Source organism: Pseudomonas mandelii, assembly GCF_024138395.1.
Classification (GTDB): Bacteria; Pseudomonadota; Gammaproteobacteria; order Pseudomonadales; family Pseudomonadaceae; genus Aquipseudomonas; species Aquipseudomonas mandelii_E.
Map to the genome: position 1 here is coordinate 1 of NZ_JAMYDU010000008.1, position 115,343 is coordinate 115,343.

A 115,343-nucleotide genomic window follows, 5' to 3' on the forward strand; every position below is an offset into this window, starting at 1 on the left:
ACCTGTCGCCGATAGCTATGGAGCAAAAAGCGGCATAAACACCGTAACCGGTGTCCGGGATTACTTGACCAGATCAGGCTCGCTCCTACAGGGTGATGGCGATCGACACATACCCTGTAGGAGCGAGGCTTGCCCGCGAAGACTGACTTCAGATCGACAACGATCTAAACCCTGGCACTCACCTCACTGCGATTAACCAATGCTTCCAGCGCACAACTCAAACTCGGCGCTTTCTCACCAATGAGCAGGTGCCAAACGCCACCGTCCAACTGACTGACACCCAGGCAACCAAGCGCTTTCAACTGACCCTCCGACAACGCCTTGCCATCCGCCAGTTGCAGCCGAATCCGGGTCATGGCCACGCAATCCATTTGCAGCACATTGTTCCCGCCGCCCAATGCCTTGAGCCATTGCTGGGCTTCTGTATTCGCCACAACGGCAGTTTCAGGTACGTCGACAACGGCAGCGGGTGAGGCAATAACCGCGCGTCCCAAAGCCGGCATCGCCAACCGGATCTCATCGGCAATGCTGTCGGCCATCGGCCCAACTACGACCTGCAAACTGCCGCCCTTGCCCGGACGAACAACAGCCATCGCCCCCAACGCTTTCAAGTCCGCATCGGATGCCTTGTTGCGATCAACCATGTCCAGCCGCAACCGTGTCGTGCATGCACCCACTGTGATCAAATTCTGCGCACCGCCCAGTGCTTTAATGTAAGCCCCGGCGCGCTCATGTTCGGCGATCACAACCTTGTCGCCAGTCGGAATATCTTCACGCCCCGGCGTCTTCAAGTTGAACCGACGAATACAGAAATCAAACACAACGTAGTAGATCAGCGCATACGCCAGCCCCACCGGAACCACCCGCCAGCCATTGGTGGATTCACCCCAGCCCAAGACCATGTCGATAAAGCCGCCGGAGAACGTAAAGCCGAGGTGAATGTTCAGCAAATTGGTGACGGCCATCGACAACCCGGTCAGCAGCGCATGAAGCAAAAACAGCATCGGCGCGAGGAACATGAAGGCGAATTCGATTGGTTCGGTCACGCCGGTCAAAAATGAGGTCAGCGCCATGGACAAGAAGATCCCGCCCATGATTTTGCGCCGTTCCGGCAGGGCGTTGCGGTACATCGCCAGGCAGGCGGCGGGCAGGCCGAAGATCATCATCGGGAACATGCCGGTCATGAACTGGCCACCTTTCGGGTCGCCGGCAAAGTAGCGCGACAGGTCGCCGGTCACGAGTGCGCCGGTGGTCGGGTCGGTGAAGTTGCCGAACACGAACCACGCCATGTTGTTGAGGATGTGGTGCAGGCCGGTGACGATCAGCAGGCGGTTGAACACGCCGAAGACGAAAGCGCCGAAGCTGCCGCTGTCCATCATTAACGCGCCGAAGCCATTGATGCCGTGCTGGATCGGCGGCCAGATCAGGCCGAACACGACGCCCAGGCCGACGGCGGCGAAGCCGGTGACAATCGGCACGAAACGCCGACCACCGAAGAATGCCAGGTACTCCGGCAACTTGATGTCCTTGAAGCGGTTGTACAGCGCGCCGGCCATCAGGCCGCTGACGATCCCGGCGAGCATGCCCATGTTGATGCTTGCATCGAGCACTTTGAGGGTGGAGATCATCACCAGATAGCCAATGACTCCGGCGAGGCCCGCAGTGCCGTTATTGTCCTTGGCGAAGCCGACTGCGATGCCGATGGCGAAGATCATTGCCAGGTTGGCGAAGATCACTTGGCCGGCGTCATGGATGATCGCGATGTTCAGCAGATCGGTGTCGCCCAGGCGCAGCAACAGGCCGGCAATCGGCAGGATCGCAATTGGCAGCATCAGCGCGCGACCGAGGCGTTGCAGGCCTTCAATGAAGTATTGGTACATGGCGGATCTCCCTGGGTTCTTGTTGTTTTTGCACTGTCGTCGCTCAGCTCAGAGGCCATTGCTGGTGACAAGCGTGACGCACCGCACTGGCACTGCTCAGCTTGAGCAGATCCTGACTAATGCGTCGGCATTCGCTGGCGTTGAGGTGGCGCACGCGGTCCTTGATTTCACCGATCTGCACCGGGCTCACCGACAACTCGCTTACCCCAAGACCAATCAACACTGGCGTGGCCAACGGATCGGAGGCGAGGGCGCCGCAGACGCCGACCCAACAGTTATGCACCGCCGCGCCGGCGCAGGTCTGGGCAATCAGCCGCAGCAATGCCGGGTGCAGCGCATCGACCCGCGAGGCGAGGCCGGCATGGTCGCGATCCATGGCCAGGGTGTATTGGGACAAATCGTTGGTGCCGATCGACAGGAAGTCCGCGTGTTCGGCCAGTTGCTCGGCCAGCAGCGCGGCGGCCGGGACTTCGATCATCACCCCCAGCTCCGGGCGTTGGCTCAGGCCGCGTTCACCAGACAGCGCATCGAGACGCTGGCGGATGTGCAGCAGTTCATCGACTTCGGTGACCATCGGCAGCAGGATCCGGCAGCGTGACAGCGGGCTGACCTGCAGCAATGCGCGCAGTTGCTGATCCAGCAGTTCCGGGCGGACTTGAGCCAAGCGAATGCCGCGCAAACCGAGTACCGGATTCGCTTCGACGGGGAGCGGTAAATAGTCGAGCTGCTTGTCGCCGCCGACGTCGATGGTGCGAATGATCACCGACTTTTCACCCATCGCATCGAGCACGCCTTGATAGGCGACGCATTGTTCCTGTTCGTCCGGCGCGGTAGTGCGGTCCACAAACAGAAATTCGGTGCGCAGCAGGCCGACGCCATCGGCGCCGTTGGCCAGTGCATCGGCCGTTTCAGCGCTGGAAGCGACATTGGCGGCGACTTCGATGTGCAAACCATCCAGTGTCAGTGCCGGGGTGTGAGCCAGAGCCTGTTGAAGCGCGCGACGTTGCTGATGATCGAGTTGCGCCTGATGCACCTCGGCCAGGCGCGCGGCGTTGGGCGTCAGTTCGAGACGTCCGCCGTCGGCATCCAGCACCACCGCTAGACCTTGCTCCTGATCCAGCAGCGTCGACCCCAGCGCAACCATGCACGGCAAGCCTTTCCCGCGAGCGAGAATCGCCACATGGGACGTCGCGCCGCCCTCGGCCATGCACAACCCGGCCACACCTTGCTGGCTCAGTTGCAGCAAGTCGGATGGCGTCAGTTCATGGGCCGCGACGATGGCACCGGCCGGCACGTCGTACTGCCAGGTTTCACCGAGCAGCGCGCGTAGCACGCGCTGTTTGAGATCGCGCAGGTCGTTGGCGCGTTCGGCCAGCAGCGGGCTGCCAAGTTGTTGAAGGACCTCGCACTGCACGTCGATAGATTGGCGCCAGGCGTGAGTCGCAGCGATGCCTTGATCGATAGACAGATGAGCCGCATCGAGCAGCGCCGGGTCTTCGAGCAGCGCCAGGTGCGCGGCGAAGATCGCTTCTTCGTCAGTATTCTTGTGCTTCTTCGCTTGGGCCAGCGTGGCGTTGATGTCGCTGCGCACCTCAGTCAGTGCTGTGTCCAGACGTTGCCGTTGTTGCTCGGGATCATGATTGCCGGCATCCATCGGCAGGCTGATCGAGTTCAGACGAAACAACGGCCCTGCCACCAGACCGGGAGCGGCACACACGCCATTCAGCACGCCCGCTTCGGCAGGGCGATTGCGTTGAACCATCGGTGCTGGCGCAGCAGCGTGGCTGTCTTCGGCCAGGGCTGTGGATAACGCCGCCAACAGGGCTTGCAGCGCGGCCTCGGCGTCCGGCCCCTGGCAACTGACCCGGATTTCATCGCGCTCGCCGACGGCCAGCCCCATCAGGCCGATCAAACTGTCGCAGGCCGCCGATTTGCCGGCGAAGTGCAGCCAGGATTTGCTCTTGAACTGTTGGGCGGTCTGGCGAATCAGCGCGGCGGGCCGGGCATGCAGGCCGCCGCGATGGGCGACATGAATATGCCCCTGAACCTCGATCCCGACGACCTCAATGTCGATCTGCACGCCGTTGGCCACTTTCGGCACGATGTGCAGTAGCGGATCGCCGACCTTCACTGATTTCAGCGTAATCGGTCGCGCCTGAAAGTCTTCGCTGTTAGTCAGGATCATCAGACTGACCAGGCTTTTGCACTGCTGCGCGACCTGGTCCAGGTTATAACGCAGCAGCGGTTGACCATTGCTGACGCGCGCACCTTCCTTGACCAGCATTGAGAAACCGACGCCCTGTAACTCGACCGTATCGAGGCCCAGGTGCAGCAGCAACTCGGCACCGTTATCGGCGCGCAAGGTGATGGCGTGACCGGTGCGGGCGACGTGGATCACCACCGCTTCACAGGGTGAGTACAGGGTGTCGTTCAGCGGATCGATGGCGATCCCGTCGCCCATCGCGCCACTGGCGAACACCGGGTCCGGGACTTTGGCGAGTGTGAGCACCGGGCCGCTGAGCGGGGCGCTGAGGGTCAGCTCTTTATTGTTGTTGTGCATGGCTCGGTCTCATCAATAAAAACTACGGTTCGGATCAACTCGCCCTGTACGGATTAACGTGTCCCCTGTAGGAACTGACGAGTGAAACGAGGCTGCGATCTTTTGATCTTGCTCTTTAAAAACAACGTCAAAAGATCGCAGCCTCGTTTCACTCGACAGCTCCTACAGGGTTACTCACCCGCCATTCGAATTAGTGCGTGCGCGTCACTTTGCTCAAATGACGCGGCTGGTCCGGGTCCATGCCTCGGGCGACGGCCAAGCCTGCGGCCATGACGTAGAAACTCTGGATCGCCAGAATCGGGTCGAGGGCCGGGTGTTCGGCGCGGCTCAGGGTGAGGTCGCGTTCGGTGACGTCATCTGGCGCGGCCAGTAGCACGCGGGCACCGCGTTGGCGCATGTCCGCCGCAAGGCTCAGCAACCCGGCCTGCTCGGCGCCGCGTGGCGCGAAGATCAGCAGGGGATAGTTTTCATCGATCAACGCCATCGGGCCGTGCCGGACTTCGGCGCTGCTGAAGGCTTCGGCCTGGATCGCCGAGGTTTCCTTGAATTTGAGGGCCGCTTCCTGAGCAATGGCGAAACCGGCGCCACGGCCGATCACCATCAAGCGCTGACAATCACGCAACGCATCGATGGCCAGGCTCCAGTCCTGTTTTGCCGCTTCGCGCAGACCTTCCGGCAGGGCAAGGCCTGCTTCCAGCAACTCAACGTCTTGTTTCCAGTGGGCGATCAGACGTGCGCTGGCGGTGAGGGTGGCGATAAAACTCTTGGTCGCGGCGACGCTGCTTTCGGTGCCGGCGCACAGCGGCAGGCTGAATTCGCAAGCCGCTTCCAAAGGCGAGTTCTCAGCGTTGACCATGGAAATACTCAGGGCACCGCGCTTGCGCAGCAGACGCAGGCTGTTCACCAGGTCCGGGCTTTGCCCCGACTGCGAGAAGGCGAACGCGACCTGGCCGCTGACCTTCAATGGCGCTTGCTGCATGGTCACCACCGACATCGGCAACGACGCCACCGGAATGCCCAGTTGCTGCATGGTCAGGTAGGCAAAGTAGCTGGCGGCATGGTCGGAGCTGCCGCGAGCGACAGTCATCGCCACTTGCGGCGGCTGACGACGCAGGCGTCCGGCGATCTCGATCATCTGCGGGTCGAGTTGCTGCAGTTGGGCTTGCACGGCCTCGAATGAGGACAGCGCCTCTTCAAGCATTTTTGAAGTCAATGTCTTCTCCTTCGACCATGACGGCGGTCAGTGTGAGTGAGCGGTCCAGCCGCACGCAGTCGGCCCAGGCGCCGGGTTGCAGGCGTCCGCGTTCTTGAAGGCCGAGGTAGTCGGCGGGGAATTGCGAAAGTCGTTGCGAGGCCTCGGCGATCGGCAAACCGATCTTCACCAGGTTGCGCAGGGCCTGATCCATCGTCAGGGTGCTGCCGGCCAGCGTGCCGTCGGGCAGGCGCACACCACCCAGGCATTTGGTCACGGTGTGGCTGCCGAGTTTGTATTCGCCATCGGGCATGCCGGCGGCAGCGGTGGAATCGGTGACGCAATACAGGCACGGGATCGAGCGCAAGGCCACGCGGATCGCGCCGGGGTGCACGTGCAGCAAGTCCGGAATCAGCTCGGCGTACTTGGCGTGGGCCAACGCCGCGCCGACGATGCCCGGCTCGCGGTGATGCAGCGGGCTCATGGCGTTGTAGAGGTGAGTGAAACTGCTGGCCCCGGCCGCAAGCGCGGCGACGCCTTCCTCATAACTGCCCAGCGTGTGGCCGATTTGCATGCGCACGCCGCGAGCGCTGAGGGCGCGGATCAAACCGTCATGGCCGGCGATTTCCGGGGCGATGGTGATCACCCGGATCGGCGCCAGCGCCAGGTACTCTTCGACTTCGGCCATCAATGCGGTGTGGGCAAAGTTCGGCTGGGCGCCGAGTTTGCCAGGGTTGATGTATGGGCCTTCGAGGTGCACGCCGAGGACCCGGGCGCTGCCTTTTGGCCGCTGCTCGCAGAACTCGCCGACGTCCTTGAGTACTCGCGAGATCTCTTCGTTCGGCGCAGTCATGGTGGTCGCCAGCAGCGACGTGGTGCCGAAACGCACGTGGGTTCTGGTGATGGTTTCGAAGGCCGGTGCGCCTTCCATGATGTCTTTGCCACCGCCGCCGTGAACGTGCAGGTCGATGAAACCCGGCAGCAGGTAAGGCAGGTCGTTGTCCGCCGGATCGCACGGCTGGCCTTCGATGGACACGACCTTGCCGTGTTCGTGGATCAGCCGGCCGCGAACCCAGCCGTGGGCGGTGAGGATGTTGTTTTCGGACATGATCGGTTCTCGGTAGCTTGTTTAGCGACGAAGCTCTTTAACGACGAAACTCTTTATCTGCGAAGCTCTGCGACAAAGTCGTAGTAGTCGTTGCGGCAATAGGTGTCGGTGACTTCGATTGGCGTGTTGTCTTCCGTGTAGCCGACCCGGGTCATCAGCAGCATGGCGGTGCCGGGAGCGATGCCCACCAGCGCGGCGAATTCGTCCGAGGCGTTGATCGCCTGAATGTGTTGCAGGGCGCGGACCACCGGTTTGCCGATGCCGTCGAGGTATTCGTAGAGGGAATCGCCCACCGCTTGCGGCTTGGGAATGATCGAGGCGGGCAGGGTGCTCATCTCGATCGCCATCACCGTGTCGTCGGCTTTGCGCAAGCGTTTGAGCCGCGCAACCTTGTCGTTGGGCGACAGGCCGAGGCGGATCAGTTCTTCGTGGGTCGGCGGGGTGATTTCCCGTTCCAGCCATTGCGAGCCGGGGACGAAGCCCTTGAGTCGGAGCATTTCACTGAATCCCGAAAGACGCGACAGCGGTTGTTCCAGACGAGGCGTGATAAATGTGCCGGAGCCTTGATTGCGGCGGATCAGGCCTTGCTCGAACAGCACTTCCAGCGCTTTGCGCGCGGTGACGCGAGAGATGCCCAGCAGTTCGCTGAGATTGCGCTCCGACGGCATCGCCTGTTCGGCTTTCCACTGGCCGGCATGGATCGCTGCTTCCAGATTGCGCGCCAGTTGCAGGTACAACGGCGTGGGCTGGGTGTCGTCAGGGCGTAGGGCCTGGAGGTCATTCATGTAGGTTTGGTCCGATGCGGATATAGGATTGTTGTCGCCCGGTTGTGGGGTGAAACCTAATACCACTTAAATACCATGTCAATGCCAGTAGTTTGCTGTGGGCACGGCAAGGCTGGCCCAGCAGGATGGGCTTTGGGGGCTTGGTTCTAAGTGGTATTAGGGGCGGGGATTTTCAAAGCAAAGATCGCAGCCTGCGGCAGCTCCTACAGAGGGGAGTGGTATCTACCCTGTAGGAGCTGCCGCAGGCTGCGATCTTTTGATTTTATTTTTTCGAGGCCGACCGAAGGTAGTCCCTCGATCGTTCCCACGCTCCGCGTGGGAATGCAGCCCGGGACGCTCCGCGTCCCACTTGAAGCCGAACGCGGAGCGCCCGTTGAGGCATTCCCACGCGGAGCGTGGGAACGATCATTCAGTCCGGGAGATTTTAAGATTAAGGACGAATCTCAATCATCGTGCCATCCGGCACCAAACCCCAAACCTCGCGCATGTCCATGTTGCGCATGGCGATGCAGCCGTCGGTCCAGTCCAGTGTATGGAACAGGTCTTCCGGGTTGTCTTCGGTGTCCGGGGTGCCGTGGATCATGATCATGCCGCCAGGCTCGACGCCTTCGCGCCGGGCGCGGGCGGCGTCGCTGATGTTGGGGTAGGAGATGTGCATCGACAGGTTGAAACGGTCACTGATCTTGCGCCAGTCCACCCAATAAAAGCCTTCGGGGGTACGTTTGTCGCCCTCCATCAACTTCGGCCCCTTGGGGCGTTTGCCCAGGGAAATGCGATAGGTCTTGATCGGCTTGCCGTCATTGATCAATTGCAACTGGTGGGCAGATTTGAGAACCAGAACTTTTTCGATGACTTTGCCGTCCAGCGTTTCCGTGGAGGAAGCCTGGCTGACAGCGACGAACGACAAGCAAAAAACAGCAAGCAACCAGCGCATTGAAACGGTATCCCTAAGAGGTGTTGCGATTATTTATTTTATAGGTGCTTTTATGTGTAGGCGCTTTAAATGATGGCGGGCTGGACCAACGGCGGGATCGATTCGGACCGCACGGGGTAGACCTCGGTCCGCCGGTCAGCGAAGAAGCATTCTAAGGTACGGCCCACCGTGCGGAAAGCCAGTTCGCCCCAAGGGATGTCGGCTTCCTCGAACAATTGCACTTCCAGGCTCTCGGGGCCCGCGGCAAAATCCAGGTCCACCAGTTCGGCGCGAAAGAACACATGCACCTGGCTGATGTGTGGCACGTCGATCAGCGTATAGATACTCAGGTTGCGCACCCGGGCGCAGGCTTCTTCGGCGGTCTCGCGAATGGCGGCCTGTTCGATGGTCTCACCGTTTTCCATGAAACCGGCGGGCAGCGTCCAGTAACCGAGCCGTGGCTCGATGGCGCGACGGCACAGTAACACCTTCGAACCCCACGTCGGCACGCAACCGGCGACGATATTGGGGTTCTGGTAATGGATGGTATGACAGCTGTCGCAGACAAAACGCAGGCGCGAATCGCCTTCGGGAATGCGCTGGGTTACCGGGTTGCCGCACTGGCTGCAAAATTTCATGCTTGGGTTCCTGAATGCTGCGCCTATCTTGGCGTGCAGCGGTGTCGGTCGGCAAGTTGTCCTTTCGCGACATGGGGCTGTTCGGGGCTTGGGCGGCCGATGCGATTGGTGCATGATGCAGGGTAAGGCACAGATCGAGAAGACTCATGCTGGACGAGCTACTGCACCGGGTAAGCAATCACACGCCGCGTACGCTGGAAACCGACCGACGTTTCCCCGAAGCCGCGGTATTGGTGCCCATCACGCGCAGTGACGAACCGGAATTGGTGCTAACCCTTCGCGCCAGCGGGCTCTCGACCCATGGCGGCGAAGTCGCCTTCCCCGGCGGTCGACGCGACCCCGAAGACCCGGACCTGATTTTTACCGCCCTGCGCGAAGCCGAAGAAGAAATCGGCCTGCCGCCGGGGCTGGTCGAAGTGATCGGCCCGCTGAGCCCACTGATCTCCCTGCACGGCATCAAGGTCACGCCTTATGTCGGCGTGATTCCGGATTTCGTCGAATACCAGGCCAACGACGCCGAGATCGCCGCGGTGTTCAGCGTGCCGCTGGAGTTCTTTCGCGAGGACCCGCGAGAGCACACCCACCGCATCGACTATCAGGGCCACAGTTGGTACGTGCCGAGCTACCGTTATGGCGAGTACAAGATCTGGGGGCTGACGGCAATCATGATCGTTGAGTTGATCAACCTGCTCTATGACGCGAAAATCAGCCTGCATCAACCACCCAAGAGTTTTATCAAAACCTGACGCCATCGCGCGTATGGCGTGAATCCTGCTTTTAGCTAGTGAGCCAGCCTGAGCCCTGAGGACAATAAGATGAAATACCGCCTGGGCGACGCCCGCGTCGACACCCATCCGCAAAGCTGGGTCGCACCCAATGCCGTGCTGGTAGGCAAGGTCAAACTGGAAGAGGGCGCCAATGTCTGGTTCAACGCCGTATTGCGTGGCGACAACGAACTGATCCTGATCGGCAAGAACAGTAATGTGCAGGACGGCACCGTGATGCACACCGACATGGGCTATCCGCTGACCATCGGCACCGGCGTGACCATCGGCCACAACGCCATGCTTCACGGTTGCACGGTGGGCGATTACAGCCTGATCGGCATCAACGCGGTGATTCTCAACGGCGCGAAAATCGGCAAGAACTGCATCATCGGCGCCAACTCGCTGATCGGTGAAGGCAAGGAAATTCCGGACGGATCGCTGGTCATGGGCTCGCCGGGCAAGGTGGTTCGCGAGTTGACCGAGCCGCAAAAGAAGATGCTCGAAGCCAGCGCCGCGCACTATGTGCACAACTCGCAGCGTTACGCGCGCGATCTGGTCGAGCAGGAAGAATGAGCACCACTGAACGACCGGTTCCATCGCCGTGCGTGAACATTTGTGCGCTGGATGAGGATGACATTTGCACCGGGTGTCAGCGCACGGTGGAAGAAATCACCCGCTGGAGCCGAATGGACAACGCAGAGCGGCGCAAGGTGTTGGGGTTGTGTCATGAGCGCGCGAAGTCGAGTGGGTTGATCTGGATGATTGGGGCAAAATCGGATAATTGACGTGCGGCCTTCGCGGGCAAGCCTCGCTCCTACAAGTCCGGGTAATTCACGATGATGTGATCGACATCGACCTGTAGGAGCGAGGCTTGCCCGCGAAGGCGTCCTCACTGCCGGCATCACTCCCTTGGCCCAACCTCTCCCCTGAAGTACCCTGTGCACAAAATTGACAGGTATCCCCGCCCCATGCTCTTCCTGATCGCCTACATCAGCAGCGTCGTGCTGATCAATTACGCCTTTTCCAGCGCCCCGCACCTGGACATCATCTGGTCGGCCTGGGGCGGTTTGGTATTCGTGCTGCGAGACATGGTGCAAACCCGTTTCGGCCACGGCGCGATCGCGGCGATGCTGGTGGCATTGGTGCTGTCCTACGTCACTTCCGACCCGTCCATCGCGCTGGCCAGCGCCATCGCATTCGCCGTGTCCGAGGGCATCGACTGGCTGGTATTCAGCATCACCAAGCGTCCATTGCACGATCGCCTGTGGATAAGTTCGGCGCTGAGCATCCCGGTGGACACTTTCATCTTCTTCGGCATGATCGATGCCTTCACTCCGGCCGTGATCCTCACCGCCATGGGCTCGAAGTTCGCAGGTGTGACGGTCGTATGGCTGATCATGGCTTGGCGCTTGCGTAATCAGGCCGTTGTCAGCTGAAGCCAAACCCTCAGGTTCATGTAAAATGCCGCGCTTTCTCCCCATGGGAAGCGTGCTTCCCTCGATGATCCGCTTCTTGAGGACCTGAGATGACCCGTATCGGAACTCCATTGTCGCCAACCGCGACCCGCGTATTAATGTGTGGCTGTGGTGAGTTGGGCAAGGAAGTGGTGATCGAGCTGCAACGCCTGGGCGTTGAAGTGATTGCCGTCGATCGCTACGCCAATGCGCCGGCCATGCAAGTCGCCCATCGCAGCCATGTGATCAACATGCTCGACGGCGCCGCCCTGCGCGCAGTGATCGAAGCCGAGAAGCCGCACTTCATCGTGCCGGAAATCGAAGCCATCGCCACCGCGACTCTGGTGGAGCTGGAGTCCGAAGGCTTCACCGTGATCCCGACCGCTCGCGCCGCACAACTGACCATGAACCGCGAAGGCATCCGTCGCCTGGCCGCCGAAGAGCTGGGCCTGCCGACATCGCCGTACTACTTCGCCGACACCTTCGAGGATTACAGCAAGGCTGTCGAAGACCTGGGTTTCCCATGTGTGGTCAAACCGGTCATGAGTTCCTCGGGTAAGGGGCAGAGCCTGCTTCGCAGCGTCGATGACGTGCGCAAGGCTTGGGATTACGCTCAAGAAGGTGGCCGCGCTGGTAAAGGTCGCGTGATTATCGAAGGCTTCATCGACTTCGACTACGAAATCACCCTGCTGACCGTGCGTCATGTTGGCGGCACTACGTTCTGCGCGCCGGTTGGCCACCGTCAGGAGAAGGGCGACTATCAGGAATCCTGGCAGCCACAAGTCATGAGTCCGGTTGCTCTGGCTGAATCCGAGCGCGTTGCCAAAGCCGTGACCGAGGCACTGGGTGGCCGTGGTCTGTTTGGCGTCGAGTTGTTCATCAAGGGTGATCAGGTGTGGTTCAGCGAAGTTTCGCCGCGCCCGCATGACACCGGTCTGGTGACTCTGATTTCCCAGGACCTGTCGCAGTTCGCGCTGCACGCACGGGCAATCCTGGGCCTGCCGATTCCATTGATCCGTCAGTTCGGCCCTTCGGCTTCGGCGGTGATTCTGGTGGAAGGGCAGTCGACTCAGACCGCATTCGCCAATTTGGGCGCTGCGCTGAGCGAGCCGGATACGGCGTTGCGTCTGTTCGGCAAGCCTGAAGTCAATGGCCAGCGTCGGATGGGTGTGGCGTTGGCGCGTGATGAGTCGATCGAGGCCGCACGGGCCAAAGCGACCCGTGCTTCTCAGGCTGTTGTTGTAGAGCTCTAAACCGAGGCGCGGCATTCGCGGGCAAGCCTCGCTCCTACAGGTCATTTGTTGAACGCACTACTGTCGTTTGACGTGATCCCTGTAGGAGCGAGGCTTGCCCGCGAAGCTTTTGGCTTCAGACCACCCGATTTAAATCGTTATGCCGCGTCTCCTTCAGGCACAGCACCGCGATCAAACTCAGCACGGCTGCCCCCGACACATACCCGCCGACATAACTCAAACCGCCCATCGCCACCAGTTTTTGAGCAAAGAACGGTGCCGCCGAGGCTCCGACAATGCCGCCCAGGTTGTAGGCTGCCGATGCGCCGGTATAGCGCACGTGGGTCGGAAACAGCTCTGGCAGCAGCGCGCCCATCGGCGCAAACGTCACGCCCATCAGAAACAGTTCGATGCACAGGAACAGCGCCACGCCCCAGGTCGAGCCTTGGGTCAGCAGCGGTTCCATCAGGAAGCCGGACAGAACCGCCAGCACGCCACCGATGATCAGCACCGGTTTGCGCCCGTAACGATCACTCGCCCAAGCCGACAGCGGTGTCGCGGCCGCCATGAACAGCACCGCGAAACACAGCAGGCCGAGGAAGGTTTCTCGGGTGTAGCCGAGTGTCGACACGCCATAACTCAGCGAAAACACCGTCGAGATATAGAACAGCGCGTAACACACGACCATCGCCCCGGCACCCAGCAGCATCGGCGCCCAGTATTGGCTGAACAGCTCGACCAGCGGAATCTTCACCCGCTCCTGGCGAGCCATGGCGTTGGCGAACACCGGGGTCTCGTGGAGCTTGAGGCGTACGTACAAACCCACCATCACCAGCGCGGCACTGAGCAGGAACGGAATCCGCCAGCCCCATGAACGGAACTGCTCGTCGTTCAGGCTCATGGCCAGGGTCAGGAACAGGCCGTTGGCCGCCAGAAACCCGATCGATGGACCGAGTTGCGGGAACATGCCGTACCAGGCGCGCTTGCCTTTGGGCGCGTTCTCCGTCGCCAGCAATGCGGCGCCGCCCCATTCGCCGCCCAGCCCCAGGCCTTGACCGAAGCGCAGCACGCAAAGCAGGATCGGCGCCCAGGCGCCAATGCTGTCGTAACCCGGCAGCACGCCGATCAGTGTGGTACACACGCCCATCAGCAGCAGGGAAGCGACCAGTGTCGATTTGCGCCCGATGCGGTCACCGAAGTGGCCGAACAGCGCCGAACCCAGTGGCCGCGCAAGGAAGGCGATGCCGAAGGTGAGGAACGCCGACAGCATCTGGGCGGTGCCGGAGGTCTGCGGAAAAAACACCGGCCCGATCACCAGCGCTGCCGCAGTGGCATAGACGTAGAAGTCGTAGAACTCGATAGCCGTGCCGATGAAGCTCGCGGTGGCCACCCGGGTGGCGGAGTTAGTCGGTTGTGCAGGCGTGGTTTCGGTATAAGTCGTGCTGGTCGTCATGCGGTAATCCCTGACAGTCATGTGCCCCAGTGGAGCGAATTATTATGGTCGAATACCCAGGGATGTGGGTTGAGATACGGTCGCTGTTCAAGGTAGGAACAGTCGTCGCAGTGGTGCGGATAGTGTCGATGATCTGACCGGACCTGTTGCGTGCGGGGTAAGCACCTGGTTCGGCGGGGGCTTGGGTAAGCGGCTTGATTATAGGAAGGTCGCTAACGATCGAACAGGGGGCATGAGAAAGATCGCAGCCTCGCTTCGCTCGACAGCTCCTACAAGGGAGCGCATTCCAAACTGTAGGAGCTGTCGAGCGAAGCGAGGCTGCGATCTTTTGGCGAACTAACGGACGAGTGCAGGCGCTGAGCTGGTATGCCAGATCAACACTCGCGTGACGCGATTGTCTTCCGTTTCCAGAATCTCCAGCCGATAACGCCCGATCTTCAGGCAAACCGCACTGTCTGGAATCGTTTCCAGCGCCTCGGTCACCAGTCCATTAAGCGTTTTCGGGCCATCACTGGGCAGATGCCAGCCAAGGCTTTTGTTCAATTCGCGAATCGACGCCGCACCCTCGATGATCAAACGCCCATCGGCCTGCGGATGGATGTGCGGGTTATCCAGGCTGTGCTGGCTTTCGAATTCTCCGACGATTTCTTCGAGAATGTCTTCCAGGGTCACGATGCCCAGCACTTCGCCGTACTCGTCGACCACCATGCCCAAACGCCGCTGCTGCTTGTGGAAGTTCAGCAATTGCAGCTGCAACGGGGTACTTTCCGGTACGAAGTACGGTTCGTGACTGGCTGTCAGCAGTGCTTTCCGGGTCAGGCTTGAATCCGCCAGCAAATGTCGGATCTGCCGGGTGTTGAGCACCGCTTCGACCTGGTTGATGTCGCTGTGGAATACCGGCAGGCGAGTGCGCCTGTTATGGCGCAGTTGCTCGATGATTTCTTCGAGGGGGTCGTCCAGATTGATGCCGTCGACGTCACTGCGCGGCACTAGAATATCGTTGACCGTGATGTTATCCAACGCGTGGATACCTGACAGCGAATGCGGGCGACTGGCTGCGTGTTCGTGATCGTCGTGTCGATCCGCCGGTGCCTCGTCTTCACTTTGCTGCACCACATTGATTTTGCGGGCGAATGGCCGCGTCAGCAGCTGGCTGATGCCATTGAGGAGCCAGGCAGCCGGGTAGACGATCTTCAAGGGTATGCCGAGCAGTGTGTTGCCCAGGGACAGGACGGCATCCGGATAGCGCATGGCAAGGGAGCGCGGCAGGAAGTCGGCGAACACCAGCAGCACCGCGCTGGCGCCGAGGCCCGCAATCCATACGCCATTTTGCGCCCAGGTGAAAATCGCCAGCAAGGTGCTGATGACCACTACCAGCGCGCGGCACAGGGTGTTGCAGAGGATCAGGCTGTTGAGTGGGAAACTCAGCTTGGCCACGGGTTTGTCGCTCGAGCGCGAGGCCGTTCGCTGGGCCAGCAAGTGCTGTTGTGCAATTTCGATGGCGGTAAACAGCCCCGACCATAAAATCAGCAGGGCCAGCACCGCGAGCATCGGCCCTATGGGCAAGTCGTCCATTAATGCCGCCCGTCAGATATGCAGAATGTATTCGCGGACCAGCTTGCTGCCGAAATACGCCAGCATCAGCAGGCAAAAACCGGCAAGGGTCCAGCGGATGGCTTTGTGTCCGCGCCAGCCGAGGCGGTTGCGCCCCCATAGCAGCACGCTGAACACGATCCAGGCCAGGCACGCCAGTAGGGTTTTATGTACCAGATGCTGGGCGAACAGGTTCTCGACGAATAGCCAGCCAGAGATCAGCGACAGCGACAGCAGGCTCCAGCCGGCCCAGAGGAAACCAAACAGCAGGCTTTCCATGGTTTGCAGCGGCGGGAAGTTCTTGATCAGCCCGGACGGGTGCTTGTGTTTGAGCTGATGGTCCTGAACCAGCAGCAGCAATGCCTGGAACACCGCGATGGTGAACATGCCGTAAGCGAGGATCGACAACAGGATGTGGGCGAGAATGCCTGGCGCTTCGTCAATGATCTGCACCGTACCGGCGGGAGCGAACTGTGCCAGCACCACAGTGGCGGCGCCCAGCGGGAACAGCAAAAGCAGCAGGTTTTCCACCGGAATTCGCGAGCAGGCCAGCAGGGTCAGGGCGATGACCGCCGCGGCAATCAGGCTGGCGGCGCTGAAAAAGTCCAGGGCCAGGCCGACCGGTGTCAGCAGATAGGTGATCAGGCTGACGCTGTGAGCCAGCACGGCCAGCACACCGAGCGTGACCAGCAGGCGCTTGTGCGCCTTGGCGCCGGTGGCCAGACGAGTGCCCTGATAGAGAGTCGCAGCGGCATATAAACAGGCGGCGGCGAGGGTGGTAAGCAAACTGGGTGACAAGGGGAGCATAAATCCTGTTAGGCAAGCCCGAAAGGCGCTGAGTTTGGCATAGAACCCCCACAGCACGAAAGACCATGCAACCTGACGGCGAGGTGTCCGCCAGACGCAGTCTTCGCTATAATCCGCGACCTGCCCACGCCGCAGGCTCGCCGAGCACATGTTTACTCCGGTCTGGGCCGCCATTATCCCGGTCTACACAGGGCCTGAAAGGATCGCGCAATGTTTGAAAACTTAACCGACCGTCTCTCGCAGACGCTGCGCCATGTCACCGGCAAGGCCAAGCTGACCGAAGACAACATCAAAGACACCCTGCGCGAAGTGCGCATGGCGTTGCTCGAAGCCGACGTCGCCTTGCCGGTGGTCAAAGACTTCGTCAATTCGGTCAAGGAGCGCGCTGTCGGCACCGAGGTGTCGCGCAGCCTGACGCCGGGCCAGGCCTTCGTGAAAATCGTCCAGGCGGAACTCGAAAGCCTGATGGGCGCGGCCAACGAAGACTTGAACCTGAGCGCCGTTCCTCCTGCTGTCGTGTTGATGGCCGGTTTGCAGGGCGCGGGTAAAACCACCACCGCCGGCAAACTCGCGCGCTTCCTTAAAGAGCGCAAGAAGAAGTCGGTCATGGTCGTGTCCGCGGACGTTTACCGTCCGGCGGCGATCAAGCAGCTGGAAATGCTCGCGGGTGAAGTTGGCGTTACCTTCTTCCCGTCTGACCTGAGCCAGAAGCCGGTCGACATCGCGCAAGCCGCTATTAAAGAAGCAAAACTGAAATTCATCGACGTGGTCATCGTCGATACCGCCGGTCGTCTGCACATCGACGAAGAGATGATGGGCGAGATCAAGGCGCTGCATGCCGCGATCAACCCGGTTGAAACCCTGTTCGTGGTCGATGCCATGACCGGCCAGGACGCCGCCAACACGGCCAAGGCCTTCGGCGATGCACTGCCGCTGACCGGTGTGATCCTGACCAAGGTCGACGGCGATGCCCGTGGCGGTGCCGCGTTGTCGGTACGGGCCATCACCGGCAAGCCGATCAAGTTCATCGGTATGGGCGAGAAGAGCGAAGCGCTCGAACCGTTCCACCCTGAGCGTATCGCTTCGCGCATCCTCGGCATGGGCGACGTACTCAGCCTGATCGAGCAGGCCGAACAGACCCTCGACAAAGACAAGGCCGATAAACTGGCCAAGAAGCTGAAGAAGGGCAAGGGCTTCGACCTCGAAGACTTCCGCGATCAGCTGCAACAGATGAAGAACATGGGCGGCCTCGGCGGCCTCATGGACAAACTGCCGAACATCGGCGGTGTGAACCTGGCGCAGATGGGCAATGCCCAGGGCGCGGCAGAGAAACAGTTCAAGCAGATGGAAGCCATCATCAACTCCATGACCCCGGCCGAGCGCCGCGACCCTGAGCTGATCAGTGGTTCGCGCAAGCGCCGGATCGCCATGGGTTCCGGCACTCAGGTGCAGGACATCGGTCGCTTGATCAAGCAGCACAAGCAGATGCAGAAGATGATGAAGAAATTCTCCGCGAAAGGCGGAATGGCCAAAATGATGCGCGGCATGGGCGGTATGTTGCCCGGCGGCGGCATGCCGAAAATGTAAAAGATTCGCGCCGGCAGTCATGTCGGCGCTGCCCACATGGAAGTGGGATCTCCAGCAAACCCGCACTTGGCGGGAGCTGACTGGCCATCTTCAACGATGGCTCTATAGCAAATCTGGATGGCGACCGATAGGCCGCCGGAAAAAGACATTTGCAAAAGTCCGGATATTCCTTAGAATATGCGGCCTTTCGGGCACCTATGCCCGCTGTGCCTTTAGATTTGCAGCACCGACTACAGGAACGATGTTCACATGCTAACAATCCGTCTTGCCCTTGGCGGCTCCAAAAAGCGCCCGTTTTACCACTTGACCGTAACCGACAGCCGCAACCCGCGCGACGGTTCGCACAAGGAACAGGTTGGTTTCTTCAACCCTGTTGCTCGTGGTCAAGAAGTTCGTCTGTCCGTGAACCAAGAGCGCGTAGCCTACTGGCTGAGCGTTGGTGCACAACCTTCTGAGCGCGTTGCTCAGTTGTTGAAGGAATCTGCTAAGGCTGCGGCCTGAGCTATATGAACGCGACGCCAGTTGTTGCCGATGATTTGATCGTTATTGGCAAAATTTATTCTGTTCATGGCGTTCGCGGCGAAGTGAAGGTGTATTCCTTTACTGATCCGACTGAAAACCTGTTGCAGTACAAAACCTGGACGCTCAAGCGCGAAGGCAATGTGAAACAGGTCGAGCTGGTCAGCGGACGTGGGAACGACAAGTTCCTGGTCGCAAAGCTCAAGGGTCTCGATGATCGTGAAGAAGCACGTCTTCTGGCTGGTTATGAGATCTGTGTGCCGCGCAACCTGTTCCCTGAGTTGACCGACGGCGAGTACTACTGGTACCAGCTGGAAGGTCTGAAGGTTATTGATCAACTCGGGCAACTGCTCGGGAAAATCGATCATCTTCTGGAAACCGGCGCCAATGATGTAATGGTGGTCAAGCCTTGCGCTGGCAGCCTGGATGATCGCGAACGCCTGTTGCCCTATACGGAGCAATGCGTGTTGGCTGTCGACCTTGCCGCAGGCGAAATGAAGGTGGAATGGGATGCGGACTTCTAAACGTGGCTAACCTGCGCGTAGAAGTGATCAGTTTGTTTCCCGAGATGTTCTCCGCCATCAGCGAGTACGGCATCACCAGTCGTGCGGTGAAACAGGGGCTGTTGCAGCTCGCCTGTTGGAATCCGCGAGACTACACGACGGATCGACATCACACTGTGGATGATCGCCCATTTGGCGGTGGTCCGGGCATGGTGATGAAGATCAAGCCCCTGGAAGATGCTCTGGTTCAGGCCAAGGCAGCAGCCGGGGAGGCGGCGAAGGTGATTTACCTGTCCCCCCAAGGCCGTCAACTGACTCAGTCGGCGGTACGCGAGTTGGCGAATCTGGATGCATTGATCCTGATTGCCGGCCGCTATGAAGGCATTGACGAGCGTTTTATTGATGCTCATGTCGATGAAGAGTGGTCGATTGGCGACTATGTACTGTCTGGCGGCGAGCTGCCGGCGATGGTCCTGATCGATGCGGTTACACGACTGCTGCCTGGAGCTTTAGGGCATGCGGACTCCGCCGAGGAAGATTCCTTTACGGATGGTTTGCTGGATTGCCCGCACTACACCCGACCGGAGGTGTATGCGGATCAGCGTGTTCCCGACGTATTGCTAAGTGGCAATCACGCGCACATCCGGCGTTGGCGTTTACAGCAGTCCCTTGGTAGGACCTTTGAACGACGCGCCGATCTTCTGGAAAGCCGCTCGCTTTCTGGAGAAGAGAAGAAGCTGCTCGAGGAATACATCCGCGAGCGGGACGATAGTTAACAACGTATCGATGGTAAATCCGACGATTTACCTTAGGAGCACAGCATGACTAACAAAATCATCCTTGCACTCGAAGCAGAGCAGATGACCAAAGAGATCCCTACCTTTGCCCCGGGCGACACCATTGTCGTTCAGGTGAAAGTGAAGGAAGGCGATCGTTCGCGTCTGCAAGCGTTCGAAGGCGTCGTTATCGCCAAGCGTAACCGCGGCGTAAACAGTGCTTTCACCGTTCGTAAAATCTCCAACGGTGTTGGCGTAGAGCGTACTTTCCAGACCTACAGCCCGCAAATCGACAGCATGGCCGTTAAACGTCGCGGTGACGTGCGTAAAGCCAAGCTGTACTACCTGCGTGACCTGTCCGGTAAAGCAGCTCGCATCAAGGAAAAACTGGCTTAAGTCCAGCTTCCGAAGCCGAAACGCCAGCCTGTTCAGGCTGGCGATTCAAGAAAATGCCTCGTATCGAAAGATGCGGGGCATTTTTCGTTGTGGGTGCATCTAAAATCATTTTGGCTGTGGCGGGCTTTCTGTAGCAGCTGCCGAAGGCTGCGTTCGGCTGCGAAGCAGGCGTGAGTCCGGCTAATGCGGTCTGCCTGATGTACCGCAACCTCTGATTTTACGACTGCTGCGCAGCCGAACGCAGGCTTCGCCAGCTGCTACGGATCGCATTACGGCTTAGCTTGGCGGTATTAGTCTGCAGAAGCGCAAACGCCCCGAACAAGTCGGGGCGTTTTTTTGAGGTGCTTTTGCGTTTAGCGCTTCAGCGAAGCTGGCAGGTGCGGCTGGATCGCCGTCAGTACTGCCTTGAAGCACTTGGTGTTGCCGGCGACGATGTGGCCTTTCTCAAGGAAGTCGTGACCGCCGGTGAAGTCGCTCACCAGGCCGCCAGCTTCCTGGATCAGCAGGGCGCCTGCAGCCATGTCCCATTCGGACAGACCCGACTCCCAGAACGCATCGAAACGGCCGGCAGCCACGTAGGCCAGGTCCAGGCTCGCTGCGCCAGCGCGGCGGATGCCGGCGGTCTGGCCTACCAGGGCGCGGAACATGCCCAGGTAGTTGTCGAGGTTGTCCATTTGCTCGTCGCGGAACGGGAAGCCGGTACCCAGCAGGGCGCCGTCCAGGCTGGTGCGGCCGCTGACGCGCAGGCGACGACCGTTCAGTTGGGCGCCGCGACCACGGCTGGCGGTGAATTCTTCCTGGCGAACCGGGTCCAGAACAACAGCGTGCTCCAGGCGACCGCGGTATTTGCAGGCGATGCTGACAGCGAAGTGAGGAATGCCGCGCAGGAAGTTGGTGGTGCCGTCCAGCGGATCGATGATCCACAGGTACTCTTCGCCTTCGATGCCGTTACCGGCGTGCATGCCGGTTTCTTCGCCCATGATCGAGTGATTGGGGTAAGCCTTGCGCAGTGCATCGATGATTTTCTGTTCGGCGGCGCGATCCACCTCGGATACGTAATCCTTGGCGTCTTTTTCGTCGACCTTGATGGTATCCAGGCGCTCGATGGAGCGGAAAATCAATTCACTGGCGCTGCGGGCGGCGCGCAGCGCGATATTCAGCATGGGCTGCATGGATGTGTCACCTAAGGTTGTTAAAGAAAGCCGGGCATTCTATCAGAAAGTTTCTACAGGTGAAGGTCGGTGTTCGCTTTCATAGCTTAACGGTAGGTTGAGCTGTAAGATTCTGCTCCCATTAAAGTGTTCGAGAGCGCCTCCCTTGCTGCAAAACATTCGTGTCGTCCTGGTCAATACCAGTCACCCCGGCAATATCGGCGGGGCTGCGCGTGCCATGAAGAACATGGGCCTGTCGCGGCTGGTGCTGGTCGAACCGCGGTTGTTCCCGCATCACGAGGCCGATGCGCGTGCGTCCGGCGCCGGTGACATCCTTGAAAATGCTCAGGTCGTCGCCACCCTGGAAGATGCCTTGGTCGGCTGCAATCTGGTGCTCGGTACCAGTGCTCGCGATCGTCGCATTCCCTGGCCGTTGCTCGATCCCCGCGAATGCGGTGTGAAGGTGGTCGAGGAAGCGGGGCAGGGGGCCGAGATCGCATTGGTGTTTGGTCGTGAAGACTCCGGCCTGACCAATGAAGAGCTGCAGCGATGTCATTATCACGTGCACATCCCATCAGACCCCGAGTTCAGTTCGCTGAACCTTGGGGCAGCGGTGCAGGTGTTGAGCTATGAAGTGCGCATGTCCTGGTTGGCGGCTGCAGGTCAGCCGAGCAAGGTCGAGAAGGATGAAGTGGCGTCCACCAAAAGTGGTGAGCTGGCGACCATGGATGAGCTGGAGCGATTCTATGAACACCTGGAGCAGACGCTGGTGGCCATCGAATTCCTCGATCCGGAAAAACCACGGCACTTGATGGCGCGTCTGCGCCGGTTGTACGGACGCAGCTCGGTCAGCCGGGCGGAAATGAATATATTGCGTGGCATCCTCACGGAAACCCAGAAAGCGGCCCGTGGCGAGCTTCTAAAGCGGAAGGATTAATGATGTTCGAGCGTTTGCGTGAAGATATCCAAAGTGTTTTCCATCGTGACCCGGCGGCGCGTAATGCTTTTGAGGTTTTGACGTGCTACCCGGGCATGCACGCCATCTGGATCCATCGCCTGTCGTCAGCGTTGTGGGGCATGGGCTGGAAATGGCTGGCGCGGCTGGTGTCGAACTTCGGTCGTTGGTTGACCGGGATCGAAATTCATCCGGGTGCCAAGGTCGGTCGTCGCTTCTTTATCGATCATGGCATGGGCATTGTTATCGGTGAGACCGCCGAGATCGGCAACGACGTCACTCTGTATCAGGGCGTGACTCTTGGCGGCACCAGCTGGAACAAGGGCAAGCGTCACCCGACTCTGGAAGACGGCGTAGTGGTAGGGGCGGGCGCCAAGGTGCTCGGCCCGTTTACTGTAGGTGCCGGAGCCAAGGTGGGTTCCAATGCGGTGGTCACCAAGGCGGTTCCGCCTGGGGCGACAGTGGTCGGGATTCCGGGGCGGATCATCGTCAAGTCCGATGAAGAGCAGGACGCCAAGCGCAAGGCCATGGCCGAGAAGATCGGTTTCGATGCCTATGGTGTCGGCGAAGACATGCCGGACCCGGTGGCTCGAGCCATTAACCAGTTGCTCGATCATCTGCAGGCTGTAGATGGTCGGCTTGAAGGGATGTGTGGGGCGCTGAAGGACCTGGGCAGCAATTACTGTGCGAAAGAGCTGCCTGAACTGCGCGAAGAAGACTTTGCCTGTGTGAAGGACAAGGATCAGAGCCGGGCGTAGGAGCTGCCGCAGGCTGCGATCTTTTGATTTTGCCTTGTAAAGCCAAGATCAAAAGATCGCAGCCTGCGGCAGCTCCTACAGGTCGTATTCAGACAATGACAGCGCGCTCACTGGTGTGCCATTGCGCCGCAGACCCTGCTATGATGCGCGCGCTCTTTTGCGGGTAAACCTGACTAAAGTACTAGGTCTTATAGTTGACTTAAATACTCGGGAATTGCATACTCGCCCCATTCCGAACTCCGTGGTAATTGTCCATGCGACTGACTACAAAAGGCCGATACGCCGTGACCGCCATGCTTGACCTGGCGTTGCACGCGCAGCACGGGCCGGTGTCCCTGGCCGATATCTCCGAGCGCCAAGGCATCTCCCTGTCCTACCTCGAGCAGCTTTTTGCCAAATTGCGCCGCAGCAATCTGGTGTCCAGCGTTCGCGGTCCAGGCGGTGGTTACCAGTTGTCCCGCGACATGCAGGGCATCCAGGTCGCCCAGGTGATCGATGCGGTCAACGAATCGGTCGATGCAACCAAATGCCAGGGCCAGGGTGATTGCCATCAAGGCGACACCTGCTTGACCCACCACTTGTGGTGCGATCTGAGCCTGCAGATTCACGAATTTCTGAGCGGTATCAGCTTGGCTGACCTTGTAACTCGCCGTGAGGTGCAAGAAGTAGCCCAGCGTCAGGACCAGCGTCGTTGCAACAGCAAGGCGCCACGCCTGGACAAGATTGAAGCGTCCGCCGTCGAATGACAGCCAAAGAGCTAGCGGCACGCCAGCCAGCCTGATTTAGGAGATAGTCCATGAAATTGCCGATTTACCTTGATTACTCTGCGACGACCCCGGTTGATCCACGTGTCGCGCAAAAGATGAGTGAATGCCTGCTGGTCGACGGAAACTTCGGTAACCCGGCGTCCCGTTCCCACGTGTTCGGCTGGAAAGCTGAAGAGTCCGTCGAGAACGCTCGCCGTCAGGTCGCTGACCTGGTTAACGCCGACCCGCGTGAAATCGTCTGGACCTCCGGTGCCACCGAGTCCGACAACCTGGCAATCAAGGGTGCGGCGCATTTCTACTCCACCAAAGGCAAGCACCTGATCACCACCAAGATTGAGCACAAGGCTGTCCTCGACACCATGCGCCAACTGGAGCGTGAAGGTTTCGAAGTGACTTACCTCGATCCTCGCGAAGATGGTCTGGTCACTCCAGAGATGGTCGAAGCTGCCCTGCGCGACGACACCATCCTGGTGTCGATCATGCACGTGAACAACGAAATCGGCACCGTCAACGACATCGCAGCCATCGGCGAACTGACCCGTTCCAAGGGGATCCTGTTCCACGTCGACGCCGCTCAGTCCACCGGCAAGGTCGAGATCGACCTGTCGAAACTGAAAGTCGACATGATGTCGTTCTCTGCCCACAAAACCTACGGCCCTAAAGGCATCGGCGCGCTGTACGTCAGCCGCAAGCCGCGTGTGCGCATCGAAGCGACCATGCATGGCGGCGGTCACGAGCGTGGCATGCGTTCCGGCACCCTGGCGACCCACCAGATCGTTGGCATGGGCGAAGCTTTCCGTGTAGCCAAGGAAGACATGGCTGCCGAGAACGTACGCATCAAAGCCCTGAGCGACCGTTTCTTCAAGCAGGTCGAAGGCCTGGAAGAGCTGTACGTCAATGGCAGCATGAGCTCCCGCGTACCGCATAACCTGAACCTGAGCTTCAACTACGTTGAAGGCGAGTCGCTGATCATGGCGCTCAAGGATCTGGCGGTTTCGTCCGGTTCGGCCTGCACCTCGGCATCGCTTGAGCCTTCGTACGTATTGCGCGCCCTGGGCCGCAACGACGAACTGGCACACAGCTCGATTCGTTTCACCTTCGGCCGTTTCACCACCGAAGAAGAAATCGACTACGCCGCGCAGAAAGTCTGCGAGGCCGTTACCAAGCTGCGCACTCTCTCGCCGCTGTGGGACATGTACAAAGATGGCGTCGACATTTCGAAAATCGAGTGGGCGGCGCACTGATATTCAAGTCGCCGCAACCGGGCCCTGCGAATCCACGATTGGCAGGGTTTCAAGAGCGACTCCTGATGAGTGAGGATTAAGAATCATGGCTTACAGCGAAAAGGTCATCGACCACTACGAGAACCCGCGCAACGTCGGCAAGATGGACGCGGAAGATCCTGATGTCGGCACCGGCATGGTCGGCGCTCCGGCGTGCGGCGACGTGATGCGCCTGCAGATCAAGGTCAACGAACAAGGCATCATCGAAGACGCCAAGTTCAAGACTTACGGTTGCGGTTCGGCGATCGCCTCCAGCTCCCTGGCGACCGAGTGGATGAAAGGCAAGACTCTGGATGAAGCAGAGACCATCAAGAACACTCAGCTGGCCGAAGAACTGGCCCTGCCGCCAGTGAAAATTCACTGCTCCGTACTTGCTGAAGACGCTATAAAAGCGGCCGTTCGCGACTACAAGCAGAAGAAAGGCTTGATCTGACTTTCAAGATTTGGCGACGAGTAAGGAGTCACCGATGGCTATCAGCATGACAGAAGCGGCTGCTCAACACGTGCGACGCTCCCTCAACGGGCGCGGCAAAGGTGAAGGGATTCGTCTGGGTGTTCGCACTACGGGCTGTTCCGGCCTTGCCTACGTGCTGGAGTTTGTCGACGAGGTGGTGGCAGAGGATCAGGTGTTCGAAAGTCACGGCGAGAAAGTGATCATCGACCCGAAGAGCCTGGCTTACCTGGACGGCACCGAACTCGATTTCGTCAAGGAAGGGTTGAACGAAGGCTTCAAGTTCAACAACCCCAACGTACGCGGTGAGTGTGGCTGCGGCGAAAGCTTCAACATCTGAGGCTGCGCGTGGGTACTCCTTGTCATTTCGCTTTATTTGAGCTGAAACCGAGCTTCCGTCTGGATCTCGATCAGTTGGCCACGCGCTACCGTGAGTTGGCGCGCGGTGTTCATCCGGACCGCTTTGCCGACGCTTCCGAGCGTGAGCAGCGGCTGGCGCTCGAGCAATCCGCGAGCCTCAACGAGGCCTACCAGACGCTCAAAAGCCCCCCCAAACGCGCGCGATATTTGCTCGCCATGGGCGGTCGCGAGCTGCCGCTGGAGGTCACGGTGCATGATCCGGAGTTTCTTCTGCAGCAGATGGAGTTGCGTGAAGAGCTCGAAGACCTGCAAGACAGCGCCGACCTGGCGGGTGTTGCAGTGTTCAAGCGTCGCCTGAAGACCGCGCAGGATGAACTGAACGAAAGCTTCGCAGCCTGTTGGGATGATGCAGCGCAACGTGAACAGGCCGAACGCCTGATGCGGCGCATGCAGTTCCTCGACAAGCTCACCTACGAAGTGCGCCAGTTAGAAGAGCGCCTCGACGATTAACCCAGTGCCGCTCCGGTCGCACGCCTGATATACAGATAAGTCCTGATCACGATGGCCCTACTGCAGATCGCCGAACCCGGCCAAAGTCCTCAACCGCACCAGCGTCGTCTGGCTGTGGGGATCGACTTGGGCACTACCAATTCGCTGGTCGCTGCGTTGCGCAGTGGTCTTTCCGAGCCTCTGGCCGACGCGCAAGGGCAGGTCATTCTGCCGTCTGCCGTGCGCTATCACGCCGATCACGTCGAAGTCGGCGAATCGGCCAAGCTGGCCGCCGCGTCCGATCCTTTGAACACTGTGCTGTCGGTCAAGCGCTTGATGGGTCGTGGTCTGTCCGACGTCAAGCAATTGGGCGATCAGCTGCCGTACCGTTTTGTCGACGGCGAGTCGCACATGCCGTTCATCGACACGGTGCAAGGCCCGAAAAGCCCGGTCGAAGTTTCCGCCGATATCCTCAAGGTGCTGCGTCAGCGCGCTGAAGCGACCTTGGGTGGCGAATTGGTTGGCGCGGTAATTACCGTTCCGGCCTATTTCGATGATGCTCAGCGTCAAGCCACCAAGGATGCTGCCAAGCTGGCCGGTCTGAACGTGCTGCGTTTGCTCAATGAGCCAACCGCCGCCGCGGTCGCTTACGGTCTGGATCAGCACGCCGAGGGCCTGGTCGCCATTTACGACTTGGGCGGCGGTACATTCGATATTTCGATTTTGCGCCTGACTGGCGGTGTGTTCGAAGTGCTGGCTACCGGCGGCGACAGCGCCTTGGGTGGCGATGACTTCGATCACGCTATTGCTGGCTGGATCATCGAGGGCGCCGGTCTGTCGGCCGACCTCGATCCGGGTACGCAACGTAATCTGCTGCAAACCGCCTGTGCAGCCAAAGAAGCCCTGACCAGTCGCTCGTCCGTCGAAGTTGCTTATGGCGACTGGAAGGCCGAGCTGACCCGTGAAGCCTTCAATGCGCTGATCGAGCCGATGGTTGCTCGCAGCCTGAAAGCCTGCCGCCGCGCGGTGCGTGATTCCGGCATCGAGCTGGAAGACGTACACGCTGTAGTCATGGTCGGCGGCTCGACTCGCGTGCCTCGCGTCCGCGAAGCCGTTGCGCACGCTTTCGGTCGTGAACCGCTGACCGAAATCGATCCGGATCAAGTCGTCGCCATCGGTGCCGCGATCCAGGCCGATACCCTGGCCGGCAACAAGCGTGACGGCGGCGAACTGCTGTTGCTCGACGTGATTCCGTTGTCCCTGGGGCTGGAAACCATGGGTGGCCTGATGGAGAAGGTGATTCCGCGCAACACCACCATCCCCGTCGCCCGGGCCCAGGACTTCACTACTTATAAAGATGGCCAGTCGGCCATGGCGATCCACGTATTGCAGGGCGAGCGTGAGTTGATCAGCGACTGCCGTTCCCTGGCGCGCTTCGAATTGCGCGGTATTCCGGCGATGGTGGCTGGCGCGGCGAAGATTCGTGTGACCTTCCAGGTCGACGCCGACGGTCTGCTCAGCGTCTCGGCCCGCGAATTGGGTTCGGGTGTCGAAGCCAGCATCCAGGTCAAGCCGTCCTACGGCCTGACCGACGGCGAAATCGCCAAAATGCTCAAGGATTCGTTCCAGCACGCCAACGACGACAAAGTCGCCCGCGTACTGCGTGAGCAGCAAGTCGATGCCCAGCGCCTGATCGAGGCGGTGCAAGGCGCTCTGGAGGTTGATGGCGAACGCTTGCTCGACGCCGAAGAGCGCATGGTCATCGAATTGCAGATGCAGGAACTGACCGAATTGATGAAAGGCACCGATGGTTACGCCATCGAGCAGCAGACCAAGCGTCTGTCGCAGGTGACCGATGCCTTTGCTGCCCGCCGCCTGGACTCGACGGTGAAAGCCGCTCTGGCGGGGCGCAACCTGAATGAAATCGAGGATAACTGATGCCGCAGGTCATTTTTCTGCCACACGAGAAGTTCTGCCCGGAAGGCATGGTTGTAGAGGCTGAGCCCGGTATTTCCATTCTCGAACTGGCCCACGAACACCATATCGAGATGGAAAGCGCCTGTGGCGGCGTCTGCGCTTGCACCACCTGTCACTGCATCGTTCGCGAAGGTTTCGATTCGTTGGAAGAGGCCGATGAGCTGGAGGAAGACTATCTTGATAAGGCTTGGGGGCTGGAAGCCCAGTCGCGTCTGGCCTGTCAGGCAAAAGTCGGGACTGAAGACCTGACCGTCGAAATTCCGAAATACTCGCTCAACCATGCGGCCGAAGCACCGCACTGATTCAAGGAACCGACATGAGTCTGAAATGGGTTGATGTGCTTGAAATCGCGATCCAGCTGGCTGAGTCAAAGCCAGAAGTGGACCCGCGTTACGTGAACTTCGTCGATCTGCACCAATGGGTGCTGGCATTGCCGGAATTCAGTGATGATCCGACCCGCGGTGGCGAGAAGGTGCTTGAAGCCATTCAGGCCGCCTGGATCGAAGAAGCAGACTGAATCTGCACCGTACGCAGTTAGGCAATACCAAAGAACCCGCGTATAATTCGCGGGTTTAATTTTTCGCAAATTACCGTTTCTGGAGTTACACCATGGCTGTTCAACGTACTTTCTCCATCATCAAGCCTGACGCTGTTGCAAAAAACGTTATCGGCGAGATCGTTACCCGTTTCGAAAAAGCTGGCCTGCGCGTTGTAGCTTCGAAAATGAAGCAACTGTCCAAAGCTGAAGCTGAAGGCTTCTACGCTGAGCACAGCGCTCGTGGTTTCTTCGGTGACCTGGTTGCTTTCATGATCTCCGGTCCGGTTGTCGTTCAGGTTCTGGAAGGCGAAAACGCTATCGCTCTGAACCGTGAGCTGATGGGCGCTACCAACCCTAAAGAAGCTGCTGCCGGCACCATCCGCGCTGACTTCGCTGATTCCATCGACGCCAACGCTGTACACGGTTCGGACTCCGAAGCCGCTGCTGCTCGTGAAATCTCGTACTTCTTCGCAGCTACTGAAGTAACCACTCGCTAAGCACTGGCTTAAGAGTGAAGGTGAATCCATGACTACATCGACTGTAAAAACCAACCTGTTGGGTCTGACTCAACAGGAAATGGAAAAATTCTTCGACTCAATCGGGGAGAAGCGTTTCCGTGCCGGTCAGGTAATGAAATGGATTCACCACCTTGGCGTTGATGATTTCGACGCCATGACGAACGTCAGCAAGGCCTTGCGCGACAAGCTCAAGGCCATTGCTGAAGTCCGCGGCCCCGAAGTGGTCAGCGAGGACATCTCCACCGATGGCACCCGTAAGTGGGTGGTGCGCGTGGCGTCCGGTAGCTGCGTCGAGACCGTGTACATTCCCCAGGGCAAACGCGGCACTCTGTGCGTTTCGTCCCAGGCAGGCTGTGCCCTGGATTGCAGTTTCTGCTCCACCGGCAAGCAAGGTTTCAACAGCAACCTCACCGCCGCCGAAGTGATCGGTCAGGTGTGGATTGCCAATAAATCGTTCGGCAGCATCCCGGCGACCGCCGACCGTGCCATCACCAACGTGGTGATGATGGGCATGGGTGAGCCGCTGCTGAACTTCGACAACGTCGTGGCCGCCATGCATCTGATGATGGATGACCTGGGCTACGGGATCTCCAAGCGCCGCGTAACCCTGTCTACGTCGGGCGTGGTGCCGATGATCGATGAGCTGTCCAAGCACATCGACGTGTCCCTGGCGTTGTCGCTGCACGCACCAAACGACGCATTGCGTAACCAATTGGTGCCGATCAACAAGAAGTATCCGCTTAAGATGCTGCTCGAGTCGTGCCAGCGCTACATGTCGTCCCTGGGCGAAAAGCGCGTGCTGACCATCGAGTACACCTTGCTCAAGGACATCAACGACAAGGTTGAACATGCCGTTGAGATGATCGAGTTGCTCAAGAACATTCCGTGCAAGATCAACCTGATTCCGTTCAACCCGTTCCCGCATTCCGGTTACGAGCGTCCGAGCAACAACGCGATTCGCCGGTTTCAGGATCAGCTTCACCATGCAGGTTTCAACGTCACCGTACGCACCACCCGCGGTGAAGACATCGATGCCGCGTGTGGCCAATTGGTAGGGCAGGTGCTGGATCGCACCCGTCGCAGCGAACGTTATATCGCCGTGCGCGAGTTGAGCGCCGAAAACGATATTGCAGCAAACGCCGCGAACAATAATTAAGAGAGGATCTCTATGTCCCTGCGCTTCGCGCTGCTTGTGCTGTTGGCCAGCCTCTGTGCTGGTTGTGTCCTGTCGGGCGATTTCAACCCGATGAAGACCAGCAAGGGCCGTGATGAAGCGCGTGCCGCCTATGTGCAGTTGGGGCTGGGGTATCTGCAGCAGGGCATGACCGAGCGTGCCAAAGTCCCGTTGAAGAAGGCTTTGGATCTGGATAGCTCGGATCCTGATGCCAACGCGGCACTGGGGCTGGTGTTCCAGGCAGAGATGGAGCCGGAACTGGCCGATCAGCATTTTCGCAAGGCGCTGTCTTCCCGTCCCGCCGATGCGCGAATCCTGAATAACTACGGCAGTTTTCTTTTCGAAGAGAAACGTTACAAAGAGGCGTACGAGCGCTTCGAACAGGCCGCCGCCGATACCTTGTATCCTGAGCGTTCGCGGGTTTTCGAAAACCTGGGCATGACCGCTTCCAGGCTTGGTCAGCGTGATCTGGCTCGCCAGCAACTGGAAAAAGCCCTGCGTTTGAATCGCCAACAGCCACGTGCATTGCTGGAAATGGCTGAGTTGTCTTACGAAGACAGGCATTATGTGCCCGCGCGTGACTATTACGACCGTTTTAGCCTGCTCACCGAGCAAAATGCACGTAGTCTATTGCTCGGCGTTCGGCTGGCAAAAGTGTTCGAAGATCGCGACAAGGCCGCCAGTTTTGGCCTGCAATTAAAACGACTCTATCCCGGTACGCCGGAATATCAGCAATACCTGTCGGAGCAATGATGAAAGCGGCGCATCCCGAAGTTGTAGCAGCGAATCGCGTTAACCCCGGTGAGACTTTGCGCCAGGCCCGCGAAAGCAATGGCTGGTCGCTGGCCGAAGTGGCCCTCAAGCTCAACCTCACCGTTAATTCCCTGAGTAATCTGGAAGCCGGCGCTTTCGACAAGCTGCCTGGGCACACCTTTGCTCGTGGCTATATTCGCGCGTATGCCAAATTGCTCGGCATGGACCAAACCGTTCTGGTCCAGCAGTTCGACCAATCCACCGGCACCGACTCCCAAGGCAGCAACGTCCACAGCCTGGGGCGTATCGAAGAGCCGGTTCGGGTTTCCCACACCATTTTGCGAATTGTCAGCCTGCTATTGCTGCTCGCGGTAATTGGCGGTGGTTTTATCTGGTGGCAGGATCAAACCTCATTGCGCACCAAGGACCTGATCGGTCTGGCTCCGGAACACGTTGAAGTTGAAGGCGCCGACGGCACCACCCAAATTCACCCATTGGACGAGCCGGAAGACCAGGCCGTTGCACAAGGTCAGGCTGAAGGTGAAACGCCTCTTGCGCTGCCTCAGGCCGAGACTTCGGCCGAGGAGCCAGTCAGTGCCGAAACGAGCGCAGTGGTTCCAGCGCCAGCGGCTCCAGCAGTAACGCCTGCGTCTGCTGCCCACAGCACTGCTCCGGTTGTCGCGACACCGACGACACCGGCGACGCCTGCCCCGGCTGTTCCAGCTGTTCCGGCACCGGTTATCACGGCTCCGATTGCCCCGACCGTCCCGGCTCCAGTTCCGGCAACTCCGGTGGCTGGCCAAGGCCAGGTTCAACTGCAATTCACCGCCGATTGCTGGACGCAAGTGACCGATGGCACGGGTAAGGTGCTGTTGAGTGGTCTCAAGCGTAAAGGCGAAAATGTTACCGTCAGCGGCAAACCACCTTTTTCCGTGCGTCTGGGCTTCGCCCGTGGCGCGCAGGTCAGCTACAACGGGCAGGTAGTTGATGTCGCTCCGTTCACCAGTGGCGAGACTGCTCGCCTGAAGTTGGGTCAATAAGTCATGCACGGCGAATCTCCAATCAAACGTCGCGAATCCCGCAAGATCTGGGTCGGTAACGTGCCCGTGGGCGGCGATGCGCCTATCGCTGTGCAGAGCATGACCAACAGCGACACCAATGACGTGGCCGCCACCGTGGCCCAGATCAATCGTCTGGAAGCCGCTGGCGTCGATATCGTGCGGGTTTCCGTGCCGGACATGGACGCCGCCGAAGCTTTCGGCAAGATCAAGCAGTTGGTCAAAGTGCCGTTGGTGGCCGACATCCACTTCGACTACAAGATCGCTTTGCGCGTCGCCGAACTGGGCGTCGATTGCCTGCGGATCAACCCGGGCAACATCGGTCGTGAAGACCGCGTGCGTGCGGTGGTCGATGCCGCCCGTGATCGCGGGATTCCGATCCGCATCGGCGTCAACGCCGGTTCCCTGGAAAAAGACCTGCAAAAGAAATATGGCGAGCCGACTCCCGCTGCACTGGTCGAGTCCGCCTTGCGTCACGTCGAACACCTCGAACGCCTGAATTTCCAGGACTTCAAGGTCAGCGTGAAAGCCTCCGACGTGTTCATGGCCGTCGCCGCCTACCGCTTGCTGGCCAAGGAAATCGTCCAGCCGCTGCACTTGGGCATCACTGAAGCCGGTGGTTTGCGCTCAGGCACAGTGAAATCCGCCGTGGGCCTCGGTATGCTGCTCGCCGAAGGGATTGGCGATACTATTCGCATCTCGTTGGCGGCCGACCCGGTCGAGGAAGTGAAAGTCGGCTACGACATTCTCAAATCCCTGCACCTGCGTTCCCGTGGCATCAACTTCATCGCCTGCCCGAGTTGCTCGCGGCAGAACTTCGATGTGGTCAAAACCATGAACGAGCTGGAAGGGCGTCTCGAAGACCTGCTGGTGCCGCTGGATGTCGCGGTGATTGGTTGCGTGGTCAACGGGCCGGGCGAAGCCAAGGAAGCCCATATCGGCTTGACCGGCGGCACGCCAAACCTGATTTACATCGACGGCAAGCCGGCGCAGAAACTGACGAATGACAATCTGGTGGATGAGCTTGAACGCTTGATCCGCCAGAAAGCGGCCGAAAAGGTCGAAGCCGACGCAGCTGTAATCGCTCGCGGCTGACCCTGACTAAAGAGCCGAACGAATTTAAGGATTTATAGTGAGCAAGTCTCTGCAAGCCATTCGTGGCATGAACGACATCCTGCCCGAACAGACTCCCCTGTGGCGTCATTTTGAGGGCACCGTCTCGCGTCTGCTGGATAACTATGGTTACAAGCAGATTCGCATGCCGATCGTCGAGTTCACCGAGTTGTTCAAACGCTCCATCGGTGAAGTGACCGACATCGTCGAAAAAGAGATGTACACCTTCGACGACCGCAACGGCGATTCCCTGACCCTGCGCCCTGAAGGCACGGCGGCCTGCGTGCGTGCGGTGCTCGAGCACGGCATCACTGGCGGCGGCCAGGTGCAGAAACTCTGGTACATCGGCCCGATGTTCCGTCACGAACGTCCACAGAAAGGCCGTTATCGCCAGTTCCACCAGATCGGTTGCGAAGTCTTCAACCTCGACGGTCCGGACATCGACGCCGAGCTGATCGTGCTGACCTGGCGTCTGTGGGGCGAGCTGGGTATCCGCGATGCGGTCAAGCTCGAACTCAACAGCCTGGGTACCAGCGAGTCCCGTGGTCGTTATCGTGAAGCACTGGTCGAGTACCTGTCCGCCCGCCTGGATCAACTGGACGAAGACAGCCAGCGCCGTCTGAAGACCAACCCGCTGCGGGTTCTGGATACCAAGAACCCCGACACTCAAGCGGCATTGGCCGACGCGCCAAAAATGGCCGACTACCTGGACGAAGAATCCCGCGTGCACTTCGAGGGCCTCAAGGCTCGTCTGGACGCTGCCGGCATTCCTTATGTGATCAACCCGAAGCTGGTTCGCGGGCTGGATTACTACAGCAAGACCGTTTTCGAATGGGTCACCGACAAGTTGGGCGCCCAGGGCACTGTATGTGCCGGTGGTCGTTACGACGGTCTGGTGGAGCAGATGGGCGGCAAGCCGACCACCGGCGTTGGCTTCGCCATGGGCATCGAGCGTCTGGTGCTACTGCTTGAAACCCTGGAACAGATTCCCGAAGAAATCTCCCGTCAGGTCGATGTCTACCTCTGCGCCTTCGGTGAAGCCGCCGAGCTGGCTGGTCTGACCCTGAGCGAGCGTGTTCGTGATCAATTGCCCAACCTGCGCCTGCAAGTCAATGCCGGTGCCGGTAGCTTCAAAAGCCAGTTCAAGAAAGCCGACAAGAGCGGTGCGCTGTACGCATTGATCCTCGGTGACGACGAAATGGCCCAGCAAGTGGTAGGTTTCAAACCCCTGCGTGGCCAGGGCGAACAACAAAGCATTGCCTGGGATGCGCTTGCTGCACACCTGGCCACCTGCGTCGTGCAGGGTTGAAGCTGTCAAACAGCCGATTTAGCGATTAAGGAGTATTGGGGTGTCGAGTACCGAAGACGAACATCTGGCGGAGTTGAAGGACTGGTGGACACGCAACGGCAAGCCTCTGGTCACTGGCGGCCTGTTGGCGCTGGTCATCGTGTTCGGCTGGCAGGCCTTCCAGAAGTATCAGAGCAATCAGTCGCAAGGCGCCTCGATTCTCTATCAGCAATTGCTCGAAACCACGCTGACGCCTGATGGCAAGCCTGATGCTGCCCGTGTTTCGGACTTGGCTGGCAAGCTCAACAGCGAGTTCGGCGGCACCGCTTACGCGCAATACGGCAGCCTGTTCGTGGCGAAAGTCGCGGTCGACAGCGCCAAACTGGACGACGCAGCCAGCGAGCTGAAGGCCATTGTCGACAAACCGGCCAACCCGGCACTCGGCGAAATTGCCCGTCAGCGCCTGGCGCAGGTGCTGGCCGCGCAGAACAAGGTCGATGAAGCCCTGAAACTGCTTGAAGGCGATGCCGACAAAGCCTTCCTGGCCACTCGCGAAGAACTCAAAGGCGACCTGCTGGTGCAGTTGGGTCGTACCGACGAAGCGAACACGGCGTATCAAAAAGCCAAGGCGGCACTGTCGGATGAAGCGGCGGTCGGTGGCCTACAAATCAAGCTGGACGACCTGGCCAAAGGGGATGCGTGACGTGATCCGTTGGAAACATGCAGCATTGCTGGCTCTGGCCATATTGGCCGCGGGTTGCAGCAGCAACAGCAAAAAAGAATTGCCACCGGCCGAGTTGACCGACTTCAAAGAAGAAGTGGTTCTGCAAAAGCAGTGGAGTCGTTCGATCGGTGACGGTCAGGGCGAAACCTACAACATGCTGGTTCCGGCGATCGATGGCGATACTATCTATGCCGGCGACGTCACCGGTGTGGTGATGGGGATGGATCGCAGCAATGGCGATGTCAAATGGAAGAAAGATCTCGAACTGCCTGTCTCCGGCGCCGTTGGCGTGGGTTACGGTCTGGTCATGATCGGCACGCTCAAGGGCGAAATCGTTGCCCTGGACGCCAGCAGCGGTGAAGAGAAATGGCGCGCTCGCGTGACCAGTGAAGTCCTCGCGCCGCCAGCCACCAACGGTGACGTGGTTGTGGTTCAGACCCAGGATGACCGTCTGATCGGTCTGGATGCCGCTACCGGCAACCAGCGCTGGTTGTATGACAGCACGCCAGCGGTTCTGACCCTGCGCGGCACCAGCGCACCGATCGTCACCAACCGCCTCGCGGTGGCGGGCCTGTCGACTGGTAAAGTGGTCGCTCTGGATGTTTCCAACGGCGTGCCGGTGTGGGAACAGCGCGTAGCGATTCCACAAGGTCGTTCGGAGCTTGAGCGTGTGGTCGATATTGACGGTGGCTTGCTGCTGTCCGGCGGTACACTGTATGTCGCCAGCTACCAGGGTCGTGTCGCGGCACTAGACCTGGAAAGCGGTCGTCAGCTCTGGCAGCGTGATGCTTCCAGCTATGCCGGCGTTGCTCAGGGTTTTGGCAGTGTCTACGTGAGCCTGTCCGCAGGCACCGTTGAAGGCGTCGACGAACGTTCTACCACTGCGTTGTGGAGCAACGATTCGCTGGCCCGCCGTCAACTGTCGGCTCCGGAAGTGTTCTCCAGCTATGTTGCAGTCGGTGATATGGAAGGTTACCTGCACCTGCTGAGTCAGGTGGACGGTCGTTTCGTCGGCCGCGAGCGCATCGACAGCGACGGCCTGCGTGCCCGTCCGCTGGTGGTGGGGGACACGATTTATCTGTATGGCAACAGTGGCAAACTGGAAGCCCTGACCATTAAGTAAAGACTATGCTTGGGGTTTAACCCCCAAGCGGCCCCGTTCTGCGGGGCTCGCAGTGCTTACAGGCGCTGCCCCGAGCACCAGCCGCTGCCTCGCAGCGGCTTTTGTATTTTCTGAAATAACGAAGTGGAGAGCCGCATGGTTCCCGTAATCGCCCTGGTGGGCCGACCGAACGTCGGCAAGTCCACCTTGTTCAACCGCCTGACCAGGACTCGCGACGCCATCGTCGGCGACTTGTCCGGTCTGACCCGTGATCGCCAGTACGGTGAGGCCAAGTGGCAAGGGCGTTCCTACATTCTGGTCGACACCGGTGGTATCTCCGGTGACGAGCACGGTATGGACGAAAAAATGGCCGAGCAGTCGCTGCTGGCCATTGAAGAAGCGGATGTCGTTCTATTCCTGGTAGATGCCAAGGCCGGTTTCACCGCGGCCGACCAGATGATCGCCGAGCACTTGCGCAAGCGTAACAAGCGTTCTTACGTGGTTGCCAACAAGGTCGACAACATCGACCCTGAAATGGCCCGCGCCGAATTCGCCCCGTTGGGCATGGGCCACGCGATCCCGATCGCCGGTGCTCATGGTCGTGGCATCACCCAGATGCTGGAAATTGCCCTGAGCGACTTCCCGAAAGACGATGACGAGCCGGAAGAAGGCGAAGAAGAGATCGTTGCCGAAGGCGAGGAAGCCAAGCGCATTCCTGGCCCAAGCGAAAAAGACGGGATCAAGATCGCCATCATCGGCCGTCCGAACGTTGGCAAGTCGACCCTGGTCAACCGCATGCTCGGTGAAGACCGGGTTATCGTTTATGACCAGCCCGGCACCACCCGCGACAGCATCTACATCCCGTTCGAACGTAACGACGAGAAGTACACGCTGATCGACACCGCTGGTGTGCGCAAGCGCGGCAAGATCCACGAAGAAGTCGAAAAGTTCTCCGTGGTCAAAACCCTGCAAGCGATCAAAGACGCCAACGTGGTGATCTTCGTGATGGACGCCCGCGAAGGCGTGGTCGATCACGACCTCAACCTGCTGGGCTTCGCCATTGAGTCGGGTCGTGCGCTGGTCATCGCGATCAACAAGTGGGACGGCATGACGCCAAGCGAGCGCGACTTCGTGAAGGTCGAGCTGCAACGTCGACTGTTCTTCGTTGACTACGCCGACATTCACTTCATCTCGGCCCTGCACGGCACGGGCGTGGGCAACCTCTACGCCTCCGTACAGAACTCGTTCAAGTCTGCGGTCACCCGCTGGCCAACCAACCGCCTGACAACGATTCTGGAAGATGCGGTTGGTGAGCACGCGCCACCGATGGTCAACAACCGTCGGATCAAGCTGCGTTATGCCCACTTGGGTGGTGCTAACCCGCCGATCATCGTGATTCACGGTAACCAGATCGAGAAAGTGCCGAAGTCTTACGTGCGCTATCTGGAAAACACTTATCGTCGTGTCTTGAAGCTGGTCGGTACTCCGATCCGCATCGAGTTCAAGGGCGGCGAGAACCCGTACGAAGGCAACAAGAACTCGCTGACCGATCGCCAAGTCAACAAGAAGCGCCGCATGATGTCGCACCACAAAAAGGCCGACAAAAAGCGCCGCGACAAGCGCTGATTTGAGGTTATCTGGCTTCTGTAGGAGCGAGGCTTGCCCGCGAAGAACGATAATGCGTTCTACCTGGCACACCGCAGTGTGGCTTTCGCGGGCAAGCCTCGCTCCTACGGGACCGGGTACCAAAAGGGGCGCTTTATGCGCCTTTTTTTATGGGCGCCGTTTGGGCTATTCTCGAACTCTCCCGCGCCGTCGTAGAGCCGGGTGTAGAGCCAGGGAATCATCGATGATCACCAGTAAGCTGCCGAATGTCGGCATCACTATCTTCACGCAGATGTCTCAGCTCGCGGCGCAAACCGGGGCGATCAATCTGTCTCAGGGATTTCCCGATTTCGACGGCCCGCAGGCCTTGCGCGATGCAGTTGGTCGGCATATCGCCAGTGGCCACAACCAATATTCGCCGATGACCGGCCTGCCAGTGTTGCGGCAGCAGATTGCGGCGAAAATCGCTCGTAGCTACGGCGCCCATGTCGATGCCGACAGCGAAGTGACGGTCACCCCCGGCGCAACTCAGGCGATCTTCTGCGCCATTCAGGCGGTGATCCACAGCGGTGACGAAGTCATCGTGTTCGATCCGGCCTACGACAGTTATGAACCTTCGGTGGAGCTGGCCGGTGGTCGTTGCGTGCATGTGCAACTGGGCCTCAGCGATTTCAGTATCGACTTCCAAAAGCTTGCTGAAGCCATTACGCCGCGTACGCGGATGATTATCCTCAATGCCCCGCACAACCCCAGCGGCGCGTTGATCAGTCGTGCCGAGCTGGATCAACTGGCGGCGTTGATTCGCGACCGCGATATCTATGTGATCAGCGACGAGGTTTACGAACACCTGGTATTCGATGGTGTACCTCACGTCAGCGTATTGGCCCACGAAGAGCTCTATCAACGCGCATTTGTGGTCAGTTCGTTCGGCAAGACTTACCACGTCACCGGCTGGAAAACCGGTTATGTAGTGGCGCCGCCAGCCCTTACCGCGGAGCTGCGCAAGGTTCACCAGTACGTCAGTTTCTGCGGCGTGACGCCGTTGCAATACGCGTTGGCCGATTACATGGCCGAGCACCCGGAACACGTCGAAGAGTTGCCGGACTTCTATCAGGCCAAGCGTGATCTGTTCTGCGATCTGCTGACCCCGTCGCGCTTCAGTTTCACCCGCGTGGCTGGTACTTACTTCCAGCTGGTCGATTACTCGCAGATTCGCCCGGACCTCAATGACGTCGAGATGGCGCTGTGGATGACTCGCGAACATGGCGTCGCGAGCATCCCGATCTCGGTTTTCTACCAGACGCCACCCGAAGGCCAGCGCCTGGTGCGTCTGTGCTTTGCCAAACGCGAGGAGACCCTGTGTGAAGCAGCGGCAAAACTATGCGTGATCTGAGTGCTCTGCCTAATCTGAATGTTGCGCTGATCCAGACCACCCTGGCCTGGCATGATCGTCAGGCCAATCTGGAGCATTTCGAACCCTTGCTGGAACAGGCTCGCGGCGCTGACCTGATCATTCTTCCCGAGATGTTCACCACCGGTTTCTCCATGGAATCGGAAATCCTCGCCGAGCCGGAAAATGGCCCCACCAGTAAATGGTTGCGGGTTCAGGCGGCGAAACTGGACGCGGTGATCACCGGCAGCATCATCGTCCAGGTGGCTGACGGCAGCCATCGCAATCGTCTGTTGTGGGCGCGGCCGGACGGGGAGGTGTGGCACTACGACAAGCGTCATCTGTTCCGCATGGCGGGCGAGCACAACCATTTCACCCCGGGCGAGCGTCAGGTGCAGTTCGAATTGAAGGGCTGGCGAGTGCGGCCGCTGATTTGTTACGACCTGCGTTTCCCGGTCTGGAGCCGCGATCCCCAAGACACCGATCTGTTGCTGTATACCGCCAATTGGCCGGGCGCTCGGCGCCAGCACTGGAACCGCTTGCTGCCGGCACGGGCGATTGAAAACCTCTGCTACGTAGCGGCGGTGAATCGCATTGGTACTGACGGCAAAGGTTTCGCGTATACCGGCGACAGTCAGGTGTTGGATTTTCAGGGCGAGACGTTGCTCAGTGCGGGCGAAGCCGATGGCGTGTTTCAGGTCGTTCTGAACGCTGCGGATCTTCAGGCTTATCGAACACGCTTTCCAGCGAACCTGGATGCCGATACGTTCGAGTTCACGTAACCGATCGTTCCCACGCTCTGCGTGGTCATGCAGCCCGTGACGCTCCGCGTCACTGGACGCGGAGCGTCCCTTGAGGCATTCCCACGCAGAGCGTGGGAACGAGGGGCAAACAAAAAGGCCCCGAGGTTCACACCCCGGGGCCTTTTGCATTGCAGTGGAGGTTTACGCCGCTTTCGCTTCCGGCTGGCTCAGGGAGCGGTTCAGCGCGCTGAACAGGGCCTTGAAGCTGGCGGTGGTGATGTTTTCATCGATGCCGACGCCGTGCACCGCACGCTCACCATTCACCCGCAGTTCAATGTAGGCCGCAGCCTTGGCGTTGGTGCCCGCGCCGATGGCGTGTTCGTTGTAGTCCATGATTTCCACCGGGATCGGCAGACCGGCCACCAGCGCTTCCAGAGCGCCGTTGCCTTTGCCACGCCAGTGCAGGTTGGTTTCGCCCTGACCTTTGCTGGAGACTTCCACTTCCACGGCGCTGTGACCGTTTTCTTCCTGCAAGCGATGGCTGACCAGCGCGTACGGGGTGTTGGCCTGCAAGTACTCGCTGTGCAGCAGCGCGTGGATCTGCTGGGCTGTCATCTCCAGGCCCAGGCGATCGGTTTCACGCTGCACGACCTGGCTGAACTCGATCTGCATGCGGCGCGGCAAGTTGATGCCATATTCCTGTTCCAGCAGGTAAGCGATACCGCCCTTGCCCGACTGGCTGTTGACGCGAATCACCGCCTCGTAGCTGCGGCCGATGTCGGCCGGGTCGATCGGCAAGTACGGCACTTCCCACAGGGCGTCCGGCTTCTGCTGGGAGAAGCCCTTGCGGATCGCATCCTGGTGGGAACCGGAGAACGCGGTGTGAACCAGGTCGCCGACATACGGGTGACGTGGGTGCACCTGGATCTGGTTGCATTCTTCGACGACTTTGCGCACGCCGTCGATATCAGAAAAGTCCAGTTCAGGGTGGATGCCCTGGGTGTAGAGGTTCAGTGCCACGGTCACCAGATCGACGTTACCGGTGCGCTCGCCGTTGCCGAACAGGCAGCCTTCGACACGGTCGGCGCCGGCCATCAGGCCCAGTTCGGTGGCGGCCACGCCAGTGCCACGGTCGTTGTGGGTGTGCAGGCTGATGATCACGCTGTCACGACGGTTGATGTGACGACCGAACCATTCGATCTGGTCGGCATAGATGTTCGGGGTGGCGCATTCGACGGTGGCAGGCAGGTTGAGGATCACCTTGTGCTCAGGCGTCGGGTTCCACACTTCGATCACCGCGTCGCAGACTTCCTTGGCGAACTCCAGCTCGGTGGCGCTGAAGGTTTCTGGTGAGTACTCGAAGGTCCACTCGGTTTCCGGCTGCTGGGCGGCGTATTTGACGAACAGCTTGGCGGCGTTCACGGCGATGGCCTTGATCCCGTCCTTGTCCTGATTGAAGACAATGCGGCGGAAGGAAGGGGAGGTCGCGTTGTACAGGTGAACGATGGCTTTCTTGGCCCCGCGCAGGGATTCGAAGGTGCGTGCGATCAAGTCTTCACGGCCCTGGGTCAGCACCTGAATGGTGGTGTCGTCCGGGATGTGGCCTTCTTCGATCAGGGTACGTACGAAGTCGAAGTCGGTTTGCGAAGCGGCCGGGAACGAGGCTTCGATTTCTTTCACGCCGACTTGCACCAAGGTTTTCCAGAAACGCAGCTTCTTGACCGCGTCCATCGGCTCGATCAGCGACTGGTTGCCGTCACGAAGGTCCGAGCTGCACCAGATCGGCGCTGCGGTAATGGTCTTCGATGGCCAGGTGCGATCCGGGATGTCGATGGTCGGGAACGCGCGGTACTTCGAAGACGGGTCTTTGAGCATGCTCATCGGAAAATCCTTATTGTGTGGGCCGAAAAAAGGCGGCCTGCCGGTGGATCAAATGTTCTGGGGATAAAGCATCAGACGAGGCACCGCGATTCAGCCTGGCAGTCGTGCACTGACGAGGCACAGGCTGCAGTGCTGGCGGAGCTGAATGAGGGTGTGAGAGGTTTTCATGCCTTCAACCCTAACCGCAGGGGTGAAGGATGGCAAGCAGTCGAAAAAAATTGAGAGGAATACTCGAAAAGTCGAGTTTATTGAGATTTTATTGCGGTTTGGCTCGAAAATTATATTGATATTTGCGCGAGGTTTGAGTGATGCGCAATTGAAGGGTGCCTGTGATATCGCCTTCGCGGGCAAGCCTCGCTCCTACGGATTTGCGTCGTGTCACATGCTGCGATCACCAAAAATCCGTAGGAGCGTGGCTTGCCCGCGAAGAGGCCGGTAGCCTCAACAACTATTTATGGCTGAAACGCCCCAATAAAAATCGCCGGATCCACCCGTGCATCATTCAGGCTGATATTCCAGTGCATATGCGGCCCGGTCGCGCGCCCGGTGGAGCCGACTTTGCCGACCACACCACCACGCGCCAATTGCTGCCCAACTTTCACGTCGATCTTCGACATGTGGCAGAACATGCTAATGAAGCCCTGGCCGTGGTCGACGAACACCGTATTGCCGTTGAAGAAGTAGTTACCGATCAGGATCACCTTGCCGGCAGCCGGGGTTTTGATTGGCGTGCCGGCAGGCACCGCGAAGTCGAGGCCCGCGTGAGGATTGCGTTCTTCACCGTTGAAAAAACGGCGTACGCCGAACTTGCTCGACAGCGGCCCGTTGACTGGTTTATCCAGCAGCAGGTTACTCGGGGTGTTCGGGCTGAAGCTGCGGTAGGCCTGGATCTGCTCCGCCAGCTCACCCTCGATACGCTTGAGATTCTCCGGGTTCGGATTGACCTGCTGGGTGTTTTTCAGGGTGATGTGCTGTTCCGGGTATTTCTTGCCGCCGACGGTGAAGTTCAGGTTACGACCGCCGCTGCTAAGCGACTGGCTGCCCGGTTTGACAGTCAGCGGCACGCCGACGATGGCCAGCCAGTTGTTCTGTTCCTTGACCACCAATACCGGTTTGCCTTGATAGCTGGCTTTGGGGGCCTGGGCGGAGCTGCCCAGGTCCACCACCGCCACGCCACCCGGCACCGGTTTGTTCAACAGGCGGGTGATGTAACTGTCGGCGTGGGCGTTGAAGGTCAGGCACAGCAACAGCAGGGGAGCTAAAAAACGCGGCATGGATCAATCCAGTAAAGAAAGGGTGACAGGCGTCAGGTGATTGTCTTCGACGCGCACTTGCAGTTCGCCTTCACCCAGTTTGGCTTTCAGGCGCTGGCCGGTATGGGTCTGCGCGGCGCTGCGAATCGCGTTGCCGCGCTCGTCCAGCAGAATGCTGTAGCCACGCGCGAGAGTCGCCAACGGGCTGACCACGTGCAGCGTTTGCATCTGACTTTGCAGTTGCAGCCGGCGGGATTTAAGCCCTTCACGCATGGCTCGGGGCAGGCGCTCGGCGAGGCTGTCGAGGCGTTGGCGAAGCATCGCCAATTGACGCCCCGGATGTTGGCCGGCGAGGCGGGTTTCCAGGCGGATCAAACGTTCGCGACGGGTATTGAGGCTGCGTTCGAACGCGCGGCGCATGCGCATGTCCAGATCATCCAGACGTTGTGCTTGCTGACGCAGACGTTCCCCAGGATGGCGCAGGCGCCGGGCCATGCCTTCCAGACGCAGCCGATCGCGCATCAAACGGTCGCGGATGCGCATCACCAGGCGCCGATGCAGGCTTTCGAGGCGACGCACCAGATCACTGGAATCCGGCGCGAGCAGTTCGGCCGCGGCGGACGGTGTCGGGGCGCGGACGTCGGCGACGAAGTCACTGATCGACACATCGGTTTCATGGCCGACAGCGCTGACAATCGGTGTCACGCAGGCATCCACGGCGCGCGCCACGGCTTCTTCGTTGAAACACCAGAGGTCTTCCAGCGAACCGCCGCCACGGGCCAGGATCAACGCGTCGAAACCGCGGGCATCCGCCAGTTTCAGCGCGCGGACAATTTGCGCGGTGGCTTCGCGGCCTTGCACGGCGGTGGGAATCAGCGTCAGTCGAATCTGCGGCGCGCGGCGGCGGAACACACTGATGATGTCGCGTATCACCGCGCCGGTGGGCGAACTGATGATGCCAATGCGTTGCGGGTGCGCCGGCAGGGGCACTTTGCGCTCGGCGCTGAACAGGCCTTCGGCGCTGAGCTTTTCCTTCAACGCGTCAAACGCCAGACGCAGGGCGCCGTCACCGGCCGGTTCCACGGTGTCGAGAATCAGTTGGTAGTCGCCACGACCTTCAAACAGCGAAACCTTGCCACGCACCTTGACCGCCAAGCCGTCCTTCAACGCCTGGCGAACCCTCGCGGCGTTCTGCCGGAACAGCGCGCAACGCACCTGGGCACCGCTGTCCTTGAGGGTGAAATACACATGGCCGGACGCCGGGCGGGCGAGGTTGGAGATTTCGCCTTCGACCCAGATGTTGCTGAACACGTCTTCGAGCAACACCCGCGCGCGGCCATTGAGCTGGCTGACAGTCAGGACTTCCCGGTCCAGGCCGAGTCTTGCAAAGGGATCTTTAATCATGGGGCGCATGATAAAGGCAATCTCCTGCGCAATGCACGACCAGGGACTATCTGACACCCTATTGACCTGTAGGAGCTGCCGAAGGCTGCGATCTTTTGATCTTACAATTTCAGCCGCGCCGAAAATCAAGATCAAAAGATCGCAGCCTGCGGCAGCTCCTACATGAGTTGCGGTGGTTGTGGGATCCTGCGGGAGTATTCAAGGAAGGTGTGTAAATGAATGTACTTGAGCTGTTAAACCAATGGCCGTTCGGTGCGATGGATTGGCTGGTGATCGGGTTGGGCGTTGCCCTGGCCTACATCGTATTCGGCATCGCCGGTTTTGGCACCGCGCTGGTGGCGGGGCCGATTCTGATCCTGTTCATGCCGCTGTCGAAAATCGTGCCGCTGCTGGTGCTGCTGGATTTCGTCGCGGCATTCGGCAATCTGCTGCCCTCGCGACGGGATGTGGCGAGGCCCGAATTGCTGCGATTGCTGCCGTGCATGGCAGCGGGCTGCACGTTGGGGGTGATTTTTCTGCTGAACCTGAAATCCGATGTTTTGCTGCTGTTGATGGGGCTGTTTATCAGCGCCTATGCGGTTCACAGCCTGTGGATTAAAACCCGTCCGGCGCAATTGTCCGGCGGGTGGGCGGTGCCGATGGGCACGGTGGGCGGGATGTTCGGGGCGCTGTTTGGCAGTGGCGGCTTCTTATATGCAATCTATTTGAACAGTCGGCTGCCCAAGGACGCGGCCCGGGCGACCCAGAGTGCGCTGATCAGTTGCAGCACCGTGGTGCGTTTGAGCCTGTTTGCCATCGCCGGTGTGTATGCCGAGCTACCCTTATTGGTATTGGCGCTGTGTTTGTTGCCAGCGATGGCGCTGGGGTTGTGGATCGGCCGGCGGTTGACCCTGAAATTGTCCCGCGAGGCATTCGTGCGGCTGGTGACCTGGCTGGTGCTGGCCAGCGGGATTGCCTTGATCGGGCGTTATTTGAGTACTTGACCGGATTTCGTCAGGGATTAAGCTGCCGGCCGCCCTGGCGCCTTCGCGGGCAAGCCTCGCTCCTACAGGATTGATGCCGTTCGCAAATTTATTGAACGACACTAATCCTGTAGGAGCGAGGCTTGCCCGCGAAAGCGTCCTCCGGCACGCCGCAGAAATATCCATCTGACGCAGTAGGCTTGCACCATGAATTCCCAAAGCATCATCGTCCCGAAAATCTCCACCCTGCCGGTACACGAACCCCGGGCCCGGGCGGTCGTGCGTTGGCTGGTGCGCAAGAACATCATCAAAGAAGAACTGACCACCTGTGGCCGCACCGGCAATCGCATGGCCCACGCCCTCGCCGACGGTGCCCGCGCGGTGGTCCTGCACCCTGACGCGCTGCCGTTCGGCGAGCCGATCAATGGCCTGGAAATCATCACCAAGCGCTGCATCTATACACCGGCCAAGGGATTCCTCGAAGAAGCCGGCTGCGCCGAGTGCCGCAAGGAAATCGGCGAAGCGCTGTTCGAAAGCCTGGAAGAGTGGATGCCGGGGCGCACCGACAACTTCACGTGCCCTGAATGCGGACATGAAGACGACATCAACGGGTTTCTGTTCTTGCAGGAATGCGGCTTTTCCAACCTGGGGTTCATTTTCAACAACTGGCTCGAGGCCGGGTTCAAGCAGAGCTTCATCGACGAATTTGCCGACTGGCTGGATCAACCGGTGAGTTGGGTCAAAGTCGAACTGTAACTGTAGGAGCGAGGCTTGCCCGCGAAGCTTTTGGCGCCAGTGATGGCCCCTTCGCGGGCAAGCCTCGCTCCTACGGGATTTGTGTGCCAAAACCTCCGTCGATCACTGCGTCGATAATAGACAGAGTTTTACATTGAACCCGAGGGGGTGTCTGACTATAATGGCGCGCTTCCATTTTCCCGCTCGGGAGCCCCCGCGATGCTGCGTATCAGCCAAGAAGCTCTGACCTTCGACGACATTCTTTTAGTGCCCGGTTATTCCGAGGTTCTTCCTAACGAAGTCAGTCTCAAGACCCGCCTTACCCGTGGCATCGAGCTGAATATTCCACTGGTTTCTGCTGCCATGGACACCGTTACTGAAGCCCGTTTGGCAATTGCCATGGCTCAGGAAGGTGGCATCGGTATCATCCACAAGAACATGACCATCGAGCAGCAAGCTGCCGAAGTGCGTAAGGTCAAGCGGTACGAGGCCGGCGTGGTCAAGGACCCGATCACCATCGAGGCTGACGCCACGGTTCGTGAACTGTTCGAACTCACCCGCCAGCACAACATCTCCGGCGTTCCGGTACTGCACGATGGCGACCTGGTCGGCATCGTCACTTCCCGTGACGTGCGTTTCGAAAACCGCATGGACGCCAGCGTCCGTGAAGTGATGACGCCTAAAGAGCGTCTGGTCACGGTCAAGGAAGGCGCCGACAAGAACGACGTCCGTGAGTTGTTGCACAAGCACCGTATCGAACGCGTGCTGATCGTCGACGACAAATTCGCCCTCAAAGGCATGATGACCGTCAACGACATCGAAAAAGCCAAGGCTTACCCGCTGGCCAGCAAGGACGATCAAGGTCGTCTGCGCGTTGGCGCTGCAGTCGGTACCGGTAAAGACACCGGCGACCGCGTAGCTGCCCTGGTCCACGCCGGTGTTGACGTGGTGGTGGTCGACACTGCTCACGGTCACTCCAAAGGCGTGATCGACCGCGTTCGCTGGGTCAAACAGAACTTCCCTGAAGTGCAGGTCATCGGCGGCAACATCGCCACCGGCGCTGCCGCCAAGGCTCTGGCCGAAGCCGGCGCTGACGCAGTCAAGGTCGGTATCGGCCCGGGCTCGATCTGCACCACCCGTATCGTCGCCGGTGTGGGCGTTCCGCAAATCAGTGCCATCGCCAACGTCGCCGCTGCCCTTGAAGGCACAGGCGTTCCGTTGATCGCCGACGGCGGCATCCGTTTCTCCGGTGACCTCTCCAAGGCCATCGTTGCCGGTGCTTCCTGCGTGATGATGGGCTCGATGTTTGCCGGTACCGAAGAAGCGCCAGGCGAGATCGAACTGTTCCAGGGCCGTTCGTACAAGGCTTACCGCGGCATGGGTTCGCTGGGCGCCATGTCTCAGGCTCAAGGTTCCTCCGACCGTTACTTCCAGGACTCCTCGGCAGGCGCCGAGAAACTGGTTCCGGAAGGCATCGAAGGGCGTGTTCCGTACAAGGGCACCCTGAGCGCCATCATCCATCAACTGATGGGCGGCCTGCGTTCTTCCATGGGCTACACCGGTAGCGCCGATATCGAAGAAATGCGCACCAAGCCTGAGTTCGTGCGGATCACCGGCGCTGGCATGGCCGAGTCTCACGTTCACGACGTACAAATCACCAAAGAAGCGCCAAACTACCGCGTAGGTTGAGGCTTCCAGCAAATCGTTAAGCAACCGGGGCTGTTCTATTCAGCCCCGAGTTGTTTCTGAATCACGACTGTTTCTGAATTACTTAGACGAGACTGAATCATGGCCCTCGACATTCACGCTCACCGCATCCTGATCCTCGACTTCGGTTCCCAGTACACCCAGCTGATTGCCCGCCGCGTGCGTGAAATCGGCGTGTATTGCGAACTGCATCCGTTCGACATGGACGACGACGCGATTCGCGAATTCGCTCCAAAAGGCGTCATTCTCGCCGGCGGCCCCGAGTCCGTGCACGTAGCCGACAGCCCGCGCTGCCCGCAAGCGGTGTTTGACCTGGGCGTACCGGTCTTCGGTATCTGCTACGGCATGCAGACCATGGCGGAACAGCTGGGTGGCAAGGTCGAAGGTTCCGAGCTGCGTGAGTTCGGTTATGCCCGCGTTGACGTGGTCGGCAAGAGCCGCCTGTTGGACGGCATCGAAGACCACATCGACGCCGATGGCCTGTTCGGCCTCGACGTGTGGATGAGCCACGGTGACAAGGTCACCAAGCTGCCGGAAGACTTCCACATCCTGGCCAGCACCCCGAGCTGCCCGATTGCCGGCATGTTCAACGATGCTCGCGGCTACTACGGCGTGCAGTTCCACCCGGAAGTAACCCACACCAAGCAAGGCGGTCGCATCCTCTCGCGCTTCATCCTCGACATCTGCGGCTGCGAAGCGCTATGGACACCGTCGAAGATTGCTGAAGACGCCATCGCCCAGGTCCGCGCCCAGGTGGGTACCGACAACGTATTGCTCGGCTTGTCCGGCGGCGTTGACTCCTCGGTGGTTGCCGCGCTGCTGCACAAGGCTATCGGCGACCAGTTGACCTGCGTCTTCGTCGACAACGGCCTGCTGCGCCTGCACGAAGGCGAGCAAGTGATGGCCATGTTCGCCGAGAATATGGGCGTCAAAGTGATTCGCGCCAACGCCGAGGACCAGTTCCTCGACAATCTGGCAGGCGAAAGCGACCCAGAGAAGAAGCGCAAAATCATTGGCCGTACCTTCATCGACGTTTTCGATGCCCAATCCAATAAACTGGATAACATCAAATACCTCGCCCAAGGCACCATTTACCCGGACGTGATCGAGTCGGCTGGCGCGAAAAGCGGCAAGGCTCACGTGATCAAGTCGCACCACAACGTGGGCGGCCTGCCGGAAGAAATGAACCTCAAGCTGGTTGAACCCCTGCGCGAGCTGTTCAAGGACGAAGTCCGTCGTCTGGGCCTGGAACTCGGCCTGCCGTACGACATGGTCTACCGTCACCCGTTCCCGGGCCCGGGCCTGGGTGTGCGGATCCTCGGTGAAGTGAAGAAGGAATACGCCGACCTGCTGCGTCGCGCCGACCACATCTTCATCGAAGAACTGCGCAAAGCCGACTGGTACCACAAAGTCAGCCAGGCGTTCGTAGTGTTTCAGCCGGTGAAATCGGTTGGCGTTGTCGGCGATGGCCGTCGTTACGCCTGGGTCGTGGCCCTGCGTGCCGTGGAAACCATCGACTTCATGACCGCGCGTTGGGCTCACCTGCCTTACGAACTGCTGGAAACTGTCAGCGGCCGGATCATCAATGAAATCGAAGGCATCTCCCGCGTCACTTACGACGTGTCGAGCAAGCCGCCGGCGACGATTGAGTGGGAATAAGCTGAACAACAAGGGCGCCGAGAGGCGCCCTTGTTGCATCTGGAGCAAAATGTTTACGGATTGCAGGACCGACCTGTCTGTTCGGCGCGCCAACTGGAAGCTGGTACTTGGACAAAGGATGATGTCAAAATAGTGTCAAATTCGCCGGTTCGTTGGATCCGGATTCCGACAACATGGATGTTTACAGGCTTTGAACGAGCCTGCTTAAGGGATATATGGTTTCCATCTACGTGTGCGGTGAAGATAAGACCCGGCAGATCAAAGACTGGACAATAAAGAGTGACAGGCGCGGTGGATTCTCGCTGACTTGCCACTTTCCCTCCGGCAAGAGTTTTCCTAGCCCGCTGGGGGACTGCAAGGTCGTTCCTACCCGAGAGGTGAAAGGCCAGCTTCTGCGAAAAAAAGGCAGCTCGCTGGTAAGCGGCATCGAGAGCGCTGTGATCTATGGCGAGAAATATGCCGTCATTCAGTATCCCGGAAGCACGGCAAGTTACGTGTTCAAGATGGATGCTATCGAGCTTGTCGAGCCGACGAAGATGAAGGACGAGCCGACCTTCCACTATTTCCTTTCCGTGGCCAACGGCCGGGTTGAAAAGGCCGTGAAACCGGTGGATAAGGTCATCGCCGAAAATGTGCTGCGCCAGCTGAGCGCAATACCGTCATGCGCGGACACGGCGTTGCACGCCTACTGCACCGGGCAGAATGGACGGCAGGCACAAACGGGCGACTTCATCTTTCCTTTTGGCATCAATGAAAGCCAGCTTCAAGCCGTCGAGCAGGCCTTCACCTCGCAGATCAGTCTGATCGAAGGGCCTCCCGGTACCGGTAAGACACAGACCATTCTGAATATCATCACCAATATTCTGTTGCGTGGAAAAAACGTGGCGGTGGTGTCCAACAACAACGCGGCCGTCGCGAATGTCTGTGAAAAACTGGGCAAGTCCGGGTTGAATTATCTTGTAGCCGAGCTGGGTAGCAAAGAAAACCGGGAGGCATTCTTCGCCAATCCTTGCCCTCGACCTCTTACGGTTCCCGAAGCCACGCCTTCGATGGAACGCATCCAGGTCGTCTTGCAGCAGTTGAAGCAATTGCTTCAGACCCGGAACTCGGTAGCCCTGTTGCAGATTGAAATCCATGAGCTGGAGGTGGAGCGGCGCTATCTTCTGCAATGGCAGCAGGATAACGGCGTGCAGGCACCCGTCGCCCTGGACAAGTACAAGCTCTCCCCGCAAAAGGCAGCGGATCTGATGGCTTACCTGACACATCTTGCAGGCGACCGCGTCAGGATCAAGGACAGAATCGAGCTGCTGTTCAATTTCAAGATTCTGCGGATGAAGCCATTCGATGACTGGGCAAAGCGCAAATCGATCTTCTATAGCCTGCAGCTTCACTACTATGACAAGGCACTGCTGCAAAGAAAAACGGCATTGGCCACCCTTCAGGAAGCGTTGCGCCTCGGCAAATACGAGACGCTGCTGGATGAGTTGACGAGCGCTTCGATGAAGTATCTGAAGCAGCACTTGCATCAGCATGTACCGGACCCGGAACCCTTTGATGCCAAGACTTATAAACGCAAGTTTGATGAGTTCCTGAAGCGCTATCCGATCATTTCCAGCAGTACGCATTCGATCATCAACTCGCTTGAAGGCGGGGCTATGCTCGACTACGTCATCATCGACGAGGCCTCGCAACAGGACATTGTTCCAGGAATATTGGCGCTGGGCTGTGCGAAGAACCTGATCATCGTCGGCGACAGAAAACAGCTGGCGCACATCCCGGCAGAGCTGGGCATGGCGGCGCCCATGGACCACTACGATTGCGAGAAGTACAGCCTGCTCGATTCGTGCGTCAGTGTGTTCAATGATTCGATCCCGATGACGCTATTGAAAGAGCACTATCGCTGTCACCCGCAGATCATTCAGTTCTGCAATCAGCAGTTTTACGACAATCAACTGGTTCCGATGACCCAGGACCGCGGGGAAAAGCCGTTGTTATTGCTGGTCACCGCCAAGGGAAACCACACACGACGCAAAACCAATCTACGGGAGCTGGACTCGCTTCTGGCAGTGCTGGAAGGAGAGGGCGAAAGTGCATGGGAGGGCGAGGACGGCAGAGGTTTCATTGCTCCGTTCAGGAACCAGGCCACGCTTTCGGGCACGCTTTTGCCTGATGATTTCGTCAAAGACACCGTTCACAAGTTCCAGGGCCGCGAGTGCGACGAGATCGTCTTTTCCACCGTGCTGGACAAAAAGAGCACAACGCCGAAATTCCTGGCGTTCGTGGATGACCCTCGCATGGTCAATGTGGCGGTATCCAGAGCAAAAAATCGGTTCACCCTGGTCACGGGCGACGAAGTCTTCACCGCGAACAACGGGCATATCGCCGCGCTGGTGCGGTACATCGAATACTATGCGGAACAAGAGCAACTCCACCGCGCACCTGTGATATCAGCCTTCGACCTGCTCTACAAAGAATACGACCAATCGCTCGAACGTCTTAATGCAAGACTTCGGCCGAATGATTCATCGTTCAAATCCGAACAGATAGTGGCGCAGCTACTTCGTGAAGCGCTTGCTCAGGATGCCTGCCGATCGATGATGTTTCACACTCAGATTGAGTTGATACAGCTAGCCTCGCTCGCCAATGAATTATTGACGGCACGGGAACTGACTTTCATGAAAAACAAGGCCAGCTGCGATTTCGTGCTCTATTACAAAGTAGGGAAAAAACCGCTGGGCGTAATCGAAGTCGATGGGGGCTCTCATGGTGAGACTGAACAGGTCGAGCGAGACGCCCTGAAAAACAGCATCCTGCAAAAATGCGATATCCCCTTGCTTCGTTTGCGAACCGTCGAGAGCCATATTGAAGAAAAGCTGGCGGCATTTTTGGCTCAGTGGACCCGCAGCGTTCAAGATGAAAATCGCGAACTTTCGCCGGTTTAAATATTTGCAACGGAGTGGGAGCGATCCCGGCTTTAACTGATCGTCCGTAACAAATGAAAGGCCCCGTGAACACGAGTTCACGGGGCCTTTCGCGTTTCAGCGCCGGGCGACGTCGGAGAAGTAGAACTTGTCCAGCGTGTGCCGTGATTCGGTGTACTCGAACTGCCGGCCATCCTGCAAAAACGTCTGGTTACTCACCACGATTACATGGCTCTGATCGTCGAGGTCCAAATGTTGCCGGTCATGTTTGCTGCAGGGCACCGCCTCGATGGTGCGTTGCGCGTAGGCGATTTGCAGTTGCAGGGTCTGCTCGATGAAGGCGTAGATCGATTGTTCGGCGATATCGCGGGACAGGCCGGGAATCACATCGCTGACGAAATGGTTGATGTCGAGGATCACCCTTTTTCCGTCGATCCGGCGCACGCGCATGATCCGCGTGATCAGGCTGCCTGCTTCAGCCTTGATGTGTTCGAGCAGCGCGCCTTCAAGGGGGATCTGGGTGAATTCGACCACCTCGGTGCTGACGTCGTTGCCCAGTCGCGGGTAGGTTTCCTGGAAGCTGACGATGCCGCCGAGCTGAAATTCGATCGGGTTGGTCGACAGGACGAAAGTGCCTTTGCCGTGGACTTTCTGGGCGAAACCGCGCTCCTGCAATTGTTCGATGGCTTTACGCACAGTGCCGCGGCTGGCCTGATAGCTGTCCATCAATTCAGTTTCGGAGGGCAGTCGGGCGCCGCGTTCCAGACGTTCGGTCGTGATGCTGGCAAGCAGATCGCTGTAGATCTGGTTGTATTTACTCATGGGGAGAGCTCTGTGCCGGGCTGTGCTGAAGGTTTTGAACCTTAAGGGCAGGGTAGGAGTTTGTCCATGCGGCTTTGGGTTTCTTTGACTTCGGAGGTAGGAAATGTCGCCGCCTGTCGGGTTCAGGATAAACAAAATCAAACTCGTCTGTACGAGTTGTTGCTTTAACTCGTACAGACGAGTACTTTTCGCTTCGGCGTGCTGCCAATAACAAAAAACAACAGCGCAAGGACAATCATGAGCCACGACTATCCGAATATCGCCTCCGAGCTGCTGCACAGCCTCGGTGGCAGCGACAACCTCGAGCAGGCCGCGCATTGCGTCACACGGCTGCGCCTGGCCCTCAAGGACCCGAGCCTGGTCGACAGCGCCACGCTGAACCAGATCGATCTGGTCAAGGGATCGTTCTATACCGGCGGCCTGTTCCAGGTGGTCATCGGCCCCGGCGAAGTGGAAAAGGTCTACGCCGAGCTGCGCCGGCAAACCGGTCTCGCCGCCTCGACCATCGCCGACGTTAAACAGAAAAGTGCCGACAAGATCAACCCGATGCAGCGATTGGTTCGGGTGTTTTCCGACGTGTTCATGCCGATCCTCCCGGCACTGATCATTGCCGGCCTGTTGATGGGCATCAACAACCTGATCGGCGCCAAAGGCATGTTCATCGAGGGCAAGACCTTGCTGGATGCCTACCCCAAGCTTGACGGGCTCTGGAGCCTGATCAACCTGATGGCCAACACCTCTTTCGTGTTCCTCCCGGCGCTGGTGGGCTGGTCGGCGGCCAAGCGCTTTGGCGGCAGCGAAATCCTCGGCATCGTGCTCGGCCTGATGCTGGTACACCCGGATCTGCTCAATGCCTGGAACTATGGCAAAGCGGTGGCGGGGCTGGAAGGGCAGAGCCTGCCGTACTTCGACATTCTCGGTATGTTTCAGATCGAGAAAGTCGGTTATCAGGGGCAAATCCTGCCGATCCTGCTGGCGGCCTATGTGATGAGCGTCATCGAAAAATGGCTGCGGGCGCGAGTGCCTAACGCGGTGCAATTGCTGGTGGTGCCTATCACCACCATCGTCGTCACCGGCGTGCTGGCGTTGGCAGTGATTGGCCCGGTGACTCGCCATCTGGGGATACTCATCACCGAAGGCGTGGTCACCCTGTTCGACCTCGCGCCCATGATCGGCGGCGCGATTTTCGGCCTGCTCTACGCACCGCTGGTAATCACCGGCATGCACCACATGTTTCTCGCGGTCGACCTGCAACTGATCTCCACCCAGGGTGGCACCTTCATCTGGCCGATGATCGTCATGTCGAACCTTGCGCAGGGCAGCGCGGCACTGGCGGTGTTCTACATGACCCGCAGCGTGCGGGACAAAAGCATGGCCTCGACCTCGGCGATTTCTGCCTACTTCGGTATCACCGAACCGGCGATGTTCGGGGTCAACCTGCGCTACAAATTTCCGTTCTATGCCGCCCTGATCGGCTCGGCGCTGGGCTGCATCTTCCTGTCGATGAACAAGGTCCAGGCCTCGGCGATCGGCGTCGGCGGCTTGCCCGGTTTCATCTCGATCATTCCGCAGTTCATTCCGATGTTCGTGGTTGGGATGGTGATTGCTCTGGTCGTGCCGTTTGTTCTGACCTGCGGCTTGAGCATGAGGATTGTCCGGCCCGGGTATCGGGTCGCTTGATAGATCCATTCGCGGGCAAGCCTCGCTCCTACAACGGAGCGCGCTTCTGTAGGAGCGAGGCTTGCCCGCGAAGAGGCCCCCAAGGCCAGCACAAAACTTACTGAAGGAATCCCGCCATGCAAGACTGGCAATGTTCGGTGATCTACCAGATCTACCCGAAGAGTTTTCACAGCCACGCCGGCAACCCCACGGGGGATCTGCTCGGCGTCGTGGCCAAGCTCGATTACCTGCACTGGCTGGGTGTCGATTGCCTGTGGATCACGCCGTTCCTGCGTTCACCCCAGCGCGATAACGGTTACGACATCAGCGATTACTACGCCATCGATCCAAGCTACGGGACCATGGCCGACTGCGAGTTGCTGATTGCCGAGGCGGGCAAGCGCGGGATCAAATTGATGCTCGACATCGTGGTCAACCACACCTCGATCGAGCACACCTGGTTCCAGCAGGCCCGTAGCAGCCTCGACAACCCTTACCGTGATTTCTACATCTGGCGCGATCAGCCGAACAACTGGGAATCCAAGTTCGGCGGTTCGGCCTGGGAGTACGAGGCCCAGACCGGTCAGTACTACCTGCACTTGTTCGACCACACGCAGGCCGACCTGAACTGGGACAACCCCCAGGTGCGCGCCGAAGTCTTCAAGATGATGCGTTTCTGGCGCGACAAAGGTGTGGGCGGTTTCCGTCTGGACGTGATCAACCTGATTTCCAAACCGGCGGATTTCCCTGAGGACAACACCGATGGTCGGCGCTTCTACACCGACGGCCCGAACGTCCATGACTACTTGCAGCAGATGCACCGCGAAGTGTTCGAAGGTCATGATCTGATCAACGTCGGCGAGATGTCGTCCACCAGCCTGGAACACTGCATCCGCTATTCGCGGCCAGAGTCAAAAGAACTGTCGATGACCTTCAACTTTCATCACTTGAAGGTGGATTACCCGAACCTGCAAAAGTGGGTTCGCGCCGATTTCGACTTCCTCGCACTCAAGCGCATCCTCTCCGACTGGCAAACCGGCATGCAGGCTGGCGGCGGCTGGAACGCGTTGTTCTGGTGTAATCATGATCAGCCGCGCGTAGTCTCGCGGTTTGGTCATGACGGCGAGCATCGAGTGGTATCGGCAAAGATGCTCGGCACGGCGCTGCATTTCCTCCAGGGCACGCCGTTCGTGTATCAAGGTGAAGAGCTGGGGATGACCAATCCGGGCTTCGATCATATCGATCAGTACCGCGATGTCGAAACCCTGAACATCTTCCGGCTCAAGCGCGAAGCCGGTAGCAGCGACGCCGACAATATGGCGGCGATCATGCAGAAGTCCCGGGACAACGGTCGCACGCCGATGCACTGGAACGCCGAGCCGAACGCCGGCTTCAGCGCGGTCGAGCCCTGGATCGGTGTACCGGCCAACGCGGCGCAGATCAATGTCGCTCACCAACTCGACGATCCGGATTCCGTGCTGCATCACTACCGTCAACTGATTGCCCTGCGCCACAGTGAAACGCTGATGTCCGACGGTGTGTACCGGCAATTATTGCCTGAGCACACGCGAATCTGGGCGTACGTGCGTGAAGGCCATGGCGAGCGATTGCTGGTGCTGAACAACTTCTATGGCACGCCGTGCGAAGTCGAACTGCCGGATGATGTGATCAGCGAAGCGATGACTCAAAGCCTGGTGATCAGCAACTACCGGGACTGCCCGCCACGAAACCGGCAGGTCTTTCTTCGGCCTTATGAGTCGTTCGTTCTGCGCCTGAGCGATCACTAACGCTTAACCAATAAAAACACCGTTTAAAACAACACGCAGAACGCTGCGCGGGGGAGTTTTGCGCGCCGATTTTGCTGCATCACACAATAAAAATAATGAGGTGGTTCTTGAAAACAACAATAAATCGCAGCCTTGTAGCGGCGGGCGTGTGCCTGGCATTACCACTGTCGGCCCAGGCGCTGGAATTCGCCGGTTATTTGCGCAGCGGCGTCGGCACCTCGGTTAACAGCGGTAAACAGCAGTGTTTCCAGTTGCCGGGAGCGCAGACCAAATACCGCTTGGGTAACGAATGCGAGCAGTACGCTGAACTTGAATTGCGCCAGGATCTGTACACCCTGGACGATGGTTCGGTGTTCAGCGTCGACGGCATGGCATCGCTGTATAACCAGTACGACAAGGATCTGACATTCAACGGCGACAACGGCTCGGTGCGCCTGCCGCAGCTGTACGCGCAATGGGCGAACATGCCCAGCCTCAACGGCGGTTCGCTGTGGGCCGGTCGGCGTTACTACAAGCGGAACGATATCCACATTTCCGACTTCTACTACTGGAACCAGAGCGCCACCGGTGGCGGTATCGAAGATGTGCTGATCGGTGGTCTGAAGTACAGCTACGCCTTCTCGCGCAAGGACAACCTGTACCAGAAGGACTACATCAACCGTCACGATTTCAACGTCGCCGGCTTCAATACCAACCCCGGCGGTGAGTTGGAATTCGGCTTGAGCTACATCGACAAACCCGACAGCCGCGACGCTCATCGCGGTTGGGCGATCACCACCCAGCATGTGCAGAAGGGCTTTCTGGGCGGCAGGAATAAACTGGCCTTTCAGTATGGCGAAGGCCCCGGCACCGGGTTGGGCTATACCGGTAACGTGAGGCTGGACGACAGCAGCAAAAGCTATCGCGTGGTGGAGTTCTTCGACTGGCAAGTGACGCCGCGTTTCGGTGGGCAGCTCGAGGCTGTTTATCAAAAGGACATTCGCCCGGATGGCGCTGATCAGAACTGGATTTCCCTCGGGATTCGCCCGGCCTATGCGATCACCGAGCAGATCAAACTGGTGACCGAATTGGGCCACGATCAGGTTGAAGCCACGGGCGGGACGCGCAAGCTGAGCAAGTTCACTTTCGCCCCGACCTGGTCGCCCAAGGGCCCGGAATTCTGGGCGCGCCCCGAGGTGCGTCTGTATTACACCTATGCCAGCTGGAACGAGGCGGCCAAACGGGCGGCCAATGAACTGGCGGCGGGTTCGGCGTTGTCTGACAACGGCGCTTTCGGTACAGCGCGACACGGTTCGAACGTCGGATTGCAGGTCGAGTATTGGTGGAAATAAGCGATGCTGTCGGAGCCTCGCGCTCCATCGGCACTTCAAAGAACAAAACAGCAGGTGACGTCATGACCACACCCCAACAATTGCAACTGCTGGCACCCTTGTCCGGCGTGCTGATGCCGCTGGACCAAGTGCCCGATCAGGTGTTTTCCAGTCGCGTGATCGGCGACGGTCTGTGCATCGATCCGACTTCGCAAACCTTGTGCGCACCGCTGGCCGGGGTGATCAGCAATGTGCAGGTCAGTGGGCATGCCGTCAGCATCACCGACGACAATGGCGTGCAGGTGCTGATGCACATCGGCCTCGATACCGTGAACCTGGCCGGAAAGGGTTTCACCCGGTTGGTGGAGGAAGGTCAGCGGGTAGTAGTGGGGCAGGCGCTGATCGAGTTCGATGCCGATTACATTGCCTTGAACGCCCGCAGTTTGTTGACCCTGATGCTGGTGGTCAGCGGCGAACCGTTCACCTGGCTGACGCCCGAAACGGGTATGGTAGAAAGCGGCCAGCCGCTGTTGAGCCTGAATCCATCCGAAGTGGCGTCCGGTGAGTCGCTGCCGGAGGAGGGCGAGGCGCTGTTCTCCAAACCGGTGACGTTGCCCAATGCCAACGGCTTGCACGCGCGCCCCGCGGCAGTGTTTGCCCAAGCGGCGAAAGGTTTTTCGGCGAGCATTTGCCTGCATAAACAGCAGGAGAGCGCGAACGCCAAATCCCTGGTGGCGATCATGGCTTTGCAGACCGCCCATGGTGACATCCTGCAGGTCAGCGCGGCGGGCGCGGATGCCGAAGTGGCGATCAAGACGCTGGCCGAGTTGCTGGCCGCCGGTTGCGGGGAAACCGTGACGGTGATGGCAGAGGTCGAGACGGTTGTTGCCGAGGTCTCATCGCTGAAGGTGCTACGCGGCGTCTGTGCATCGCCGGGCTCGGCGTTTGGCCAAGTGGTGCAGATTGCCGAGCAGACCCTCGAGGTGAGTGAATCTGGTGTGAGTCCTCAGGTTGAGCGTGAGCACCTGTCCCGGGCGTTGGCAGCGGCGGTTCTGGCCTTGCAGCAGTTACGCGACAAGGCCAGGGGTGACGCCCAGGCAGACATCTTCAAAGCTCATCAGGAACTGCTCGAAGACCCAGGCCTGCTGGATCAGGCTCTGGCATTGATCGACACCGGCAAAAGCGCCGCTTTCGCCTGGCGTGCGGCCACCGAGTCGACGGCAACCTTGTTCAAAAAACTGGGCAATGCCTTGCTGGCCGAACGGGCGGCGGATTTGGCCGACGTTGGTCAACGGGTGCTCAAGTTGATTCTCGGCGTAGAAGATCGTGCGATGGCGTTGCCGGACGGGGCGATTCTGATTGCCGAGCAACTGACGCCCTCCCAGACGGCTGGCCTGGACACGCGCAAGGTGCTGGGGTTCGCCACGGTCGGTGGTGGCGCCACCAGTCACGTGGCGATTCTCGCGCGGGCCTTCGGTTTGCCGGCGATCTGCGGCTTGCCGGTTCAGGTGCTGACATTGATCAATGGCACCCGGGTTTTGCTCGATGCCGACAAGGGCGAGTTGCAGCTGGATCCCGAGCTGGCCGCCATTGAGCAGCTGCAAGCCAATCGTCAGCGACAAAAGAAGCGCCAACAATACGAGCTGGAAAATGCAGGACTGGCCGCCTGTACCCGCGATGGGCATCACGTTGAAATCACCGCCAATATCGCGTCGTTGGCCGAGGCCGAACAGGCCATGACGCTGGGCGGCGAGGGCGTTGGTCTGTTGCGTTCGGAATTTCTTTATCTGGATCGCAACCACGCGCCGAGCCATGAGGAGCAGGCATCCACTTACAGCGCGATCGCCCGCGCCCTGGGGCCGGCGCGCAATCTGGTGGTGCGCACCCTGGATGTCGGCGGCGACAAACCATTGGCCTATGTGCCGATGGAGCGCGAAACCAACCCGTTTTTGGGCATGCGCGGGATTCGTTTGTGCCTGGAGCGTCCGCAGCTGTTGCGCGATCAGTTCAAGGCGATTTTGAGCAGCGCCGGGCTGGCTCGCCTGCACATCATGCTGCCGATGGTCGCGCAGTTGTCGGAGTTGCGACTGGCCCGTCAGCTGCTTGAAGAAGAGGCACTGGCATTGGGTCTCACTGAACTGCCGAAACTGGGGATCATGATCGAAGTGCCGGCGGCGGCGCTGATGGCTGATCTGTTTGCGCCCGAGGTGGACTTCTTCTCCATCGGCACCAACGACCTGACCCAATACACCCTGGCCATGGACCGCGATCACCCACGGCTGGCCAGTCAGGCCGACAGTTTTCATCCCTCGGTGCTGCGCCTGATCGCCAACACTGTGAAAGCCGCTCATGCCCATGGCAAATGGGTCGGTGTGTGCGGCGCCATGGCTTCGGAAAAACTGGCGGTGCCGCTGTTGCTGGGGCTTGGGGTGGATGAGTTGTCGGTGAGCGTGCCGTTGATTCCTGCGATCAAAGCGGCAGTCCGCGAAGTGGATCTGCTGGATTGTCAGGCCATCGCCCAGCAGGTGCTGGGCCTGGAAAGTGCCGAGCAGGTACGCGAGGCATTGCGGCTGCACCATGAGGCGACGGTCGATACTTCATTGATTCTGGAGAACTGAGCATGTTCGAGAAAATGCAGCGGGCGTTCTGGAAAGCGTTGACGCCGGACCTGGTGGTGGATGAGCCGAAAGTGGAGGCTCAGCCTGTTTTCGGTTTGACCGCGAATGTCGTGGCCGCGCTGGGCGGAGTGGATAACCTCAAGTCGCAACAGCCGGTGGCGCTGACTCGGGTGCGGGTGGAACTTCGGGATATGACGCGAATGGATCGGCAGGCGTTGATGGCGGCAGGGGTGCCGGGAGTGATGATGCTGGAGCGCGGGGTGGTCCATCTGATCACCGGTCTTCAGCCATAACCGGACCTTTGTGGTGAGGGGCTTGCCTGTGGCGAGGCAGCTTGCTCCCGCTGGGCTGCTGAGCAGACAATTCTGATGCCGCCAACTCTACACGGTGATCGTTCCCACGCTCCGCGTGGGAATGCCTCAAGGGACGCTCCGCGTTCCAGCCACACGGCCGCTGTCGAGTCAGATATCGATGTGACGCAGAGCGTCACGGGCTGCATTCCCACGCAGAGCGTGGGAACGATCATTCAGCAACGTTAGTCCGAAGGCCGAGCCCGCAACCGGCGGCCAATCACATCCAGCACATCACACCCATTGCGCAATGGAATGGCACAGAGCAAGGCAAAGTCGCTGAGAATGAAAGATTCGCACAGGAGTGATGCTGCTGGAGGGGCAGACAATTCTGATGCCGCCAACTCTACACGGTGATCGTTCCCACGCTCCGCGTGGAAATGCCTCAAGGGACGCTCCGCGTTCCAGCCACACGGCCGCTGTCGAGTCAGATATCGATGTGACGCAGAGCGTCACGGGCTGCCGAAAAGATCGCCCAGCCTGTGACCATCCGCCGCGCTGCCCTTACTGTTTCTCATCCGCAGGTGTATCGTATTCGCCTTTTGCAGGCCTTCGCGCCTGTGGCTGATACGTGAGGTAGTTGAGTTCATGTCCTTTACCCGTCGACAATTACTCGGTGGTCTGGCCGGTCTTGTGGTGGTTGGCGTGGGGGCCGGTGGCGCGTCGCGTTACTGGCTGGGCAAGATGGCCGACGCTGATGCCGGCCATGACTATGAGCTGATCGCCGCGCCGTTGGACGTCGAACTGGTGGCCGGGCACAAGACTCCTGCCTGGGCGTTCGGCCCGTCGGCGCCGGGCACTGAATTGCGCGTGCGTCAGGGCGAATGGCTGCGGGTGCGCTTCATTAACCACCTGCCGGTGGCGACCACCATTCACTGGCACGGCATCCGCCTGCCGCTGGAAATGGACGGCGTGCCGTACGTCTCGCAATTGCCGGTGCTGCCGGGCGAGTACTTCGATTACAAATTCCGCGTGCCCGATGCCGGCAGTTACTGGTATCACCCGCACGTGAACAGCAGCGAAGAACTCGGTCGCGGGTTGGTCGGCCCCTTGATTATCGAAGAGCGCGAACCCACCGGTTTCAAATATGAAAAAACCTTGAGTCTCAAGAGCTGGCATGTGGATGAAGAGGGCGCTTTCGTAGCGTTCAGTATTCCTCGTGAAGCGGCCCGTGGCGGCACGGCGGGGGGCTTGTCGACCATCAACGGCGTCTCACAAGCGGTGATCGACTTGCCCGCCGGGCAGATCACTCGCGTACGGTTGCTCAACCTCGACAACACGCTGACGTACCGCCTCAACATTCCCGGCGTCGAAGCGCAGATCTACGCGCTGGACGGCAATCCGATTGCACCGCGCCCATTGGGCAAGGAATACTGGCTGGGGCCTGGCATGCGCATTTGCCTGGCGATCAAGGCACCGCCGGCCGGCGAAGAATTGTCCCTGCGCAATGGCCCGGTACGCCTGGGCACTTTCCGCTCAGTGGCGAACACCGATGCGCCGACCGAGTGGCCGCCGGCGCTGCCCGCCAACCCGGTGGCCGAGCCGGACCTGGCCAATGCCGAGAAACTCAACTTCAATTTTGAATGGGTAGGCTCGGTGTCTGTCAACGTCGACAACGGCAAGCCGCCAAGCCTGTGGCAGATCAACGGCAAGGCCTGGGACATTACCGACAAGACTTGCGCCGATCGACCGATTGCCAAGCTCGAAAAGGGCAAAAGCTATATTTTCGAATTGAAGAACATGACTCAGTATCAACACCCGATCCACCTGCATGGCATGAGCTTCAAGGTCATTGCCTCGAACCGGCACAAGGTCATCCCGTACTTCACCGACACGTACCTGTTGGGCAAGAACGAGCGCGCGCAAGTGGCGCTGGTGGCGGATAACCCTGGGGTCTGGATGTTCCACTGCCATGTGGTCGACCACATGGAAACCGGCCTGATGGCCGCCATCGAGGTGGCGTGATGCGACAGATACGCCCCGCAGCGATTATCGACCGCAGCCGTGATCGTGATTTCATGCGCGAAGCCCTGGCCCTGGCCGCTCAAGGCGCGGCACTGGGTGAAGTGCCGGTGGGCGCGGTACTGGTGCAGGACGGTGAAATCATTGGGCGCGGTTTCAACTGCCCGATCAGCGGCAACGACCCCAGCGCCCACGCCGAGATGGTTGCGATCCGCGCCGCGGCCCAGGCTGCCAGCAACTATCGCCTGCCGGGCAGTACGCTTTACGTGACGCTTGAGCCGTGCAGCATGTGCGCAGGGCTGATCGTGCATTCGCGGATTGCGCGGGTGGTGTATGGCGCGCTGGAGCCCAAGGCCGGGATTGTGCAGAGCCAGGGACAGTTCTTTACCCAGGGCTTTTTGAATCACCGGGTGTTGTATGAGGGCGGGGTGTTGGCGGAGGAATGCAGCGCGGTGTTGAGTGAATTCTTTAAGGCTCGAAGAGCAAAACCTTCAGAGTAAACCCGATACCTGTGGGAGCGGGCTTGCCCGCGATAGCGTCGGCACATCAAACATTGATGTTGACTGAGCCACCGCTATCGCGGGCAAGCCCGCTCCCACAGGTTTTTCTGGTGTCTGGACGAGTGGGTTACTTGCGGGCAACGATGACGGCACGCATCGGCGCCGGCAGCCCTTCGATCGTTTTGCTGTGATCTTCCGGGTCAAGGAAATCACTCAACGACTGATACTTCATCCACTCCGTCCCGCGTTGTTCTTCGACCGTGGTCACGCTCACATCCACGCAACGCACATCGCTGAAGCCGGCGCGGCGCAGCCACAGTTCCAGCGCCGGCACCGATGGCAGGAACCACACGTTACGCATCTGCGCGTAACGGTCTTCCGGCACCAACACCTGCTGCTGATCGCCCTCGATCACCAGCGTCTCCAGCACCAGTTCACCGCCCTTGACCAGGCAATCCTTCAACGCCAGTAAATGCTCGATCGGCGAGCGGCGGTGATAGAACACGCCCATGGAAAACACCGTGTCGAAGCCTTCCAGATTGGGAGGAAGATCCTCGAAGGGAAATGGCAAGTGCCAGGCAGTGGGCTCGGACAAGTAGCGTTGCACGGCTTGGAATTGGCAGAAGAACAGCCAGTTGGGGTCGACGCCGATCACACTGTCGGCCCCGGCGCCGAGCATGCGCCACATGTAATAACCGTTGCCGCAACCGACATCGAGGATGCGTTTGCCTTTCAGGTCCAGATGAGGAGCGACCCGGGACCACTTCCAGTCCGAACGCCATTCAGTGTCGACATGCACGCCGAACAGGTCGAACGGCCCTTTGCGCCATGGCGATAGGCCCATCAATGCGGTGCGCATTTGAGCGCGGGTTTCATCGTCGCATTCGGTGTCCAGTGTCAGACCATTCAACAAGTCGACTTCGCTTGGCTGAATCTTCGGTAGCGCATCCAGCGCGCTTTGCCAGCGTTCCAGATCGCCGTGACCTTTTTCCATTTTCTGGTCGAGTTGTGCTTGCAGGGTGTTGGCCCATTCGGCCAGAGGTGTACCGGCCAGACGGCGGGCGAGGGGAGACAGATCAATCATGGCAAGGCAATCAACGAGGCAAAGTTAAGACACTGGAACCACGGCACGACTTTCGAGAACCCGGCGGCCAACAGGCGTTCGCGGTGTTCTTCGAGGCTGTCGGGCTTCATGACATTTTCGATGGCGCTGCGCTTCTGGGCGATTTCCAGTTCGCTATAGCCGTTGGCGCGTTTGAAGGCCACGTGCAGGTCAGTGAGCAGCGCGTGTTCTTCGGGGTCGTTGAAGCGCAGCTTCTCCGAGAGGATCAGCGCGCCACCGGGCAACAGCGATTGGCGGATGCGTGAGAGCAGCGCGGTGCGCTGGTCCGGGGCGATGAATTGCAGGGTGAAGTTCAGCGCCACCACCGAGGCTGGCTGGAAGTCGAGAGCGAGGATGTCGCCTTCGATCACTTCCACCGGCAGCAACTCCTGGAACATCGAGTCCTGGCCGTTGAGGTATTCGCGGCAACGCTCGACCATCGCTGCTGAGTTATCCACAGCGATCACCCGGCAGCCGTCGGTGCGCACATGACGGCGCAGGGCCTGAGTCACTGCGCCGAGGGACGAGCCCAGGTCGTAGAGCACGCTATTGGGCTGGGCGAACTGAGCGGCAAGCACACCGAGATTTTCCACGATGGTCGGATAACCCGGTACCGAGCGCTTGATCATGTCCGGGAACACCCGCACTACGTCTTCGTTAAAGGCGAAGTCAGGCACCTGGGTCAAAGGCTGGGCGAAAAGGCGATCGGATTCTTTGCTCACGGCGGTTCCAGCGGCGTAGGTGGAAAAGGCTGGCATTTTAGCCAAATTGACGGGGGGATGCGCGGGTTGTCTGATAAACCGTGAGGAAGAGCGCTTTGAGGTTGAACGGCCAAGCTCAACGCTGAGGCTTGGCCATTCTTTATTTAACGTGGATTACCGAGGTTGCAGTAATACGATGTAAGTGGATTTACCGGCGATTTTCAGCTCCTGATTACGCTCATTGACACCCTTGAAATCAAAGCCGATTTGGTAATGCAGTTTTTCAGAAGTAGCGTCAATTACTTCTACAGTGAACGTTCCGCTTTTTGCGGTGTATGTGGAAGAGGTAGTGAAGCCGGGGATGGTACCCATTTCAAAGTAATAAGCATCATAGAAAGGGAAGTCCGGATCGGTAACAGAATAAGTATCGGATTTAATGTTTTTATCAAATACGAGGACTAAGCCTTTTTTAGAACGATGCGAGTAGTCCTGAGTATTTGCGCGGGTTACCAGCGCAATCTGATTGCTTGTTGGATCGGCTTCGTACTCAACAATTTGACTCTCAAGTTTCACTCGGCCCGACACCGAGGCAAGTGTTTCAGCGCTAACAGTAATGATGGGCTCTGCAGTATTGGCCAAGCCTGCATTTTTACTTTTGAAAAAGCTCATGATGTTCTTCCTTGTATTTCAGGTATGGTTGATAAGGCCACTGAATAATAGGAAGGCGTGTAAAAAACTTAGCTACTGTCAGAAATGACAGTTTTTTATAACGTTTCGAGATGGGTTAATGAGTTTTTGGTTATGAAGTGCTGCCGAGTTATTTGTCTTTATTAAATGCCGAGGTTGCAATACCCCATTGTCCCAACCAGTAGCTGAGGATGATGAGGTATGGCGCGGCGGCGAATGGTGATACGAAACGGTTGATGCCGATCACGCTGTCGGAAAACACAAACGCCACTGCACCCGTTGCAGCCAACAGCGCCGAACGTTTCGGCACTTCGGAACCCAGTCGGGCCAGTGCGCGCCAGAGCATTGCGCTGATGGCCAGACCATAAACAATCACCGGAATCAACAATGGGCCCAGTCCGTGGGAAATCAAAATCCCCAGCAGCACCGCGCCCACACTCAGGGCAATCATCAATGGCAACAGCGCAAGACGCCGGCAATCGCTCAAATAAGCCCTCAGATACGCCAAATGCGCGACCAAAAACGCCCCAAGGCCAAACACGAACAAATCCCCCGGCCATGCCAGCAACACATCGCCGATCAGGGAAAAAATCAAACCCAGGCTGATCCAGCGCCGATAGTCACTGGGCGGTGCATCGTGCAACCAGCCGAGCAGGGCCAGCACCGGCAATGGTTTGACCAGCAAGCACAGCAATGCGGCATGCACACTCAGGCCGTATAGGAAGGTCACTGCGCCCATCAACGCCAGAATCAGCCAGCCCACGATCAGTTAACCGCAATGGCGCAGTCGAACGTTTTCACGGCCGGAACTTCCGGTGCCCATGGCTGTGAATAAGTCAGTCGCAAGCGGCCAGTGCCGGTGGCAAAGGCCTGGAAGCGCCAGGTCGAAAGGCCTGCATTGCCGATGACCCCGGCGTCTTCCGGATTGCTATAGACCTCGGGGCTGAGCGCACGCAACACACCACCGGCTGAATCCTGGATCGTCCAGCGGTAACCCGTGGTCGGGTTGCTTGGCAGAGTCAGAATCAGGTTTTGCCCGTTGTTCAGATGCACCGGGCATTCGCTTTGTTTTTCCACGGTCACGTTCTGTCTCGGTTGCGTGGCGCAAGCGCTCAGCAGGGCGAGGGCGAGGGGGATCAACAGGCGGGTGGGGGACATAAGATCAGCAGCTCCGGCATTCACGACGAACGGCGAGCATAACTGAAGATGAGACAAAGTGTGACAATCCGGGAATGGGGGTGTCAGGGCTGACGCCTTCGCGGGCAAGCCTCGCTCCTACGGGGGTTGTGTGTCGTTCGCATTTTTTGTGAACGACGCAAAACACTGTAGGAGCGAGGCTTGCCCGCGATGGCGGCGGTGCAGGCGCTACATGACTGTCAGAACAATATCTTCGCCACATCCGCAAAGCGCTTGGCAAAGTGCACGGTAATCCCTTCCTTCAGATAATCCGGCAACTCTTCAAAGCTGCCGCGATTAGGCTCGGGCAGGATCAACTCGAAAATCTTCTGCCGACGCGCCGCGATCACTTTCTCACGCACACCGCCAATCGGCAGTACATGTCCGGTCAGTGTCAGTTCACCGGTCATGGCCACGCCTTTTTTCGGCGACTGGTTGCGGGCCAGGGATAAAAGGGCGCTGGCCATGGTCACGCCGGCACTCGGGCCGTCTTTCGGCGTGGCGCCTTCCGGTACGTGGAGGTGAACGAAGGCTTCGTCGAAGAACGTCGGATCGCCGCCAAATTGCTTCAGATTGGAGCTGACGTAGCTGTAGGCAATTTCTGCCGATTCTTTCATCACTTCTCCCAGCTGCCCGGTGAGTTTGAAGCCCCGGTTGAGGGTGTGAATGCGCGTGGCTTCGATTGGCAGCGTCGCGCCGCCCATGCTGGTCCAGGCAAGCCCGGTGATCACACCGATGCCGGACAGCACTTGTTCATTGCGGAACACTGGTCGGCCGAGTGAAGTTTCGAGATCTTTTGGGCCGAGTTTGATCACTGCTTTCGGTTCGTCGATCAGCTTCATCACGGCTTTGCGCACCAGTTTGCCGAGGTTTTTTTCCAGCTGCCGCACCCCGGCTTCGCGGGCATAGCCGTCGATCAAGGCTTTCAATGCGTTGTCGCTGATGCTCAGGCTACCCTTGGACACGCCAGCTTTCTCAAGCTGTTTCGGCCACAGGTGACGCTTGGCGATCGCGACTTTCTCTTCGGTGATGTAGCCCGACAGGCGAATCACTTCCATCCGGTCCAGCAATGGGCCGGGAATCGAATCCAACGTGTTGGCGGTGCAGACGAACAGCACTTTCGACAGGTCCAGGCGTAAATCCAGATAGTGATCGAGGAATTCGACGTTCTGTTCCGGATCGAGGGTTTCCAGCAGCGCCGAGGCGGGGTCGCCCTGGTAACTCTGGCCCATTTTGTCGATCTCGTCGAGCATGATCACCGGGTTCATCACTTCGACGTCTTTCAACGCGTGGACGAGTTTGCCCGGTTGCGCGCCGATGTAAGTGCGGCGGTGACCCTTGATCTCGGCTTCGTCGCGCATGCCGCCGACGCTGAAGCGATAGAACGGTCGGCCGAGGGATTCGGCGATGGATTTGCCGACGCTGGTCTTGCCCACGCCCGGCGGGCCTACCAGCAAGACGATGGAGCCGCTGATCTCGCCTTTATAAGCGCCGACCGCGAGGAATTCGAGGATGCGGTCCTTGATGTCATCGAGGCCGGCGTGGTGTTTGTCCAGCACCTTGCGCGCGTGTTTGAGGTCGAGTTTGTCCTCGCCGTACACGCCCCATGGCACCGAGGTCGCCCAGTCGAGGTAGTTGCGAGTCACCGCGTATTCCGGTGAGCCGGTCTCGAGGATCGACAGTTTGTTCATTTCCTCTTCGAGGCGTTTCTGCGCCTGAGGCGGCAACACCTTGCCTGTCAGACGTTGCTCGAACTGCTCGATGTCGGCGCTGCGGTCATCCTTGGTCAGGCCCAGCTCTTGCTGGATGACCTTGAGTTGTTCCTTGAGGAAAAACTCGCGCTGATGCTCGCCGATCTTGCGGTTAACTTCGGCGGAGATTTCTTTCTGCAGGCGCGCGACTTCGACTTCCTTGCGCAGCATCGGCAGGACTTTTTCCATGCGCTTGAGCATCGGCACGCAGTCGAGCACTTCTTGCAGTTCGCTGCCCGTGGCCGAGGTCAGGGCGGCAGCGAAATCGGTCAGTGGGGACGGGTCGTTGGGGCTGAAGCGGTTGAGGTAGTTTTTCAGTTCTTCGCTGTACAGCGGGTTGAGCGGCAGCAGTTCCTTGATCGCGTTGATCAGCGCCATGCCGTAGGCCTTGACCTCATCGGTTGGCTCGGTGGGCTGGTGCGGGTATTCGACTTCGACCAGATACGGCGGGCGATGGTGTTTGAGCCAGGTTTTGATGCGCACCCGAGTCAAGCCCTGGGCGACAAATTGCAGTTTGCCGTTTTCGCGACTGGCGTGGTGGACTTTGACCAGGGTGCCGTATTCCGGCAGGGCTTTGGTGTCGAAGTGGCGCGGGTCTTCCTGGGGGGTATCCATGAAGAATAGAGCCAGGGAGTGGTGGTCGGACTGGCTCACCAGTTCGAGGGTTTCGGCCCACGGCTCTTCGTTGACGATCACCGGCAGTACTTGCGCCGGGAAGAAGGGCCGGTTATGGATCGGGATGATGTAGACCTTGTCCGGCAGGTTCTGGCCAGGCAGGGCGAGGCCTTTGCCGGAGGAGGTGTGTTCGACGTTGTCTGTTTCGGCGTATTGGCTCGTATCGTCAGGGAATTCTTGCTGGTCGGTCATGGGGCACCTGCGCAATGGGGTATGGGTCTTAGATGGGGCAGGTGGGGGGTGGTTTCAATGGCTCTGGATATTTCAGGGTGTGTGTTCAGGGTTTTGACAGGTCTTGGCGGCCTTATAGCCGACCAATCTCTTTCAGACATACGCCGACCCACTTGTAGGAGCGAGGCTTGCCCGCGAAGGCGGCCTGATAGCCGACCAATCTCTCGCAGATGTACCCGGTTCAACTGTGGGAGCGAGCCTGCTCGCGATGGCGGCGTGTCAGGCGACATCAATGTTGAATGTCAGGCCCTCTTCGCGGGCAAGCCTCGCTCCTACAGGGATTAGCTGTGTGGCACAGGTTTTGGGATGGCAATGTTATCCAGCATGCGATTCACCGCCAGTTCTGCCAGCATGACGATCTGTTGAATCGCCATCGCCGTGTGCCGGTGCGGCCCTTCCAGATACCCCGCAAAATCACTCGCCATCACACTGGCCTGGGCCAACGATTCACAGGTGTGGGCCAACAGGTCTTCGTCCTTGATATCCGGCGCGACCATATACATCGTGCTCGGTTTGCGGGCCACGGGTGATTTGAGGCGGAGGGGTTGAGGTAGTGATCGAGCGCGCGTTCAGCGGCTTCGTTGAGTTTTTTTGAATTGAGGGATTCGTAGGGCGAAACGTTGTCGGTTTCTGGTGTAGACATGGCGATGCTCCAAATAGGAAATGGAAAAGCACCAAGTAAAAATTCAGGCCGCGACGCCCGGTCGCTGATTTGCAGCGACCCCCAAAGCCTATCCACCTCACTTCCGAGCGACAACCATCAAAACGTGTCGGAAAGTTCTCGAAAAATCACCACGTCTGTAGGACATGCACGGATAACTTTGACGACCACAATCAACGGTAGGAGCGAGGCTTGCCCGCGAAGGCGGTGTGTCAGTCGACATTAATGTTGAATATAAAATCGCCTTCGCGGGCAAGCCTCGCTCCTACAGGGATTTTGGGTGTGACGGGGATTGCAGCCCACAAAAAAAAGGCGACCCCCTCACAGGAGTCGCCTTTCCTTTTAACTGCCGCTACCGCTTATTCCGACAGTTTGTACGCAATCACATAGTCACCCTGTTTGGTGCCCAGCGATCCGTGACCACCCGCAACAACGAGCACGTATTGCTTGCCGTCTTTACCGGTGTAGGTCATCGGTGTGGTTTGCGCGCCGGCTGGCAGGCGTCCTTCCCACAGTTGCTTGCCGTTTTTCACATCGTAGGCGCGCAGGTACTGGTCGAGAGTACCGCTCATGAAGGCCACGCCACTGGCGGTGGTGAAGGCGCCGCCCAGGCTCGGTACGCCCATGCTCAGAGGAATTGGAACCGGCGAGCTGTCGCGCACGGTGCCGTTCTTGTGCATCCAGATGGTTTTGTTGGTGGTCAAATCGACCGCCGCCACGTAACCCCAGGCCGGTGCCTGGCAGGGCAGGCCCATTGGCGACAGCAGGGCTTCGAGGATCACGCCGTAGGGCGCGCCTTTGTTGGGCTGCACGCCTTCGGTTTCGCTGACGCGAGGGCCTTGTTTGGCGATTTCGGCGGCCGGGATCAATTTCGATTTGAACGCCATGTAGCTCGGGTTCAAGAAAGCAATCTGACGCACCGGGTCAACCGAGATGCCGCCCCAGTCGAACACCCCGAAGTTACCGGGATAAACGATCGAGCCTTGCAGCGACGGCGGGGTGAACATGCCGTCGTAACGCAGGGATTTGAAGTCGATCCGGCACAACATCTGATCAAACGGCGTCACGCCCCACATGTCGCGTTCCTTGAGGGGCGGCGGCACGAAGTTCAGGTCGGACATCGGTTGGGTCGGCGAAGTGTAGTCGCCTTCCACCGCGCCTTGCGGCACCGGGATTTCCTTGATCGGCACGATCGGCTGACCATTGCTGCGGTCCAGCACGTAGATGCTGCCTTGCTTGGTGGACGCGAGCACCGCCGGTTTCACACCGTCCGCGGTTTTCAGGTCCATCAGGGTTGGCTGGCCACCGACGTCCATGTCCCACAGGTCATGGTGGGTGAACTGGAAGTGCCAGCGCACTTTGCCGGTGGCGATGTCCAGCGCGGTCAGGCCGGCGGCGTGCAGTTCCGATTCAGGGGTACGCGCGCCACCGAACTGATCCGGGGTCTGGTTGCCCATCGGCAGGTAGATCATGCCGAGTTTTTCGTCGACGCTGAAGATGGACCACATGTTCGGCGAGTTGCGGGTGTAGACCTTGCCTTCGGCAATCGGCGTGGTGTCGTCCGGGTTGCCGCTGTCCCAATTCCACACGAGTTTGCCGGTGTGCACGTCGAACGCGCGGATGACACCGCTTGGCTCGTCGATGGAAACGTTGTCGGTCACGTGGCCGCCAATCACCACCAGGTCTTTGGTGACCGCCGGTGGCGAAGTGGAGTAATAACCGCCGGCAGTGAATTCACCGATGTTGGTCGTCAGGTCAACCTGGCCACCGTTGCCGAAGTCTTCGCACATTTTGCCGGTGTCGGCGTTCAGGGCGATCAGGCGGGTGTCGGCGGTCGGCAGGAAGATCCGACGCGGGCAGACGCTGGTCACTGGCGCGTTGGCAGTGCCGGTCGGGCTCTGCTCGGACGCGTAGACGGCGTCATCGTGATAGGTCACGCCACGGCAGGTCATGTGCGCCCAACCCTTGAAGTTCGCCGCGTTTTGCGTGGAGAGCTTCGGATCGAAACGCCAGAGTTCCTTGCCGGTGTCCGGGTCCAGCGCGATCACCTGGCTGTGCGGCGTGCAGACATAGAGCATGCCGTTGGCTTTGAGCGGGGTGTTTTCGGCGGTGGTTTCGCCCGGGTCGTTCGGGCCAGGCAGGTCGCCGGTGCGGTAGGTCCAGGCGGGAACCAGTTTGCTGACGTTCTGCGGCGTAATCTGCGCCAGTGGCGAGTAGCGATCGCCATGGGCGCTGCGGCCGTAGGAGTTCCAGTCGCCATCGGGCATGGCCGGGGCAGTGTTGGCCATGCCTGGCACGGCGTCACGATCCAGTTCGCCTTTGATTTCACCGGGGTTGGTGAACAGGCTGGCCAGCGCGGCGATACCGGCGATGACCACGGCAGCGCTCAGTACACCGGTGCCGATCGGGTTGAATTCACCGGTACGCAATGGGCGACGAAACCAGGGCAGCAGCATGACGATACCGAGGGCAAAGAGCAGCGCCAGACGTGGCACCAGTTGCCACCAGTCCAAGCCGACTTCCCACAGTGCCCAGACCGTACTGGCGAACAGCACGACTGCATACAGACTCAGCGCCGCATAACGGTCGGCCAGCAGCAGCCCCCCGGTCAGCATCAGGCCGATACCGGCCAGCAGGTAATACAGTGAGCCGCCGAGCATGCTCAGCTTGATCCCCCCGGCCAGCAAGGCCAGGCCCATTAGTAGAAGCACGATACCGAGCAGGCTCGGCAGCAGACGGCTTCGACTGAAAGCACCATCAGCGCTCATAGTGTGGTTCTCCGTGACGTTTTAAGTAGTCCCGCGCAAGTTCACTGTAGATGACGATCTTGTGCGGGCAGGGTTCATGTAAAAAGTGTTTGGACGCTGCATCACCCTGTAGGAGCGAGGCTTGCCCGCGAAGACGGATTAACATCCAACAAAGATGCTGATTAATAGATCGCCTTCGCGGGCAAGTCGGATCGCCGCACCGCTCGCTCCTACAAGGTCTTGTGGTTTTAATTAGAAAGATGACTGGATCTTGATCCCGCCAATCAGCGCGTCATCAACCTTGTCCACGCCACCGGGGTGGCGGATGTATTGCAGGTTCGGGCGCACGGTCAGCCAGTTCGTGACGTGCACGCCGTAATAGAGTTCGGCGCTGTATTCAGTGTCTTGCGGCGGCAGGAACGATGGGTCGTTGTAGTCGAAGACGGCGCGGGCCTGATTGGTGGCCTCAGCGTTCTTGCGGTAGGCCGGGTTGACGTGGACACGGGCCAGGGCAAAACCGATGTCGTCCCTGGCGCGGGCATCGAACAAACCTTTGTAGACGACGCCAGCCTGGACGTAGTTGTCGATGGCGTTGGTCTTTTTGTCGTGCATCGTGCCGTTGGCAAACACGCTCAACCCGCGAGAGTTGTCACTGGCGCGGCTGGTCAACTGCTGCTGCACACCCAGCCACACGCCATGCTTGCTCGATGCGCTGCGATAAGCCTCGCCACTCAGCGCGGCTGGCTGGCCGTTGCTGTCCTTGTAGACGTCAGTGGCCTTGGCATTGCTGTAGTAATAACCGGCACGGTATTCACCCGGCAGGCCATTGAATTTCGGGGTCCAGACCAGCTCCACCGGCAGGATCGCGCCCTGAGTGCCGCTGCCGCTGAGCTTGAAGCCGTTGTCGCGATCAAGGTTGGACGGGTTTTGCTCGTAAGCCCCGACTTGCGCGTAGAGCTGTGGCGTCAGGTGATATTTGACGCGCATCGCCCACTGGCTGACCGGCCAGTTGTACCAGATGTCGCCGACCCAGTTGCCGACCTGGGAGCCGCAGAACGCCAGGTTCTGGAAGTCGCAGGGGAAGCTGTTGAAGTCTTCGCCTTCGCCGAAACGGCCGACCTTGATGTCGAGTTTCTGATCGAAGAATTTCTGCTGATACCACATCTGCGTCAGGCGCCAGGTCTGGCCGCGGCCCCAGACTTCCTGAGCCGAGGTGAAACCGCCGACACGCGGATCGTTGATCCGGTCGTTGCTGATGTTGTTGCCATTGCGTTCGGTGATGGTCAGCTGAAATTCAGCAGCGTCCCAGCCGAGAATCTTCTGCAAGTCCAGATGGGTGCCAAAGCCGAATTGGTCGCTGTAGCGAGCAGTGCGGTCATGGTCGTAGCCGCCGTGCAGGTTGCTGCCCATTTCACCGGTGTAATCGACCTTGAAATCGTAGCCCTTTTCCGAAAGTTCGGTGCGAGTGCCGTTCCAGTCACCGAGCATCCACGGCGAATCGCTATCGAAGGCCGGTGCAGCCTGGGTGCAGGTGGCGAGGCCCAACGCGGTGAATCCGCCAATCAGCTTGAGGGCTTTTCGATGGGCTACAGGGAGCAAGACAGCGCTGTCTTTGGGGGTGTGAAAATCAGGCATAGAGAAGAAATTCTTGGTTTTTTTCTAAAGGGTGACTGAACGCAAGCAGAAATGAAGCACGGGAGAAGCGTTTCAGCTGGACGGGCGTAAGGATAATGTTCTGTTACACATAGAGAAAGGGCTTTTACTGACATGGATCATTTCGGATTTGGTAACAGTCCATGGAACAAAGCAAAATCAAAAGATCGCAGCCTTCGGCAGCTCCTACAGGATTTGCGTTTCGCCCGATGATTTACGGGTGTACGCGATTCCCATGTAGGAGCTGCCGAAGGCTGCGATCTTTTCAGGTTCACCTACATTTATCAGATAACACACTGAGCCCTTCCACCCGACCAGCCCCTCGGCTAAGGTGCGCGGCTTCCAATCCCCACTTCGCTCGAAGGCCCGGCATGACCGAACAGAACACCAACCCGTTGCACGGCGTGACGCTGGAACAGATCCTCAACGCCTTGGTTGAACACTACGAATGGGCGGGGCTGGCCGAGCGCATCGATATCCGCTGCTTCAAGAGTGATCCGAGCATCAAGTCGAGCCTGACATTCCTGCGCAAAACCCCGTGGGCGCGGGAGAAGGTCGAACGCCTGTATGTAAAACTGATGCGCACCAAGCGTCCGGTCTGAGCATGGTCATACCCTCGGCCGCGAGACGTCGTTGTGTTGCCGTTGCGGCGATGCTGGGTTGGGCGGGTTTAAGCATTCAGCTGTACCTGATTCTCTACTTACGCTGGAGTGTCGGGGCCAGTCTGCTGGGCGGGCTGGTGAGTTTCTTCAGCTTTTTCACCGTGCTGACCAATACGCTGGCGGCGGTGGTGCTGACCTGTGAAGTGACGTCCCGCGATTCGGCGGCGCGGCGCTGGTTTTTGCAGCCGTGGGTAAGCAGTGGAGTTGCAGTGAGCATCGCCGTGGTCGGTGTGGCGTACAGCCTGTTGTTGCGCCACTTGTGGCATCCCGAAGGCTGGCAATGGTTGGCCGATGAGCTGATGCATGACGTCATGCCATTGCTGTTTCTGGTTTATTGGTGGTTCTGTGTGCCCAAGGGTACGTTGCGGCTGAAGCACATTGCGCTATGGGTGATCTATCCGCTGGTGTACTTCGGCTATGCGTTATGGCGCGGGTATTTGCTGGCGGTTTATCCGTATCCGTTCATTGATGTGGACAAGCTGGGTTATCTGCAGGTGTTCACCAATGCCGGCGGGTTGTTGGTGGGGGTTGTGATGATTGCGCTGCTGGTGGTTGGATTGGATCGTCGTCTTCATCATTAGTTGGAGTTCGTTGGATCAAGATCAAAAGATCGCAGCCTTCGGCAGCTCCTACAGGGGAATCGCTACGCCCGGGAATCATCGGGCGAACACAAATTCCGTAGGAGCTGCCGAAGGCTGCGATCTTTTTAGACATCACTCGTCGCTGTCATCCAGCCGCCAGTAACCGACAGCCTTCACAAACTGCTCGTTCAAGCCGTGCTCATCGAGCAATACCCGGCGGATCTGCCGCGATACTTTGGACTCAGTCGCCACCCACGCATACAGATTGCCAGCGGGCACCTTGATCTGTTGCACGGTGGTCAGCAGGTTGTTTCGGCCACCTTCACGCAGCACCCAGATCATATCGACCTGGGCTGCGCTTCCCAGGCGTTGTTGTTCGGCGCCGTTCTCCACTTCCACGATCACCAATGCACGCCGATTGGCGGCCAGGCTTTCGAGGCGGCGGGCTATGGCGGGCAGGGCGGTTTCATCGCCGATCAGCAGGTAGCTGTCGAAGATATCCGGCACGATCATCGAGCCCCGAGGCCCGCCGATGTGCAGGAACTGGCCGGGTTTGGCCTGCTCGGCCCAAGTCGAGGCAGGGCCATCGCCGTGTAGCACGAAGTCGATGTCCAGCTCCAGCGTGTCCAGGTCATAACGACGAGGCGTGTAGTCGCGCATCGCAGGCATCGGCCCGTTGTCCTTGCCGGCACCGAGTACCAGGGTTTCCAGCGCCGCGTGTTCGGCCGCGTTTTGGGGGAACAGCAGTTTGACGTGGTCGTCCGTTCCGAGGCTGACGAAGCCTGCGAGCTCAGGGCCGCCCAAGGTAATCCTGCGCATACGCGGCGTCAGGTCGACCACTCGCAGTACTTCCAGACGACGGCGTTTGATCTCATGGCTGACACGGTGAATGGATTGGGATGGCACGATAACGTCGGTCATTCGGCTTTCTCCGAAGCGGGTGGAATGGCGGGGCCGTCGACGATGGCTTTGGCTGTGTTGTTGAGCAGGTCACGCACCCGCAGGATTTCTTCCGGGCTCCAGCGACCATGGTGCATTTGCAAGGCATGGCGCAGGTTGTGCACCGCTTCGTGAATTTCGGCGGGGCGGTCATGGCCGCGCAACGAGCGCTTGCTGACTTCGATACGCATGCGCACGCCGTCCAGGGCAATCGCTTGTTCACTTAAAGACAGACGTCCGGCGTCGGTGATGCTGTAGCGTTTTTTTCCGCCCTCGGCATCGCCTAGGATCATTTCGCTTTCTTCAAGGAAGGTCAGGGTCGGGTAGATCACGCCGGGGCTTGGGCTGTAGGCGCCGTCGAACATGCTTTCGATCTGGCGGATCAAGTCATAGCCATGGCACGGCTGCTCGGCAATCAGCGCCAGTAGCAACAACTTCAGGTCGCCGGGGGCGAACACCCGCGGGCCACGGCTACCGCGTTCGCGACCGGGGCGCTTTTCGAAGCCGTCACGGCCATCGCCATGCTCGCGGTGGGGGGAATGATGGTCTCTCATTTCTGTCTTCTCTAGTCGTGTTTAGATACAACTTAAGATATATCTTTAGAGTCGCGCAAGACGTTTATCCGCGCAATTCGCGCTGAGCTGACGAGCGGCAGGCGTTCGGCAAATGCAATAGCAAATTTATCGCCGGGTTGCCGGGTGGAATAACTTCAGAGTTAAAGTGATTGCTCTAGTTGCTGTAGAGTATCTATTCTAATTGTGCGCAAGTTGCCGTATATACAGGGCAAAGTTACTGTATGGTTTTTAAACTTAAACTGTGTGTAGGGTAAAACTTACAGTCACTGTTTTGATTATCTGTTTTTCGTTCTTTTTTCTTGCGGGTCATGAGGTTGTTTAACTACGTGGTTGTCAGAAGTTGCCTGCTTACATTCCAGAGTTAACAGCCGATGATGCCCCGGCATTCGACGTTCAAGTTGACTTTGCTCAATTCAGGCAGTGGTTGCCTTGAACTTTCAATGCTCATCCCTCTATCAAGAAAACAGGTACAGAACGATGTTCAAGAAACTCGCAATCGCTGCTCCACTGGCTCTTCTGGCAATGGGTTCCACCGGTGCATTCGCCGCCGGTGAAGCGTCGCACTCGATCAGCCTCGTCGCTCATGTGCCGACCAACGGTTTCTATGTCGTGCCGACCGATCCGGATCTGGTCAACAAGGACCAGGACATGAGCTACCAGCCGACCACTGGCAAGATGCGCGATGTCAACGGCTTCTTCGATGTGCGTAACAACAACGGTTCGGTACACGCCAGCCTCGAAAGCCAGCCAAAACTGGTCGCCGGTAATACTTCGATCGACCTGCAGGTCATGCTTAACAACAAGGAACTGACCCTGACCCCGCAAATGGTCGTCGGTGAAGCCGAGTCCGACGTCAACTACCGTGCACCGCTGAAAATCTCCGCCGTGGGCAGCAACTTCCAGCCGGGTGATTACACCGGTTCCGTGGCGATGATCTTTGACGCCGTGCCACCGGTCAACTGATCCGATATTAAGCACTCTCTTTCACTGAGGCGCTTACCGGCGGGGCAAGCCGCAGTGCTTGTCCCGTCGGACTTCCATCTTTTGTAAATCAGAGTACGAGTTCATGTTCCCGATGACACCCATCGCGGCTGCGCTTGCGCTGTTGTTTTGTGCCAGCGCAGCCGTGGCTTCCAACTCCACCGGCACTACGCCACGCAGTTTGTTGGCACAAGCCAAAGGTTTGCCGGCGGACTTCGAGGAGCATTTCTTTGATGTACCTCTGGCTGTACGGGTTGAACTCGACCAGCAGCCGCTGGGCGAGGCCATGGTGGTGCTGTCCCGCGACGATCGCATCACCCTGCTCGAATTCACTGACACCAGCGAAAACCGTTTCGGCCCTGCCGAGCGCGAAAAGTGGGCAAGTTATCTCAAGCCCGGCGTGCCGTTGGGAGCGTGTAGCGGCTCCTGTCCCGATCAGGTGCTGGCGGTGCACTACAACCTTGAAAATTCGCTGGTTTCGATCCTCACCGAAAACGCCGAACGCGATATCGAGGCCAAACGTTATTACGAACAGCCCGACGGCGGCAGCAGCGGCCTGATGGTGCGCAATCAGCTCAATCTCAATGGCGGTCAGGATCAGGATCTGGGCGGGCGCTTCGGGCTCGAAGCCAGTTCAAGCCTGGGCAACTGGAGCCAAACGCTGAACTTGCAAGTGGCGCGGCTCGGCGGTCCGGATAACAAGCTCTATCACGCGGTTCACGAACTGCACACCCAGCGCGAACTGCAAGGCAGTTTTTTTCGTCTGGGCTATTTCACCCCCAATTCCGAAGGGCTGACCCGCCAACCGCGCACGTTCGGCACCAGCCCCGACACCGCGGTCGGCATCATGTACGGCAGCTCCGACAGCCTGGCCATCAACAGCCCGATGCCCAGCGTTTACCCGATCTATGTCACCGCTAATCGTCAGGGTTCGGTGGAGATCTGGCGCGACGGTTTGCTGATCAATACGCAATCGGTGCCGGCCGGTTTGCAGACTCTCGACACCCGTCCATTACCCGGCGGTATCTATGAGGTGGAAGTGCGCCTGATCGAAGACGGCCAGATCACGTCCACCACCCAGGAGCTGGTGTACAAGCCCAACAACTGGCGCAACCTCGATGAACGCTGGCGCTACAATCTGTTTGCCGGCGAAGAAAGCAAATTGCTCAGCAACTGGGATACGCAATCGAGTGGCAGCCCGACGGCGGGAGCGTCGGTGAATTACCTGCTGCACCCGCGGGTGATTCTCGGCATGTCAGCGCGACAGATTCGCGAAAAATTGCAGTACGGCACGTCCATCGACTGGACGCTGGCCAATCACATCAGCCTCTACGCCAACGTCTACAAGACCGAGGACTATGGCACCGGTCTCGACCTGCAAAGCCTTTACAACTATGGTTCCGGCAGCATCGTCGTCAGCCATAACCGCAGCTGGCTCGACACCACCTACACGTATGACACCTTGCCGGATGGCACTCGGGTGCGGCCACGCAATGTCTTCATCGGCCAGACCAGCAACTCGTCGCTGGCGCTCAATCATCGCGTCAGCAGCAAGAGTTCGGTCAACGCCCGGGTGTCGCACAGCGAAGGCAATGTCGAAGGCATGGGCCTGGATCTGGGCTGGACCCAGCGCACCGTGCTGCTGGGCAGCGATGCCAGTTGGCGTTTGTCGATCTTCGATCGGCCGGGCAGCTACAGCAGTGGCGATGCGCGCAATCGCGGGGTCGACTTGAGCATCAACCTGGCGCTCGGCGCGCCCGGCCAGCAGCTCACCGGCAGCATCGGTTCACGTACGGCCCGCGACGGCGCGCGCGACAATAACGCCTCCCTCGGCTGGCGCAAGGATCTCAAAGATCACGTGCTGCAAAGCGTGTCGGTGACGGCGCTGACCGACACCTACGGTCTGGGCATGTCCAGCCTGGCGAACTTCCGTACCGATACGGTGAATGGCGACGGCTTCATTCAGCGTTCGTCCTACAACGGCAATTTCACCGGTGGCCTCAACGTTGACAGCACGCTGGTGGTTGGCGCGCAGCAGATGCTCATGACCAGCCAAAGCGAAGTGCGCGGCGCGGGACTGATCGTCGACGTCGAATCGGACATCGAAGACATTGTTCTGCGCGCCGACGATTATAGCGGTGGCGGCGCGGCGTTGAAGCCGGGGCGCAACTTCATTCCGATCACCGCGTACCAGAACAGCTCGGTGAGTTTCGACTTCGAAGGCAACCACGTGCCCGCCGCCACCATCGAGCCGGCGCGCACCCGTTATCACCTGAACAAGGGCGGAGTGGAGTACCGCAAAATCCGTGTGATGAAAACCCTCACCGTGCTCGGCCGACTGGTCGATGGCCAGGGGCGACCGCTCAAGGGGCACCACGTGATCAATCACGCCAGTCGTGGGGTGACCGAGGTCGATGGCTTCTTCTCGATGGAAATGAACGCCGGCTCGCCGACCCTGGAAGTGCGCCAGGGCAGTCAGTTGCTGTGCCAGTTCCGCCTCGACGCTGACAACCATCGCAGCGAAAACAATGTGTTGATGATCGGTGATTTGCGCTGCACGCCGGATACGTTGGCCGACGCTACTTTCACCGAACAGAAGGCAGGTTGAGTTTATGAAGTTAATCACAGGGGGGGGCGCGTTGGCATTGGCGCTGACCATGTCGACGGCGCAAGCGGTGAACCAGGAAATCCGTGCACTGTTTCAACCCGATCCTGCGCAGCCGAGCAAAAACGCGTTCATAAACCAGACACCCAGCAGCGGGTACTGCGTGAGTTTTCCGCTTAAGTGTGCCGAAAACAACATGTTCAGCATCGAGTTGCCAGTTCGTTACAGTTCAAATCGCGCCCTCATACCCGGTGACGGAGTTTCTCTGCAAGTCCCCGCCGGTTGGCGACAATTGACGGTCACCAACGCGGACACTGGGGAGACGGAGGCCGTCGAGCTGCGCATCACCGGCATCGGCTCCGATTTTGTGCTGAGCGACTCAGCGTCCAGCCTCTCCGGAGCGCCGAATAACCGCGAAGGCCATGACAATCTCTGGAACTCTTACGGTTGGCTTTATGCTCCGGCGCCTTGCCTCGGGAGCGGCCTGGCAGGATTCGGCTCGCACAGCTACCGTTTTTTCTGGCATACGCCTGTGGAAGCGTCCTGCACCAAGACTGCCCTTTTCCGCATCCCGTCGATGTCATTCGACAAGTTCGATTTTGCTTACGAGCTGAAGACTCCCAACCCACTGGGTATGTCTAGCGGTCTGTACACCGGATCCATCACCTACACCCTGGGGCCCGGCGGCGATTTCCACATGGGCCACATGATGGAACCGGATGATAGCCAACTGACCCTGGATTTCGTGCTCGACGTACAGCACACCTTGAAAGTCGATCTGCCACCCGGTGGCGACAAAGTTTCACTGGAACCGGAAGGCGGATGGGCGCGCTGGATCGAAGGCGGGCGCAAGCCAACGAGGATTTTCCGTGATCAGTTGTTCTACCTCTCGGCGTCGTCGCGCTTCAAGGTCCTGATGCTGTGCAATTCCACCGGTGGTACAGCCTGCAAACTGGGAAGCCCGAAGGGCGATACCACGGAGGTCGAGGTCTTTCTGACATTGCCCCCGGGCATTTCCGGTTCTGGCGGCAACGTCAACCGACTGCCCTTGCGCTTCAACGAATGGGCCGGGCCGTTCCAGCCAGGCATCTATGTAGATCGCAAGCCCGGCACGTTGCATTTCGAGATGACCCCGTTTGCCATCAATTTCCTTTTACAGCCCGGCAAGAACGACAGGCTGCGCGGCAACGTCACCATTATCTGGGACTCGGAAGCATGACCGCTTCAGTCCGGCCATTTTCATTATTGATGGAGTTGAAGACGATGAACCGTGGTTTTTTGCTGGGCCTGCTCAGCGTGTGTTGTCTGACGGCGCAGGCCGGGCCGCAGATCAATGTCGGCACGGTGTACGACTATCTTGACGCTGAAAAGAGTACTTACCTCAAGCGCGTATTCAACAGCGGCGACGCTACCGCGTTCGTCAAGATCAATGTGCTGGAGATTGTCTACGGCGCCGACGGTCAGCCGCAGGAGATTGCCGTCGAAAACGCCGCAGACGGTGCTTCGCGCAATGGTCTGATGGCCAGCCCGGCGCGCTTGATCGTACCCGCGCAAGGCATGCAGGGCACGCGCCTGTTGTACATGGGCGAGCGCGATCGCGAGCGTTATTTTCGCGTGCGCTTCGTGCCGGTGGTGCCGGAAAAGGAAGACGATTTCGTGATCAGCAGCGAAGAGCGTGACGAGTACAAAAAGTCTCTCACGGCCGGGGTCAACGTCATGACCGGGTTCGGCACGATCTTTTTCGTGCGGCCCAAAGACGCGCGTTTCGCCACAGCCGTCAACGAAACCGACAGTCGTTATGAACTGCGCAACACCGGCAACACGGTGGTGATCATCGACGAATTCAAAAGCTGTTCACTGACCAATGAAAGCGACTGCGGCGCGACCACCAAGCACCACGTACTGGCGGGCAAGACCTTCGCCTTCGATAAGGAGAAGGGCCGCGAGTACCGCTTTTTCCTGATCGAGGGCAACGATAAGAAAGCCCTGAAGATCGCCAGCCGCTAGGTCTGTTTCCAATGACGCATCGGGTAACCAAGATGATCAAGCAATGCACCGTCGTCGTGCTGATGACAGCCGCCGGCCTGACCGGCGGCGAGGCGTGGGGCGCGCGTGAGGAGCACACCTTTGAAGTGTCCCTGACCATCCCTAGCCGGCCGTTTTACATCATCCCGACGGAGCCGGACTGGATTCACCGTCCGCAGCGCCTGAATTGGGATTACCCCACCGCCACGCTGGGCAGCGTGCGCAAGAACTTCGATGTGCGGCATGACAGCAGCGCCATCGAAGCGCGCCTCGGCGCCGAACCGTATCTGGAAAACGGCCGGGTGAATGAAGTGATCACGCTGCGGGTCAGTTTCAATGGCGTGGAGCTGAGTTCGCAAATGCCGCCACGCCAGGTCCTGACGCAAGCAGAAGCCGCTGCTGGCAAACGCGTGGAATTGAAAATAGAGCCGATCGAGCCGCCCGGTGGTTACCGCGCCGGTGACTACAACGGCAATGTGCTGTTGCTGTTCAACGCCAGCGCGCCGGTGCTGGAATGAGGCAAACCCATCAGGCTCTGCAGAGGCGGGATGATCGATGAAAAGGTTGAAATGGCTGGGGCTGCTGGCAGCGTTGAGCATCCCGCAGGCGCAGGCGATCAATCAGGAGATCCGCGCGTTGTTTCAGCCGGATTCTTCCAGCCCGGACAAGACTGCGTTCGTCAACCAGACGCCGAACAGCGGTTATTGCGCGACGTATCCGCGCGAATGTGCCGTTCATGGAATGTTCAGCATTGAATTGCCCGTTCGTTTCCGCTCCACCCGCTACCTTGGGGCTACCGACTGGGCTGCAGTAAAGGCCCCAGCCGAATGGCGGCGTTTGAACGTGATCAATAGTCAGACGCAGGAAACGCAAACCCTGGAAATCCGTATTACTGGCATGGGGTCCAAGTATGTGTTGTACAAACCGGCTGTGCAGATCGCCGGGGGGGCCAACGCCCTTGAGGGACATCGAAGGCTTTGGAAAGACGACAGTTGGGTCCACGGAATACCCGCGCCGTGCCGCTACAGCGGTGTAGGAGAATACGGTGATGATTACTTCCGGTTTTTCTGGAAAACCCCCGAGCCTACCCACTGTTTCAAGCTTCCGGCTTACTTCATTTCGTGGATGTATTTCGACAAGCTGGACTTCGCCTACGAGCTGCGTACTCCCAACCCGTTGAACATGTCGACGGGCCGTTATACCGGTTCAACGACGTACACCTTGGGGCCGGGTGGCGATTTCGATATGGGCAAACTGTTCGAACCGGACGACGGCGGTCTGACCCTGGATTTCGTTCTGGATGTGCAGCACACCCTGAAAGTGGATATTCCGCCCGGGGGCAACAAAATCGTGCTCGAACCCCAGGGGGGCTGGCAACGCTGGCTGGACAGTGGGCGAAAACCCGTGCGGCTGTATCGCGATCAGATTTTCCATATCTCCGCGTCATCGAAATTCTCGATGAGGCTTGAATGTGAATACAGTCTGGGTTGGGGCTCGGGCTGTGCGATTCTTGACCGCGAGTCGGGCTTCGCAGGTCCTGTAGACGTCAGTGTCAGTTTGCCTGACGGATTGACCGACAGTGCCGGGCAACCGGTCAGGCGAAAGCTGTTGGGACGCGAAGCGACAGGCTCGTTTCAACCCGCTCGGTATGTCGACCGCAAGCCGGGAACCCTGCATTTCGACATAGGCGAAAAGGACACCGACTGGTTGATAAACAATGCCAAAGGTCGGCCCTACCGGGGCAATATCACGGTGATCTGGGATTCGGAACCCGGCTAGCATCGTCTCGGTCGGCCAGCCCTGAAGAAGCTGGCCGAGGGCCGTCGGTTGCGGTTAGAGGTTAGCCAGGCGCATGGCTTCGCGGGTCAGTTCCCTGGACAGCTGCTTACGTTGATAACCGATGGTGTCTGCCAACTCGTCGTAACGTTCCTGACTCATGAGTTCGTCCGAGAACACCTCGATTTCTGGAACATTCAATTGGCGCGCGAGGCGTTCCATCTTTTCTTTCAATGGTTTGAGTTTCGTCTCAGGCGTGGCGTTCTTCCACTGAGCCATGGCTTCGCGCAGTTCATCGAGCAAGTCAGGCAGTTCTTCGAATCGTCGATAGTGGTTTTCATACTTAGTCGGGTGGGTCTTGCGCAGGTGACGCTCCCAGAAATCATCCCCGTTGTAGGGATCGATCATTCTGTCGACCAGACCGTTACCCTGTTCGCGTCTGATGATCTCGGTGTACGCGGCGTCGATTGTTGCTTGAGTCACACCTGAACGTCGTTGATAAAGCATGCTGTCCGATTGCCAGGGCATCCCCAGCCGTTCGGCCAGGCCGTTCTGAAAGGCCATGTGGACTTCCAGGTCGTCCGGTGCGAGATGGTCCTGTGGATTGAAGTCGTGCAGGTCTTGCTGATGCCTGATCTCGTCACGAGCAACATCCCCGACGAAATCCAGACGGGCACGGCTGCGGGCGAGTTTGACCAGTTTATTGTCCAATTCGTCTTTTGAAGTCGGCTCTGCATACGCTTTCGATACCAGCACTTTCAGGCCCATGGAGTTGAATTGATAAGCCCCGCCATCCCCGCAGTTCACGGGGTCTCGAGCCAGCGTGAACAATTCGTCACGCAGCGTGGTATCCAGCGCCGCGGCATCGATCATTTCCCAGACGCGCGCGGTGAGTCTTTCGCGCGATGGCGAATAGCGGTAGTCCTTGGTTTCCCGTTGCCTGCGAATCACGTCGAACAGCGCATCGGAACCGGGTTCGGCCATCAAGTCGTGCCAGGATTCGTCGCGGTATTTTTTGAAAACGGTCGAGGGACTGAACCCGACGTGTGGGGCGGGAAGTGATTGCCAGTATTTGATCTCCTCTGTGACCTCCAGAGAATCCTCTTGCAAGAAAGTCAACCCCGTAGATTGGCGATAGAGGCCGTAGCGCACGCTGTCTTCATTGGACAATTTCGAGGTATCGAAGCGCGCACGACCGAGGATAAAGGCCTGATCGGAACCTTCGGTGACTTCGGGCAAAGAGCTGATCGGGTTCTTGCGCATATCGAGCATGAAACCTCGGGGCCTGTGCCGGTTTGCGGCGTTAACCGTAAACAATCCTTGCGGCCATTCCCGGATCTTTGTGTTCGCCAGGTTCAGTTCATTCAAACGATACATGCGCCCGATATCCGGAGGGCGGCGCAACGGATTACCGTTCAGGTTCAACGACCGTAAACGCACCAGACCGCTCAGTTGATCACTGGATGCGGGGGTCAAGTCGATGTTGTTGTCAGTCAGGTCCAACGCTTCGAGCTGACGCATTTTCCCGATGGCAGGTGGCACTTCGGTCAGGCCGCATTGGCGGGCACTCAACTGGCGAAGTTTGGGGAAACTGCCTAACACACCGTCGGGGCCAGACGAGAGTCGGGTGTTGTCGAGCTTCAGGGCTGTGATCTGATCGAGGTGTTTTTTCATCTCGGGTTGCTTGCGCAGATCTTTCCACCAGCGTTCGAGGTCCGGACGCATGAGTTCCGCAGACAGGTCCAGTGTATAGCCCTGTTCAGGGTGGCTGCCGTAGACGTTGAAACCCTCACTTCTGCGTTCGAAGCATTCGATCAGACGGTCTTCGATATGCTTGCCACCGTCGCGCAGGTAACTCTGCGACTCTCCAAGCGGAATTTCTCCAGAGGCGTCTACGCCAGCGGGGTAGTTTGCGCTCCACCGGTTCAGTGCCTGACGCAAATCCTCTCGTTCGCTTTCCAGTGCTTTGATAGCGTCGATGGGTTCGCCTTTGCGCTGCAACGCTTCCATGAACGCCGTCACTTGCGATGCGCTCATCTGTGGATACAGCGCACTGACCCGCTGCTGCGGCGTTTCCAAACCGAATAGTCGGCGCAAACCACCCAGCAGCGTGACCGTTTCGATATTCGCCACCGGCCGAATGGGCGGCTCCGCCAGCGCCGTTCGCCGCTGCGCCGGCGACGCCGCTTCTTCCATGATCCACGCTTTCAAGCCGCGACCCTGACCGTGCTGATAGCCCACGGTCAAGCGTTGTGGTTCCGGCAGCGCGTGCAGGATCGACTCATAGAAGTCATCGGCCTCATGCAGCGAGCGGTAAGCGTCGTCGAGCACTTCGTAGCGTCCGTGTTCGTCGCGAATAAGGCGCCTGACGACAGTCGCCTCATCCGGTCCGACACTGCAACGCAGCGGCCCGTCGTACGCACCGTGACGAACTTCGATGCGCAGGTCGCGAAAAATGTCGGTGTTGAGCCTGAGCACATTGAGACCCAGCCGCTCGGTTTGCGCGGTCATCAGATCATCATGAAAAAAACCGTCATAAGCGCGGCTGGCAGACGCTTCGAAGTCGAGTTCCCGCGCCTGAGCTTTCAGGCGCAGCGGCAAGCGATCCTCGTCGACGATGCGTTGCAGCTCGGCGGGGCTGGCATGACTCACGACTTTTTCGGCCAGGGTGAGTGGCAACTCGGGGAAGGTCTTTTTCAACACGCGCACATCGGCCTTGTTCGAGCGCTCGGCGGATCGGTAGACATACCCGGACACCTCGCTTATTTGCTGATCAACAGCATCGGCAAGGCGATTGCGCAACGTGGTGACACGCGCCTGCGGGGCGACCTCGCGCCCGAGCAGCGTATTGAGTTCGCCATCGCTGAGAAAGTCCACCACACGCTCCGGCAACCGTCCGGCGTTGAGATCGTCGGTACTGATACTCAGCGTGTCGCTGTCCAGCGCCTGGGGGTTGCCGTACTTTTGCGAATAACCCCGTTCATGCACTTCCAGCGCCCGCTTCGACGGCCAGCCCGGCAGGTTCGTCAGCATCGAGCGGAACCACGCCGATTGCGGGTCGATTGGCTGCCCATCACGAATATTGGCGCTCGCGGTGAGGGCGTCGTCATAGGCGCCAAAGCGTTTGATGCTGTCTGCAAGCAGCGGCGGTGGCGGGTTGTGCTTCAGGTGCATCTGACGTAATGCCTCGGGCTCGGTCCCGCTGCTGATACGGATTTGTTCCAGTTCGGCGGGCGAAAAGCGTTCGACGCTGTGTCCCAGGCGTCGCATCAAAGTGCTTTCCTCCCACTCGAGTGGACTTTCCGCCTCATGCAGCCAGGCACCGTGACCGTTGTGTTCGATCTGCGGCCGGTAAGCGTTCGTGCGGGTCGGGTGTTTGATGCGGTGCAGGTTGGAGGTTGGTGCGGCCGAGGCTTTTTCGACGAAATACAACTTGCCATCCAGCGGCAAAATGTTCTCGTTGCCATGTTGATGCAAGCCATACCGGTCGGGTTTCGAGTCGGGCGAGAGGGTCAGGTCTTTGCGTTCATAAGGTGCCAGATCCGGGTGCCACAAACTGGCCTTGCCATCGGGCAGCTTGACCTGCTGCATGGCGTCGACGCGCGGTGACAGCTTGACGCGCAAGGTTTCGCCAATCTGTGCACCAGCGGAAAAAGCGGCGAGCTGAATGACATCCGTGACCACGCTGATCACATGTTCGGCTGCCTCTTGCCAGACCCCTTCTGCCAGGTCGACAACACCCTCGATGACATCCGTGGTCAGTTGATACGCCGTGTAGGCCATCATCAATTCGCCCAGCCCTGGCACGAAGGGCGTGGCGATCAGCAGCGCGACATTGAAAATGTCCGAGACGATTTTCTTGAAGTTGTCCCACCACGCCCAGCGTGCTTTGCTGTCCGTGTCAGCAGTGGATACGGCGATTTCACGGGCGTCGTTGAGGATCTTGTTGAGCTTTTGCTGGTAGGCATGCCGCCAGTAATCCCCACTTAGCGGCACATGCTCGATTTGCAATCGGGGGCGAAGCACAGGCTCCTTGCGCCATGTCGGACGCTGGTCTGTCGGATCCTCATTTCTGTGCCATTTGACGGTAAAGAGACGTTGCTCCAGGTTGGCGAAGAAGTGCCCGCGCTGCTGCTGATCGACGAATTGGCTGAAGAATTGTCGATAACTCAACTGCGATGATGCGCCGATTTTGTCTTCGCGCAATTGGCGCGCCAGCTCATGGGTGAAAGCCTCTGTGGATTCGTACTCCTTGAGCGGGTGATCAGGATCATGGGGGACGTATGCAATGAACCGTCCAATACCACGGCTATCCCATGCGGCGTGAATCAACAGCACGATGCCGGTCAGACGAGTGTCCATCATGGACAGGTCGCAGCACAGCATCTGTTTCCCATTGAGGAGCAGTCGAGGTTTGTCCTGTGCCAGATCCAGCATCAGCTTGTAGGCATCGTACTGGATATCCCCAGTCGTCAACGCCAGCTGCGCGGCAACGGTGAGTGCGTCTTTCTGACTTTCGGTCACTTTGTACTTCATGACGGCTTCGGCTACTGATTCGCCGGGAAGCAGATAGCTTTCAAGATGTTTTTTGTAAAGCGCGCCAATATCCAGTTCCCGGCAAAGCGCGTGGAACTGCCTGATGGTCATTTTATGTTTGATCGGTAATACATCGAAGTGCCCACGTTTGTCAGGTTTAGTGATGAACTGCGAATCGGCATCGACCGTTTCGGCTCGTGCGAAGTTGTGTAGCGCTGCATCCAGCAGGGAGACGGTTCGGGCAGTGACGCCGCCAGAGAGGTCAATCACGTACCAGGGCTGGTCCGCGGGTATGTACAGGCGCAGGTAAGTTGTCTTGACGTCATTCTCGATTCCGTATCGTTCCTTGAGCTTCGCCTGGAGCAGGGGCGCGGCAAAGGAGTGGACGTCCTGCAGTTTTTCAAACAGTTGGTCGACTTTGTTCTGCGTGCCCCAAGCCTTGAGGTTGGCGGCTTTGAGCTTGTCGTGAAGGGCGGCGGGCGCCGTGGCGTACCACGGCTCTACTTTCAAGCCAGTAGCCGTCAGCGCCCGGCCTCTGCTGAGGGTGGCGGTTTTGAAATGGTCGTTGATGTTGTTCTTGATGAACGCGTAGTGCCGGCCTTTATTGGTGTTTTTGGCCGGTGTGGGGGAGTCAGGCATGTCAATCATCCTTGATTGTTTTAAGAATGATCAGCCTATCGGTTGGGGCTCAAAAAAAAAGTCTGAATATCTGTGCTCAAACAGCGCTTCTTGCCGCTAAACCGTTGAATATTCGAATCTGAAAAATAATTAAATACCACCTGCTGCGCAAAAATTCACAGTCGCGATATCGGCACGGGCTGACACGCGACATGGCTACCCGGTTGCAGGTAGGGCATCAGGATCGGTGCCATGCCCTTGAGCGCCTGCACCGGCAATGCCGACGTGAATTTGAACGTTTCGGCCGATCGTCCGGGCACGAATGCTGTCATCGTGCCGAAGTGACGATCGCCGATGTAGAACACGAAGGTCGCGGTGCGGTTGATCGATTTCGAGCTGAGAATCCGTCCACCCGAACCGACGGCTTCAATGCGGTTATCACCGGTGCCGGTTTTACCGCCCATGGCCAACGGTCTGCCATCGGGCAGGGTGAAACTGCCAGAGATACGTTTGGCCGTGCCAGCATCCACCACTTGCGACAAGGCTTCACGCATGGCCGTGGCGACTTCGGACGGCATCACCCGTTTGCCGACGTCCGGGTCATTGATCAGTTTGGTTTCGTACGGTGTATTGGCCGCGAAGTGCAAACTGTCGATGCGCAGCGTCGGCATCCGCACACCGTCATTGAGGATGGTGCCGATCAGTTCCGCCAAGGCTGCCGGACGGTCGCCGGAACTGCCGATGGCGGTGGCCAGTGACGGCACCAGGTGATCGAACGGGTAACCGACTTTCTGCCAGCGCTGGTGAATGTCCAGGAACGCTTCGATCTCCAGCATGGTGCGGATCCGACTGTCACGGGCTCCCTTGTGGCGGCTTTTGAACAGCCAACTGTAGACTTCCTGGCGTTCGAACTGGCTGGCCTTGACGATCTGGCTGAACTTGGCGTCCGGGTTGTTCAACAGGTAGCCGATCAGCCACAGATCGAGCGGGTGAACCTTGGCGATGAAGCCCTGGTCCGGCAGATCGTAGCTGCCTGGGCCGTAGCTCAAGTAGAGACGTTCAAGGCGTTCATCGGTCAGTTTTTCTTTGAGCTTGGCGCCTTTGAGGTGCGAGCGTACGAAGGTGTTGAAGCTTTCCTGGTCGGCCTGCGGGAATAGATAACGATGCACGGCGGACATGCGAATCGGCGTCGGGCGCATGCCGTCGAGAAAGGTTTCGAGCCGCGCCTGGGTATCCTTGTTGCGGTACTTCTTCCAGAACTTCAGCAGGAATGAGGTCCCTTCCCGGTCGGCGAATGAGGCCAGGTATTCCTGACGTCGAGGGTCGCGATCGTCCTTGAGCAATTCGGCGCTGCTGTTTGGGCCGGAATAGGTGCTGTAACGCACCAGGTCACGCATCAGCCGAATGAACGGCAGGTTGATCGACTCACGAATGGCATCGCGCAGGGTCGGCAGGCGGCCGTTGTCCTCCTTGCGGAAGTTAACGAACGTGTGCAGCCCGCCCCCGGTGAAAAAGGCCTCGCCAGGGCTGGCGGAGTATTTGCGATCCAGCGCGGCATTCAGCATGTTTGGCAGGTTGCGGTCTTTGTTCTGCATCAGGTAATCGATGGCCCAGCGGCTCAGACGGTCCTGGTCCGGGACCTCGACTTTTTTCAGTTCAGGGACGCTCAACTCTGCGTACTTTTCGTGCAGCTCGGCGATGACTTGCAGATAAGTGGTGAGCACGCGCATTTTTGCGGTGGAGCCCAGTTCCAGCTTGCTGCCTTCATTGATGTCGAACGGCTGGTCGGTGCTGTCGGTCTGCACCCGCACCCGTGAGCCGTCCGGGGTCAGTTCAAACAGAGTGAAGCTGTAGCGCACCTGCGTGGTGCTGGTGGGTGTAAGCAGGCGTTCGCCAATCAGGCCGATTTCCGCGGCATAGACCGGGTCCGCCAAGTGCTTGAGGTAGGCGGTGGCCTGGGTTTGCAGCTCGCCTTGCAAGGTGCTGGTGGCAGACAGGTCGAGGCGGTCGAGGTCATACAGCGGACGGTTGAGCAACCCGGCCAGACGGCTGCGCGCCACACTGATGCCCTTGTTGGTTTCGATGGGCTGAATGGTGGGCTGCGTGGCCCAGTCGCGGTAAGTCACCTTACTGGCCAATGCTGCTGCCGCGAGTGGCGCATCGATCACGCCGTTCTGAGACAACAGGCGAATATGGCTGTCGGTGAGACTGGCCAATTCATCACGACCCTTGGTCAAGTAATGGGAAGGGCGCCGTTGAGCGATCATCAGTGACAGCATTTCACGCAGGGCCAGGCCTTTTTCCGACAGACTTTTCGGATCCGTGTCGGTGCTGGCAAGCCGTTCGTTGGCCTGGTTGAAATCGGCGCCGTACCAGACGCGCAAACCTTCGGCCATGCCATGCACTTCACCGTGGCCCGGTACCGCCGACAGCGGAACACTGTTGAGGTAGTCACGCACTACATTTTGCCGGGCCTGGAGGGTTTCCGGCCCCGCCTGATAGGCCCGCACGCTGGCGGAAATCATCTGCCGGATCTTCTCCGCCCCCGACACCGTCAAGCCATCGGGCGAGTGTCGATATTTCTCCAGCTGAGTGGCCAGCGTACTGCCGCCCGCCGACTGGCCGGGCAGGCGCAACAACTTGGCCACCTGGGACCACGCCGCCATGCCGAACCGTGGCCAATCCACGGCGGGGTTGGCCAAAGGCTGGCGGGAATCGAGCAAAAAGCGGTTTTCAATGAACAGCAAACTGCTGACCACCACCGGCGGGATCGCCGAAAAGCTTGAATAGAGTTGTTGTGGATATTTGAACTGGTACAGCGGGGCCGCGCGGCAATCGGTGATCGACAGCCCGGCCTGGATTTTCTCTGCATAGGGCACGAAAAAGTTGTCGCTGTACTTCATCAGCGCCGGGGAAAAACGGGTTTGTGCCGCCACCACGTAATTGCGCTTGAGCAGGCGCGTCAGAAACTCATCCATGGCGCTATAACCCAAACGCTGATCGAAAGGGCCTGCGCCAGGGTAGCGTATGGCGTCGCTGGGGCCAGGCTGCAGCTCGTACTTCAGCGAGGCGGCATATTGGCTGATTTCCCGGGCCTGAAACTTGGAGGTGCGCATTTCCTTGGCCGCGGCGAGGCCCAGGACAATCACAATAATCAGCAGCAGCAACCAGAAAGCCCCCCAGCCGTGCCGGGAACGACGGGGTTTCTCAGGTAAAGGCGCTTCATCCACTCGTTCAGTCGGAACCACAGTTTTACTCGAATCGGTTTGCCACAAAGCGCCCATAGTCGATTGATCCATTCACGCAGATTGATCGGACTTGTTTGAAGCTTAGACGGTGGTTGGCGATGGGAGAGGGAATTGTGAAGGGCGCGAGCATTGAAGCACTGAAATGCTCCGCCCTTGACGGGAACTCGCCGCTCAAGCGGGGATGGCGAGGTCTGCGTTGCGATGCCCCATGGACACGGCGACGGTTTTTACCACTTTGGAATCAGTCTTGATGACCTTTTCTCGTGAAAAAACCTTGACCTCTCTGGCAGGTTTGTCGAACCAGCCGGGTTCGCTTTTTGAATAACGGGCAATCACCGGTGCGCCCCGCACGGATTGATAGTGAAGTGTCCATTTGCCCGCTTCACGGTCATATTTGAGGTAGGCAAACCCGGTCAAAACCATGTAGGCATTGCCGTTTTCATCGTTCAGCAGTCCGTAATCCGGATACTCCATGGCGGTGCTCAGCCCCCAGCCATGCTCGTGAGCGGGCAAGTCGTTGTATTGCGCCGCTTCCTTGCCACCTTCGACATGCCGTACACGCAGAACGTTTTCGTCCATTTGATCCACCACCAGCGAGCATCCGCTGAATGAAGGCGTGAAGACATGGTCGGGCTCAGCCCATTGCGGGTGAACCGGAATATCCACGTAACCACCCTGCGGCGCCCAATATCCCCTTACCGTATCTGCCTGGCCTGGCAACTCGCCGGCGGCCAGATCCACAACCTTCAGCGCATTGAACTCACCCCCTGGCGCTGCGGAGTGAGTCATGCGCTGCATGGAAAACATCATTTCGCCGCCACCTTGTTTGTGTGCGAGTTGCGAAGGGATGTCGAAGGGACGAGTCTCCCGTGAATATTGCCCGGTCAGCGGATTCATCAGTTCACCACTGATGGACAGGGTGCCAAACTCCGGAGCCGACAGCGCTCGGTGAATGTAGGTGGCTCTGGTTGAATAGGGAACGTATTCAATCTTTCCCCATTCATAGGACAGAACCCATACGTCCTTGGCCGCAACCACTTCGATCTTCGGTTCCCATAGCCCGTTCGGCAAGCGCTCGCGGTTGAAGGGCGGGCGAATCCAAACGGGCCTGGCGGGCACTTCAGGCACAGGTTTGGCTTGCGAGGAAGCTGCGGCTGCCTCCGTTTCAGTCGTGACTTCGGCGTTCTCCCCACCGCGCAACGACAATGGCTGCCATTGATCAGGCGCCGCCTGCCAGAGCCTGCGTCCCGTGGTTCGATTGGTGTGCGGATCGACAATCGTCACATCGACGATCTCGGCGCCGAGATTGAAGTCATTTCTGACCCGATACACGCCGATCTTGCCCTTCGCGTCGATGTTGCGAATATAAAACCGTTGTCCGTCGGCACTCCGGTAGATGCCTTTTGAAGAAGGGGAGAGGCCCGCGATCTCTTTGACCTTGACCGCCATGCGGCGCACGTCCTGGTTGCTGAAACCGCGTGCCTGCGGCGGGGCGGCTTTCGGTGGGCGCTTGAGCACAGGCTGCCATTCGCCGGCGCGATCCTGCTCGATGATCGGCTGATAGGCTTGCGGTCTCTTTGGATGGTGAATGCGCGACCGACCGGTGGCGGGTTCATTGACCCTCTCATAAACGCCACCTTCGACCTGAACATAGTGTTTGCCCTGAATCTGATATTGATTCAGGGCATCAGGCACCAGCCCCTCCAGCGACACTTCGCTGCGATAGGGCGTCAGGTCGGGCTTCCATAGCCGCTTTTGCCCACCCAATGTTTCAATCGGTACGAATTCTGAATGAATGGCCGAAAACACAGGCAGTGTTGCAACCGCGATGCCCAGGTTCAGCAGCACGTCGGTGATATGTGCCCAGCCTGCCTGCTTGTCACCTTCGCTGAGTTCCACGACACCTTCCACGACCTCTTCCATCAACTGAGTCGCCGAAATACCGAGCATCACCACCCCCAATGGCGGTATGGCGAAAGACAGCAGATTCAGAGTGGCGAACCCTACTTCAAGGAAAATACCGAGCAACGATTGCCCATCGCGTTCATCGGCATCGGCGTTGGACACGACCACGTCGCCGGCATCCTGAAAGGTGCGCAAGACAAAGTCCTCATACAGTTTTGCCCACAGGTCAAAATGCTGCGTCCAGGGATCACCCGAGGGGTCGCGCGCACGTAACTGCAATTTGAAGTCGGGATGCTGCTTCTGCTGACGAATCGGTTGATCCCAGAATCGTGGTTTACCGGCAACCGTCGCAAGGTGTTCTTCAACAAAGCTGGAAAAGAACGCGGAACGATCCCGGTATTTGCTGAAACGACTAAAGAATTTTTGATAAGCCGAGGGGCTTTCCGGCGCATCAGCCTCCTGCCGGTTCACGAACTGTTCGATCAGCCGTTCCTTGAATTCCTTGATGGATGCATAGTGCTTTATCGGATGAGCGGGATCGTCAGGGATATAAGCAATGAAATCATTCCTGTCGTAATCGGCAAAGATTGGCAGGATATCGTCCAGAACACTTCCATCGTCCGGATCGGCAATTTCGAATACGATGCAGCTGTGTAACGGTCTGCCATTGAAGCTCAAACCGCGATACCAGACTGGTTTTCCATCGATATGGGCTTCGTTATTTGTGTTTATTACGGACATCAATGCTTCATGGTGTTTCGGCTGAATATCACCTTTGCACAATGCGATAAAAGCTACTGCCTTGAGAGCCGCTTTCTGATAGTTGATGAATAGAACACTCAGTTGCTTTTTCGCTTGGGCCTCGTTCCATTTCAAGGCACGCTGTATATGGGCCTGATACTGTTTCCCGAGATCGAGCGATCTGCACACTGTGATGAACGTGTGGACATCAAGCCCGATATTTTTCCGCGTGCCGTCTGTTTCTTGGGTGTAGCACTGGGGCGTGAAAAAAAATACGTGTCGTTTATCTTCCCGGCTGTTGTGCAGCGCCGCCTCCAGCAGCGTAGTGGGCGAAACATGCGACGTATGAAAATCGCTTTCGAACGACAAATCCACCATCACCTCGTAAACATCGAGGTCGAGCCCACACCGGGATTTAATCGCTTGGGTCAGTAATGGCGCCGCAAAGTCGTGCGGTGTTTTTATCACGGCCATTAAATTATTCAACGCCGTATGGGCCGTAATACTTTCTTCAACCAAATGCCTCGCTTCAGCACGTTGTTGCGCCGACGCATGTTTTATCCAGTCCGGTGCGTCAGGACTGCAGTTTTTCAACATCTTCAGGTTTTCTTTCGACATATCCAGCAATGGCAATGGGGTTGCCGCCTTAACGATCCGAATATGTTCGGCAAGCAGGGTCTGATTGTTATCAGCGTTTTGAACAGGCAGCGGCGCAGCGTCTCGTTGCTCAGACATGTTGTAGCCTTTTATAAGTTAATTTGATGCCAGTAAGCCAGTAAGCTCTGCAAAAGCAAAGTCCAAGTGTGCAACCAATCTTTAAATGATTCTGCAGATGGGTAGGTTAATTGGGGTGTTTGAAGTGGGTAACATAAAAAATCAAAATCATGTAATTGGTAATACATGTATTTGGTAATGCTTGATGGCTTTTTCTTTGGTGAGGTTTTGTTATTTACTTTCGATTCAATTTAATCCATCAGGGAAGATCGAATGTTTGAATCTAATGAATCCGTTGCTGATGCTTTTTCGTCATCTGATAACAATCAAATCGAAAAGGTTTCAGCCTACCTGGAAGTCGAAAAGGTTTCGCCGCACTTGTTTGGCAATTTTGGCGGAGCATTGTCCTGGCCGGTTCCTCTGACTGTCGCTCAAAAGCAAGAAGCGTTAGACGCCGCCTGCCGCTATCTGGATAGCCTCGACAACAGTTCGACACCGGGTCTGGGAATACTGGACCTTTTGAACTACGACAAGCCACTGTCAAATGAAGCACTTCTGGATCCGCCCTCGGCATTGGAAACACTCATCACCAGCCCGCGTGGTCAGGCCCTGGGGGAGGCGGTAGAAAACCGCTTGAACGGGATTGCCACAGATGTCAGCGTCAACGAATACGCGATGGCCGGCATCCAGTTGGTGCTGAATCAAGGCCCCCTTGATCGTCCCTCGTTCAACATGGTCGCCGGTTTCGATCTGGTAAATCATAAACACTGGGGCAAACCTGCCTCGGCGGTGTTCAGGAAGCTTTCTGATTACTTGATTAAAACAAGCGCGAGCAGCCGTGGATTGGCCGGATTGACCGCGTCCCTGGTGCTGGCCTGGAAGGCGCCCGAGTTTCTCATTGAGGATTTACCCGACAACTTGAAATACGGCAGCACGGCATGGTTCAACCTGACTGTCGCTGCGCGGACGATCGAAGCGCACACACCCGGAAAGGTGCCGTACATGACGTTTGCCCAAGTCATGGCTAGCGCCGAAAGCGCCGCGCTGATCGACCCGGAAGTTACCGGACAGGTCCATGCAATCGCGTTGGCGGACTGGGGCGTCGTCAATGGTGTGATAGAAAGACAATACGAGGAGCGTTACACCAGCACCCAATTAGAAAAGGTGAAAACGCAATTCAATCAGCAACTGACCGATCGGCTCAATGCTTTGATCCTTTTGAACAGCCAGATTCCAAGTCGCAAAGACATCGCGCTGGCCAGGCTCAAGTCGAAGTTTAAAGGTGACATTCCTTTTGAAGAGCGGCTTCTGGAGCAGGAAGTTGCGATAGATCCCAGCGATTTTTCCGTCTCGCTGAACCCGACACTCAATGGCAGATATTCCCTGTTGGACATCGCCATGATGGGAGGGCCTCCTTATTATCGATGGACTACTCGCGATCCACGCTTGCGCCCCCTTCTTGGCGAGATCAATGCACCTCTCGAACTCGGCGTGAGAGACACCTTCCAGGCTCGATTTGACAGTGCTGTCAGCAACCTCAAGGAAGGTGCCCGCCTGACCGTAAAACATCTGATATCCGAGTTGCCGCTGGAGGACAGAAAAAATCTGGAATATGGCAACGTCTCGTTCTATCAGCATAAGACCTACAGGTTAAGCATGGGTTTTTTCGGCAAAAACCTGATATCCACACGCAACACCCTGACTGTGAAGGTCGACACAACACTCTATGAAATTGATTTGAAGCGGGGGGTTATCGATAGCAAACCCTACGATCCAGCAGCACCGATACAGCGCGTCGACCCATTTGTCCCCAGCATCCAGTACACCATCGAACCCTTTTACCTAGCTGACAAAGCGAAAGCCGCAGAGCTGTCCTCACAACCGCAAAACAGCTCATTGCTGCTCGCCAGTTATTCGAGCGAGAGAACCCAACTGATCGCCGAGGCCTTTGTTCAACATCTCGATCTGGACAATGAGGACATTTTGAAGGCAGCCAAAGGCCTGACCACACAAGACCGCGAAGACGCGGTCATGCAGAAGGTTATTGATTTCGTCGTTGACCTGATCCCGTTCAAGTCAGCCATTACCAATTTCATAAAAGGCAACTATGTCGACGGCGCAATGGATCTATTCCTGGATGTATTGGGGTTCGTGACCGCCGGGGCAAGTGTCACTGCAAAACTAGCGAAGATCGGTGCCACGACAGCCTCAGCCATTAGCAAAACACTCAAGGCAGCGAAAATAATAGGAGCAGTCGTCATTACCGAACTCAACCCGGTGAACGCGTTGCGCGATCTGGGCCTGCTTCTGGGCAGTGGGCTCAAGTTCTTGGGAACCCGAGGGCTGCAACAAATCATAAAGTTGCGGGGAGTTGCGGACAGCAACGGTTTATTGCAGGCGTTAAGTATAGAGCACGGACCGACGCTGATAGGTACCTGGAAGATAGGAGAGCAGAGTATCGATGGCGTGGGCGTGTTAAAAAACGAACAGTGGTATCACTACAATCCTGTGAACAATCGGCTTTATGGCGCCCCGGGCGATTTTCGGCCAAAGCCTGGCCGCTTCGTTCTTGGGGGATTGGACAACAAGGACTTGAGTGCTTTCGCCGTCAAGCCATCAGATATCGCCGGTCTGGAAGCCAATGCCCACGGTATTTTTCGAAGTGCCGACGGGGAGCGCTTTTACATCCGCAACATTGATGCAACCGGCAAAGAGGCGGTGTATTGGATCAGGAATGATTTCACCCTGAGCGGCGGTCTGACGGACGTCATCATTGTCAATCCGGCTACCAATCGGGTGCACGGCACCAGGCTCTGGCAAGTGGCGCCGGATCAATGGCAACCGTTGTCAACACGCGGCGGCAATGTCACCGACGGGGTCGATGGACTGCATTCCGGCGAATTCAGGGGGGAGATACCGGCTCCTGAAACCCCTGCCATAGCCATTTGGATCCGTTCGCCTGTTACGCGCGAGCGCTTGCCAAACGGTTTGTCGGAGCCCGTCATTGAAGTAGTGGGGCGCAAGGACGTCCTCCATCTGTCGCGCTATTGGGGCAAGTTTCAAGACGTTCCTTATACCGCCAGCCCGACCGATATTCACCAAGCGTTGTCGGACTCGGAGTTCGGCAAGCTGGCGATAAACAGTGACCTTTTCAATCCCAGGCATTGGTCAAGTTTCCCCAACGTGGACCCGCAATTGGTCAATAAGGAAGGTGGGGGAACGATGATTTTTTCCATGCTGCGAATGAAGACTTCCGGCGCGGTGAAAACAGAGTTCAATGCCTTGAAGGTGGTGGAATTGAAGGCCGGCGAGTTGCCTGGTCAACTTGATTCGGTACACGGTTATTGGGTTCCACAGGGCGGCTATGCGGATATTCCTGCTCATCCAGGATGGGCGGACGCTGACCACGTCTTCACGCCGAGTTTCAGTGGGTGTTCATTTACGGTGGATCAGATGGCAGAAAATTCTCTGCGTGTGCGCCATGTCGAATCCGGCAAGGAAGCGGCTCAATACATCGACCTTCCCGCTCATGAACATGGGTGGGGACAAAGTGCTGCCATGGAGTTTCCGGATTATGGCGTGCGTTATGATCAGAACGGCAACGCCGATACGGTACTGACCGGATTTTCCTACATGAAATATGACCGCACAGCGCGTCAGTGGACAATGCACTACCAGGCTCAGTATGGCGCGCCGGTCATCCACAGTTTTTCCAGAAATGATCCTGGCTGGTTTGATGACCCCACCCGGATCGTCAGGGCGTATCCCGAAGCGCATATCGTGAAGACCGGTGCCAAACCGGTGAAAGTAGTCGCCAGAACCGCGCAGCGAAGCGACACTCCCGCGGCCGTCCCCGCATAGCCCCGGGAGGGCAAACCAGCCTTCGTTACAGCTAAAAAACATAAGGTAAAAACGTCACTGCACCGTCCTTGTGCAATACTCGCCGCCGTTTTCAGTGGCGAGTTTTCCTACATTCGCCAGTTGATCCGACGGGTCTACTGGCTTCTTCGCGACAACTCCCGCTGAATCTTGTGGTTTATAGAGTGAAAAAACCTGCATCAAGGTTTTTATACTGACGCCCCGCTGATCTTTCAGGTTGCCCTGCAAGACGCGCTCTGCCCACGAAGCAGCGCGGTTTCCTGCAAGCCAAGGCTTATCCGCCGACGCTTCGACACTCGGTGGTCATATCCAATAACAAGACGAGGTTGTACCTATGCCAGTCGGCAATCACCTGCCCCACGGCGAAACCGCTCAGGGCGGTCCGCTCAAACGCGAACTCGGCGAACGGCATATTCGCTTGATGGCGCTCGGCGCCTGTATCGGCGTCGGCCTGTTCCTGGGTTCGGCCAAGGCCATCGAAATGGCCGGACCGGCCATCATGCTCTCCTACATCATCGGCGGTCTGGCGATCCTGGTGATCATGCGCGCCCTCGGCGAGATGGCCGTGCACAACCCGGTCGCCGGCTCGTTCAGCCGTTATGCCCAAGACTATCTCGGCCCGTTGGCAGGCTTTCTGACCGGCTGGAACTACTGGTTCCTGTGGTTGGTGACCTGCGTCGCGGAAATCACCGCGGTGGCGGTGTACATGGGCGTCTGGTTCCCCGACGTGCCGCGCTGGATCTGGGCCCTGGCGGCGTTGATCAGCATGGGCTCGATCAACCTGATCGCGGTGAAAGCCTTCGGCGAGTTCGAATTCTGGTTCGCGCTGATCAAGATCGTCACCATCATTGCAATGGTGATCGGCGGCATCGGCGTGATCGCGTTCGGTTTCGGCAACGACGGCGTGGCGCTAGGGATTTCCAATCTCTGGGCCCACGGCGGCTTCATGCCTAACGGCGTGCAAGGCGTGTTGATGTCCCTGCAAATGGTGATGTTCGCCTACCTTGGCGTCGAGATGATCGGCCTGACGGCCGGTGAAGCCAAGAACCCGCAGAAGACCATCCCCAATGCGATCGGCTCGGTGTTCTGGCGGATTCTGCTGTTCTATGTCGGCGCACTGTTCGTGATTCTGTCGATCTACCCATGGAACGAAATCGGCACCCAAGGCAGCCCGTTTGTGATGACCTTCGAGCGTCTGGGCATCAAGACTGCCGCCGGCATCATCAACTTCGTGGTGATCACCGCTGCGCTGTCGTCCTGCAACGGCGGCATCTTCAGCACCGGGCGCATGCTCTACAGCCTGGCGCAGAACGGCCAGGCCCCGGCCGGTTTCGCCAAAACCTCGAACAACGGCGTGCCGCGTCGTGCGCTGCTGCTGTCGATCGGTGCCTTGCTGCTGGGCGTGTTGCTTAACTATCTGGTGCCGGAGAAAGTCTTTGTCTGGGTCACCGCGATTGCCACCTTCGGCGCGATCTGGACCTGGGTGATGATCCTGCTGGCCCAGCTCAAGTTCCGCAAAGGCCTGAGCGCGAGCGAACGTGCCGGCCTGAAATACAAGATGTGGCTGTTCCCGGTCAGTTCTTATCTGGCACTGGCCTTTTTGGTGCTGGTGGTTGGCCTGATGGCGTACTTCCCGGACACTCGCGTGGCGCTGTATGTCGGGCCTGCTTTCCTGGTGCTGCTGACGGTGTTGTTCTACGTGTTCAAGCTGCAACCGACCAATGTGTCGCAAGGTGCGGTGCGTTCGGCTTCTTGAGTCTGTAACGCCAGAAATACAAAAGCCCCGGTCTGAATGATCGAGGCTTTTGCATTATGGAAGATCAAAAGATCGCAGCCTGCGGCAGCTCTTACGGGATTTGTGTACATCCGCGATGTTGCGGGTGTACTCGGTCGGCGTAGGAGCTGCCGAAGGCTGCGATCTTTTGACGTTAAACGGCTGCCACGGATATCGGCCGATTCAACCGCTTGTTGAAATCCAGCCAAACTCCCAGCAACGCCATCATCCCGACCCCCAGCAGTGCGCTGAATAGCTGCATCGCCAGTGCGTTCCCGCCCAAGGCGTTGAGCATGTCCGCCAACGGCGCCAGCAACACGCCAAGGCAAAATACCTCCAGCGAGTAACGACCCATGCGACAACTTTGCTGCGCCAGCCAGTTCTGCGTCCAGCCCGTGTCCGGCAACAGCTTGGCGGTGACGTAGGCGAGGGCGAGGAAGTGCAGCAGGCGTGCCGGCGAGAGGTTGGTCTTGCTGATCGGATAGAGCCATTCGCCGAGCCGTTGTGGCATGAAGGCCTCGTGCACGGTCGGCCACTTCCACGACAGCGCGACCAGCCCGGTCACCATCAGATAGCTCAGCGCTGCGATAAAAACCGGCTGCCGAGTCAGCGCTCGAGGCTGCGCCACCCGAGGCTTTTGCCCGCGAATTGCCGCCGCGCCGCCGAGAATAAACAGCAGCTGCCAGGCCATCGGATTGAAAAACCACACGCCACCGTCGGTGCCCGCCAGGTTCCACTGAAGCCAGGGCGCCAGCAGATACACCACCACCGACAACCCCACCACGTATTCAGCCTTGCGCAGCAGCATCGGCAGCACCAGCGGCAGGCCGAGCAGCAACAAAATATACAGCGGCAATGGGTCCATCAGGTTCGGCTTGAAGCGCAGCAACAACTCATCCATCAACGCCTGCTGCGGATTGCTGAGGAAATACTGCAAGCCCATTTCCTGTACCAAGTCGCGGGTTTCCACGTGGCTGTTGGCGAAAAACACGATGCCCATCAACAGCGCCAGTAAAAAGATATGCACCACATAAAGCACCCAGGCGCGTCGCAGAATTTTCACCGTGGCGACCATGAAGCCGTCGCGCCGGGCGATTTTACCGTAGGCCAGCACGGCCGCGTATCCGGCGAGGAACACGAAAATCTCCGCCGCATCGCTGAAACCGACATTGCGCACCGTGAACTGCGCGAGCGGGTTTTGTGGCACGTGATCCCAGAAGATGAAGATCAGGGCCAGGCCGCGAAAAAAGTCGATTCGGTGATCGCGTTCAAACGTCATGACGGCGGGCTCTTGAACGGGGTTGTTGGGTAGGAGTGAGGGGCGCGCAGGGTGGCGTGATTCGCCGGTAATTGCAAAAGACCGGATATTACCGAATGTCTCAGCGGTCTATAGCGAACGAATCGCGAGGGCGTGTCCGTCGGTCCGCCGGGCAGCTCGCGCACCAGAACGTCCCCTGATGGCGGTCTGTCGAACATCTACACTTCGTTTTTCAGGAGTGTGAAATGTGAAAGTTTCGCTGATTGTTCCGGTATTCAACGAAGAGCAGACGATCAGTCTGTTTTATCAGGCGGTGCGTCGCGAATTGAAACTTGATCCGTGTGAAGTCGAGATCGTGTTCATCAACGACGGCAGTACCGACCGGACGGCTGAGCAGGCCAAGGCGCTGGCACAGGTCGATGAACAGGTATTGCTGATCAACTTCTCGCGCAACTTCGGCAAGGAGCCGGCGTTGTTTGCCGGGCTGGAATACGCCACTGGCGATGCGGTGATCCCTATGGATGTGGACCTGCAGGATCCGATCAGCGTCATCCCGCAGTTGATTGCCGAGTGGCAAAAAGGCGCCGATGTGGTGCTCGCCAAACGCCGCAATCGTGACAGTGACAGTTATTTGAAACGCCACAGCGCCTCGCTCTTCTATCATCTGCTGAACAGAATTTCCTACACCCGGATCGAAGAGAACGTCGGGGATTTCCGGCTCATGGACCGTAAGGTGGTCAATGTGATTCGCGCGCTTCCCGAGCATCAGTTGTTCATGAAAGGCGTGCTGTCCTGGGCCGGGTTCACCACGGCGGTGGTGGAATACGAGCGGGCCCGGCGAGTGGCAGGACGCAGCAAGTTCAATGGCTGGAAACTGTGGAACCTGGCGCTGGAAGGCATTACCTCGTTCAGCACGGTGCCGTTGCGATTGTGGACTTACATCGGAGGCGGCATTTCGATCTTCGCGGTGCTGTATGCGGTTTACATGGTGCTGGACAAGATTTTCTTCGGTAACAGCGTCCCCGGTTATCCCTCATTGATGACGGCCATTCTGTTTCTCGGCGGTGTCCAACTGATCGGTATCGGCATCCTCGGTGAGTATGTCGGCCGCATCTACATCGAGGCCAAGCATCGACCCCGTTATGTGGTCAAGGACGTCATCGGCGGCAAAGACCGGATCGGGCTTTAGCATGGGTAGACTGGGCGACTTTTTCAGCAGAGAGCTCGGGCGTCGTCAGGTCTGGCTGTTTTTTTTGATCGCGACGCTGGTTTATGTCTTTCCGCTGATCCTCGCCGACTATCCCTACATCGATGACAACTGGCGGTCGCTGTCGGCCGGTACTGCCTGGGCAGGGCAGGGGCGATTGTTCACCGAGCTGTTCTACAACCTGCTGACGTTCAGCGATGGCGCACCGAACATCTTTCCTTTACCGCTGTTGATCGCCACGCTGGCCATGGCTTTTGCGTTGACCAGCCTGACGTTCCATTACTACCCGCAGCCGACAATGTCCTGCTGCCTGGTGCTGTTGCCGCTCTGGTACAACCCGTTCTTCCTGCAGAACCTGTCTTATCAATATGACGGGGCGACCATTGCCATGAGCCTGGTGGCGGTGATTTACGCGATCACTTTTCGTCATCCCTCGCGCATTCTGCAATGGCTGGTGCCGGCCTTCCTGATTGCGCTGGCGCTGGGGCTCTATCAGGTGAGCCTGAATGTGTTTCTGGGGCTGTGCTGCCTGGAACTGCTCAGGGGCGCGAATGACAAGTGGGCCTGGCGGCAATGGTACGAATTGATCGGCTGGAAAATCGCCCAGGCAGGGCTCGGTGGGTTGATCTACAGCGTCACGGCTTATCCGTACATGAATCAGAATCGAACGCTGTTGTTGAACTGGGCGGCAGCGCCCTGGCTGCAACTTGAAACCAACATCGGCCGGGTGCTGGAAAAAGTCATGCTGCTGTTTCACGGTGGATTCGCCTGGGTGTTCACCGCACTGCTGCTGTGTGCCCTTGTGGGCAGTGTACGGCTGGCCCGGAACGTGATGGAACGCCACGACACCGGGCTGAGAAAAATCGTGATGGGCCTGGTGTGTCTGCTGACAGTGCCGGTCGTGACCTTGCTGGTGTCAGGGACGGCGCTGTTTTTCCGCGACTTCAATGAGGGCGCCAGAACCTTGATGGGGTTTGCGGTCCTGTTGGTGCTGTTGTTCTATTTGAGTTATCTGGCATTGGCGTTCATTCATGAGCGGCTGCCAATGCTGTTGGCGGTGCCTCTGTTGGCCATGCTTTCGCTGTCCTTCGCCTATGGCCGCGTGCTGACGATGCAGAACACATTTGCATCCAGCGCGTTGTTTTCCCTGGGGCACGACATCTCGTCCCATCGGCAATTGCGCGAGGCCAAGCGCATTTACATGGCGGTGAGTGACTTCGATCACTGGCTGGTGGCGGCCTCGGGCTCGTTCAAGCAGATGCCGGTCTTGCGTTATCTGCTGAACATCGACTTTTTCATGCTGGCTGAAAACCTGCCCAAGGCGGGCATCACCAATGTGGTCGCGGAAAGGGAGCGGCGCAACGCCACCCTGGTCGGTTACCAGAATTATCCACCACTGGTGGAGAGCCAGTTCTATCGCATCTATCTGTTGGGCGATTACGGTTTTATCGTCATGAAAGAGCCGACCCCGATCACCACGCTTCAGTGGTGAGCCATGAGGATGATCAGCTGGTGAGCGCATCGATGATTCTTCCCCAAATTTTTTCATCCCGGGTGGCCGACAAGGCAGGTCTGGTGATCGTGGTAGCCATCGCGTTGTTCGCAAGGTTTCACTCCATCACCGTGCCGGTCATCTGGTACGACGAGGCCTATAGCCTGCTGCTGGCTGAGGGTTCGCCTGCGTTTATCTGGGCCACGACAGCGCGGGATGTGCATCCGCCGCTTTACTATCTCTTGCTGCATTTCTGGATGTTGCTGTTCGGCAATGGCGTGTTTGCTGCGCGTTCCCTGAGTGCACTGGCCGATGTCGGCACGCTGTTACTGTGTATCAAATTGATGAGTCTGGTGACGACGCGAAGGGCGACATGGATAGCCGCATTGTTGTTGGCGTTGCTGCCGATGTCAGTGCGTTATAGCCAGGAAGTGCGAATGTACACTTTGCTCGGCTTCTGGCTGATGGGCGCGACCGTGGCGTTGGTGTGGTGGATCAAGGCACCGGATCAAAAGCGTTATCCGGTTTTTTACGTGCTGCTGATGGCGGCTGCTTTCTACACGCATTACTTCGCCGCGCTGTGCGTTTTGGTGCATTGGCTTTGTTGGTGGCGAGTGCGAGACGGCGGTCGGCCCACGGCAATATCGTTTCGCGCGTGGGTCGTGGCCAACAGCGCAATCGTTGTGTTGTACCTGCCCTGGATTCCTCATTTCATCGATCAATTGCTGCGCATGGACGGGCTCGAGTGGATACCGCCGCTCACCTGGCAAACAGCGCTGACCTTCGTTTGGCAACTGGTGATGATGGGGGATTCGGCCAGTTACTCATCCTTATGGCGTGCGTTGCCCTCGGTGTTGATCGTCGTTTGTGCCGCTGCGGTGCTGCTCAAGGCTCGCGATGAGCGACCTTTCAGCGTCTTGCTGGTGGGCTATTTCTTTGTGCCGGTGCTGACCATTTTTCTGGTGTCGCTGATCGTGCCGGTATTCAACGCCAGATACCTGGTGTTCGCCGCCGCCGCGTTACCCCTTATCGTTGCACTCGCGCTGGATACATGGAGCCAACGCCACGCCGTTCTCGCCGCTGTCGCCATGGCTTTGGTTTTATTGGCAGAAGTACACGGGCTTTCGGCGGTCTATGCACAAACGGATGAGATGAACGGAACAAGCATTCGCAAGGACGCAAGGCTGGACGCCGTGGTCGCAGGTCTTGGTCGCGAAGTTCGTCCGGGGGACGAGATCGTTGTGGATAACCTGTATTGGTACTTGCCGTTCACGTACTACAACCCCACAGGCATTCAGCCGAGGTTGTACGTGGTCAAAACACCGACAGGCGCCCTTTGGGGAACCGCAGAATACGGTGGGTGGGCACTCATCCCCCGTCCCTTGCACTCGGTTCTATTCAACGATTTTTCGGCCCTGAAACTCAAAGCCAGGCGGATCTGGTGGGTAACGGGCTACGCTCGTCCTGAACATGACGCATTGTTTCCCAAACACTGGAAACAGGTGCTGACGCTAAAGGCGGGGGACAGTGAGGCCCGCTTGTTCATCCGGGGGGAGGCCAACGCTAGTGAACCGCTTTTCGTAGGAGCCAGCGGTGCGGCGATCCGACTTGCCGGCGAAGGCGTTCTTAAGGACGCCTTCGCCGGCAAGCCTTAATGCCTGTCAGTTAAGGCGAAATCTGTAGGAGCGAGGCTTGCCCGCGAAGAACGATGACGCGTAATACCTGAAAAACCGCGGTGCATTCTTCGCGGGCAAGCCTCGCTCCTACATTTCCCGCGCGCAAACACGGTCTATGCGGCAGCCACTTCATTAGGCTCAAAACTGTCCGCCCGCGCCATCTGCCACATCCGCGAGTAAAACTCGCCATTCACTTCACCGGTCAGCAATTCCCCCGGTTTCAAAAACACATGCAACTGCGAGAACAGTTTGATCTCGGTCGCCGACATGCGTCGCACCAGATGCTTGGCCGACAGCTGCGAAGGATGATCGAGCCCCGCGGCGGCGAGCATTTCGGCCAGGGCTTTGAGTGTATTGCGGTGGAAGTTGAACACGCGTTGCGCCTTGTCCGGAACCACGAGGGCACGCTGGCGCAGGGTGTCCTGGGTGGCGACGCCGGTTGGGCATTTGTTGGTGTGGCAGCTTTGCGACTGGATGCAGCCGATGGCGAACATGAAGCCGCGCGCGGAGTTGGCCCAGTCGGCGCCGATGGCCAGGACGCTGGCGATGTCGAAGGCGCTGACGATTTTGCCGCTGGCGCCGAGTTTGATTTTGTCCCGCAGGTTCAGGCCCACCAGTGTGTTGTGCACGAACAGCAGACCTTCGCGCATCGGCACGCCGATGTGGTCGGTGAACTCCACAGGCGCGGCGCCGGTGCCACCTTCCTTGCCGTCGACGACGATGAAGTCCGGGAGGATACCGGTTTCCAGCATGGCCTTGGCGATGCCCATGAATTCCCACGGGTGGCCCAGGCAAAACTTGAAGCCCACCGGTTTGCCGCCGGACAGTTCACGCAGCTGCGCAATGAAGTGCATCAGTTCGATCGGCGTGGAAAACGCGCTGTGGCGTGACGGCGAGATGCAGTCTTCGCCCATCGGGACGCCGCGGGTTTCGGCGATTTCCTGCGTCACTTTGTGCTTGGGCAGGATGCCGCCGTGGCCGGGTTTGGCGCCTTGGCTCATCTTGATTTCGATCATCCGCACTTGCGGATTCTGTGCCTGGGCGGCGAAGCGTTCCGGGTCGAAGCGGCCATCGGCGGTGCGACAGCCGAAGTAGCCGCTGCCCAGTTCCCAAGTCAGGTCACCGCCGTTCTCCCGGTGATAGGCGCTGATGCTGCCTTCGCCAGTGTCATGGGCGAAGTTGCCGAGTTTGGCGCCCTGGTTCAATGCGCGAATGGCGTTGGCGCTGAGGGAGCCGAAGCTCATGGCCGAGATGTTGAACACCGACGCCAAATACGGCTGGGTGCACTGCGGGCCGCCGACCGTCACGCGGAAACTGCTCGGATCGCTCAACGGCGCCGGACGCATTGAGTGGCCAATGAATTCGAAGCCTGACTGATAGACGTCGATCAAGGTGCCGAAGGGTTTGTCGGCGCTTTCATTCTTGGCTCGTGAATAGACCAGAGAACGCTGGGCCCGGGAGAAGGGCAGGGCGTCGCTGTCGGATTCGAGCAGGTACTGGCGGATTTCCGGGCGAATGCCCTCCACCAGATAACGAATATTGCCCAGAATCGGATAATTGCGGCGCACCGCATGAGGACTTTGCAACAGGTCGAACAGACCCAGCAGGCTGAGGGCACCGGTGACGGCGGTCATCGGCCAGAGCCAGTCGTGTTGCAGAAAGGGCAGGCTGGCGAGGGTGAATATCACACACACGGCAAAGAAGGCGTAACGGCTCAGGAGGGACAGGCTCATACGGTTTCCTTGGGTTCGGACTCGGTTGTTTGCAGCACGGTGGAACACCTGGGTACACCCATCCCTGTAGGAGCAGAGCTTGCTCGCGAAAGCGGTGTGTCTGCCAACATCAATGCTGAATGTGATGGCCTCTTCGCGAGCAAGCTCTGCTCCTACAGAAAAGTGCTGTGTCAGGCATTCTGCGCCTGGGGAAAAAACGAAAAAAGCCCGGATTGAAGTTGATTCCTGGCTCAATCGGTCAGACAGCCGCTTTCGATTGCCGCACCGGCAACTCGACCCGAAAGGTGCTGCCTACCCCGACTTCGCTACGCACCGAAATATCGCCCCGGTGTTTTTTCACGATGCCATAGGACAGGGATAACCCGAGCCCTGTCCCCTGGCCCACCGGTTTGGTGGTGTAGAACGGGTCGAATATTTTCTGCAGGTTGTCCGGTTCGATGCCTATTCCCGTGTCCGCGATCTCGATCGACACCGTTTCACCTTCAAGGCCGGTGCGTAGCGTGATAGTGCCCCGTTCCGGTCCCATCGCCTGAGACGCGTTGACGATCAGGTTCATGATCACCTGATTGATTTGCGACGGCAGGCATTCAATGTCGGGCAGCTGTTGAAACTCCTTCACCACATCGGCCTTGTACTTGAGTTCATTGGCGACGATGTTCAGGGTCGACTCGATGCCTTGTTGCAGATTGGTCCACTGCCATTCCTGATTGGAGTCGACGCGGGAGAAGTCCTTCAGGTCTTTGACGATCTGCCCGACACGGCCGATGCCTTCCTTGGACTCCTTGATCAGCAGCGGAATGTCTTCGCGCAGAAAGTCCAGTTCCACCCGTTCACGTAATTGAACGAGACGGTCGATGACCTCGCTTGAGCCAATGGCGTTTTCCGCCTCCCGATAGGCATCGAGCATGTCCTGCAGTTGCTTGAAGTAGCCATCGAGGGCGCCGAGGTTGGAGGAAATGAAACCGATGGGGTTATTGATTTCATGGGCGACGCCTGCCGCCAGTTGCCCCAGCGAAGCAAGTTTTTCCGACTGCACCAGTTGGCTTTCCAGTTGTTTGCGCTCGTCGATTTCCCGCTGCAACGCTTCGCTGGCCTGCTTGAACTGGGCCGTGCGCTGATCCACCAGATGCTCCAGATGGCTCATCTGAATGGACGCCCGTTCGGTCATTTCCCATTTGGTGAGCAGGGTGTTGGCCATCTGCTGGACTTCAATGTTGTCGAACGGTTTTTTCAGAATCAGCAGGCGGTCGTGGGCGTGCAAGCGTTCCAGCAGTTCATCCCAGGAATAGTCGGAATAGGCGGTACACACCACCACTTGCAGCAGCGGGTCTTTCTGCCACAGGTGTTCGATGGTCTGCGCGCCGTCCCAGCCCTCAGGCATGCGCATGTCGACGAAGGCCAGCGCGTAGGGACGGTTTTCCTGTAATGCCTGGATGAGTTTGCCCAGCCCCTCCTGACCGCCATAGGCCGAATCCAGCTCGAACAGCTGGTGGCTGGATTTCACTTCGCTGCCGAACAGCGTGGCCTCCATTTCGTCCAGCTCTGCATGCTGCGCGGATGTCGGGGTGAGGATCTTGCGAAAGTCTTCGTGGATGGAGGGCGTGTCGTCGATCAGCAGAATGCGTCGGTTGGAAAGATCGCTCATGCTTCCTCCATGACGGGTTTCAACGGGATCTGCAACGTGAACAGCGCCCCTTTGCCCGGCCCGTCGCTGTGGGCGGTGAGATGGCCGTTCATCTCGATCGCGGCCAGCGCACAGCTGTGCAGGCCGAAGCCGTGACCTTCCTTGCGGGTGGTGAAGCCGTGGGCAAAGATCCGCGTCATGTTCTCCGGCTCGATGCCTTCGCCGTCATCCTTGACGCTGATTTGCAGGATCGTGTCCTCGACGACTTTCACCCCAAGGGTCATTTGCCGCGGGCGGTTGCTGAGGTCGGTCATGGCGTATTTGGCGTTGCTGATCAGGTTGATCAGGATCAGCAGCAACCGGTGCTTGTCGCCCATGACTTGCGGTACGTCGCCGTACTCCTTGACCACCGTGACGTGATGCCGGGTCAGGGCGCCGGCGTTCATCCGCAGGGCGTCTTCCAGCAATTCGCTGATGTGCAGCGGCTCCATCAGGCTGTTGGCACCCGCGTAGGATTGCTGAGTGGCGACGATGTCCTTGATGTGGTCGACGCTTTTGCTCAGTTGTGCGAGTTCGTCAGTCATGCCTTGCTGTTCGAGGGCGATGGCCTCCACCAGTTGATTCAGATAGCCGGGCAGCAGTTTTCCTTTTTCGTCCTGGGTCAGAAAATTGCCCAGGTCGTCTTGATGCGCGTTGATCAGCTGCATCGCCTTGCCCAATCCTTGAGCCTTGCTGCTACGCAGCTTGCGGGTGACCAGGTCGGCCGAGATGTTCACGCTGTTGAGCACGTTGCCGACGTTGTGCAGCACGTTGGTGGCGATTTCAGCCATGCCCGCCTGGCGCGCGGTGTCGAGCAGTTCGCTCTGGGTATCCTTGAGTTCGCGGGTGCGCTCTTCGACCCGTTGTTCGAGGACGTCATTGGCGGTTTGCAGGGCTTTGTTGACCCGATTGATCTCCCCGAAGCTGCGCATCAGGCGAATGGCCAGGTACACCAGCACCATCACCAGCAGCGTCGAAAACACCAGCATGTAGAAGTGGTAGCGCCGGTTGGCTGCATCGGTTTGCTGCTGATCCTGGTTCAGCAGACTGGTGATGTTGTCCAGCCGCGCGGCCACAGGAACGGCTTCGATGTTTTCCAGCAGCCGATTGACCACGGGTTGTTCTCGCAGGATCAACGCGATGTGATTGCTCAAAACATCGATCGGGCTATGAAACTGCTCCGGCAATCGTTCCTTGTTCACCCGCAGTTTGTTCAGCCCGACCAGGATATCGGCCGCTTTGTCATCGGAGGCGACTTGGGCGAACTCCAGGCTGCTAAGCAGCAAGTCGTAGGTGTCGGTGGCGATGTTTTGAAGTTGCAGTTTGTCTTCGTCGAGCAGTTGGGCAAGCGGTTCCTGGATGTCGTCTTCGGCAGTGGGCAAAAACGCCAGTGAGTTGCGCAGCACCGCGTTGTGGGATTTGAACTGCTCCACCAGCCGGGTTTTTTCCTGTATGGCGGCATGGTAAGCATCATGGCTGACACGCCAGATCGGCGAGTCGGTGCGGCCGTGGCTGGACTCCATGGTCTCGAACTGCTCCCACAACTGCGTCATCTCGTTCAGCGGTGCAACCAAGGGATCGTAATTGTGGCTGATGGCAATCCGCGCCTTGAGAATCTCGGTTTCCCATTGCGCGTCGAACTGTTTGATCCGGCCGATCAGGTCCCGGGACTCGGCGTACGTCGAGGTCTGGTCGGAGCTTGATTTGAGGTACAGAAACAGCAGTGTCGAGGCCAGCAACAAGGCCACTCCACTGAGCAACAAGAGGTTGCGACGGTGGTATGTTTTCATAAAGGTTTACCGCCCCACTCACCGGTCAGGGTCTTGAGGAATTTGATGATCAAGGTCTTGTCCTTGTCAGAGGGCACGCGACCGAGCTGGAACTTGAACATCACGTCTACCGCGTCTTCGAGGGTCTTGGCCGAGCCGTCGTGAAAATACGGCGCGGTCACGGCGACGTTACGCAGGCTCGGAACCTTGAACACGTTGCGGTCCTCTTCAGCCTTGGTGACCAGATAGCGCCCTAGATCGGCTTCGGTGGGGTTGCCTCGGACCTCGAAGTAATCACCCATGACTCCGAATTTCTGGAACATGTTGCCGCCGATATTGACCCCCTGATGGCAGGCGATGCAGCCATAGTCCTTGAAGCGCTGGTAACCGTACTTCTCCTCGATCGTCAGAATCTCGGTATTGCCCAGCAGGTATTGGTCGAAACGCGAGTTGGCGCTGATCAGCGTGCGCTCATAGGTGGCCAGGGCTTTTTGCACGTTGTTCATGGTCACGCCGTCAGGGTAGGCCTGGGCGAAAGCGCTTTTGTAAGTTGGGTCCGCGGTCAGTGTCTGAACGACATGCTCCCAATGACTGCCCATTTCGCTGGGGCTCTGCACCACTTCGTGAACTTGTGTTTCCAGGGTGTCGGCGCGGCCGTTCCAGAACTGGCGGAAATTCAGACTTGAGTTGAAGACGCTGGGGGTATTGATCGTCAAAGGGGCGCCATTGAAGCCGATGGAAAACGCCTGGGTGTCGGCGCCTCCGACTTCCAGGCGATGGCAACTGGCGCACGACAGGGTGTTATTGACCGACAGGCGTGGCTCGTTGAACAACCGGCGGCCGAGTTCGACTTGCAGGGGATTCTGTTGGGGCACCGCGGGCAAGGGTTTGAGCGGTTCATCCAGCGGCGCGCCGTTGGCTATCAGACAACATCCGAGTAAGGGCGCAAGAAGCAGGTAGTAGAAGGGGCTCGACATCTTATGATTCCTTGGCGCAAGGGCCTGGGTGTCGTTGCACATCGTTCATTTGGTAGTGGATGGAGCGGGCTGCACCGACGTCATGTACTGCACGAAGGCGTCCGGCTCCACGGCTTTGCTGAAGTAGTAACCCTGGCCTTCCTCGCACTGCAGGCCCTTGAGAAAATTCAGTTGCTCAAGGGTTTCCACCCCTTCGGCAATGATGGTCAGTTTGAGGCTTTTGCCCAGGCTGATGATAGCGCTGACCAGAGCCGCGTCATTGCTGTCCTGGCTCAGGCCACGAATGAATGACTGGTCGATTTTCAACACATCGATGGGAAACCGTTGCAAGTAGCTCAGGCTGGAGTAGCCGGTGCCGAAGTCATCGATGGCCAGCCGTACGCCCAATGCCTTGAGCCGATTCAGCGCGCGCATCGTGGCATCGACGTTCTGCATCAATACGCCTTCGGTAATTTCCAGCTCCAGCAAGGTGGGGTCCATACCGGTTTGCTTGAGTATCTGTTCGATACCTTTGACAAAGTCCCGCTGACGGAAATCGATGGCCGACACATTCACCGACATGCAGAGCTCCGGCAAGCCTTGCGCTTGCCAGGCGCAGGCTTGTTGACAGGCCTGGGCGAGCACCCATTTGCTCAACGGTACGATCAGGCCACTGTCTTCGGCCACACCGATGAAGTCTGTGGGATAAACCCAGCCTTGCCCCGGTTTTTGCCAGCGGATCAACGCCTCGGCGCC

General features: G+C 58.5%; 91 protein-coding genes and 1 pseudogene (1 of these 92 running past the window's edge). 56 read left to right on the plus strand and 36 right to left on the minus strand.

What is annotated here, in order from left to right; all coding sequences use genetic code 11:
• Positions 1 to 164 precede the first annotated feature (164 nt).
• From nagE to NHU87_RS14470, 7 genes are all read right to left on the minus strand, one after another.
• Positions 165 to 1,880: an N-acetylglucosamine-specific PTS transporter subunit IIBC gene (nagE, locus tag NHU87_RS14440; RefSeq protein WP_253549607.1), complete on the minus strand. Its 1,716-nt coding sequence runs from the start codon at positions 1,878 to 1,880 to the stop codon at positions 165 to 167.
• Positions 1,881 to 1,923: 43 nt separating this feature from the next.
• Positions 1,924 to 4,440, minus strand: coding sequence for a phosphoenolpyruvate--protein phosphotransferase (ptsP, locus tag NHU87_RS14445; RefSeq protein WP_253549609.1), 2,517 nt, complete (start codon positions 4,438 to 4,440; stop codon positions 1,924 to 1,926).
• 190 nt (positions 4,441 to 4,630) lie between these two features.
• A complete protein-coding gene (locus tag NHU87_RS14450) occupies positions 4,631 to 5,653 on the minus strand; it encodes an SIS domain-containing protein (RefSeq protein ID WP_253549611.1) in 1,023 nt (340 codons plus the stop codon).
• On the minus strand, positions 5,634 to 6,740 hold the full coding sequence (gene nagA, locus NHU87_RS14455) for an N-acetylglucosamine-6-phosphate deacetylase (RefSeq protein ID WP_253549613.1): 1,107 nt from the start codon (positions 6,738 to 6,740) through the stop codon (positions 5,634 to 5,636). The genes NHU87_RS14450 and nagA overlap by 20 nt, the downstream gene beginning before the upstream one ends.
• A 53-nt stretch (positions 6,741 to 6,793) precedes the next feature.
• Positions 6,794 to 7,525, minus strand: coding sequence for a GntR family transcriptional regulator (locus tag NHU87_RS14460; RefSeq protein ID WP_008014749.1), 732 nt, complete (start codon positions 7,523 to 7,525; stop codon positions 6,794 to 6,796).
• 430 nt (positions 7,526 to 7,955) lie between these two features.
• The gene (locus tag NHU87_RS14465; RefSeq protein ID WP_253549615.1) at positions 7,956 to 8,459 is read right to left on the minus strand and encodes a L,D-transpeptidase family protein; all 504 of its coding nucleotides are present in this window, start codon (positions 8,457 to 8,459) and stop codon (positions 7,956 to 7,958) included.
• A gap of 65 nt (positions 8,460 to 8,524) precedes the next feature.
• Complete coding sequence (locus NHU87_RS14470; RefSeq protein WP_253549617.1) at positions 8,525 to 9,076, minus strand: NUDIX hydrolase; 552 nt, start codon at positions 9,074 to 9,076, stop codon at positions 8,525 to 8,527.
• A gap of 146 nt (positions 9,077 to 9,222) precedes the next feature.
• On the opposite strand from NHU87_RS14470, the gene NHU87_RS14475 reads away from it, so the two are divergent.
• The 5 genes from NHU87_RS14475 (at position 9,223) to purT (ending at position 12,550) form a co-directional block, all read left to right on the plus strand.
• A complete protein-coding gene (locus tag NHU87_RS14475; RefSeq protein WP_253549619.1) occupies positions 9,223 to 9,822 on the plus strand; it encodes a CoA pyrophosphatase in 600 nt (199 codons plus the stop codon).
• A gap of 69 nt (positions 9,823 to 9,891) precedes the next feature.
• A complete protein-coding gene (locus NHU87_RS14480; RefSeq protein ID WP_003221962.1) occupies positions 9,892 to 10,416 on the plus strand; it encodes a gamma carbonic anhydrase family protein in 525 nt (174 codons plus the stop codon).
• Positions 10,413 to 10,628 carry a DUF1289 domain-containing protein gene (locus NHU87_RS14485; protein WP_237886847.1) on the plus strand — a complete coding sequence of 72 codons (216 nt, stop codon included), beginning with the start codon at positions 10,413 to 10,415 and terminating at the stop codon, positions 10,626 to 10,628. Before NHU87_RS14480 ends, NHU87_RS14485 begins: the two co-directional genes overlap by 4 nt.
• A 183-nt stretch (positions 10,629 to 10,811) precedes the next feature.
• On the plus strand, positions 10,812 to 11,279 hold the full coding sequence (locus tag NHU87_RS14490; RefSeq protein ID WP_253549622.1) for a VUT family protein: 468 nt from the start codon (positions 10,812 to 10,814) through the stop codon (positions 11,277 to 11,279).
• Positions 11,280 to 11,368: 89 nt separating this feature from the next.
• Complete coding sequence (gene purT / locus NHU87_RS14495; protein WP_253549625.1) at positions 11,369 to 12,550, plus strand: formate-dependent phosphoribosylglycinamide formyltransferase; 1,182 nt, start codon at positions 11,369 to 11,371, stop codon at positions 12,548 to 12,550.
• Between the two features lie 115 nt (positions 12,551 to 12,665).
• On the opposite strand, the gene NHU87_RS14500 is transcribed toward purT, so the two are convergent.
• The 3 genes from NHU87_RS14500 to NHU87_RS14510 all read right to left on the minus strand — a co-directional run bounded on the left by NHU87_RS14500 (position 12,666) and on the right by NHU87_RS14510 (position 16,382).
• The gene (locus NHU87_RS14500) at positions 12,666 to 13,982 is read right to left on the minus strand and encodes an MFS transporter (RefSeq protein ID WP_253549629.1); all 1,317 of its coding nucleotides are present in this window, start codon (positions 13,980 to 13,982) and stop codon (positions 12,666 to 12,668) included.
• A 336-nt stretch (positions 13,983 to 14,318) separates the two neighbouring features.
• Positions 14,319 to 15,557 (minus strand): transporter associated domain-containing protein, encoded by a 1,239-nt coding sequence (locus NHU87_RS14505; RefSeq protein WP_253549656.1) that lies wholly within the window; start codon positions 15,555 to 15,557, stop codon positions 14,319 to 14,321.
• A gap of 12 nt (positions 15,558 to 15,569) precedes the next feature.
• On the minus strand, positions 15,570 to 16,382 hold the full coding sequence (locus tag NHU87_RS14510) for a cytochrome C assembly family protein (protein WP_253549671.1): 813 nt from the start codon (positions 16,380 to 16,382) through the stop codon (positions 15,570 to 15,572).
• Positions 16,383 to 16,592: 210 nt separating this feature from the next.
• Between NHU87_RS14510 and ffh the strand changes: the two genes are divergently transcribed.
• The 5 genes from ffh to rplS all read left to right on the plus strand — a co-directional run bounded on the left by ffh (position 16,593) and on the right by rplS (position 20,163).
• Positions 16,593 to 17,969, plus strand: coding sequence for a signal recognition particle protein (gene ffh, locus NHU87_RS14515; protein ID WP_008014733.1), 1,377 nt, complete (start codon positions 16,593 to 16,595; stop codon positions 17,967 to 17,969).
• A 249-nt stretch (positions 17,970 to 18,218) separates the two neighbouring features.
• Entirely contained in the window at positions 18,219 to 18,470 is a 252-nt protein-coding gene (gene rpsP, locus NHU87_RS14520; RefSeq protein WP_003198088.1) for a 30S ribosomal protein S16, read from the plus strand.
• Between the two features lie 5 nt (positions 18,471 to 18,475).
• Entirely contained in the window at positions 18,476 to 19,012 is a 537-nt protein-coding gene (gene rimM, locus NHU87_RS14525; RefSeq protein ID WP_253549674.1) for a ribosome maturation factor RimM, read from the plus strand.
• Positions 18,994 to 19,767 (plus strand): tRNA (guanosine(37)-N1)-methyltransferase TrmD, encoded by a 774-nt coding sequence (trmD, locus tag NHU87_RS14530; RefSeq protein WP_253549677.1) that lies wholly within the window; start codon positions 18,994 to 18,996, stop codon positions 19,765 to 19,767. The genes rimM and trmD overlap by 19 nt, the downstream gene beginning before the upstream one ends.
• Before the next feature lie 45 nt (positions 19,768 to 19,812).
• Entirely contained in the window at positions 19,813 to 20,163 is a 351-nt protein-coding gene (gene rplS, locus NHU87_RS14535; protein ID WP_003175895.1) for a 50S ribosomal protein L19, read from the plus strand.
• Between the two features lie 353 nt (positions 20,164 to 20,516).
• Here the strand turns inward: rplS and suhB are convergent, their stop codons facing one another.
• Positions 20,517 to 21,335, minus strand: a complete 819-nt coding sequence (suhB, locus tag NHU87_RS14540) for a type III secretion system regulator SuhB (protein ID WP_052967503.1) — start codon at positions 21,333 to 21,335, stop codon at positions 20,517 to 20,519.
• Between the two features lie 145 nt (positions 21,336 to 21,480).
• Here suhB and trmJ point away from each other — a divergent pair, with 145 nt between their 5' ends.
• From trmJ to NHU87_RS14645, 21 genes are all read left to right on the plus strand, one after another.
• Positions 21,481 to 22,251, plus strand: coding sequence for a tRNA (cytosine(32)/uridine(32)-2'-O)-methyltransferase TrmJ (gene trmJ / locus NHU87_RS14545; RefSeq protein WP_052967502.1), 771 nt, complete (start codon positions 21,481 to 21,483; stop codon positions 22,249 to 22,251).
• 2 nt (positions 22,252 to 22,253) lie between these two features.
• On the plus strand, positions 22,254 to 23,027 hold the full coding sequence (cysE, locus tag NHU87_RS14550) for a serine O-acetyltransferase (RefSeq protein WP_253549682.1): 774 nt from the start codon (positions 22,254 to 22,256) through the stop codon (positions 23,025 to 23,027).
• Positions 23,028 to 23,281: 254 nt separating this feature from the next.
• Positions 23,282 to 23,773 (plus strand): Fe-S cluster assembly transcriptional regulator IscR, encoded by a 492-nt coding sequence (gene iscR, locus NHU87_RS14555; protein ID WP_007903581.1) that lies wholly within the window; start codon positions 23,282 to 23,284, stop codon positions 23,771 to 23,773.
• Between the two features lie 50 nt (positions 23,774 to 23,823).
• Positions 23,824 to 25,038: an IscS subfamily cysteine desulfurase gene (locus NHU87_RS14560; RefSeq protein ID WP_253549685.1), complete on the plus strand. Its 1,215-nt coding sequence runs from the start codon at positions 23,824 to 23,826 to the stop codon at positions 25,036 to 25,038.
• Between the two features lie 85 nt (positions 25,039 to 25,123).
• Entirely contained in the window at positions 25,124 to 25,510 is a 387-nt protein-coding gene (gene iscU / locus NHU87_RS14565) for a Fe-S cluster assembly scaffold IscU (RefSeq protein WP_003443374.1), read from the plus strand.
• Between the two features lie 34 nt (positions 25,511 to 25,544).
• The gene (gene iscA, locus NHU87_RS14570; protein ID WP_007903589.1) at positions 25,545 to 25,868 is read left to right on the plus strand and encodes an iron-sulfur cluster assembly protein IscA; all 324 of its coding nucleotides are present in this window, start codon (positions 25,545 to 25,547) and stop codon (positions 25,866 to 25,868) included.
• Between the two features lie 8 nt (positions 25,869 to 25,876).
• The gene (gene hscB, locus NHU87_RS14575; RefSeq protein WP_008070981.1) at positions 25,877 to 26,398 is read left to right on the plus strand and encodes a co-chaperone HscB; all 522 of its coding nucleotides are present in this window, start codon (positions 25,877 to 25,879) and stop codon (positions 26,396 to 26,398) included.
• A 51-nt stretch (positions 26,399 to 26,449) separates the two neighbouring features.
• Complete coding sequence (gene hscA, locus NHU87_RS14580) at positions 26,450 to 28,315, plus strand: Fe-S protein assembly chaperone HscA (RefSeq protein ID WP_253549688.1); 1,866 nt, start codon at positions 26,450 to 26,452, stop codon at positions 28,313 to 28,315.
• Positions 28,315 to 28,656, plus strand: a complete 342-nt coding sequence (gene fdx, locus NHU87_RS14585; RefSeq protein WP_007941387.1) for an ISC system 2Fe-2S type ferredoxin — start codon at positions 28,315 to 28,317, stop codon at positions 28,654 to 28,656. Before hscA ends, fdx begins: the two co-directional genes overlap by 1 nt.
• A gap of 14 nt (positions 28,657 to 28,670) precedes the next feature.
• The gene (gene iscX, locus NHU87_RS14590; protein ID WP_008070969.1) at positions 28,671 to 28,871 is read left to right on the plus strand and encodes a Fe-S cluster assembly protein IscX; all 201 of its coding nucleotides are present in this window, start codon (positions 28,671 to 28,673) and stop codon (positions 28,869 to 28,871) included.
• Between the two features lie 92 nt (positions 28,872 to 28,963).
• On the plus strand, positions 28,964 to 29,389 hold the full coding sequence (gene ndk / locus NHU87_RS14595; protein WP_052967499.1) for a nucleoside-diphosphate kinase: 426 nt from the start codon (positions 28,964 to 28,966) through the stop codon (positions 29,387 to 29,389).
• Between the two features lie 28 nt (positions 29,390 to 29,417).
• A complete protein-coding gene (gene rlmN, locus NHU87_RS14600) occupies positions 29,418 to 30,566 on the plus strand; it encodes a 23S rRNA (adenine(2503)-C(2))-methyltransferase RlmN (protein WP_253549691.1) in 1,149 nt (382 codons plus the stop codon).
• A 12-nt stretch (positions 30,567 to 30,578) separates the two neighbouring features.
• The gene (gene pilW / locus NHU87_RS14605) at positions 30,579 to 31,337 is read left to right on the plus strand and encodes a type IV pilus biogenesis/stability protein PilW (RefSeq protein WP_253549695.1); all 759 of its coding nucleotides are present in this window, start codon (positions 30,579 to 30,581) and stop codon (positions 31,335 to 31,337) included.
• Positions 31,337 to 32,377, plus strand: coding sequence for a RodZ domain-containing protein (locus tag NHU87_RS14610; RefSeq protein WP_253549698.1), 1,041 nt, complete (start codon positions 31,337 to 31,339; stop codon positions 32,375 to 32,377). Before pilW ends, NHU87_RS14610 begins: the two co-directional genes overlap by 1 nt.
• Positions 32,378 to 32,380: 3 nt before the next feature.
• Positions 32,381 to 33,490, plus strand: a complete 1,110-nt coding sequence (ispG, locus tag NHU87_RS14615) for a flavodoxin-dependent (E)-4-hydroxy-3-methylbut-2-enyl-diphosphate synthase (RefSeq protein WP_008070966.1) — start codon at positions 32,381 to 32,383, stop codon at positions 33,488 to 33,490.
• 37 nt (positions 33,491 to 33,527) lie between these two features.
• Positions 33,528 to 34,817, plus strand: a complete 1,290-nt coding sequence (hisS, locus tag NHU87_RS14620) for a histidine--tRNA ligase (RefSeq protein WP_253549701.1) — start codon at positions 33,528 to 33,530, stop codon at positions 34,815 to 34,817.
• 40 nt (positions 34,818 to 34,857) lie between these two features.
• Positions 34,858 to 35,499 (plus strand): tetratricopeptide repeat protein, encoded by a 642-nt coding sequence (locus NHU87_RS14625; protein ID WP_253549704.1) that lies wholly within the window; start codon positions 34,858 to 34,860, stop codon positions 35,497 to 35,499.
• A complete protein-coding gene (gene bamB, locus NHU87_RS14630) occupies positions 35,492 to 36,643 on the plus strand; it encodes an outer membrane protein assembly factor BamB (protein ID WP_253549708.1) in 1,152 nt (383 codons plus the stop codon). The genes NHU87_RS14625 and bamB overlap by 8 nt, the downstream gene beginning before the upstream one ends.
• 135 nt (positions 36,644 to 36,778) lie before the next feature.
• Entirely contained in the window at positions 36,779 to 38,248 is a 1,470-nt protein-coding gene (gene der, locus NHU87_RS14635; RefSeq protein WP_253549711.1) for a ribosome biogenesis GTPase Der, read from the plus strand.
• Between the two features lie 223 nt (positions 38,249 to 38,471).
• Positions 38,472 to 39,620: a pyridoxal phosphate-dependent aminotransferase gene (locus tag NHU87_RS14640; RefSeq protein ID WP_253549714.1), complete on the plus strand. Its 1,149-nt coding sequence runs from the start codon at positions 38,472 to 38,474 to the stop codon at positions 39,618 to 39,620.
• Entirely contained in the window at positions 39,608 to 40,399 is a 792-nt protein-coding gene (locus NHU87_RS14645) for an amidohydrolase (protein ID WP_253549717.1), read from the plus strand. The genes NHU87_RS14640 and NHU87_RS14645 overlap by 13 nt, the downstream gene beginning before the upstream one ends.
• 162 nt (positions 40,400 to 40,561) lie before the next feature.
• Here the strand turns inward: NHU87_RS14645 and leuA are convergent, their stop codons facing one another.
• The 3 genes from leuA to xseA form a co-directional block, all read right to left on the minus strand.
• Positions 40,562 to 42,241, minus strand: a complete 1,680-nt coding sequence (gene leuA, locus NHU87_RS14650) for a 2-isopropylmalate synthase (protein ID WP_253549719.1) — start codon at positions 42,239 to 42,241, stop codon at positions 40,562 to 40,564.
• A 452-nt stretch (positions 42,242 to 42,693) separates the two neighbouring features.
• Positions 42,694 to 43,515 (minus strand): M23 family metallopeptidase, encoded by an 822-nt coding sequence (locus NHU87_RS14655; protein WP_253549722.1) that lies wholly within the window; start codon positions 43,513 to 43,515, stop codon positions 42,694 to 42,696.
• A gap of 3 nt (positions 43,516 to 43,518) precedes the next feature.
• On the minus strand, positions 43,519 to 44,898 hold the full coding sequence (xseA, locus tag NHU87_RS14660; RefSeq protein ID WP_253550089.1) for an exodeoxyribonuclease VII large subunit: 1,380 nt from the start codon (positions 44,896 to 44,898) through the stop codon (positions 43,519 to 43,521).
• A 215-nt stretch (positions 44,899 to 45,113) separates the two neighbouring features.
• Between xseA and NHU87_RS14665 the strand changes: the two genes are divergently transcribed.
• The 5 genes from NHU87_RS14665 (at position 45,114) to NHU87_RS14685 (ending at position 52,903) form a co-directional block, all read left to right on the plus strand.
• A complete protein-coding gene (locus tag NHU87_RS14665) occupies positions 45,114 to 45,881 on the plus strand; it encodes a sulfite exporter TauE/SafE family protein (protein ID WP_253549725.1) in 768 nt (255 codons plus the stop codon).
• Positions 45,882 to 46,067: 186 nt separating this feature from the next.
• On the plus strand, positions 46,068 to 46,616 hold the full coding sequence (locus NHU87_RS14670) for a sugar ABC transporter ATPase (RefSeq protein ID WP_253549728.1): 549 nt from the start codon (positions 46,068 to 46,070) through the stop codon (positions 46,614 to 46,616).
• Positions 46,617 to 46,814: 198 nt separating this feature from the next.
• A complete protein-coding gene (guaB, locus tag NHU87_RS14675; RefSeq protein ID WP_030129862.1) occupies positions 46,815 to 48,284 on the plus strand; it encodes an IMP dehydrogenase in 1,470 nt (489 codons plus the stop codon).
• Between the two features lie 99 nt (positions 48,285 to 48,383).
• Positions 48,384 to 49,961 (plus strand): glutamine-hydrolyzing GMP synthase, encoded by a 1,578-nt coding sequence (guaA, locus tag NHU87_RS14680; RefSeq protein WP_253549730.1) that lies wholly within the window; start codon positions 48,384 to 48,386, stop codon positions 49,959 to 49,961.
• A gap of 215 nt (positions 49,962 to 50,176) precedes the next feature.
• The gene (locus NHU87_RS14685; RefSeq protein WP_253549733.1) at positions 50,177 to 52,903 is read left to right on the plus strand and encodes an AAA domain-containing protein; all 2,727 of its coding nucleotides are present in this window, start codon (positions 50,177 to 50,179) and stop codon (positions 52,901 to 52,903) included.
• A gap of 96 nt (positions 52,904 to 52,999) precedes the next feature.
• On the opposite strand, the gene treR is transcribed toward NHU87_RS14685, so the two are convergent.
• Positions 53,000 to 53,704: a trehalose operon repressor gene (gene treR / locus NHU87_RS14690; protein WP_253549736.1), complete on the minus strand. Its 705-nt coding sequence runs from the start codon at positions 53,702 to 53,704 to the stop codon at positions 53,000 to 53,002.
• Positions 53,705 to 53,941: 237 nt separating this feature from the next.
• On the opposite strand from treR, the gene treP reads away from it, so the two are divergent.
• From treP to tadA, 7 genes are all read left to right on the plus strand, one after another.
• Positions 53,942 to 55,384 (plus strand): PTS system trehalose-specific EIIBC component, encoded by a 1,443-nt coding sequence (gene treP / locus NHU87_RS14695; protein WP_253549751.1) that lies wholly within the window; start codon positions 53,942 to 53,944, stop codon positions 55,382 to 55,384.
• Positions 55,385 to 55,500: 116 nt separating this feature from the next.
• Positions 55,501 to 57,150 carry an alpha,alpha-phosphotrehalase gene (gene treC, locus NHU87_RS14700; RefSeq protein WP_253549754.1) on the plus strand — a complete coding sequence of 550 codons (1,650 nt, stop codon included), beginning with the start codon at positions 55,501 to 55,503 and terminating at the stop codon, positions 57,148 to 57,150.
• A gap of 107 nt (positions 57,151 to 57,257) precedes the next feature.
• Positions 57,258 to 58,481: a maltoporin gene (locus NHU87_RS14705; protein ID WP_253549757.1), complete on the plus strand. Its 1,224-nt coding sequence runs from the start codon at positions 57,258 to 57,260 to the stop codon at positions 58,479 to 58,481.
• 62 nt (positions 58,482 to 58,543) lie between these two features.
• On the plus strand, positions 58,544 to 61,078 hold the full coding sequence (gene ptsP, locus NHU87_RS14710) for a phosphoenolpyruvate--protein phosphotransferase (protein WP_253549760.1): 2,535 nt from the start codon (positions 58,544 to 58,546) through the stop codon (positions 61,076 to 61,078).
• A gap of 2 nt (positions 61,079 to 61,080) precedes the next feature.
• The gene (locus NHU87_RS14715; RefSeq protein WP_253549762.1) at positions 61,081 to 61,371 is read left to right on the plus strand and encodes a PTS transporter subunit EIIB; all 291 of its coding nucleotides are present in this window, start codon (positions 61,081 to 61,083) and stop codon (positions 61,369 to 61,371) included.
• Positions 61,372 to 62,016: 645 nt separating this feature from the next.
• Positions 62,017 to 63,393 (plus strand): multicopper oxidase family protein, encoded by a 1,377-nt coding sequence (locus NHU87_RS14720; protein WP_253549764.1) that lies wholly within the window; start codon positions 62,017 to 62,019, stop codon positions 63,391 to 63,393.
• Positions 63,393 to 63,890 carry a tRNA adenosine(34) deaminase TadA gene (tadA, locus tag NHU87_RS14725; protein ID WP_253549767.1) on the plus strand — a complete coding sequence of 166 codons (498 nt, stop codon included), beginning with the start codon at positions 63,393 to 63,395 and terminating at the stop codon, positions 63,888 to 63,890. The genes NHU87_RS14720 and tadA overlap by 1 nt, the downstream gene beginning before the upstream one ends.
• Before the next feature lie 127 nt (positions 63,891 to 64,017).
• Here the strand turns inward: tadA and cmoB are convergent, their stop codons facing one another.
• The 9 genes and pseudogenes from cmoB to NHU87_RS14770 all read right to left on the minus strand — a co-directional run bounded on the left by cmoB (position 64,018) and on the right by NHU87_RS14770 (position 75,256).
• Positions 64,018 to 64,974, minus strand: a complete 957-nt coding sequence (cmoB, locus tag NHU87_RS14730; RefSeq protein ID WP_253549770.1) for a tRNA 5-methoxyuridine(34)/uridine 5-oxyacetic acid(34) synthase CmoB — start codon at positions 64,972 to 64,974, stop codon at positions 64,018 to 64,020.
• The gene (gene cmoA / locus NHU87_RS14735; protein WP_253549773.1) at positions 64,971 to 65,750 is read right to left on the minus strand and encodes a carboxy-S-adenosyl-L-methionine synthase CmoA; all 780 of its coding nucleotides are present in this window, start codon (positions 65,748 to 65,750) and stop codon (positions 64,971 to 64,973) included. Before cmoA ends, cmoB begins: the two co-directional genes overlap by 4 nt.
• 117 nt (positions 65,751 to 65,867) lie before the next feature.
• The gene (locus NHU87_RS14740; RefSeq protein ID WP_253549776.1) at positions 65,868 to 66,362 is read right to left on the minus strand and encodes a hypothetical protein; all 495 of its coding nucleotides are present in this window, start codon (positions 66,360 to 66,362) and stop codon (positions 65,868 to 65,870) included.
• Positions 66,363 to 66,510: 148 nt separating this feature from the next.
• Positions 66,511 to 67,143: a lysoplasmalogenase gene (locus tag NHU87_RS14745; protein ID WP_253549778.1), complete on the minus strand. Its 633-nt coding sequence runs from the start codon at positions 67,141 to 67,143 to the stop codon at positions 66,511 to 66,513.
• Between the two features lie 2 nt (positions 67,144 to 67,145).
• Entirely contained in the window at positions 67,146 to 67,538 is a 393-nt protein-coding gene (locus NHU87_RS14750; protein WP_253549780.1) for a protease inhibitor I42 family protein, read from the minus strand.
• Positions 67,539 to 67,756: 218 nt separating this feature from the next.
• Positions 67,757 to 70,174, minus strand: a complete 2,418-nt coding sequence (gene lon, locus NHU87_RS14755; RefSeq protein ID WP_253549781.1) for an endopeptidase La — start codon at positions 70,172 to 70,174, stop codon at positions 67,757 to 67,759.
• A 320-nt stretch (positions 70,175 to 70,494) separates the two neighbouring features.
• Positions 70,495 to 70,856, minus strand: a pseudogene (locus NHU87_RS14760) (DUF6124 family protein).
• A 377-nt stretch (positions 70,857 to 71,233) separates the two neighbouring features.
• Complete coding sequence (locus NHU87_RS14765) at positions 71,234 to 73,642, minus strand: glucose/quinate/shikimate family membrane-bound PQQ-dependent dehydrogenase (RefSeq protein ID WP_253549782.1); 2,409 nt, start codon at positions 73,640 to 73,642, stop codon at positions 71,234 to 71,236.
• A gap of 231 nt (positions 73,643 to 73,873) precedes the next feature.
• Positions 73,874 to 75,256, minus strand: a complete 1,383-nt coding sequence (locus NHU87_RS14770) for a carbohydrate porin (RefSeq protein WP_253549784.1) — start codon at positions 75,254 to 75,256, stop codon at positions 73,874 to 73,876.
• Positions 75,257 to 75,645: 389 nt separating this feature from the next.
• Here NHU87_RS14770 and NHU87_RS14775 point away from each other — a divergent pair, with 389 nt between their 5' ends.
• Together NHU87_RS14775 and NHU87_RS14780 are read left to right on the plus strand one after the other, a co-directional pair.
• Entirely contained in the window at positions 75,646 to 75,876 is a 231-nt protein-coding gene (locus tag NHU87_RS14775; protein ID WP_123509395.1) for a VF530 family DNA-binding protein, read from the plus strand.
• A gap of 2 nt (positions 75,877 to 75,878) precedes the next feature.
• A complete protein-coding gene (locus NHU87_RS14780) occupies positions 75,879 to 76,517 on the plus strand; it encodes a Pr6Pr family membrane protein (protein ID WP_253549786.1) in 639 nt (212 codons plus the stop codon).
• A gap of 132 nt (positions 76,518 to 76,649) precedes the next feature.
• Here NHU87_RS14780 and NHU87_RS14785 read toward each other — a convergent pair whose 3' ends face one another.
• The gene (locus NHU87_RS14785) at positions 76,650 to 77,438 is read right to left on the minus strand and encodes a siderophore-interacting protein (protein ID WP_253549788.1); all 789 of its coding nucleotides are present in this window, start codon (positions 77,436 to 77,438) and stop codon (positions 76,650 to 76,652) included.
• On the minus strand, positions 77,435 to 78,010 hold the full coding sequence (locus NHU87_RS14790; protein WP_253549791.1) for a PadR family transcriptional regulator: 576 nt from the start codon (positions 78,008 to 78,010) through the stop codon (positions 77,435 to 77,437). Before NHU87_RS14790 ends, NHU87_RS14785 begins: the two co-directional genes overlap by 4 nt.
• Positions 78,011 to 78,508: 498 nt before the next feature.
• Between NHU87_RS14790 and NHU87_RS14795 the strand changes: the two genes are divergently transcribed.
• The 6 genes from NHU87_RS14795 to NHU87_RS14820 all read left to right on the plus strand — a co-directional run bounded on the left by NHU87_RS14795 (position 78,509) and on the right by NHU87_RS14820 (position 85,421).
• Positions 78,509 to 78,994 carry a CS1 type fimbrial major subunit gene (locus NHU87_RS14795; protein WP_253549794.1) on the plus strand — a complete coding sequence of 162 codons (486 nt, stop codon included), beginning with the start codon at positions 78,509 to 78,511 and terminating at the stop codon, positions 78,992 to 78,994.
• Positions 78,995 to 79,097: 103 nt separating this feature from the next.
• Positions 79,098 to 81,620, plus strand: coding sequence for a CS1-pili formation C-terminal domain-containing protein (locus NHU87_RS14800; RefSeq protein ID WP_253549796.1), 2,523 nt, complete (start codon positions 79,098 to 79,100; stop codon positions 81,618 to 81,620).
• 4 nt (positions 81,621 to 81,624) lie between these two features.
• Positions 81,625 to 82,836 (plus strand): hypothetical protein, encoded by a 1,212-nt coding sequence (locus NHU87_RS14805; RefSeq protein ID WP_253549798.1) that lies wholly within the window; start codon positions 81,625 to 81,627, stop codon positions 82,834 to 82,836.
• Positions 82,837 to 82,880: 44 nt separating this feature from the next.
• Positions 82,881 to 83,624, plus strand: a complete 744-nt coding sequence (locus tag NHU87_RS14810) for a molecular chaperone (RefSeq protein WP_253549800.1) — start codon at positions 82,881 to 82,883, stop codon at positions 83,622 to 83,624.
• Between the two features lie 32 nt (positions 83,625 to 83,656).
• Entirely contained in the window at positions 83,657 to 84,160 is a 504-nt protein-coding gene (locus NHU87_RS14815) for a CS1 type fimbrial major subunit (protein ID WP_253549802.1), read from the plus strand.
• Positions 84,161 to 84,197: 37 nt separating this feature from the next.
• Entirely contained in the window at positions 84,198 to 85,421 is a 1,224-nt protein-coding gene (locus tag NHU87_RS14820) for a hypothetical protein (RefSeq protein WP_253549804.1), read from the plus strand.
• Positions 85,422 to 85,475: 54 nt separating this feature from the next.
• Here the strand turns inward: NHU87_RS14820 and NHU87_RS14825 are convergent, their stop codons facing one another.
• From NHU87_RS14825 to NHU87_RS14835, 3 genes are all read right to left on the minus strand, one after another.
• Complete coding sequence (locus NHU87_RS14825) at positions 85,476 to 90,593, minus strand: NEL-type E3 ubiquitin ligase domain-containing protein (protein ID WP_253549807.1); 5,118 nt, start codon at positions 90,591 to 90,593, stop codon at positions 85,476 to 85,478.
• A 155-nt stretch (positions 90,594 to 90,748) separates the two neighbouring features.
• Entirely contained in the window at positions 90,749 to 93,856 is a 3,108-nt protein-coding gene (locus NHU87_RS14830; RefSeq protein WP_253549810.1) for a transglycosylase domain-containing protein, read from the minus strand.
• A gap of 135 nt (positions 93,857 to 93,991) precedes the next feature.
• A complete protein-coding gene (locus NHU87_RS14835; protein ID WP_253549813.1) occupies positions 93,992 to 97,201 on the minus strand; it encodes a dermonecrotic toxin domain-containing protein in 3,210 nt (1,069 codons plus the stop codon).
• Positions 97,202 to 97,453: 252 nt separating this feature from the next.
• Between NHU87_RS14835 and NHU87_RS14840 the strand changes: the two genes are divergently transcribed.
• A complete protein-coding gene (locus NHU87_RS14840; RefSeq protein ID WP_253549816.1) occupies positions 97,454 to 101,041 on the plus strand; it encodes a hypothetical protein in 3,588 nt (1,195 codons plus the stop codon).
• A 54-nt stretch (positions 101,042 to 101,095) separates the two neighbouring features.
• On the opposite strand, the gene NHU87_RS14845 is transcribed toward NHU87_RS14840, so the two are convergent.
• Positions 101,096 to 101,287 carry a hypothetical protein gene (locus NHU87_RS14845; protein ID WP_253549819.1) on the minus strand — a complete coding sequence of 64 codons (192 nt, stop codon included), beginning with the start codon at positions 101,285 to 101,287 and terminating at the stop codon, positions 101,096 to 101,098.
• A gap of 106 nt (positions 101,288 to 101,393) precedes the next feature.
• Between NHU87_RS14845 and NHU87_RS14850 the strand changes: the two genes are divergently transcribed.
• Complete coding sequence (locus NHU87_RS14850; RefSeq protein WP_253549822.1) at positions 101,394 to 102,815, plus strand: amino acid permease; 1,422 nt, start codon at positions 101,394 to 101,396, stop codon at positions 102,813 to 102,815.
• A 172-nt stretch (positions 102,816 to 102,987) separates the two neighbouring features.
• Here the strand turns inward: NHU87_RS14850 and NHU87_RS14855 are convergent, their stop codons facing one another.
• Positions 102,988 to 104,112, minus strand: a complete 1,125-nt coding sequence (locus NHU87_RS14855) for an OpgC family protein (protein WP_253549836.1) — start codon at positions 104,110 to 104,112, stop codon at positions 102,988 to 102,990.
• A gap of 226 nt (positions 104,113 to 104,338) precedes the next feature.
• Between NHU87_RS14855 and NHU87_RS14860 the strand changes: the two genes are divergently transcribed.
• Genes NHU87_RS14860 through NHU87_RS14870 form a run of 3 tightly spaced genes read left to right on the plus strand, consistent with a single transcriptional unit; the run spans position 104,339 to position 108,445 of the window.
• Positions 104,339 to 105,280: a glycosyltransferase family 2 protein gene (locus NHU87_RS14860; protein ID WP_253549840.1), complete on the plus strand. Its 942-nt coding sequence runs from the start codon at positions 104,339 to 104,341 to the stop codon at positions 105,278 to 105,280.
• Position 105,281: 1 nt separating this feature from the next.
• A complete protein-coding gene (locus NHU87_RS14865) occupies positions 105,282 to 106,790 on the plus strand; it encodes a glucosyltransferase domain-containing protein (protein ID WP_253549843.1) in 1,509 nt (502 codons plus the stop codon).
• Positions 106,791 to 106,822: 32 nt separating this feature from the next.
• Positions 106,823 to 108,445, plus strand: a complete 1,623-nt coding sequence (locus NHU87_RS14870; protein ID WP_253550091.1) for a glycosyltransferase family 39 protein — start codon at positions 106,823 to 106,825, stop codon at positions 108,443 to 108,445.
• Between the two features lie 134 nt (positions 108,446 to 108,579).
• Here NHU87_RS14870 and NHU87_RS14875 read toward each other — a convergent pair whose 3' ends face one another.
• The 5 genes from NHU87_RS14875 to NHU87_RS14895 form a co-directional block, all read right to left on the minus strand.
• Positions 108,580 to 110,199: an FMN-binding glutamate synthase family protein gene (locus NHU87_RS14875; RefSeq protein WP_253549845.1), complete on the minus strand. Its 1,620-nt coding sequence runs from the start codon at positions 110,197 to 110,199 to the stop codon at positions 108,580 to 108,582.
• 238 nt (positions 110,200 to 110,437) lie between these two features.
• Positions 110,438 to 111,844, minus strand: a complete 1,407-nt coding sequence (locus NHU87_RS14880; protein ID WP_253549848.1) for an ATP-binding protein — start codon at positions 111,842 to 111,844, stop codon at positions 110,438 to 110,440.
• A complete protein-coding gene (locus NHU87_RS14885; protein WP_253549851.1) occupies positions 111,841 to 113,652 on the minus strand; it encodes a DAHL domain-containing protein in 1,812 nt (603 codons plus the stop codon). Before NHU87_RS14885 ends, NHU87_RS14880 begins: the two co-directional genes overlap by 4 nt.
• Entirely contained in the window at positions 113,649 to 114,608 is a 960-nt protein-coding gene (locus tag NHU87_RS14890) for a cytochrome-c peroxidase (protein WP_253549854.1), read from the minus strand. Before NHU87_RS14890 ends, NHU87_RS14885 begins: the two co-directional genes overlap by 4 nt.
• 45 nt (positions 114,609 to 114,653) lie before the next feature.
• On the minus strand, positions 114,654 to 115,343 hold the final stretch of the coding sequence (locus tag NHU87_RS14895; RefSeq protein WP_253549856.1) for a putative bifunctional diguanylate cyclase/phosphodiesterase. The gene runs 1,185 nt beyond the window's last position; only the last 690 of its 1,875 coding nucleotides appear in the window; its start codon lies beyond the right edge, outside the window; the stop codon is at positions 114,654 to 114,656.

Excerpts from the sequence above, each read along its gene's own strand:
- hscA (WP_253549688.1), top strand. The coding sequence starts at position 26,450 with ATGGCCCTACTGCAGATCGCCGAACCCGGCCAAAGTCCTCAACCGCAC.
- rlmN (WP_253549691.1), top strand. The coding sequence starts at position 29,418 with ATGACTACATCGACTGTAAAAACCAACCTGTTGGGTCTGACTCAACAG.
- NHU87_RS14465 (WP_253549615.1), bottom strand. The coding sequence starts at position 8,459 with ATGCGCTGGTTGCTTGCTGTTTTTTGCTTGTCGTTCGTCGCTGTCAGC.
- NHU87_RS14880 (WP_253549848.1), bottom strand. The coding sequence starts at position 111,844 with ATGAGCGATCTTTCCAACCGACGCATTCTGCTGATCGACGACACGCCC.
- NHU87_RS14475 (WP_253549619.1), top strand. The coding sequence starts at position 9,223 with ATGCTGGACGAGCTACTGCACCGGGTAAGCAATCACACGCCGCGTACG.
- NHU87_RS14835 (WP_253549813.1), bottom strand. The coding sequence starts at position 97,201 with ATGTCTGAGCAACGAGACGCTGCGCCGCTGCCTGTTCAAAACGCTGAT.
- guaA (WP_253549730.1), top strand. The coding sequence starts at position 48,384 with ATGGCCCTCGACATTCACGCTCACCGCATCCTGATCCTCGACTTCGGT.
- NHU87_RS14780 (WP_253549786.1), top strand. The coding sequence starts at position 75,879 with ATGGTCATACCCTCGGCCGCGAGACGTCGTTGTGTTGCCGTTGCGGCG.
- NHU87_RS14685 (WP_253549733.1), top strand. The coding sequence starts at position 50,177 with ATGGTTTCCATCTACGTGTGCGGTGAAGATAAGACCCGGCAGATCAAA.
- der (WP_253549711.1), top strand. The coding sequence starts at position 36,779 with ATGGTTCCCGTAATCGCCCTGGTGGGCCGACCGAACGTCGGCAAGTCC.
- nagA (WP_253549613.1), bottom strand. The coding sequence starts at position 6,740 with ATGTCCGAAAACAACATCCTCACCGCCCACGGCTGGGTTCGCGGCCGG.
- NHU87_RS14460 (WP_008014749.1), bottom strand. The coding sequence starts at position 7,525 with ATGAATGACCTCCAGGCCCTACGCCCTGACGACACCCAGCCCACGCCG.
- NHU87_RS14480 (WP_003221962.1), top strand. The coding sequence starts at position 9,892 with ATGAAATACCGCCTGGGCGACGCCCGCGTCGACACCCATCCGCAAAGC.
- NHU87_RS14670 (WP_253549728.1), top strand. The coding sequence starts at position 46,068 with ATGAATTCCCAAAGCATCATCGTCCCGAAAATCTCCACCCTGCCGGTA.
- iscR (WP_007903581.1), top strand. The coding sequence starts at position 23,282 with ATGCGACTGACTACAAAAGGCCGATACGCCGTGACCGCCATGCTTGAC.
- NHU87_RS14805 (WP_253549798.1), top strand. The coding sequence starts at position 81,625 with ATGAAGTTAATCACAGGGGGGGGCGCGTTGGCATTGGCGCTGACCATG.
- NHU87_RS14810 (WP_253549800.1), top strand. The coding sequence starts at position 82,881 with ATGAACCGTGGTTTTTTGCTGGGCCTGCTCAGCGTGTGTTGTCTGACG.
- rplS (WP_003175895.1), top strand. The coding sequence starts at position 19,813 with ATGACTAACAAAATCATCCTTGCACTCGAAGCAGAGCAGATGACCAAA.
- NHU87_RS14890 (WP_253549854.1), bottom strand. The coding sequence starts at position 114,608 with ATGTCGAGCCCCTTCTACTACCTGCTTCTTGCGCCCTTACTCGGATGT.
- NHU87_RS14885 (WP_253549851.1), bottom strand. The coding sequence starts at position 113,652 with ATGAAAACATACCACCGTCGCAACCTCTTGTTGCTCAGTGGAGTGGCC.
- trmD (WP_253549677.1), top strand. The coding sequence starts at position 18,994 with ATGGGATGCGGACTTCTAAACGTGGCTAACCTGCGCGTAGAAGTGATC.
- NHU87_RS14655 (WP_253549722.1), bottom strand. The coding sequence starts at position 43,515 with ATGCCGCGTTTTTTAGCTCCCCTGCTGTTGCTGTGCCTGACCTTCAAC.
- NHU87_RS14560 (WP_253549685.1), top strand. The coding sequence starts at position 23,824 with ATGAAATTGCCGATTTACCTTGATTACTCTGCGACGACCCCGGTTGAT.
- NHU87_RS14470 (WP_253549617.1), bottom strand. The coding sequence starts at position 9,076 with ATGAAATTTTGCAGCCAGTGCGGCAACCCGGTAACCCAGCGCATTCCC.
- ptsP (WP_253549760.1), top strand. The coding sequence starts at position 58,544 with ATGACCACACCCCAACAATTGCAACTGCTGGCACCCTTGTCCGGCGTG.
- NHU87_RS14640 (WP_253549714.1), top strand. The coding sequence starts at position 38,472 with ATGATCACCAGTAAGCTGCCGAATGTCGGCATCACTATCTTCACGCAG.
- treP (WP_253549751.1), top strand. The coding sequence starts at position 53,942 with ATGAGCCACGACTATCCGAATATCGCCTCCGAGCTGCTGCACAGCCTC.
- NHU87_RS14785 (WP_253549788.1), bottom strand. The coding sequence starts at position 77,438 with ATGACCGACGTTATCGTGCCATCCCAATCCATTCACCGTGTCAGCCAT.
- NHU87_RS14665 (WP_253549725.1), top strand. The coding sequence starts at position 45,114 with ATGAATGTACTTGAGCTGTTAAACCAATGGCCGTTCGGTGCGATGGAT.
- NHU87_RS14500 (WP_253549629.1), bottom strand. The coding sequence starts at position 13,982 with ATGACGACCAGCACGACTTATACCGAAACCACGCCTGCACAACCGACT.
- leuA (WP_253549719.1), bottom strand. The coding sequence starts at position 42,241 with ATGAGCATGCTCAAAGACCCGTCTTCGAAGTACCGCGCGTTCCCGACC.
- treC (WP_253549754.1), top strand. The coding sequence starts at position 55,501 with ATGCAAGACTGGCAATGTTCGGTGATCTACCAGATCTACCCGAAGAGT.
- NHU87_RS14865 (WP_253549843.1), top strand. The coding sequence starts at position 105,282 with ATGGGTAGACTGGGCGACTTTTTCAGCAGAGAGCTCGGGCGTCGTCAG.
- NHU87_RS14875 (WP_253549845.1), bottom strand. The coding sequence starts at position 110,199 with ATGAGCCTGTCCCTCCTGAGCCGTTACGCCTTCTTTGCCGTGTGTGTG.
- NHU87_RS14800 (WP_253549796.1), top strand. The coding sequence starts at position 79,098 with ATGTTCCCGATGACACCCATCGCGGCTGCGCTTGCGCTGTTGTTTTGT.
- rpsP (WP_003198088.1), top strand. The coding sequence starts at position 18,219 with ATGCTAACAATCCGTCTTGCCCTTGGCGGCTCCAAAAAGCGCCCGTTT.
- NHU87_RS14720 (WP_253549764.1), top strand. The coding sequence starts at position 62,017 with ATGTCCTTTACCCGTCGACAATTACTCGGTGGTCTGGCCGGTCTTGTG.
- NHU87_RS14715 (WP_253549762.1), top strand. The coding sequence starts at position 61,081 with ATGTTCGAGAAAATGCAGCGGGCGTTCTGGAAAGCGTTGACGCCGGAC.
- guaB (WP_030129862.1), top strand. The coding sequence starts at position 46,815 with ATGCTGCGTATCAGCCAAGAAGCTCTGACCTTCGACGACATTCTTTTA.
- NHU87_RS14870 (WP_253550091.1), top strand. The coding sequence starts at position 106,823 with ATGATTCTTCCCCAAATTTTTTCATCCCGGGTGGCCGACAAGGCAGGT.
- ispG (WP_008070966.1), top strand. The coding sequence starts at position 32,381 with ATGCACGGCGAATCTCCAATCAAACGTCGCGAATCCCGCAAGATCTGG.
- treR (WP_253549736.1), bottom strand. The coding sequence starts at position 53,704 with ATGAGTAAATACAACCAGATCTACAGCGATCTGCTTGCCAGCATCACG.
- ptsP (WP_253549609.1), bottom strand. The coding sequence starts at position 4,440 with ATGCACAACAACAATAAAGAGCTGACCCTCAGCGCCCCGCTCAGCGGC.
- lon (WP_253549781.1), bottom strand. The coding sequence starts at position 70,174 with ATGACCGACCAGCAAGAATTCCCTGACGATACGAGCCAATACGCCGAA.
- NHU87_RS14505 (WP_253549656.1), bottom strand. The coding sequence starts at position 15,557 with ATGGACGACTTGCCCATAGGGCCGATGCTCGCGGTGCTGGCCCTGCTG.
- ndk (WP_052967499.1), top strand. The coding sequence starts at position 28,964 with ATGGCTGTTCAACGTACTTTCTCCATCATCAAGCCTGACGCTGTTGCA.
- iscX (WP_008070969.1), top strand. The coding sequence starts at position 28,671 with ATGAGTCTGAAATGGGTTGATGTGCTTGAAATCGCGATCCAGCTGGCT.
- cmoB (WP_253549770.1), bottom strand. The coding sequence starts at position 64,974 with ATGATTGATCTGTCTCCCCTCGCCCGCCGTCTGGCCGGTACACCTCTG.
- cysE (WP_253549682.1), top strand. The coding sequence starts at position 22,254 with ATGTTCGAGCGTTTGCGTGAAGATATCCAAAGTGTTTTCCATCGTGAC.
- NHU87_RS14770 (WP_253549784.1), bottom strand. The coding sequence starts at position 75,256 with ATGCCTGATTTTCACACCCCCAAAGACAGCGCTGTCTTGCTCCCTGTA.
- NHU87_RS14840 (WP_253549816.1), top strand. The coding sequence starts at position 97,454 with ATGTTTGAATCTAATGAATCCGTTGCTGATGCTTTTTCGTCATCTGAT.
- NHU87_RS14485 (WP_237886847.1), top strand. The coding sequence starts at position 10,413 with ATGAGCACCACTGAACGACCGGTTCCATCGCCGTGCGTGAACATTTGT.
- purT (WP_253549625.1), top strand. The coding sequence starts at position 11,369 with ATGACCCGTATCGGAACTCCATTGTCGCCAACCGCGACCCGCGTATTA.
- ffh (WP_008014733.1), top strand. The coding sequence starts at position 16,593 with ATGTTTGAAAACTTAACCGACCGTCTCTCGCAGACGCTGCGCCATGTC.
- NHU87_RS14750 (WP_253549780.1), bottom strand. The coding sequence starts at position 67,538 with ATGTCCCCCACCCGCCTGTTGATCCCCCTCGCCCTCGCCCTGCTGAGC.
- bamB (WP_253549708.1), top strand. The coding sequence starts at position 35,492 with ATGCGTGACGTGATCCGTTGGAAACATGCAGCATTGCTGGCTCTGGCC.
- NHU87_RS14490 (WP_253549622.1), top strand. The coding sequence starts at position 10,812 with ATGCTCTTCCTGATCGCCTACATCAGCAGCGTCGTGCTGATCAATTAC.
- cmoA (WP_253549773.1), bottom strand. The coding sequence starts at position 65,750 with ATGCCAGCCTTTTCCACCTACGCCGCTGGAACCGCCGTGAGCAAAGAA.
- NHU87_RS14795 (WP_253549794.1), top strand. The coding sequence starts at position 78,509 with ATGTTCAAGAAACTCGCAATCGCTGCTCCACTGGCTCTTCTGGCAATG.
- iscU (WP_003443374.1), top strand. The coding sequence starts at position 25,124 with ATGGCTTACAGCGAAAAGGTCATCGACCACTACGAGAACCCGCGCAAC.
- iscA (WP_007903589.1), top strand. The coding sequence starts at position 25,545 with ATGGCTATCAGCATGACAGAAGCGGCTGCTCAACACGTGCGACGCTCC.
- NHU87_RS14645 (WP_253549717.1), top strand. The coding sequence starts at position 39,608 with ATGCGTGATCTGAGTGCTCTGCCTAATCTGAATGTTGCGCTGATCCAG.
- tadA (WP_253549767.1), top strand. The coding sequence starts at position 63,393 with ATGCGACAGATACGCCCCGCAGCGATTATCGACCGCAGCCGTGATCGT.
- NHU87_RS14825 (WP_253549807.1), bottom strand. The coding sequence starts at position 90,593 with ATGCCTGACTCCCCCACACCGGCCAAAAACACCAATAAAGGCCGGCAC.
- NHU87_RS14510 (WP_253549671.1), bottom strand. The coding sequence starts at position 16,382 with ATGCTCCCCTTGTCACCCAGTTTGCTTACCACCCTCGCCGCCGCCTGT.
- pilW (WP_253549695.1), top strand. The coding sequence starts at position 30,579 with ATGTCCCTGCGCTTCGCGCTGCTTGTGCTGTTGGCCAGCCTCTGTGCT.
- NHU87_RS14830 (WP_253549810.1), bottom strand. The coding sequence starts at position 93,856 with ATGGGCGCTTTGTGGCAAACCGATTCGAGTAAAACTGTGGTTCCGACT.
- rimM (WP_253549674.1), top strand. The coding sequence starts at position 18,476 with ATGAACGCGACGCCAGTTGTTGCCGATGATTTGATCGTTATTGGCAAA.
- nagE (WP_253549607.1), bottom strand. The coding sequence starts at position 1,880 with ATGTACCAATACTTCATTGAAGGCCTGCAACGCCTCGGTCGCGCGCTG.
- fdx (WP_007941387.1), top strand. The coding sequence starts at position 28,315 with ATGCCGCAGGTCATTTTTCTGCCACACGAGAAGTTCTGCCCGGAAGGC.
- suhB (WP_052967503.1), bottom strand. The coding sequence starts at position 21,335 with ATGCAGCCCATGCTGAATATCGCGCTGCGCGCCGCCCGCAGCGCCAGT.
- NHU87_RS14815 (WP_253549802.1), top strand. The coding sequence starts at position 83,657 with ATGATCAAGCAATGCACCGTCGTCGTGCTGATGACAGCCGCCGGCCTG.
- NHU87_RS14765 (WP_253549782.1), bottom strand. The coding sequence starts at position 73,642 with ATGAGCGCTGATGGTGCTTTCAGTCGAAGCCGTCTGCTGCCGAGCCTG.
- NHU87_RS14775 (WP_123509395.1), top strand. The coding sequence starts at position 75,646 with ATGACCGAACAGAACACCAACCCGTTGCACGGCGTGACGCTGGAACAG.
- NHU87_RS14610 (WP_253549698.1), top strand. The coding sequence starts at position 31,337 with ATGAAAGCGGCGCATCCCGAAGTTGTAGCAGCGAATCGCGTTAACCCC.
- NHU87_RS14855 (WP_253549836.1), bottom strand. The coding sequence starts at position 104,112 with ATGACGTTTGAACGCGATCACCGAATCGACTTTTTTCGCGGCCTGGCC.
- NHU87_RS14790 (WP_253549791.1), bottom strand. The coding sequence starts at position 78,010 with ATGAGAGACCATCATTCCCCCCACCGCGAGCATGGCGATGGCCGTGAC.
- xseA (WP_253550089.1), bottom strand. The coding sequence starts at position 44,898 with ATGATTAAAGATCCCTTTGCAAGACTCGGCCTGGACCGGGAAGTCCTG.
- NHU87_RS14850 (WP_253549822.1), top strand. The coding sequence starts at position 101,394 with ATGCCAGTCGGCAATCACCTGCCCCACGGCGAAACCGCTCAGGGCGGT.
- NHU87_RS14820 (WP_253549804.1), top strand. The coding sequence starts at position 84,198 with ATGAAAAGGTTGAAATGGCTGGGGCTGCTGGCAGCGTTGAGCATCCCG.
- NHU87_RS14740 (WP_253549776.1), bottom strand. The coding sequence starts at position 66,362 with ATGAGCTTTTTCAAAAGTAAAAATGCAGGCTTGGCCAATACTGCAGAG.